General features: G+C 68.9%; 107 protein-coding genes and 1 tRNA gene (2 of these 108 cut by a window edge). 40 read left to right on the top strand and 68 right to left on the bottom strand.

The window, feature by feature from the left end; all coding sequences use genetic code 11:
* The 3 genes in view from ACFZDJ_RS17220 to ACFZDJ_RS17210 are tightly spaced (at most 34 nt apart) and all read right to left on the bottom strand, a layout consistent with a single transcriptional unit that may run on beyond the window.
* Window positions 1–860, bottom strand: the 5' portion of a protein-coding gene (locus ACFZDJ_RS17220) for an alcohol dehydrogenase catalytic domain-containing protein (RefSeq protein ID WP_391059810.1). Its footprint begins 181 nt before the window's first position; 860 of the gene's 1,041 nt are visible here — the first part of the coding sequence; it begins with the start codon at window positions 858–860; its stop codon lies off the left edge, out of view.
* 34 nt (window positions 861–894) lie between these two features.
* Entirely contained in the window at window positions 895–1,686 is a 792-nt protein-coding gene (locus tag ACFZDJ_RS17215; protein ID WP_391059850.1) for an SDR family oxidoreductase, read from the bottom strand.
* An 8-nt stretch (window positions 1,687–1,694) separates the two neighbouring features.
* On the bottom strand, window positions 1,695–2,462 hold the full coding sequence (locus ACFZDJ_RS17210) for a TetR family transcriptional regulator (RefSeq protein WP_391059808.1): 768 nt from the start codon (window positions 2,460–2,462) through the stop codon (window positions 1,695–1,697).
* 201 nt (window positions 2,463–2,663) lie between these two features.
* Here ACFZDJ_RS17210 and ACFZDJ_RS17205 point away from each other — a divergent pair, with 201 nt between their 5' ends.
* The 4 genes from ACFZDJ_RS17205 (at window position 2,664) to ACFZDJ_RS17190 (ending at window position 6,593) form a co-directional block, all read left to right on the top strand.
* A complete protein-coding gene (locus ACFZDJ_RS17205; RefSeq protein WP_390931962.1) occupies window positions 2,664–4,034 on the top strand; it encodes an extracellular solute-binding protein in 1,371 nt (456 codons plus the stop codon).
* Window positions 4,031–4,894 carry a sugar ABC transporter permease gene (locus ACFZDJ_RS17200; RefSeq protein WP_360269764.1) on the top strand — a complete coding sequence of 288 codons (864 nt, stop codon included), beginning with the start codon at window positions 4,031–4,033 and terminating at the stop codon, window positions 4,892–4,894. Before ACFZDJ_RS17205 ends, ACFZDJ_RS17200 begins: the two co-directional genes overlap by 4 nt.
* A gap of 1 nt (window position 4,895) precedes the next feature.
* Entirely contained in the window at window positions 4,896–5,741 is an 846-nt protein-coding gene (locus ACFZDJ_RS17195; protein WP_391059806.1) for an ABC transporter permease subunit, read from the top strand.
* 222 nt (window positions 5,742–5,963) lie between these two features.
* Window positions 5,964–6,593: an XRE family transcriptional regulator gene (locus tag ACFZDJ_RS17190; RefSeq protein ID WP_390932536.1), complete on the top strand. Its 630-nt coding sequence runs from the start codon at window positions 5,964–5,966 to the stop codon at window positions 6,591–6,593.
* Between the two features lie 71 nt (window positions 6,594–6,664).
* Here ACFZDJ_RS17190 and ACFZDJ_RS17185 read toward each other — a convergent pair whose 3' ends face one another.
* On the bottom strand, window positions 6,665–7,690 hold the full coding sequence (locus ACFZDJ_RS17185; protein ID WP_384917079.1) for an ATP-dependent 6-phosphofructokinase: 1,026 nt from the start codon (window positions 7,688–7,690) through the stop codon (window positions 6,665–6,667).
* A gap of 218 nt (window positions 7,691–7,908) precedes the next feature.
* On the opposite strand from ACFZDJ_RS17185, the gene pta reads away from it, so the two are divergent.
* The 3 genes from pta (at window position 7,909) to pyk (ending at window position 12,795) form a co-directional block, all read left to right on the top strand.
* Window positions 7,909–9,987, top strand: a complete 2,079-nt coding sequence (gene pta / locus ACFZDJ_RS17180; RefSeq protein WP_391059804.1) for a phosphate acetyltransferase — start codon at window positions 7,909–7,911, stop codon at window positions 9,985–9,987.
* Between the two features lie 35 nt (window positions 9,988–10,022).
* Entirely contained in the window at window positions 10,023–11,240 is a 1,218-nt protein-coding gene (locus tag ACFZDJ_RS17175) for an acetate/propionate family kinase (RefSeq protein ID WP_391059848.1), read from the top strand.
* Between the two features lie 121 nt (window positions 11,241–11,361).
* The gene (gene pyk, locus ACFZDJ_RS17170; protein ID WP_390931968.1) at window positions 11,362–12,795 is read left to right on the top strand and encodes a pyruvate kinase; all 1,434 of its coding nucleotides are present in this window, start codon (window positions 11,362–11,364) and stop codon (window positions 12,793–12,795) included.
* A gap of 210 nt (window positions 12,796–13,005) precedes the next feature.
* Here pyk and ACFZDJ_RS17165 read toward each other — a convergent pair whose 3' ends face one another.
* The 4 genes from ACFZDJ_RS17165 to ACFZDJ_RS17150 all read right to left on the bottom strand — a co-directional run bounded on the left by ACFZDJ_RS17165 (window position 13,006) and on the right by ACFZDJ_RS17150 (window position 17,328).
* Window positions 13,006–14,325, bottom strand: coding sequence for a hypothetical protein (locus ACFZDJ_RS17165; RefSeq protein WP_391059802.1), 1,320 nt, complete (start codon window positions 14,323–14,325; stop codon window positions 13,006–13,008).
* Window positions 14,315–14,938 carry a DUF6114 domain-containing protein gene (locus ACFZDJ_RS17160; protein ID WP_389603048.1) on the bottom strand — a complete coding sequence of 208 codons (624 nt, stop codon included), beginning with the start codon at window positions 14,936–14,938 and terminating at the stop codon, window positions 14,315–14,317. The genes ACFZDJ_RS17165 and ACFZDJ_RS17160 overlap by 11 nt, the downstream gene beginning before the upstream one ends.
* Before the next feature lie 120 nt (window positions 14,939–15,058).
* Window positions 15,059–15,691, bottom strand: a complete 633-nt coding sequence (locus tag ACFZDJ_RS17155; RefSeq protein ID WP_067369161.1) for a DUF6230 family protein — start codon at window positions 15,689–15,691, stop codon at window positions 15,059–15,061.
* Between the two features lie 659 nt (window positions 15,692–16,350).
* Window positions 16,351–17,328: a tetratricopeptide repeat protein gene (locus tag ACFZDJ_RS17150; RefSeq protein ID WP_390931972.1), complete on the bottom strand. Its 978-nt coding sequence runs from the start codon at window positions 17,326–17,328 to the stop codon at window positions 16,351–16,353.
* A gap of 278 nt (window positions 17,329–17,606) precedes the next feature.
* On the opposite strand from ACFZDJ_RS17150, the gene ACFZDJ_RS17145 reads away from it, so the two are divergent.
* A complete protein-coding gene (locus ACFZDJ_RS17145; RefSeq protein ID WP_390931973.1) occupies window positions 17,607–18,233 on the top strand; it encodes a TetR/AcrR family transcriptional regulator C-terminal ligand-binding domain-containing protein in 627 nt (208 codons plus the stop codon).
* Window positions 18,234–18,356: 123 nt separating this feature from the next.
* Here ACFZDJ_RS17145 and ACFZDJ_RS17140 read toward each other — a convergent pair whose 3' ends face one another.
* The 4 genes from ACFZDJ_RS17140 to ACFZDJ_RS17125 form a co-directional block, all read right to left on the bottom strand.
* Window positions 18,357–20,057 (bottom strand): methylmalonyl-CoA mutase, encoded by a 1,701-nt coding sequence (locus ACFZDJ_RS17140; RefSeq protein WP_384917061.1) that lies wholly within the window; start codon window positions 20,055–20,057, stop codon window positions 18,357–18,359.
* 74 nt (window positions 20,058–20,131) lie between these two features.
* A complete protein-coding gene (locus tag ACFZDJ_RS17135; RefSeq protein WP_099920619.1) occupies window positions 20,132–20,470 on the bottom strand; it encodes a DUF3817 domain-containing protein in 339 nt (112 codons plus the stop codon).
* A gap of 87 nt (window positions 20,471–20,557) precedes the next feature.
* On the bottom strand, window positions 20,558–21,067 hold the full coding sequence (locus ACFZDJ_RS17130) for a MarR family winged helix-turn-helix transcriptional regulator (RefSeq protein WP_054233186.1): 510 nt from the start codon (window positions 21,065–21,067) through the stop codon (window positions 20,558–20,560).
* Between the two features lie 11 nt (window positions 21,068–21,078).
* Window positions 21,079–22,416: an MFS transporter gene (locus ACFZDJ_RS17125; protein WP_391059846.1), complete on the bottom strand. Its 1,338-nt coding sequence runs from the start codon at window positions 22,414–22,416 to the stop codon at window positions 21,079–21,081.
* A 130-nt stretch (window positions 22,417–22,546) separates the two neighbouring features.
* On the opposite strand from ACFZDJ_RS17125, the gene ACFZDJ_RS17120 reads away from it, so the two are divergent.
* Complete coding sequence (locus tag ACFZDJ_RS17120; RefSeq protein WP_391059800.1) at window positions 22,547–23,533, top strand: DUF5937 family protein; 987 nt, start codon at window positions 22,547–22,549, stop codon at window positions 23,531–23,533.
* A gap of 71 nt (window positions 23,534–23,604) precedes the next feature.
* On the opposite strand, the gene ACFZDJ_RS17115 is transcribed toward ACFZDJ_RS17120, so the two are convergent.
* From ACFZDJ_RS17115 to ACFZDJ_RS17095, 5 genes are all read right to left on the bottom strand, one after another.
* Window positions 23,605–24,240: a TetR/AcrR family transcriptional regulator gene (locus ACFZDJ_RS17115; protein ID WP_384917054.1), complete on the bottom strand. Its 636-nt coding sequence runs from the start codon at window positions 24,238–24,240 to the stop codon at window positions 23,605–23,607.
* Window positions 24,237–24,893: a DUF4166 domain-containing protein gene (locus tag ACFZDJ_RS17110; protein ID WP_095857771.1), complete on the bottom strand. Its 657-nt coding sequence runs from the start codon at window positions 24,891–24,893 to the stop codon at window positions 24,237–24,239. Before ACFZDJ_RS17110 ends, ACFZDJ_RS17115 begins: the two co-directional genes overlap by 4 nt.
* A gap of 23 nt (window positions 24,894–24,916) precedes the next feature.
* The gene (locus ACFZDJ_RS17105; RefSeq protein ID WP_168511278.1) at window positions 24,917–25,666 is read right to left on the bottom strand and encodes a hypothetical protein; all 750 of its coding nucleotides are present in this window, start codon (window positions 25,664–25,666) and stop codon (window positions 24,917–24,919) included.
* Between the two features lie 149 nt (window positions 25,667–25,815).
* Window positions 25,816–26,109 carry an MTH1187 family thiamine-binding protein gene (locus tag ACFZDJ_RS17100; protein WP_054233191.1) on the bottom strand — a complete coding sequence of 98 codons (294 nt, stop codon included), beginning with the start codon at window positions 26,107–26,109 and terminating at the stop codon, window positions 25,816–25,818.
* Window positions 26,106–26,453, bottom strand: coding sequence for a DUF3817 domain-containing protein (locus ACFZDJ_RS17095; RefSeq protein WP_391059798.1), 348 nt, complete (start codon window positions 26,451–26,453; stop codon window positions 26,106–26,108). The genes ACFZDJ_RS17100 and ACFZDJ_RS17095 overlap by 4 nt, the downstream gene beginning before the upstream one ends.
* Before the next feature lie 213 nt (window positions 26,454–26,666).
* On the opposite strand from ACFZDJ_RS17095, the gene ACFZDJ_RS17090 reads away from it, so the two are divergent.
* From ACFZDJ_RS17090 to ACFZDJ_RS17075, 4 genes are all read left to right on the top strand, one after another.
* Complete coding sequence (locus tag ACFZDJ_RS17090; RefSeq protein ID WP_099920624.1) at window positions 26,667–27,299, top strand: AIM24 family protein; 633 nt, start codon at window positions 26,667–26,669, stop codon at window positions 27,297–27,299.
* A 1-nt stretch (window position 27,300) separates the two neighbouring features.
* Window positions 27,301–27,951, top strand: coding sequence for an AIM24 family protein (locus ACFZDJ_RS17085; RefSeq protein WP_054233194.1), 651 nt, complete (start codon window positions 27,301–27,303; stop codon window positions 27,949–27,951).
* Window positions 27,948–28,757, top strand: coding sequence for an AIM24 family protein (locus ACFZDJ_RS17080; protein WP_391059796.1), 810 nt, complete (start codon window positions 27,948–27,950; stop codon window positions 28,755–28,757). Before ACFZDJ_RS17085 ends, ACFZDJ_RS17080 begins: the two co-directional genes overlap by 4 nt.
* Before the next feature lie 92 nt (window positions 28,758–28,849).
* On the top strand, window positions 28,850–29,326 hold the full coding sequence (locus ACFZDJ_RS17075) for a MarR family transcriptional regulator (RefSeq protein ID WP_390931983.1): 477 nt from the start codon (window positions 28,850–28,852) through the stop codon (window positions 29,324–29,326).
* A 35-nt stretch (window positions 29,327–29,361) separates the two neighbouring features.
* Here ACFZDJ_RS17075 and ACFZDJ_RS17070 read toward each other — a convergent pair whose 3' ends face one another.
* The 3 genes from ACFZDJ_RS17070 to ACFZDJ_RS17060 all read right to left on the bottom strand — a co-directional run bounded on the left by ACFZDJ_RS17070 (window position 29,362) and on the right by ACFZDJ_RS17060 (window position 33,226).
* On the bottom strand, window positions 29,362–30,654 hold the full coding sequence (locus ACFZDJ_RS17070) for an MFS transporter (RefSeq protein WP_390931985.1): 1,293 nt from the start codon (window positions 30,652–30,654) through the stop codon (window positions 29,362–29,364).
* 322 nt (window positions 30,655–30,976) lie between these two features.
* Window positions 30,977–31,933 (bottom strand): methylmalonyl Co-A mutase-associated GTPase MeaB, encoded by a 957-nt coding sequence (gene meaB, locus ACFZDJ_RS17065; protein ID WP_384917040.1) that lies wholly within the window; start codon window positions 31,931–31,933, stop codon window positions 30,977–30,979.
* 90 nt (window positions 31,934–32,023) lie between these two features.
* Window positions 32,024–33,226: an acetyl-CoA C-acyltransferase gene (locus ACFZDJ_RS17060; protein ID WP_390931987.1), complete on the bottom strand. Its 1,203-nt coding sequence runs from the start codon at window positions 33,224–33,226 to the stop codon at window positions 32,024–32,026.
* Window positions 33,227–33,372: 146 nt separating this feature from the next.
* Between ACFZDJ_RS17060 and mce the strand changes: the two genes are divergently transcribed.
* The 5 genes from mce to ACFZDJ_RS17035 all read left to right on the top strand — a co-directional run bounded on the left by mce (window position 33,373) and on the right by ACFZDJ_RS17035 (window position 40,990).
* On the top strand, window positions 33,373–33,813 hold the full coding sequence (gene mce / locus ACFZDJ_RS17055) for a methylmalonyl-CoA epimerase (protein WP_391059793.1): 441 nt from the start codon (window positions 33,373–33,375) through the stop codon (window positions 33,811–33,813).
* Window positions 33,814–34,078: 265 nt separating this feature from the next.
* The gene (gene scy / locus ACFZDJ_RS17050; protein ID WP_391059790.1) at window positions 34,079–37,930 is read left to right on the top strand and encodes a polarized growth protein Scy; all 3,852 of its coding nucleotides are present in this window, start codon (window positions 34,079–34,081) and stop codon (window positions 37,928–37,930) included.
* Between the two features lie 183 nt (window positions 37,931–38,113).
* Entirely contained in the window at window positions 38,114–39,049 is a 936-nt protein-coding gene (locus tag ACFZDJ_RS17045) for a cellulose-binding protein (protein ID WP_075028943.1), read from the top strand.
* A 217-nt stretch (window positions 39,050–39,266) separates the two neighbouring features.
* Window positions 39,267–40,217: an ABC transporter ATP-binding protein gene (locus tag ACFZDJ_RS17040; protein WP_384917030.1), complete on the top strand. Its 951-nt coding sequence runs from the start codon at window positions 39,267–39,269 to the stop codon at window positions 40,215–40,217.
* A 2-nt stretch (window positions 40,218–40,219) separates the two neighbouring features.
* Window positions 40,220–40,990, top strand: coding sequence for an ABC transporter permease (locus ACFZDJ_RS17035; protein ID WP_384917027.1), 771 nt, complete (start codon window positions 40,220–40,222; stop codon window positions 40,988–40,990).
* Between the two features lie 54 nt (window positions 40,991–41,044).
* Here the strand turns inward: ACFZDJ_RS17035 and ACFZDJ_RS17030 are convergent, their stop codons facing one another.
* On the bottom strand, window positions 41,045–41,914 hold the full coding sequence (locus tag ACFZDJ_RS17030) for a hypothetical protein (RefSeq protein WP_390931995.1): 870 nt from the start codon (window positions 41,912–41,914) through the stop codon (window positions 41,045–41,047).
* Window positions 41,915–42,208: 294 nt separating this feature from the next.
* On the opposite strand from ACFZDJ_RS17030, the gene ACFZDJ_RS17025 reads away from it, so the two are divergent.
* The 3 genes from ACFZDJ_RS17025 to ACFZDJ_RS17015 all read left to right on the top strand — a co-directional run bounded on the left by ACFZDJ_RS17025 (window position 42,209) and on the right by ACFZDJ_RS17015 (window position 45,425).
* Window positions 42,209–43,099: a hypothetical protein gene (locus ACFZDJ_RS17025; protein ID WP_248003129.1), complete on the top strand. Its 891-nt coding sequence runs from the start codon at window positions 42,209–42,211 to the stop codon at window positions 43,097–43,099.
* A 248-nt stretch (window positions 43,100–43,347) separates the two neighbouring features.
* On the top strand, window positions 43,348–44,583 hold the full coding sequence (locus ACFZDJ_RS17020; protein WP_391059785.1) for an ATP-binding cassette domain-containing protein: 1,236 nt from the start codon (window positions 43,348–43,350) through the stop codon (window positions 44,581–44,583).
* Window positions 44,580–45,425, top strand: coding sequence for an ABC transporter permease (locus ACFZDJ_RS17015; protein ID WP_390932001.1), 846 nt, complete (start codon window positions 44,580–44,582; stop codon window positions 45,423–45,425). Before ACFZDJ_RS17020 ends, ACFZDJ_RS17015 begins: the two co-directional genes overlap by 4 nt.
* 22 nt (window positions 45,426–45,447) lie before the next feature.
* Here ACFZDJ_RS17015 and ACFZDJ_RS17010 read toward each other — a convergent pair whose 3' ends face one another.
* On the bottom strand, window positions 45,448–45,780 hold the full coding sequence (locus tag ACFZDJ_RS17010; protein WP_099920635.1) for an ATP/GTP-binding protein: 333 nt from the start codon (window positions 45,778–45,780) through the stop codon (window positions 45,448–45,450).
* 220 nt (window positions 45,781–46,000) lie between these two features.
* Between ACFZDJ_RS17010 and ACFZDJ_RS17005 the strand changes: the two genes are divergently transcribed.
* A complete protein-coding gene (locus ACFZDJ_RS17005; RefSeq protein ID WP_391059782.1) occupies window positions 46,001–47,029 on the top strand; it encodes an LLM class flavin-dependent oxidoreductase in 1,029 nt (342 codons plus the stop codon).
* Window positions 47,030–47,285: 256 nt separating this feature from the next.
* Here ACFZDJ_RS17005 and ACFZDJ_RS17000 read toward each other — a convergent pair whose 3' ends face one another.
* Window positions 47,286–47,678, bottom strand: a complete 393-nt coding sequence (locus ACFZDJ_RS17000; RefSeq protein WP_101400700.1) for an SCO5389 family protein — start codon at window positions 47,676–47,678, stop codon at window positions 47,286–47,288.
* Between the two features lie 244 nt (window positions 47,679–47,922).
* Here ACFZDJ_RS17000 and nucS point away from each other — a divergent pair, with 244 nt between their 5' ends.
* A complete protein-coding gene (nucS, locus tag ACFZDJ_RS16995; protein ID WP_168511249.1) occupies window positions 47,923–48,594 on the top strand; it encodes an endonuclease NucS in 672 nt (223 codons plus the stop codon).
* A 96-nt stretch (window positions 48,595–48,690) separates the two neighbouring features.
* Here nucS and ACFZDJ_RS16990 read toward each other — a convergent pair whose 3' ends face one another.
* The 4 genes from ACFZDJ_RS16990 to ACFZDJ_RS16975 form a co-directional block, all read right to left on the bottom strand.
* Entirely contained in the window at window positions 48,691–51,249 is a 2,559-nt protein-coding gene (locus tag ACFZDJ_RS16990) for an ATP-binding protein (protein ID WP_391059779.1), read from the bottom strand.
* A gap of 270 nt (window positions 51,250–51,519) precedes the next feature.
* Window positions 51,520–51,843, bottom strand: a complete 324-nt coding sequence (locus tag ACFZDJ_RS16985) for an STAS domain-containing protein (protein WP_030596935.1) — start codon at window positions 51,841–51,843, stop codon at window positions 51,520–51,522.
* A gap of 208 nt (window positions 51,844–52,051) precedes the next feature.
* Entirely contained in the window at window positions 52,052–52,900 is an 849-nt protein-coding gene (locus ACFZDJ_RS16980; RefSeq protein ID WP_054233213.1) for a 3-hydroxyacyl-CoA dehydrogenase family protein, read from the bottom strand.
* A gap of 125 nt (window positions 52,901–53,025) precedes the next feature.
* Window positions 53,026–53,667 carry a TetR family transcriptional regulator gene (locus tag ACFZDJ_RS16975; protein WP_390932009.1) on the bottom strand — a complete coding sequence of 214 codons (642 nt, stop codon included), beginning with the start codon at window positions 53,665–53,667 and terminating at the stop codon, window positions 53,026–53,028.
* Between the two features lie 113 nt (window positions 53,668–53,780).
* On the opposite strand from ACFZDJ_RS16975, the gene ACFZDJ_RS16970 reads away from it, so the two are divergent.
* The 3 genes from ACFZDJ_RS16970 to ACFZDJ_RS16960 are packed head-to-tail and all read left to right on the top strand — an operon-like array spanning window position 53,781 to window position 55,921.
* Entirely contained in the window at window positions 53,781–54,563 is a 783-nt protein-coding gene (locus ACFZDJ_RS16970; RefSeq protein WP_390932010.1) for an ATP-binding cassette domain-containing protein, read from the top strand.
* Between the two features lie 22 nt (window positions 54,564–54,585).
* Window positions 54,586–55,335 (top strand): ABC transporter permease, encoded by a 750-nt coding sequence (locus ACFZDJ_RS16965; RefSeq protein WP_391059776.1) that lies wholly within the window; start codon window positions 54,586–54,588, stop codon window positions 55,333–55,335.
* A 13-nt stretch (window positions 55,336–55,348) separates the two neighbouring features.
* Complete coding sequence (locus tag ACFZDJ_RS16960) at window positions 55,349–55,921, top strand: cob(I)yrinic acid a,c-diamide adenosyltransferase (protein ID WP_384916999.1); 573 nt, start codon at window positions 55,349–55,351, stop codon at window positions 55,919–55,921.
* Here ACFZDJ_RS16960 and ACFZDJ_RS16955 read toward each other — a convergent pair.
* Window positions 55,918–56,466, bottom strand: coding sequence for a hypothetical protein (locus tag ACFZDJ_RS16955; protein ID WP_391059772.1), 549 nt, complete (start codon window positions 56,464–56,466; stop codon window positions 55,918–55,920). The genes ACFZDJ_RS16960 and ACFZDJ_RS16955 overlap by 4 nt on opposite strands.
* Window positions 56,467–56,630: 164 nt before the next feature.
* Here ACFZDJ_RS16955 and ACFZDJ_RS16950 point away from each other — a divergent pair, with 164 nt between their 5' ends.
* From ACFZDJ_RS16950 to ACFZDJ_RS16940, 3 genes are all read left to right on the top strand, one after another.
* Window positions 56,631–57,860, top strand: a complete 1,230-nt coding sequence (locus ACFZDJ_RS16950; RefSeq protein WP_391059769.1) for a histidine kinase — start codon at window positions 56,631–56,633, stop codon at window positions 57,858–57,860.
* Complete coding sequence (locus ACFZDJ_RS16945) at window positions 57,857–58,498, top strand: response regulator (RefSeq protein ID WP_384916994.1); 642 nt, start codon at window positions 57,857–57,859, stop codon at window positions 58,496–58,498. The genes ACFZDJ_RS16950 and ACFZDJ_RS16945 overlap by 4 nt, the downstream gene beginning before the upstream one ends.
* Before the next feature lie 109 nt (window positions 58,499–58,607).
* Complete coding sequence (locus ACFZDJ_RS16940; protein WP_390932017.1) at window positions 58,608–60,446, top strand: glycosyl hydrolase family 18 protein; 1,839 nt, start codon at window positions 58,608–58,610, stop codon at window positions 60,444–60,446.
* Between the two features lie 72 nt (window positions 60,447–60,518).
* Here ACFZDJ_RS16940 and ACFZDJ_RS16935 read toward each other — a convergent pair whose 3' ends face one another.
* The 26 genes from ACFZDJ_RS16935 to ACFZDJ_RS16810 form a co-directional block, all read right to left on the bottom strand.
* On the bottom strand, window positions 60,519–60,965 hold the full coding sequence (locus ACFZDJ_RS16935) for a DUF2550 domain-containing protein (protein WP_054233219.1): 447 nt from the start codon (window positions 60,963–60,965) through the stop codon (window positions 60,519–60,521).
* 129 nt (window positions 60,966–61,094) lie between these two features.
* Window positions 61,095–61,469 carry a F0F1 ATP synthase subunit epsilon gene (locus ACFZDJ_RS16930; protein WP_054233220.1) on the bottom strand — a complete coding sequence of 125 codons (375 nt, stop codon included), beginning with the start codon at window positions 61,467–61,469 and terminating at the stop codon, window positions 61,095–61,097.
* A 163-nt stretch (window positions 61,470–61,632) separates the two neighbouring features.
* Complete coding sequence (atpD, locus tag ACFZDJ_RS16925) at window positions 61,633–63,069, bottom strand: F0F1 ATP synthase subunit beta (protein ID WP_390932019.1); 1,437 nt, start codon at window positions 63,067–63,069, stop codon at window positions 61,633–61,635.
* Window positions 63,069–63,983, bottom strand: a complete 915-nt coding sequence (locus ACFZDJ_RS16920) for a F0F1 ATP synthase subunit gamma (RefSeq protein WP_168495592.1) — start codon at window positions 63,981–63,983, stop codon at window positions 63,069–63,071. The genes atpD and ACFZDJ_RS16920 overlap by 1 nt, the downstream gene beginning before the upstream one ends.
* 21 nt (window positions 63,984–64,004) lie before the next feature.
* On the bottom strand, window positions 64,005–65,594 hold the full coding sequence (gene atpA / locus ACFZDJ_RS16915) for a F0F1 ATP synthase subunit alpha (RefSeq protein ID WP_390932021.1): 1,590 nt from the start codon (window positions 65,592–65,594) through the stop codon (window positions 64,005–64,007).
* A 124-nt stretch (window positions 65,595–65,718) separates the two neighbouring features.
* Complete coding sequence (locus tag ACFZDJ_RS16910; protein WP_384916982.1) at window positions 65,719–66,543, bottom strand: F0F1 ATP synthase subunit delta; 825 nt, start codon at window positions 66,541–66,543, stop codon at window positions 65,719–65,721.
* Complete coding sequence (locus ACFZDJ_RS16905) at window positions 66,540–67,088, bottom strand: F0F1 ATP synthase subunit B (protein ID WP_168495588.1); 549 nt, start codon at window positions 67,086–67,088, stop codon at window positions 66,540–66,542. The genes ACFZDJ_RS16910 and ACFZDJ_RS16905 overlap by 4 nt, the downstream gene beginning before the upstream one ends.
* Window positions 67,089–67,127: 39 nt before the next feature.
* Entirely contained in the window at window positions 67,128–67,364 is a 237-nt protein-coding gene (locus tag ACFZDJ_RS16900) for a F0F1 ATP synthase subunit C (protein ID WP_143628119.1), read from the bottom strand.
* Window positions 67,365–67,440: 76 nt separating this feature from the next.
* Entirely contained in the window at window positions 67,441–68,211 is a 771-nt protein-coding gene (atpB, locus tag ACFZDJ_RS16895; RefSeq protein ID WP_143652209.1) for a F0F1 ATP synthase subunit A, read from the bottom strand.
* Window positions 68,212–68,484: 273 nt separating this feature from the next.
* Window positions 68,485–68,925: a hypothetical protein gene (locus ACFZDJ_RS16890; RefSeq protein ID WP_143602932.1), complete on the bottom strand. Its 441-nt coding sequence runs from the start codon at window positions 68,923–68,925 to the stop codon at window positions 68,485–68,487.
* A 284-nt stretch (window positions 68,926–69,209) separates the two neighbouring features.
* Entirely contained in the window at window positions 69,210–70,592 is a 1,383-nt protein-coding gene (locus ACFZDJ_RS16885) for an MraY family glycosyltransferase (protein WP_390932024.1), read from the bottom strand.
* Between the two features lie 126 nt (window positions 70,593–70,718).
* Window positions 70,719–71,960: a serine hydroxymethyltransferase gene (gene glyA, locus ACFZDJ_RS16880; protein ID WP_390932025.1), complete on the bottom strand. Its 1,242-nt coding sequence runs from the start codon at window positions 71,958–71,960 to the stop codon at window positions 70,719–70,721.
* 134 nt (window positions 71,961–72,094) lie between these two features.
* On the bottom strand, window positions 72,095–72,760 hold the full coding sequence (locus tag ACFZDJ_RS16875; protein ID WP_054233230.1) for a low molecular weight phosphatase family protein: 666 nt from the start codon (window positions 72,758–72,760) through the stop codon (window positions 72,095–72,097).
* Window positions 72,757–73,404 (bottom strand): L-threonylcarbamoyladenylate synthase, encoded by a 648-nt coding sequence (locus tag ACFZDJ_RS16870; RefSeq protein ID WP_054233231.1) that lies wholly within the window; start codon window positions 73,402–73,404, stop codon window positions 72,757–72,759. The genes ACFZDJ_RS16875 and ACFZDJ_RS16870 overlap by 4 nt, the downstream gene beginning before the upstream one ends.
* 53 nt (window positions 73,405–73,457) lie before the next feature.
* Window positions 73,458–74,303, bottom strand: coding sequence for a peptide chain release factor N(5)-glutamine methyltransferase (gene prmC, locus ACFZDJ_RS16865; protein WP_101400688.1), 846 nt, complete (start codon window positions 74,301–74,303; stop codon window positions 73,458–73,460).
* A gap of 122 nt (window positions 74,304–74,425) precedes the next feature.
* On the bottom strand, window positions 74,426–75,502 hold the full coding sequence (gene prfA, locus ACFZDJ_RS16860; RefSeq protein ID WP_054233261.1) for a peptide chain release factor 1: 1,077 nt from the start codon (window positions 75,500–75,502) through the stop codon (window positions 74,426–74,428).
* Between the two features lie 135 nt (window positions 75,503–75,637).
* Window positions 75,638–75,859, bottom strand: coding sequence for a 50S ribosomal protein L31 (rpmE, locus tag ACFZDJ_RS16855; protein ID WP_033323852.1), 222 nt, complete (start codon window positions 75,857–75,859; stop codon window positions 75,638–75,640).
* A gap of 191 nt (window positions 75,860–76,050) precedes the next feature.
* Window positions 76,051–77,190, bottom strand: a complete 1,140-nt coding sequence (locus tag ACFZDJ_RS16850) for an LCP family protein (protein ID WP_390932029.1) — start codon at window positions 77,188–77,190, stop codon at window positions 76,051–76,053.
* A gap of 208 nt (window positions 77,191–77,398) precedes the next feature.
* The gene (locus tag ACFZDJ_RS16845) at window positions 77,399–79,300 is read right to left on the bottom strand and encodes a trypsin-like serine protease (protein WP_391059765.1); all 1,902 of its coding nucleotides are present in this window, start codon (window positions 79,298–79,300) and stop codon (window positions 77,399–77,401) included.
* A gap of 126 nt (window positions 79,301–79,426) precedes the next feature.
* On the bottom strand, window positions 79,427–81,478 hold the full coding sequence (rho, locus tag ACFZDJ_RS16840) for a transcription termination factor Rho (RefSeq protein WP_391059763.1): 2,052 nt from the start codon (window positions 81,476–81,478) through the stop codon (window positions 79,427–79,429).
* 388 nt (window positions 81,479–81,866) lie between these two features.
* On the bottom strand, window positions 81,867–82,796 hold the full coding sequence (thrB, locus tag ACFZDJ_RS16835; protein ID WP_384916955.1) for a homoserine kinase: 930 nt from the start codon (window positions 82,794–82,796) through the stop codon (window positions 81,867–81,869).
* A gap of 492 nt (window positions 82,797–83,288) precedes the next feature.
* On the bottom strand, window positions 83,289–84,347 hold the full coding sequence (thrC, locus tag ACFZDJ_RS16830) for a threonine synthase (RefSeq protein WP_101400684.1): 1,059 nt from the start codon (window positions 84,345–84,347) through the stop codon (window positions 83,289–83,291).
* A gap of 6 nt (window positions 84,348–84,353) precedes the next feature.
* A complete protein-coding gene (locus tag ACFZDJ_RS16825) occupies window positions 84,354–85,643 on the bottom strand; it encodes a homoserine dehydrogenase (RefSeq protein WP_101403748.1) in 1,290 nt (429 codons plus the stop codon).
* Window positions 85,644–85,925: 282 nt separating this feature from the next.
* Entirely contained in the window at window positions 85,926–87,317 is a 1,392-nt protein-coding gene (lysA, locus tag ACFZDJ_RS16820) for a diaminopimelate decarboxylase (RefSeq protein WP_384916952.1), read from the bottom strand.
* 17 nt (window positions 87,318–87,334) lie between these two features.
* A complete protein-coding gene (nrtL, locus tag ACFZDJ_RS16815; protein ID WP_391059761.1) occupies window positions 87,335–88,504 on the bottom strand; it encodes an ArgS-related anticodon-binding protein NrtL in 1,170 nt (389 codons plus the stop codon).
* 395 nt (window positions 88,505–88,899) lie between these two features.
* Window positions 88,900–89,460 carry a response regulator gene (locus tag ACFZDJ_RS16810; RefSeq protein ID WP_391059758.1) on the bottom strand — a complete coding sequence of 187 codons (561 nt, stop codon included), beginning with the start codon at window positions 89,458–89,460 and terminating at the stop codon, window positions 88,900–88,902.
* Between the two features lie 158 nt (window positions 89,461–89,618).
* Between ACFZDJ_RS16810 and ACFZDJ_RS16805 the strand changes: the two genes are divergently transcribed.
* Both ACFZDJ_RS16805 and ACFZDJ_RS16800 read left to right on the top strand, forming a co-directional pair.
* Window positions 89,619–89,690: transfer RNA gene (locus ACFZDJ_RS16805), tRNA-Arg, on the top strand.
* A gap of 349 nt (window positions 89,691–90,039) precedes the next feature.
* Complete coding sequence (locus ACFZDJ_RS16800) at window positions 90,040–90,648, top strand: hypothetical protein (protein ID WP_391059755.1); 609 nt, start codon at window positions 90,040–90,042, stop codon at window positions 90,646–90,648.
* A 73-nt stretch (window positions 90,649–90,721) separates the two neighbouring features.
* Here the strand turns inward: ACFZDJ_RS16800 and ACFZDJ_RS16795 are convergent, their stop codons facing one another.
* The 13 genes from ACFZDJ_RS16795 to ACFZDJ_RS16735 all read right to left on the bottom strand — a co-directional run bounded on the left by ACFZDJ_RS16795 (window position 90,722) and on the right by ACFZDJ_RS16735 (window position 99,186).
* Window positions 90,722–92,095 carry a tyrosine-type recombinase/integrase gene (locus ACFZDJ_RS16795; RefSeq protein WP_391059752.1) on the bottom strand — a complete coding sequence of 458 codons (1,374 nt, stop codon included), beginning with the start codon at window positions 92,093–92,095 and terminating at the stop codon, window positions 90,722–90,724.
* A complete protein-coding gene (locus tag ACFZDJ_RS16790; RefSeq protein WP_391059844.1) occupies window positions 92,092–92,262 on the bottom strand; it encodes a helix-turn-helix domain-containing protein in 171 nt (56 codons plus the stop codon). Before ACFZDJ_RS16790 ends, ACFZDJ_RS16795 begins: the two co-directional genes overlap by 4 nt.
* A gap of 11 nt (window positions 92,263–92,273) precedes the next feature.
* On the bottom strand, window positions 92,274–93,665 hold the full coding sequence (gene repSA, locus ACFZDJ_RS16785; RefSeq protein WP_391059749.1) for a replication initiator protein RepSA: 1,392 nt from the start codon (window positions 93,663–93,665) through the stop codon (window positions 92,274–92,276).
* Window positions 93,662–95,215, bottom strand: coding sequence for a DNA cytosine methyltransferase (locus ACFZDJ_RS16780; protein WP_391059746.1), 1,554 nt, complete (start codon window positions 95,213–95,215; stop codon window positions 93,662–93,664). The genes repSA and ACFZDJ_RS16780 overlap by 4 nt, the downstream gene beginning before the upstream one ends.
* The gene (locus ACFZDJ_RS16775; protein ID WP_391059743.1) at window positions 95,208–95,432 is read right to left on the bottom strand and encodes a hypothetical protein; all 225 of its coding nucleotides are present in this window, start codon (window positions 95,430–95,432) and stop codon (window positions 95,208–95,210) included. The genes ACFZDJ_RS16780 and ACFZDJ_RS16775 overlap by 8 nt, the downstream gene beginning before the upstream one ends.
* A 90-nt stretch (window positions 95,433–95,522) precedes the next feature.
* A complete protein-coding gene (locus tag ACFZDJ_RS16770; RefSeq protein ID WP_391059741.1) occupies window positions 95,523–95,858 on the bottom strand; it encodes a SpdD-like protein in 336 nt (111 codons plus the stop codon).
* A gap of 24 nt (window positions 95,859–95,882) precedes the next feature.
* Window positions 95,883–96,038, bottom strand: a complete 156-nt coding sequence (locus ACFZDJ_RS16765) for a hypothetical protein (RefSeq protein WP_097224766.1) — start codon at window positions 96,036–96,038, stop codon at window positions 95,883–95,885.
* Between the two features lie 15 nt (window positions 96,039–96,053).
* On the bottom strand, window positions 96,054–96,245 hold the full coding sequence (locus tag ACFZDJ_RS16760) for a mobile element transfer protein (RefSeq protein ID WP_391059737.1): 192 nt from the start codon (window positions 96,243–96,245) through the stop codon (window positions 96,054–96,056).
* Window positions 96,246–96,265: 20 nt separating this feature from the next.
* Window positions 96,266–96,934 carry a DUF2637 domain-containing protein gene (locus ACFZDJ_RS16755; protein WP_391059735.1) on the bottom strand — a complete coding sequence of 223 codons (669 nt, stop codon included), beginning with the start codon at window positions 96,932–96,934 and terminating at the stop codon, window positions 96,266–96,268.
* A 69-nt stretch (window positions 96,935–97,003) separates the two neighbouring features.
* Window positions 97,004–97,198 carry a hypothetical protein gene (locus ACFZDJ_RS16750; RefSeq protein ID WP_391059732.1) on the bottom strand — a complete coding sequence of 65 codons (195 nt, stop codon included), beginning with the start codon at window positions 97,196–97,198 and terminating at the stop codon, window positions 97,004–97,006.
* Between the two features lie 2 nt (window positions 97,199–97,200).
* The gene (locus ACFZDJ_RS16745; protein ID WP_326842336.1) at window positions 97,201–97,407 is read right to left on the bottom strand and encodes a hypothetical protein; all 207 of its coding nucleotides are present in this window, start codon (window positions 97,405–97,407) and stop codon (window positions 97,201–97,203) included.
* Window positions 97,408–97,489: 82 nt separating this feature from the next.
* The gene (locus ACFZDJ_RS16740; protein ID WP_391059729.1) at window positions 97,490–98,827 is read right to left on the bottom strand and encodes an FtsK/SpoIIIE domain-containing protein; all 1,338 of its coding nucleotides are present in this window, start codon (window positions 98,825–98,827) and stop codon (window positions 97,490–97,492) included.
* A 2-nt stretch (window positions 98,828–98,829) separates the two neighbouring features.
* Window positions 98,830–99,186 carry a hypothetical protein gene (locus tag ACFZDJ_RS16735; protein ID WP_391059726.1) on the bottom strand — a complete coding sequence of 119 codons (357 nt, stop codon included), beginning with the start codon at window positions 99,184–99,186 and terminating at the stop codon, window positions 98,830–98,832.
* Window positions 99,187–99,347: 161 nt separating this feature from the next.
* On the opposite strand from ACFZDJ_RS16735, the gene ACFZDJ_RS16730 reads away from it, so the two are divergent.
* The 4 genes from ACFZDJ_RS16730 to ACFZDJ_RS16715 all read left to right on the top strand — a co-directional run bounded on the left by ACFZDJ_RS16730 (window position 99,348) and on the right by ACFZDJ_RS16715 (window position 102,023).
* Window positions 99,348–100,085, top strand: a complete 738-nt coding sequence (locus ACFZDJ_RS16730) for an XRE family transcriptional regulator (RefSeq protein ID WP_391059722.1) — start codon at window positions 99,348–99,350, stop codon at window positions 100,083–100,085.
* On the top strand, window positions 100,082–100,378 hold the full coding sequence (locus ACFZDJ_RS16725; protein WP_391059719.1) for a hypothetical protein: 297 nt from the start codon (window positions 100,082–100,084) through the stop codon (window positions 100,376–100,378). The genes ACFZDJ_RS16730 and ACFZDJ_RS16725 overlap by 4 nt, the downstream gene beginning before the upstream one ends.
* A gap of 130 nt (window positions 100,379–100,508) precedes the next feature.
* Entirely contained in the window at window positions 100,509–101,234 is a 726-nt protein-coding gene (locus tag ACFZDJ_RS16720; RefSeq protein WP_391059716.1) for a DUF4839 domain-containing protein, read from the top strand.
* Window positions 101,235–101,552: 318 nt separating this feature from the next.
* Window positions 101,553–102,023 (top strand): NUDIX domain-containing protein, encoded by a 471-nt coding sequence (locus tag ACFZDJ_RS16715; protein WP_391059713.1) that lies wholly within the window; start codon window positions 101,553–101,555, stop codon window positions 102,021–102,023.
* Window positions 102,024–102,047: 24 nt separating this feature from the next.
* Here the strand turns inward: ACFZDJ_RS16715 and ACFZDJ_RS16710 are convergent, their stop codons facing one another.
* Window positions 102,048–102,626, bottom strand: coding sequence for an HD domain-containing protein (locus tag ACFZDJ_RS16710; protein ID WP_391059711.1), 579 nt, complete (start codon window positions 102,624–102,626; stop codon window positions 102,048–102,050).
* Between the two features lie 1,548 nt (window positions 102,627–104,174).
* Here ACFZDJ_RS16710 and ACFZDJ_RS16705 point away from each other — a divergent pair.
* The 5 genes from ACFZDJ_RS16705 to ACFZDJ_RS16685 all read left to right on the top strand — a co-directional run.
* The gene (locus ACFZDJ_RS16705) at window positions 104,175–107,276 is read left to right on the top strand and encodes a helicase-related protein (RefSeq protein WP_391059708.1); all 3,102 of its coding nucleotides are present in this window, start codon (window positions 104,175–104,177) and stop codon (window positions 107,274–107,276) included.
* Window positions 107,273–108,973: a hypothetical protein gene (locus ACFZDJ_RS16700; protein ID WP_391059705.1), complete on the top strand. Its 1,701-nt coding sequence runs from the start codon at window positions 107,273–107,275 to the stop codon at window positions 108,971–108,973. The genes ACFZDJ_RS16705 and ACFZDJ_RS16700 overlap by 4 nt, the downstream gene beginning before the upstream one ends.
* 88 nt (window positions 108,974–109,061) lie before the next feature.
* The gene (locus ACFZDJ_RS16695; RefSeq protein ID WP_391059842.1) at window positions 109,062–109,712 is read left to right on the top strand and encodes a phospholipase D-like domain-containing protein; all 651 of its coding nucleotides are present in this window, start codon (window positions 109,062–109,064) and stop codon (window positions 109,710–109,712) included.
* Between the two features lie 352 nt (window positions 109,713–110,064).
* Window positions 110,065–111,252: a DNA (cytosine-5-)-methyltransferase gene (locus ACFZDJ_RS16690; RefSeq protein WP_391059702.1), complete on the top strand. Its 1,188-nt coding sequence runs from the start codon at window positions 110,065–110,067 to the stop codon at window positions 111,250–111,252.
* 187 nt (window positions 111,253–111,439) lie between these two features.
* On the top strand, window positions 111,440–112,179 hold the 5' portion of the coding sequence (locus tag ACFZDJ_RS16685) for a Shedu anti-phage system protein SduA domain-containing protein (protein WP_391059699.1). The gene runs 496 nt beyond the window's last position; only the first 740 of its 1,236 coding nucleotides appear in the window; its start codon is at window positions 111,440–111,442; its stop codon lies beyond the right edge, outside the window.

The raw sequence follows: 112,179 nt of genomic DNA, 5'->3' as shown, positions 1-112,179 counted from the left end.
ACCTCGAAGGGCAGCGTGCCGAAGCCGACGGGCAGGGCACCCCCGCCGATCCCGACGATGCTGATCTCGCCCTCCACCGCGGCGAGCGCCCCTGCGGTCCGCACGGTCGGCTCCGCGCCGACGAAGTCGAACACGGCCTGGGCACCGATGCCGCCGGTGAGTTCCCGTACCTTCGCCGCGGCCCCGGCGTCGGACAGGACGGCCTCGTGCGCCCCGACGCTCCGGGCGAGCGTGAGCTTGTCCTCGCTGACGTCGAGGGCGATCACCCGGGCCGCGGTCATCGCCCGCAGCAACTGGATGGCGACGTGGCCGAGTCCGCCCGTACCGATGACGACGGCGGTGGACCCGGGCAGCAGCTTGGGCAGCGCCCGCTTGATCGCGTGGTACGGGGTCAGTCCGGCGTCCGTGAGGGGCACGGCGGCGACCGGGTCGAGACCGTCGAGCGGTACGAGGTGACGGGCGTCGTCGACGATCAGGTACTCGGCCATCGCACCGGGCGCGCCGAGCCCCGGCGGGCGGATGCCGAGCTCGTCGGCGCGCAGACAGTAGTTCTCCTTGCCCTCGGCGCACTTGGCGCAGAGGCCGCAGCCCCACGGCCCGTACACGGCGACCGGATCGCCTTCCTTCAGGCCGCTCACTCCGTCGCCGAGCGCGGCGACCGTGCCCGCGCCCTCGTGCCCGAGGGTCAGCGGCAGCGCGTAGGGGAAATTCTCGGCGGGCCGGCTCATCACGGCGATGTCCGAGTGGCAGACGCCCGCCGCGGAGACCTTCAACAGGACCTGTCCGGGGCCGGGTTCGGGATCGGGGACGGTGACGACCTCGGGGGCGGCGCCGATGGTGCGGTACTGGAGTGCCTTCATTCTTCCCACTCCTTCGAAGGGGGCCGCTGGTGGCTCAGACGGCCGTGTAGGCGCCGTCGACCAGGTGGTAGCTGCCGTGGACGAAGGAGGCGCGCTCGGAGAGCAGGAAGGTGACCAGCTCGGCGACCTCCTCGGGGCGGCCGAGGCGGCCGGCCGGGTGCAGCGCGACCAGGCCGTCGTACTGGGCCTGCTCCATCTCCTTCAGCAGTGGGGTGTCGATGAAGCCGGGGCCGACCGCGTTGACGCGGATGCCCTTCGGGGCGTACTCGGCGGCGGCGGTCTTCGTCAGTCCCACCACGCCGTGCTTGGCGGCGACGTACGCGGACGAGCCTGCCGAGGCGACCGAGCCGAGGATCGAGGAGACGTTGACGATCGCGCCGCCCCTGCCCGCCGCCTCGATGGCCGGAAGCTCGTAGCGCAGGGAGTGGAAGACACCGTCGAGGTTCGTGCGCACCACGCGGTGGTAGGCGCCGATGTCGTACGCGCCGGTGGGCACGACCGGTCCGCCGACGCCCGCGTTGTTCACGGCGAGGTGCAGGCCGCCGAAGGTGTCGACGGCGAAGGCGACGGCCGCCTCGACGGACTCGGGCCGGGTGACGTCGACCGCGACGGCGGCGGCATGGATGCCCTCGGCCCGTAGTTCGGCGGCGGCCTTCTCGGCGCCCTCGGCGTTGTGGTCGGCGATGACGACGCCCGCGCCGCCGGCCCCGAGGCGGCGGGCGGTGGCGAGGCCGATGCCGGAGGCGGCGCCGGTGACGAGGGCGGCCTTGCCGGAGAACTCGGTGGAGTAGTCGGGGACGAGGGCGCTGAGGGTGGTGAGGGCCATGTCGCTGATCACTTTCCTGATTCGAGGGTGGCGCGGTGGGAGGCCGCGAGGGCGGCCTCTCCCATCAGGGCGTCGTAGGCCTGCTCCACGAGAGCGGCGAGGTCGACGGCGTCCGGGTCGTGGTGGTCGTCGGGGCGGCCGCCGGGGTGGGCGTCGGAACGGTCGCCGGGGTGCCCGTCGGGGTGGTCCGCCTGTCTGCCGCGCGCCCAGGCGCGCAGCGCGGCGGTGAGGACGCCCGCGGCGGCGTCGACGACGACGGCCGGGCGCAGATCGCGTATGTCGTCGGCGCCGAGCCGGTCGGCGATGATGCGGATCGACTCCTCCTGGGCGTCGACCCGGATGCGCTCGTACGCCGCGAACAGCGCGGGTTCGGTGTCGACAAGGGCGAGCAGCGCGCGCATGCGCGGCCGTATGTGCGAGGCCGGGTTCTCCTGGTCGGCGAGCCAGTCGGCGACGGCCCTGCGGTAGGCGAGGAGCGGGGGTTCGTCGGCGGGCCGGGCCCGCAGGAGGGCGTTGATGCGGTCCCCGTCGCCGCGGACGAAGTCGAGGGCGGCGTCCTCCTTGCCCACGAAGTGGCGGCTGAAGGTGCGGCGGGTGACGTCGGCGCGGTCGGCGACGGCCCCGACGGTGACGTCCGCGAGGCCGCGCTCCAGGATCAGGTCGAGCGCGGCGGCGGCCAGTGCGTTGCGGGTCTGCCGGGCCTTGCGCTGCCGACGGTCCTCGACTCCGTCCTGAGCCGGGACGGGGTCGGGAAAGGTGTCCTCGTTGACCTTCATGTTCCCGACCGTACCCCACAGATGTCCCAGTGGGACATGAGACCCGGTGAGACTCATGTCCCACCGGGACATCACAGGCCCATCTCGGTGAACGCCGCGAGGTCACGAGCCGCTGCAAGGTCATTGACGTGGACTAGTCCACGCTCTTACGTTCACCGGGCAGACAACTCGGCCACCAATGACGTCGGCCAGTAGGAGGTCGTGCCCGTGCGCCCCACCGCCGCCCCGCTACTCCTCGCCACTCTGCTCACCGCGACCGCGCTCAGCGCCTGCGGATCGGGCTCCGGAAGCGATCCGGACACCGTGAAGGTCTCCTTCAAGCAGTCCACGGACAACTCGATCCGCGTCATGGACACCTACTTGGGTGAGATGAAGAAGGAGTTCGAGAAGGCCAACCCCGGCAAGAAGGTCGAACTCGTCCCGATCAAGGCCCCGGACTCCGAGTACTACACCAAGCTCCAGCAGATGCTGAGATCTCCCAAGACGGCTCCGGACCTGGTCTACGAGGACACCTTCCTCATCAACTCGGACATCACGAGCGGGTACTTGAAGCCCCTCGACCCCTACCTCGACAAGTGGCCGGACTGGAACCAGTTCATCGACACGGCGAAGTCGGCCGCGAAGGCGCAGGACGGGAAGACGTACGGCGTCCCGGACGGCACGGACACCCGGGGCCTCTGGTTCGACAAGGGCATCTTCAAGAAGGCGGGCCTGCCCGCCGACTGGCAGCCGAAGACGTGGGACGAGGTGCTGGCCGCCGCACGCACCATCAAGGCGAAGGTCCCCGGCGTCACCCCGCTCAACGTCTACACGGGCAAGCCGGCGGGCGAGGCGGCCACCATGCAGGGCTTCGAGATGCTGCTGTACGGGACGGGTGACGGAACGTCGGACCCCCTGTACGACACGGCGTCGAAGAAGTGGATCGCGGGCAGCCAGGCCTTCAAGGACGCGCTCACCTTCGTGCACACGGTCTACAAGGAGAAGCTGGGCCCCGACGTCTCGGACGCCCTGGACCCGAACTTCCCCACGAGCGTCCGCGGTGAACTGATGCCCAAGGGCAAGCTCGGCATCAACCTGGACGGCAGCTGGCTCCCGCAGGACTGGCTGAAGGGCGCGGGGCACGAGTGGCCCGAGTGGTCGCAGAAACTCGGCCTCGCCTACATGCCGACGCAATCCGGCCAGGCCCCCGGCAAGGTGAGCATGTCCGGCGGCTGGACCTGGTCGATCCCCGCCAAGGCGTCCAACCCGGACCTCGCCTTCAAGTTCATCGAGACGATGCAGACCAAGGCGAACGCGCAGAAGTGGTACATCGCCAACTCCGGCATCGCGGTGCGCAAGGACGTGGCCTCCGACCCCGGATACGTGAAGGCGCAGCCCGGCATCAAGTTCTTCACGGACCTGGTCGCGAGCACGCACTACCGCCCCGCGTACCCGGCCTATCCCAAGGTCTCGACGGCCGTCCAGGAGGCCATGGAGGGCGTGACGACGGGTGACAGCTCGGTCGACAAGGCGGCGAGCGGGTACGACGAGGAGCTGAAGACGGCCACCGACAACCAGGTGATCAGGAAGTGAGGCTGCGCCGCACCCTGACCCGCGCCCTGCCCCTCACCCCCGCCGTCGCCCTCCTGCTCCTCTTCCTGGCGGGCCCGATCGCGTACTGCGCGTACATCGCCTTCACCGACCTCCAGCTCACCGGCCAGGCGCACTCGTCCTTCGTCGGCTTCGAGAACTTCCGGGCGGCGTTCAAGGACGACGCGTTCCTGAACGCGGTCTGGCTGACGCTGGTGTTCACGGTCCTGTCGTCACTGGTCGGCCAGAACACGCTGGGCCTGGCGCTGGCTTCGCTGATGCAGCGGGCGTCGAAGCCGGTGCGGACGGTCGTGGGCGGGATCGTGATCACGGCGTGGGTGCTGCCGGAGGTGGTGGCGGGGTTCCTGCTGTACGCGTTCTTCCGACGGGAGGGCACGCTGAACGCGATCCTGGACCGGCTCCACCTCCCCACCCAGAACTGGCTGTTCACGCTGCCGATCCTGGCGGTGTCGTTCGCGAACGTCTGGCGGGGGACGGCCTTCTCCATGCTGGTGTACTCGGCGGCCCTGAACGAGATACCGAAGGAGATCACCGAGGCGGCGGAGGTGGACGGGGCGGGTGGCTGGCGCCGTATGTGGCACATCACGCTGCCGATGATCCGCCGCTCGATCGGCACGAACCTGATGCTCAACACCCTTCAGACGCTGTCGGTGTTCGGGCTGATCTGGGTGATGACGAGGGGCGGCCCGGGGAACAGGAGCCAGACGCTGCCGCTCTTCATGTACGAGCAGGCCTTCCAGAAGAGCATGATCGGATACGGCACCGCGGTGGCGCTGCTCCTGCTGGTGGTCGGCTCGCTGTTCTCGCTGGTGTACATGCGGCTGCTGCGGACGGAGGTGTGACATGCCGGTCCGTACGACACTGAGGTCCCGCCGCACCGGCCGCCGGCTGGCCGCCGACGCGGGCCTGCTGGCGGTGGCCGCCGCCTTCGCCCTCCCTCTCGCCTGGGTGGTCCTGTCGGCCCTCGACCCGCACGCGGGCCTCAGGGTGAAGGTTCCGGACGGTCTCACGCTGGGCAACTTCGACGCGGTCCTGAAACCGGACATCACCTACACACCGCTGCTCAACAGTCTGATCCTGTGCGGGGGCGGGACGCTGCTCACGGTGGTGTGCGCGGCGCTGGCCGCGTATCCGCTGTCGCGGTTCCGCTCGCGCCTGAACCGCCCCTTCCTGCTGACGATCCTCTTCGCGACGTGCCTGCCGATCACGGCGATCATGGTCCCGGTGTACGCGTTGTTCGTACGGGTGAACCTCATCGACACCGTGCAGGGCACCATCTTCTTCTTCGCCGCGTCCCAACTCCCCTTCGCCATCTGGCTGATGAAGAACTTCATGGACGGCGTACCGAAGGAACTGGAGGAGGCGGCGTGGACGGACGGGGCGTCGTCGCTCCAGTCCCTGATACGGATCGTGCTGCCACTGATGGGGCCGGGGGTCGCGGTGGTGACGGTCTTCTCGTTCGTGATGATGTGGGGGAACTTCTTCGTCCCGTTCATGCTCCTGCTGACACCGGACCAGATGCCGGCGTCCGTGAGCATCAACGACTTCTTCGGAAATCGGGGGACGGTGGTCTACGGGCAGCTGGCCGCGTTCTCGGTCATCTACTCGACGCCGGTGATCCTGCTGTACGTGCTGGTGTCCAGGCGGCTGGGCGGGGGGTTCGCGTTGGGCGGCGCGGTCAAGGGGTGAGAGCCGGGCCGGTCTCGCCGGGGTGCCTGGTGGACGTGACGGGAAGGGAAGGGGCGGCGAGGGCAACACCGTATGTTCGTACGATCCGTAATTGTGGCCGAACAGACCGTAGTCACCACCGCCCCGGCCCCATACTTTGTGCGCGTGCAGCGACCGCAGGCCCATCAGCCCACCCCGCCCTTCAACGCTCCGGCCGCCCGCAGACTGCGGGCTGCCCTCGGCATGGGCCCCGAGCATGTCGCGTACGGAATGCGAGCCTCGTACGGGCTGCCGTACGTCACCCCCGACCTCGTCGCGGCCTGGGAGAGAGGGACGACCACCCCCACTGGGCCCGAACTCACCGCGCTGGCGGGCGTGCTGTGGTGCTCACCGGGTGAACTCATCGGCGCACCAAGGACGTTGCGCGAGCACCGCGTGTCACGCGGGCTGGCCCAGGAGGACATCGCCCGTACCGTCGGCCTCGAACTCCTCGCCTACCAGAGGATGGAGGAGGCCGACGAGTGGCGCGGCAACGACCGGCAGTCGGTCGCCCTCGCCGACACCCTCGAACTGTCGCTTCGGGACTTCATCACCGTCACCGGACGCGACGCCAAGCTGGCCGAGCTGCTGCGCAGCGCGGTGACGACGCGCTGGCAGGCGTACGTCCGTCCGGTCGGGAAGATGATCCCGCTGGACCGCCGCCTCCTGGAGGACGTCCTCCAGGAGATGCACACCGAGTACCAGGGGCAGATGGTCGTCACGCTCAGCTGGAGCGGCGGATCGGCCGCCGCCGACGCCGAGGACTCCGGCCGCGACTTCCTCGACCGGATCGTCGATCACTTCTGGGCGATGCTCCAAAGAAGCACGTACTGAGTCCGCTCGACCCGAGGTCGTGCGACCCGCGGTCGTGCGACCCGCGGTCGTGCGACCCGAGCCGGTACGACCTAGAACACCAACTCCGCCTCGTCCATCCGGTCCTTCGGCACCGTCTTCAGCTCCGTGACCGCCTCCGCCAGCGGCACCATCAGCACATCCGTGCCGCGCAGCGCCGTCATCCGCCCGAAGTCGCCCCGGTGCGCCGCCTCCACCGCGTGCCAGCCGAACCGCGTGGCAAGCACCCGGTCGTACGCGGTCGGGGTGCCGCCCCGCTGCACATGACCGAGGATGACCGGCTTGGCCTCCTTGCCGAGGCGCCGCTCCAGCTCGTACGCCAGCGCCGTACCGATGCCCTGGAAGCGCTCGTGGCCGAACTGGTCGATGGCGCCGTGGCCGTAGTCCATGGTGCCCTCGACGGGGTGGGCGCCCTCGGCGACGCAGATGACCGCGAACTTCTTGCCGCGGGCGAAGCGCTCCTCGACCATCGCCATCACGTCGGACGGGTCGAAGGGGCGCTCGGGCAGACAGATGCCGTGGGCGCCGGCCGCCATTCCGGACTCCAGGGCGATCCAGCCCGCGTGCCGGCCCATGACCTCGACGACCATCACGCGCTGGTGGGACTCGGCGGTGGTCTTGAGGCGGTCCATGGCCTCCGTGGCCACACCCACCGCGGTGTCGAATCCGAAGGTGCGGTCCGTCGACGAGATGTCGTTGTCGATCGTCTTGGGGACACCGACCACCGGCAGCCCCGCGTCCGACAGCATCCGGGCGGCCGTCAGCGTGCCCTCGCCGCCGATCGGGATCAGCACGTCGATGCCGAACTCGCGGGCCATGTCCTGCGCGTTCTCGCAGGCCTCGCGGAGCCGGTCGCGCTGCAGCCGCGAGGAGCCGAGAATCGTGCCGCCACGGGCGAGGATGCCGCTGACCGCGTTGAGGTCGAGGGTGCGGTAGCGGCCGTCGAGCAAGCCCGCGTAGCCGTCCTCGAAGCCGATGACCTCGTCCCCGAAATTGGTGACCGCTCGGTGCACGACCGACCGGATCACGGCGTTCAGGCCCGGGCAGTCGCCGCCTGCGGTGAGAACTCCGATACGCATCGTGCTGTGTCTCCTGCTCGCTGCTGGTACGTGTGAGCCGGTCCGATTGTTTCACGAGACGAAGGGCACCGACGATTCCCTCCTCCCCACCAGGCCGTTTGTCCTGGCGGGCGCCTTAGCTACCCTCAGAGGTATTGTCAAGAGGGTTCCGCTCACCCCAGTGGGCCATTTTTCCGAGCCCCGAAACCACCCAGCGCCGCAACGGATGGAGAGCACGCGTGACCCGCAGCGTCTACGTGACCGGGATCGACCGCGGCGACGGCCGCCAGGTCGTCGAGCTGGGGGTGATGGAGCTCCTGACTCGCCAGGTCGACCGGGTGGGCGTCTTCCGTCCGCTCGTCCACGACGGCCCGGACCGGCTCTTCGAGCTGCTGCGCGCCCGCTACCGGCTGACCCAGGACCCGGCGAGCGTGTACGGCATGGACTACCACGAGGCGTCCACGCTCCAGGCCGAGCAGGGCGCGGACGAGCTGGTCTCCACCCTCGTCGACCGGTTCCACCTCGTGGCCCGCGACTACGACGTCGTCCTCGTCCTGGGCACCGACTTCGCCGACACCCAGTTTCCGGACGAGCTGGCGCTGAACGCGCGGCTCGCCAACGAGTTCGGCGCCTCCGTGATCCCCGTGGTCGGCGGACGCGGGCAGACCGCCGAGTCCGTGCGCGCCGAGACGCGCAACGCCTACCGCGCGTACGACGGTCTGGGCTGCGACGTCCTCGCCATGGTCGTGAACCGGGTGGCCCCGGCCGACCGCGCCGAGATCAGCGAGCGGATCGACCACCGTCTGCCCGTCCCCTGTTACGTCCTGCCCGACGAGCCCGCCCTCTCCGCGCCCACCGTCGCGCAGATCACCCACGCCCTCGGCGGCAAGGTGCTCCTCGGCGACGACGCGGGCCTCGCCCGGGACGCGCTCGACTTCGTCTTCGGCGGCGCGATGCTGCCGAACTTCCTGAACGCCCTGACGCCGGGATGTCTCGTGGTCACCCCGGGCGACCGCGCCGACCTGGTGATCGGCTCGCTCGCCGCGCACAGCGCCGGCACCCCGCCCATAGCCGGCGTGCTCCTCACCCTGAACGAGCGGCCCAGCGACGAGGTCCTGACCCTCGCGGCCCGTCTCGCCCCCGGCACCCCGGTGATCTCGGTGGCCGGGAACTCCTTCCCCACCGCGGCCGAACTCTTCTCCCTGGAGGGGAAGTTGAACGCCGCCACCCCCCGCAAGGCGGAGACCGCCCTCGGCCTCTTCGAGCGATACGTCGACACCAGCGACCTCCTCAGGCGCGTCTCCGCGCCGAGCAGCGACCGCCTCACCCCGATGATGTTCGAGCACAAGCTCCTCGAACAGGCCCGTTCCGACAAGCGCCGCGTCGTGCTCCCCGAGGGCACCGAGGCCCGCGTCCTGCACGCCGCCGAGGTGCTGCTGCGCCGGGGCGTGTGCGAGCTGACGCTGCTCGGTCCCGTCGACCAGATCCGCAAGAAGGCCGCCGACCTCGGCATCGACCTGGGCGGCTGCCAGCTGATCGACCCGGTCACCTCCGAGCTGCGCGAGCGCTTCGCCGAGAAGTACGCCGTCCTGCGCGCCCACAAGGGCGTCACCGTCGAGCTGGCGTACGACGTCGTCGCCGACGTGAACTACTTCGGGACGCTGATGGTGCAGGAGGGGCTCGCCGACGGCATGGTCTCCGGCTCCGTGCACTCCACCGCCGCGACCATCCGGCCCGCCTTCGAGATCATCAAGACCAAGCCGGACACCAAGATCGTCTCGTCCGTCTTCTTCATGTGCCTCGCCGACAAGGTCCTCGTCTACGGCGACTGCGCCGTGAACCCCGACCCGAACGCCGAGCAGCTCTGCGACATCGCCATCCAGTCGGCCGCCACCGCCGAACAGTTCGGCGTCGAGCCGCGGATCGCGATGCTGTCGTACTCGACGGGTACGTCCGGGTCGGGCGCCGACGTCGACAAGGTGCGCGAGGCCACCGACCTGGTACGGCTGCGTCGCGACGACCTGAAGATCGAGGGGCCGATCCAGTACGACGCCGCGGTCGAGCCGACCGTCGCGGCCACCAAGCTGCCGGACTCCGAGGTCGCCGGGCAGGCCTCCGTGCTGATCTTCCCCGACCTCAACACCGGCAACAACACCTACAAGGCCGTACAGCGCTCGGCCGGCGCGATCGCCGTCGGCCCGGTCCTGCAGGGCCTGCGCAAGCCCGTCAACGACCTGTCCCGCGGCGCGCTGGTACAGGACATCGTCAACACGGTCGCGATCACGGCGATCCAGGCCCAGACTCCGAGCAGGGCATGACCACCACCGTCCTCCACCCAGAAGGCACCCCCGCAGTGACCGCCACCCGCGTCCTCGTCCTCAACTCCGGCTCCTCGTCGGTGAAGTACCAGCTGCTCGACATGCGCGACAGCAGTCGTCTCGCCATGGGCCTCGTCGAGCGCATCGGCGAGGGCACGTCCCGGCTGAAGCACACGGCGCTCACCACGGGCGAGACCCGCGAGACGATCGTCCCCATCGCCGACCACGCCGCCGCGCTCAAGGCCGTCGCCGAGGAGCTGGCCAAGGACGGCCTCGGCCTGGACTCCCCCGAGCTGGCCGCGATCGGCCACCGGGTGGTGCACGGCGGGAAGCAGTTCACCGCGCCCACGGTCATAGACGAGGCCGTGCTCGCCGAGATCGAGCGGCTGATCCCGGTCGCCCCGCTGCACAACCCGGCGAACCTGATCGGTATCCGTACGGCCCGGGCGCTGCGCCCCGACCTGCCCCAGGTCGCCGTCTTCGACACCGCCTTCCACACGACGATGCCGGAGTCGGCGGCGCGCTACGCGATCGACGTGAGGACCGCCGACGAGTACCGCATCCGGCGCTACGGCTTCCACGGCACCTCGCACGCGTATGTGTCCCGGGCGACGGCCGAGCTCCTGGGCAAGGCTCCCGAGGACGTGAACGTCATCGTGCTGCACCTCGGCAACGGCGCGTCCGCCTCCGCCGTACGGGGCGGCCGATGCGTGGACACCTCCATGGGGCTCACGCCGCTGGAGGGACTGGTCATGGGCACGCGGTCGGGCGACGTGGACCCCGCGGTCATCTTCCATTTGATGCGCGTTGGCGGGATGTCCACGGACGAGATCGACACTTTGCTGAACAAGAAGAGCGGCCTGATCGGTCTGTGCGGCGACAACGACATGCGGGAGATCCGTCGCCGTGTCGACGAGGGTGACGAGCAGGCGCGGCTCGCCTTCGACATCTACATCCACCGCCTGAAGAAGTACATCGGCGCCTACTACGCGGTACTGGGCCGGGTGGACGCGATCGCCTTCACCGCCGGAGTGGGCGAGAACGCCGCCCCGGTGCGCGAGGCCGCGGTGGCCGGCCTGGAGGAACTCGGCCTGGCGGTCGACGCCGACCTGAACGCGGCTCGAGGGGACGGGCCCAGACTCGTCTCCCCCGAGGGCGCACGGGTCGCGGTCGCCGTGGTGCCGACCGACGAGGAACTGGAGATCGCCACGCAGACCTACGCACTCGTGGGCGCGTCCCACGACCTCATCTGAGCGGCACCACGCCACCTCGAACGGGCGGCACCGTGCCACCTCACCTGAGCGGCAGCGCGCCCCTTTGTATCTTCCGCCAGACGGAATATTCCGTAGCGAAACAAACCGATAGGATCGCCCTATGCGCCGTTCGAAAATCGTCTGTACTCTCGGCCCCGCGGTCGACTCCCACGAGCAGCTCGTCGCGCTGATCGAGGCCGGCATGAACGTGGCCCGCTTCAACTTCAGCCACGGCACGCAGGCCGAGCACCAGAGCCGCTACGACCGGGTCCGGGCCGCCGCGGCCCAGACCGGCAAGGCCATCGGTGTCCTCGCCGACCTGCAGGGCCCGAAGATCCGTCTGGAGACCTTCGCCGAGGGACCCGTCGAGCTGGTGCGCGGTGACGAGTTCACCATCACCATCGAGGACGTGCCCGGCGACAAGCACATCTGCGGCACGACCTACAAGGGCCTGCCCGGTGACGTCTCCAAGGGCGACCCGATCCTCATCAACGACGGCAACGTCGAGCTGAAGGTCGTCGAGGTCGACGGTGCCCGGGTCAAGACGGTCGTCATCGAGGGCGGTGTGATCTCGGACCACAAGGGCATCAACCTGCCCGGCACGGCCGTGAACGTGCCGGCGCTGTCCGAGAAGGACGTCGAGGACCTGCGCTTCGCGCTGCGGATGGGCTGCGACATGGTCGCCCTGTCCTTCGTGCGTGACGCCAACGACGTGAACGACGTGCACAAGGTGATGGACGAGGAGGGCCGCCGGGTCCCCGTCATCGCCAAGGTCGAGAAGCCGCAGGCGGTCGAGAACATGGAGGCTGTCGTCGCGGCGTTCGACGCCGTCATGGTGGCCCGTGGTGACCTGGCCGTCGAGTACCCGCTCGAGAAGGTCCCGATGGTGCAGAAGCGCCTCGTGGAACTGTGCCGCCGCAACGCCAAGCCGGTGATCGTCGCGACCCAGATGATGGAGTCGATGATCACCAACTCCCGCCCGACCCGCGCCGAGGCCTCCGACGTCGCCAACGCGATCCTCGACGGCGCCGACGCGGTCATGCTCTCGGCCGAGTCGAGCGTGGGCGCGTACCCGATCGAGACGGTCAAGACGATGTCGAAGATCGTCGTGGCGGCCGAGGAAGAGCTCCTCTCCAAGGGGCTGCAGCCCCTGGTCCCCGGCAAGAAGCCGCGCACGCAGGGCGGTTCGGTCGCCCGTGCCGCCTGCGAGATCGCCGACTTCCTCGGCGGCAAGGGCCTGGTCGCCTTCACCAAGTCCGGTGACACCGCCCGCCGGCTCTCCCGCTACCGCGCGGCCCAGCCGATCCTGGCCTTCACCACCGACGAGGGCACCCGCAACCAGCTCGCGCTGAGCTGGGGCGTCGAGTCGCACGTCGTGCCGTTCGTGAAGAGCACCGACGAGATGGTCGACCTCGTCGACCACGAGCTCCAGAAGCTCAAGCGGTTCAACGACGGCGACATCGTCGTGATGACCGCCGGCTCGCCCCCCGGCGTCCCCGGCACCACCAACATGGTCCGGGTGCACCACCTGGGCGAGAGCGGCCGCACCGCCTGACCCGCGGCCCCCGTACGCCACCGAGGGCGCCTCCTGCGACAGGGGGCGCCCTCGGTGCGTGCTGATCACGGGCGGTTGCGGCAACACGTCGGCCGACTGCTGATACGCCTCCGGGCTCACAGGACTGTGGCCCGGCCCTCCGTGTGAGCGGAGGAACCGGGCCACAGTCCTGTGTGCGGCTCCCGAACGGGTCTTGGTGGTGACCGGCCGTCAGCCGGTCACGTACTGGTGCAGCCCGGGGATGGTCAGCGTGCCGCCGAACTGGCCGGCCTGTACGACCTTCACCTTGGTGAAGTAGATCAGCGGTATGTTCAGCGGCGGCGGGTTGTCCGGGCTGAACGTGATCGGGATCAGGCCGAGCAGGTTGCCGGAGATGCTTTCGGTGTACATCACCGTCTTGCCGTCACGGATGGTGGACGTCGTACCGCTGCCGGCCTGCACGTGGTACGTCTTGCCGGACTGCTTGTCGTTCACCGTCTGGTGCAGGTCGCCGATGTCCGTGCCGTCGGAGATGACGTACTTCAGGACCTTCTTGACGGTGCCGTTGGCGGTCCTCACCTTCACGATGCCCTGGTAGTCCGCGCCCTTGAGGAGCAGCGAACTGGCGTTCAGGTACCAGGGGTCGTCGGGCAGGGTCACCGGGTTGTCGACGCCGCCCTCGGCATCGGTGGCGACCGGGCAGTCCGCCGCGTTGGTGGTGGAGCTCGCGGACGGGCTGGGGGACGAGGTGGCCGCGTCGGTCGCGTCCTTGAGCGCCTTGGTGGTGTCCTCGGCCGCCTTGGTCGCCGTGTCGGTCGTGTCCTTCACGGTGTTCTTGACCGTGTCGGCGACCTTGCCGGTGGTGTCCTTGACCGTGTCGGACGTGGTCTTGTCGCCGGTGTCCTTGGTCGCGCTCGCCGAGGCGGACGCGGAGGCCGACGGCGTGGAGCTCGCAGTGGCGCTCGCCGTGGAGCCGCTGCCGCCGGTGAAGATGCCCGTGATCGCGTCGCCGATGGTGCCCAGCAGGTCGCCCCCGCTGCTCGCGGACGCCGACGGGGTCGCCGTCGCCGCGGTGCCGCCGCCACTGCTCTGCGCCGACTTGCTCGCGGACGGCGTCGGCGTGGACCCGGCCTTGTCGTCGGAACCTGAATCCGACGAAGAGGTCTTGTCCGGCGACGAGGACGCACTGGCCGAGGGGGTCGGCTCCGGCTTGTCGGTGGACGCGGAGGCGCTCGCCGAGGAAGAGGAGGACGCCGAGGCGGAGGGGGTCGGGCTGGCCGACGTGTCCTTGCCGTCCACGGCCTCGACGCACTTCTGGTACTCGTCGGCCGTCAGGCTCTTGGTGGGCGCGTGGTCGTCGGCCTGGGCGAGTGTCGGCGTGAACCCCATGCCCATGAGGACCGCGGTCGGCATCGCCGCGATGGCGACGGCCTTGCCCGCGGGCACGTGGAACCTGGTGAACAGCAGCTTCCTCGGGGCCGCGTGGCGCGGCCCGGTTCTCACCCGGGACTCGTCCACCTCGGTCCCGCGGATCACCTCGTCAGCCGGCACTGTGCCTCCCGTTCGCCCCGTGAGCGGAGCTCATTCCTGACAGGTCCCTGGGCTCGCCCGACTCGTCGGCGACCGCGGGGCCCGCGCTGTCGGCACCGTGCTGGATGCCCGTGGACTCCGGGCTCTGCGGCAGGTGCGGGGTGTTCGGGGTGGTGTCGAGGGCGTCCGGGGCGCCGCCCTCACTCTTGTGCGCCGGCGCACCCTGTTCCTCACCGGGCTCGCCAGGAACCCAGGAGACCGCCATCGCGCCGCCGGTCATGGCGAAGAGGAAGCCGATGAGGAAGCCGCCGAGGTTGGACACCGGGATGGAGACCAGCGCGAGCAGGATCGCGGCGACCCCGGCGAAGGTCCGTACGTGCTTCTGGAACCAGAGACTGATGCCCAGGACCCAGAGCAGCACGCCGATGATCAGGGAGCCGGCGCCGGCGGTGGTGGACATCGCCAGCGTCAGATGGCCGATCTGGAGGTTCGCGTACGGGAAGTAGGCGATGGGGAAGCCGCCGAGCAGGATGAACAAGCCGGCCCAGAACGGGCGATCGCCCCTCCAGGTACGGAAGTTCCGCCGGAAGACTTGGAGATAGTGCTCGCTCTGCCCGGGTGACTCGGCGCTCATGGAAACGGCTCCCTGGAACGGCTTTACTGTGTGGCGTACGCGCTTGAGTAGTTCACGTACTGCGGGAAAAGGTGGGGCGGGCGGGGCAGCTGCCGGCTCCCCCGCCCGCCCCTGGAGTGCCTAGTAGCACTCCTTGACGCCCTTGGACAGCGACATCTTCAGGCCGCTGAGCTTGAACGTACCGGCGGTGGTCGCCCACGCCGTCTGCTTCACATCGGTAAGGTCGGCCGAGTCGGCCTGCTGGGCGAATCCGTACGGGTTCGCCTGGTCACCCTTGGCAATGCCCGGACCCTTGCTGGCGTCCTTGGCCGCAACACCGATGTCGATGTTGTGGAACACCGCGTCGGCCTGCAGGTCCTCGACGTCGATGTACAGGTTCTCGGCCTGGACCGGCGTGCCACCGCCGCCCGCCTTCAGGACCAGACTGACCGATCCGAGCAGCGGGATGTTCGGGGTGACCACGGACTGGCACATGTTGGTGATCGACGCGGACTTGAACGCCGAGACCGCGACGGGGTGAGCCGTCTTCTGACCGTCGAGGGTGTACCCCGAGTCGATGGCTCCGTACTGCGAGAAGCCTTCTCCGTGGAGCGAGTCCGCCGTCACCTTGAACGACTGACCCGACACACTGAACGACGCGGCGAGAGCGCCCTGCGCGAGGGCGACACCTATCGCTGCCGTGGCGGCCACGCTGGGCACCATCACGACCGCGAACCGCTTCCATCTGGTCCCGCCACGCACCTGGGACTCCATATTTCCTCCTTCTCGGACGTACATCTCCTGGCCCTGACTGACCCATGTCGGCGGCTCAGCCGGGCAGGGATGGGAGAAGTGCTACGTCCTCGGGAAGGAGAGCGCCCGTACTCGTCGAGCGCCAACTGCGCCCGACATCACCGGCGATCACCCCCGAGCGACAACCACTGGTCGCGCCTGACACGCATCACGCACAACCTGCTGGACAGGCTCCGCCGAACGGTAGAGACCCCCCTGTCCAAGGGTCGGCGCCACTGCCGCCGCCCCTACTCGGTGGGGACCCAGAAAACCCCTTGACCCGATTGGTTGTCGGGGTAGGGGGGAATGGACCGAGCGTCGCCGATCGTGGTGCATTCTCGCCGCCCGCACAAGGGGGTTCGTTACTGGCTAGTAACGGCCGGATAACCGAACAACGACCCGGCGGTATCGGTCGACAACTCTGGGTGGCGCCAGGGGGGACACCAAAACAGTTGATCCATGGACAGAATCCGACAGATCAACGCCTCTGACTTACTCCAAGTAACAGCGGCCGCGTTTACCAAGTTTTGGTAAAGCGCGGCCACCTGCCGCTCTCTCGGCAAATCTTTCACCTGGGCATCACACGCCCCGGCGTTTAGGAACAGGTCAGCACACCGGGCGGAACCCGGTCCGGGAGTCGATCAGAACAGCGCTCTCGCCAGCGCCCGGCGCGCCGCGATCACCCGCGGATCGTCGCCACCCACGACCTCGAAGAGCTCCAACAGCCTCAGCCGTACGGCATCCCGGTCGTCGCCCGCCGTGCGCTGCACCGTGTCGATGAGCCGCCCGAACGCGTCTTCGACGTGCCCGCCCACCAGGTCGAGGTCCGCGGCCGCGATCTGCGCCGGTACGTCCTTGGGCTTCTCGGCGGCGTCCTTGCGCACCTGGAGCGGGTCGGCACCCTGCACGCGCTGCAGCAACTCGGCCTGCGCGAGGCCGAGCCTGGCCTCCGTGTTGCCCGGGTCGTCGCTCAGCACGTTCTTGTACGCCTGTACGGCACCGCCGAAGTCACCCGCGTCCAGGGCCTGTACGGCGGCCTCCAGGAGGGCGTCGTAGGGCCCTGCCGGCACCTCGTGCACCGCCGGGGCGCTGCCGGACTCGGCGTCGGGGTCGACGGTCACGCCGGTGAGGCCGAAGCGCTGCTCGGCGACCTCGACGAGCTGGTCGAGGGTCTCGCGGATCTGCGCCTCCGCGGCCGCACCCTGGAAGAGCGGCAGTGCCTGCCCCGCCACGACGGCGAACACGGCCGGGATCCCCTGGATCCCGAACTGCTGCATCAACATCTGGTTGGCGTCGACGTCGATCTTGGCAAGGACGAACCGTCCGTTGTACTCGACGGCCAGCCGTTCGAGCACCGGGCTCAGTTGCTTGCAGGGCTCGCACCACTCGGCCCAGAAGTCGATGACGACCGGGACCTCGGTGGACCGCTGAAGGACATCGCGCTCGAATCCCGCCTCGTCGACATCGATGACGAGGCCGGCGGGAGACACGGCCCCGCCTCCGCCGCCCTGCCTGGCCGCTTCGGCGCGCGCCTGCTCCGCCTTCGCCTTGGCCTCCTGGGCCGCCTTCACCGCGGCGAGGTCGACGACTCCGCTCATGGACATGTTCCGTGGCTGCATGAGTACATCCTCCCCCTTCCTCGCGCACGTGTGAAAAGCGCTGTGAAAGCCAGGCCGCTTTACGACGCGACCCGACTCGATCCGTGCTGTCGGACACCGGGTCCCCACCCGGCGTCAGTGGTTGTCACCCGTCCACGAGTCACCGTGTACGAGCTTTCGCTACGGCTCGTAGCGTAACTGTCCCGCGGCTCCCCTGTCCGCCATACCCCGGTGATCTCCCTCACGACTTCACACAACCGCCTGATTTGGCCGCCCGGGGCGGCGGATAAGGTCCTGACATGCAGAGTCGCGCCACCACCCCCCGCACGGGACGCCCGCGCAGCGCTGCCGCGGACGCCGCGATCCTGCAGGCGACGCGGGCGGCGCTGGTCGAACTGGGCTGGTCCAAACTGACGTTGGGGGACGTGGCGACGCGGGCCGGGGTCGCCAAGACGACCCTCTACCGTCGCTGGGCGGGCAAGAACGAGCTCGTGGTCGACGCGGTGGCCGTTCTCTTCGACGAACTGGAACTCCCCGACCGCGGGAGCCTCGCCGCCGACATCGAGGGCGTGGTGCTTCAGTTCGCGGCGCTCCTGAACCGTCCCGAGACCGCGACGGCCCTGATGGCGGTGGTGGCCGAGTCAACCCGTGACGAGCCGCTGCGCGAGCGCATCCGCACGTCCATCGTCGACCGCCAGAAGCGGCTCGTCGTGGAGGGGCGGGCGCGGGCCACCGCGCGCGGCGAGCTCCCTGCGGAGTCCGACCCCGAGGTCGCCGCGCGTACGGCGGACCTCATCTTCGACGTGGTCGCGGGGGCGGTGGTGCATCGCACTCTCGTCAGCGCGGAGCCGGCGGACGAGGAGTGGGTCCGCGCGTTCACCCAGATGCTCCTCCTGGGCCTGACCGGCACAACACCCACCACCTGACCCAACTCTCCTCGTCCTCAAACGAGCTGAGGCTTTCAGGGGCGCGGGGAACTGCGCGACCAGCCCCCGCGCACCCGCGGTCGAAGGAGGGCAACACGGGGGCCGGGGCGGAGCCCCAGGGGGTCAGAAGCCTGCCGGTTCCGTATACACACCCCACTCGTCCCGGAGCACGTCACAGATCTCGCCGAGCGTGGCCTCGGCCCGCACCGCATCCAGCATGGGCACGATCATGTTCGACCCGTCCCGCGCGGCGGCGAGCATCGCGTCCAGCGCGGCCCGTACGCGCGCGTCGTCGCGCCCGTCCCGCCGCACTCCCAACTCCCGTACCTGCTCCCGCTCCACTTCGTGACTGACCCGCAGGATCTCCAGATCCCCGGTCACGGACCCGTGATGGACGTTCACGCCCACCACCCGCTTGTCACCCTTCTCCAACGCCCGCTGGTACTGGAACGCCGACTCGGCGATCTCCCCGGTGAACCAGCCGTCCTCGATGCCCCGAAGGATGCCGGAGGTGATGGGACCGATCGGGTGCCGCCCGTCGGGATGCGCCCGCAGCCCCCGCTCCTTGATCTGCTCGAAGATCTTCTCCGCGTCGGCCTCGATCCGGTCGGTGAGCTGCTCGACGTACCAGGAACCGCCCAGCGGGTCGGCGACGTTGGCGACGCCGGTCTCCTCCATCAGCACCTGCTGCGTCCGCAGGGCGATCTCCGCGGCCTGCTCGGACGGCAGCGCGAGCGTCTCGTCCAGCGCGTTGGTGTGGAGGGAGTTCGTGCCGCCGAGAACCGCCGCGAGCGCCTCCACCGCCGTACGGACGACGTTGTTGTACGGCTGCTGCGCCGTCAGCGAGACACCCGCGGTCTGGGTGTGGAAGCGCAGCCACTGCGCCTTGTCCGACGTCGCCCCGTACACGTCCCGCATCCACCGCGCCCAGATCCGCCGCGCCGCCCGGAACTTGGCGATCTCCTCGAAGAAGTCGAGGTGCGCGTCGAAGAAGAAGGAGAGGCCGGGGGCGAAGACGTCCACGTCCAGGCCGCGCGAGAGCCCCAGCTCGACGTAACCGAACCCGTCCGCGAGCGTGTACGCCAGCTCCTGCGCGGCCGTGGAGCCGGCCTCCCGGATGTGGTAGCCGGAGACGGACAGCGGCTTGTAGGCGGGGATCTTCGCGGCGCAGTGCTCCATCAGGTCGCCGATGAGGCGCAGGTGCGGCTCGGGCTGGAAGAGCCACTCCTTCTGGGCGATGTACTCCTTGAAGATGTCGGTCTGGAGGGTGCCGTTCAGAACGGACGGGTCGATGCCCTGCCGTTCCGCCGCGACCAGGTACATGCAGAAGACGGGTACGGCCGGTCCGCTGATCGTCATCGATGTCGTGACGTCACCCAGCGGGATGTCCTTGAACAGGACCTCCATGTCGGCCGCCGAGTCGATCGCGACTCCACAGTGTCCGACCTCGCCGAGGGAGCGCGGATCGTCGGAGTCGCGCCCCATGAGCGTCGGCATGTCGAAGGCGACCGACAGTCCACCGCCGCCCGCGGCGAGGATCATCTTGTAGCGCTCGTTCGTCTGCTCCGCGTTCCCGAACCCGGCGAACTGGCGGATCGTCCACGTACGCCCTCGGTAGCCGGTCGGGTACAGGCCGCGGGTGAAGGGGTACTCGCCGGGCCAGCCGATCCGCTCGAAGCCGTCGTACCTGTCCCCCGGCCGTGGCCCGTACACCGGCTCCACCGGGTCCCCGGAGAGCGTGGTGAAGTCGGCCTCACGCTTGCGCGAGGTGTCGTACCGGGCCTGCCAGCGGCGGCGGCCCTCTTCGATGGCGTCAGCGTCCATGCTTCGAATTTACTAGGACGTCCTAGTAAATGTCGATGGGGAACCGCCACGGACCACTCCCGTGGCGGTAAGGGTTACGCCTTGGCGACCACGGGAGAGTCCTCCGCGATCTTCGACTCCAGCTCCTGGGTGATCTTCCGCTCCACGAAGAACGCGGCCGTCGGAATGGTGCCCGCGAGCAGCACCCACAGCTGCTTGCCGACCGGCCACTTCGCCTTGGAGCCCAGGTCGAAGGCGAAGACCAGGTAGACGACGTAGAGCCAGCCGTGCGCGATGGCGACGACGCGGGTGAAGTCCACGGCACCGTTCATGTCGAGCACGTACTTGGCGATCACACCGAGGGTCAGCAGGACCAGCAGCACACCGGTGACGTAGGCCATCACGCGGTAGCGGGTCAGCACGCTCTTCTTCATGGGGATGAGCGTAACGACCCCTTTTGCGCGATCTACGAGCACCCCCGCCCCGGCGCGTCTCCGCCCCTGTGCTCCTGCGTCCCTCGTCTATTCCTCGTCGAAGTCGCTCGCGGCGATGCGCAGGGGCCGCAGCATCGCGAAGATCTCCGCGCACTCCTCGGAGTCGTAGGCCCCGAGCCCGAAGTCCATCGCCATCAGGTCGCGGGTCGCCGCGTCGCAGACCTCACGGCCCTTCTCGGTGATGGAGGCGAGCGTGCCGCGCCCGTCGTTGGGGTTGGGCCGCTTGTCGACGAGCCCGGACCTCACCAGCCGGTCCACGGTGTTCGTGACGGAGGTCGGGTGCACCATGAGGCGCTCGCCGATCTTGGACATCGGGAGCTCGCCGGCCTTGGAGAAGGTGAGCAGGACCAGTGCCTCGTAGCGCGCGAAGGTGAGTCCGTACGGCTTGACGACCGCGTCGACCTCGGCGAGCAGGATCTGGTGCGCGCGCATGATCGAGGTGATCGCGGCCATGGACGGCACGGATCCCCAGCGCTGCTTCCAGAGTTCGTCGGCGCGGGCGATGGGATCGAAGGCAAGACTGAGCGGCTTCGGCACGGCATAAGACCTTACCCGCCGGTCATATGCTGGTCAGCCCCGTCTCGCCTTTCGGTCCCGGACCCCTCTACGGCGGGGGTCGCGGCCCCTTCCGTACGCCGCGCCTCCACCGCCAGCAGTACGCAGCACAGGGTGCCGAGCACCCCCGCGCCCGCGACCGTCGCCCGCACCCCGGCGAACTCCGCCGCCACCCCCGACAGCGCCATCCCCACTCCCTGGACGGTCATCAGCCCGGCGGTGTTCAGGGTCATCGCCCGCCCTCGCAGCTCCTCGGGCACGGCCCGCACGAACCACTGGTCCAGGCCGAGCGAGTACGCGGATCCGGCGCCCGCGAGCAGCAGCAGGACCAGCGACCAGCCGAGGTCCGGCCGCAGGACGTAGCCGACGTACGGCAGCAGGGTGACGCAGACGAGCGGGAGGGCGAGCCGGGTGCGGGTCACGGGCCGCAGCCTCGAACCCGCGTACAGCTCCCCCGCGATCGTGCCGACCGGCAGGGCGCACATCAGCAGGCCGAGCCCGGCCGATCCTGCGCCGAGCCCGTCGGCGTAGGGCGCGGCCAGCGCCTCCGGCGCGACGGCGAACATCGGCGGCACCCAGAACAGCAGGAGCAGGGCCCGTACGCGCCGGTCGGCGAGGATCCGGCGGGTTCCGCGCAGCGAGTCCCGCACCAGCGCGCCACCGACGCCACCGTCACGGGCCCGCGCGGGCCGTCGCCGGGTGCCGAAGCGCAGCAGCGCGGCGGAGGTCAGAAAGGTGCACACCGTGATGAGCAGCGCGCCGCGCGGTGACACGACGGTGAGCAGCACGCCGCCGAGCCCGAACCCGGCGAGCAGCGCGCCCTGCGAGACGATCCGCAGCAGGGAGCGGCCCAGTACGAACAGGTCGCCGTCGCCGAGGACGTCGGTCAGCGTCGCCGTCCGCGCCCCCTGGAAGAGCGGTGAGACGACGGCGAGCGCACAGCGCATGGCCAGCAGTACGGCGATGGGCGCGCCCGGCACCACCATGACGGCCACGCAGCCCGCGCACACCAGGTCGCACACCACGAGGACCCGGCGGGCCGGGAAGCGGTCCGCGGCGCCGGCGAGGAGGGTGCCGCCGACGAGGTACGGGAGGAAGCCGAGCGCGAACGTCAGGGCGCTCATCAGGGGCGAGCCCGTCAGGTCGTAGACCAGGACGGACAGGGCGAGCTCGCTGACCACCAGCCCGAGCAGCGAGAACGCGTGGGCGGCGAAGACGGCGCGGAACTCCCGTACGGCGAAGACTCGGCCGTAGCCCGTGGCCTCGGGCGCGTTCGGTGGGGTGGTCGGTGGGGCGTTGGGCGGCTCGGGCAGCGTCGTCGCGCCCTTCATCTCGGCTTCCGGCATGGGCAACAGCGTGCTCACCCGTCGGGCCGGGCCGTAGAGTTTCGGCTCCAGCCGAATCTTCAGGTCAGATCTTCGTGCCGAATCCTCAGGCCGAATCCTCAGGGGGTGCCGTTCCTTGCCTTCTCTTCTGCACTTCGGGGAGGACGACCTCCTCAACTGCCGATTCGCGGTGTCGCCCCTGTGGGAGACGCAGGAGGCGGTCCGCACGCTCAACCGTCCCGCGCGGCACGGCTACCACGCGCACTGGCTGCGCCGTATCCGCGCGGCCGCCGCCGGTCTCGACCTCGCACCGCTGTGGCTGCTGATGCCGCAGCGGGGCTACTGCCCCGACTGGCTCTGCCCGCCCCCGATCGGTCCGGCGGCCACCTTCGAGGAGGAGATCGCCGCGGTCCGCGCGGCCGACCCCGAGGCGGCCCGCGAGGAGGCCGCGAGGTCGCTCGCCGACACTCCGGGCGCCCTCGAATCGTCCCGAGGCCGGGCGCTGTTGAAGGACCCGGCGCGCATGGTCCAGGAGTTGGCCGACCTGATGGAGACGGCCTGGCACGCGCTCGTCGAGCCGGACTGGCCGCGGCTGCGCGCCCTGTTGGAGGCGGACATCGCCTTCCACTCGCGGCGGCTCGCGGAGGTCGGTCTGGGCGGGCTGCTGCCGGAGATAGACCGTCGGTTCGGCTGGCGCTCCCACACGCTGACCATCGAGTGGAAGGGCCGGCACGAGCGGGACCTCGCGGGCCAGGGCCTGATTCTGGTGCCCAGCGTCTTCATCTGGCCGGAGGTGGTCAGTTCCTTCGATCCCCCCTGGCAGCCCACGCTCGCCTACCCCGCCCGCGGCATCGGCGGCCTGTGGGCCGAACCGACGGACCACACTCCCGACACCCTGGTGCGACTCCTCGGACGGGGCAGGGCCACCGTCCTCACGGCCCTGGACGAACCCACCACCACAACAGCCCTCGCCCACCGCCTCCGCCTCGCCCCGTCGTCCGTCTCCGCCCATCTCACGGTCCTGCGTGCCGGAGGCCTCCTCACCTCACGCCGCTACGGCCACCAGGTCCTGTACGAGCGCACCCCCCTGGGGACGGCACTCACATCGGCTCCGGAGCGATAGCCCTCCGACACCCGAGGCGAAGCCGTTCGGACCGGCGGGGCGCCAGGAGGCGGGGCTGAAGAAGGCGTTGGTCAGTTGTGCGGGGCGTGGCGGCGCAGGTGATGGCGGATGGCTCGTTGGGCGACCGGGCCGAGGGTGTCGAGGGCGGTGACCAGGGCGGCCAGTTGTTCCAGGGCGTCGAGGGCGGCCCGGGAACCCTCGGGGTCGACCCCCTCGTACAGCTCGATGCCGACGAAGGACGCGGCGACGGCACGCGCCAGCCCGGCGGGATCGGCGAACTCGCCGAGCGGGGTCGGCGCGAGGACCCGGACCAGGACCCGCTCGATCTCGGTGATCCACAGGTCCAGCCCCGCCGAGGTCGCGGGCGCCAGACGCGCGTCCGTCTGCGCCCCGGCGAGGAGCTGCCCCAGGACGGCGACATGCCCCTCGGCCCGCTCCACCTCGTGCATCTCCCGCCCGAACGCGAGGAGTTCGGTCAGCGACCCGACCTCGGCGAGCCGTTCCCGGTAGTTCGCGACCCGCTGCTCCGCCCCGTACCGGACCGCGGCCGACAGCAACTCGTCCACAGATCCGAAGTGGTAGAAGACGAGGGCCTGGTTGACCCCGGCGGTCGCCGCGATCGTACGGGCCGAGGTCTTCGCGATCCCCTGCTCGGTGAGCGTCCGCAGGGCGCCCTCCAGCAGTTTCGCCCGGGTCGCCTCGCTCACGCGCGCGCCTCCTCGCGGACGGGCCGCAGCCCGGGCCGGACCCCGCGGGTACGGACGTCGGTGTACGTCGCCCGGAAGCTGCCCTCGTAGCCGAAGAGCGGGCCGAAGTGGCGGTTCACGACCCGGACCTGGATATGGAAGCGGCCCGTGGAGTCGTCGAAGGACTCGCGTACCTCGGCGTCGGCGCCGATGAGTTCGGGGACGCGGACGTCCACCGGGCCCTCCCGGAAGCGGTGTTCGCCGGAGCGGATCAGCAGGGAACCGTCGGGCTCGGCGCGCAGGTGCAGGTCGCTGGCGAGGTGCTGATGCGTGCCGAGGTAGTCCAGGACGCGGTCGCCCTTGGGGCTCAGCACCATCTGGGCGTCGAAGCGGCGGGAGCGGCCGGGCAGGTCGAAGGTGCGCACGAAGCTCACCGTCTCACGGCCGAAGGTGTCGGCGTAGGGCACATTCTCGATCATGAAGGGGACGTTCCGGCCCGCACGCGGGACGAGGATGTTGCGGGTGCCGCCCAGGGCGAGGAACGGCTTCACGAAGCCCCTCCCGTGCCAGACGCGGTCCATGACGCCGTGGCCGGTGCACGCCTCGCCGCCGGCCAGGCCCACGGAGAAGCGCCGCCGCAGCTCGGGGTGGAGGCGGTCGAAGTCGGCGCCCATCGCGGTGCGGAAGATGGAGGGTGTCACCGCTGCTCCAGGGTGGCGAGGACGCGCGGGGCACGGGCCTGCGCGATCGGGGTGCGCTGGCAGCGGCGGGCGGCCGGGGTACCGGACAGCGGAGGCGCGAAGAGGGCCAGGAGGGCGGCGACGACGGCCAGTACGGGGGTCGAGTAGAGGGCGAGCGGCGCCAGCGGGCCCGCCGCGTCCACGAGCGCGCCGTACACCGTGCCCGAGCAGGCGGCCAGCAGGACGAAGCCGCGCACGGCGCACTCGGCGAGCCAGTGGCGCAGCGCCCGCTCCGGGGTGATGCCCCGCTCCAGCCAGATCCGCAGCCGGTCGAAGGACCAGGCCGTGGCCCAGCCGATGAGGGGGCGGAAGAGGAGCCGGTCGGCCACCGCCCCGAAGCGGCCCCAGCGCGGGCGGTAGTCGTACCCGGTGAGGAAGCGGACGCCGTCGGCGTCGGGGACGTAGCGCCAGTAGCCGCTGCCCTCGGCGAGGAGGGAGAGCGGGTGCGGGGAGGCGAAGCGCAGGGCGGAGGTGCGGGTGCCGTCGGGGCGCTCCTTCTCCCCGGCGGAGACGCCGGTTCCGGCGACGGTCAGGAAAGGCAGCACCCGGGTGGCGTACCGGAAGCGCTGCGGCTCGCCCTCGATACGCGGAAGGTAGTCGATGGAGGTGAACCTCAGGTCCCAGCGCTGGTGCTGCGCGGGGTCCTGCGTCCGTGCCCACAGGTCGTCGAGATCGCCTCGTACATGTGTCTCTACGTAGAGCCCCATTTACCGAACCCCCAGATCAGTGACCACTTTTGAGCAATCGCTCAATCAACCGCGCCTGAGATTACCGGGGTTTGAGCGATCGCTCAAACGGTCGGGCGCGAGAAACCCCGGCCCACAGGACCGGGGTTTGGGGTCTTCTCGCCGAAGGCCTACGCGGACAGGTGCCGCTCCACGGTCTCCACCTTGGAGGTCAGACCGTCCGTCACACCGGGGCGGATGTCCGCCTTCAGGACGACGGAGACGCGCGGCGCCCGTGCCTCGACGGCGGCGACGGCGCGCTTGACCACGTCCATCACCTCGTCCCACTCCCCCTCGACGGAGGTGAACATGGCATCGGTGCGGTTCGGCAGCCCCGATTCACGCACGACCCGGACGGCGTCGGCGACGTACTCCCCCACGTCCTCGCCGACACCCAGGGGCGTCACGGAGAAGGCGACGATCATGAGGACTTCACGACTCCCTCGCGGCGGGCGCGGGAGGCGATGACCGCGTCCTCGCTCTCGCGCCGGAGCTTGCGCTCGGCGAAGAAACCGCCGGTGGGCAGCACGGAGAGGACGAAGTAGAAGGCCGCCGTCTTCTTGCTCCACTTGGTGCGGCTCCAGGCGTCCGCCCAGAAGATCACGTACAGGATGAAGAGGATCCCGTGGATGGAACCCATGACGGGCACCCCGTTGAAGTCCGTGGTCCGCTTCAGCACCGAGCACAGGAGCAGCAGCAGGAAGGAGACGGCCTCGGGGGCCGAGACCAGGCGGAGGCGGCGGAGGGCGGTGGCGGTCTTTATGTCCACGGGTCACCTTCGGTGGGAGATTCGCTTTCGGCGGGGAGCCGCTTTGTGAACGCAAGCACAAGCGTCCCCATTGTGGCATCCGAGCCGGGACATCCCCGCCCCGGGGTGCGGGGCGGGGATGTCCGCTTGGCCCCTAAGGGTCCGCTCAGGGGTGAGATCCACCCGTGGGCCCTGTCCGCGTTCCCACCCTGCCGCTACCTTCACCACGTGGCGATGTTCCGACTTCAAGGCAGCAAGGTGCTGGCCGTCGACATGACCGGGGACGCCGTGAAGGCGAAGAACGGCTCGATGGTCGCGTACGACGGTCAGATGGCGTTCAAGAAGCTGAGCGGCGGTGGGGAGGGGATCCGCGGGATGGTGACCCGGCGCATCACCGGTGAGCAGATGACGGTGATGGAGGTGAAAGGGCAAGGGACCTGCTGGTTCGCGGACCGGGCCAGCGAGATCAACCTGGTGAACCTCCAGGGGGACAAGCTGTACGTCGAGTCCAGCAACCTGCTCGCGACCGACGCGGGCCTGCGGACGGGCACGTCCTTCACCGGCCTCAGAGGCGCCTCCCAGGGCAACGGGCTGTTCACGACCACCGTCGAGGGCCACGGCCAGGCGGCGATCACGTCCGACGGCCCGGCGGTGGTGCTGCGTGTCAGCTCCCAGTACCCGCTGACGGTCGACCCGGGGGCGTACATCGCGCACCAGGGCAATGTCCGGCAGTCCTTCCAGGCCGGCGTGACATTCCGCACGTTCATGGGCGAGGGCGGCGGCGAGGCCTTCCAGATCCGTTTCGAGGGCGACGGACTGGTCTACGTACAGCCCAGTGAGCGCAACACGATCGCGGGGGACCTGTGACATGCCGTTCCGCGAAGTGAACTCCAAGATGATCGAGGCGACGGTCCTGCCCGGCCAGCGCCTGTTCAGTCAGCGCGGCGCGATGCTCGCCTACAAGGGCGAGGTCTCCTTCACGCCCAACGTCCAGGGCGGCCAGGGCGGGATCATGTCGATGATCGGTCGCCGGGTCGCCAATGAGGCCACCCCGTTGATGACCGTCGAGGGCAGCGGCACGGTCTTCTTCGGGCACGGCGGCCATCACATCCAGGTGATCAACCTCTCGGGCGACACGCTGTACGTCGAGGCGGACCGGCTGCTGGCCTTCGACGGCACCCTCCAGCAGGGCACGATGTTCCTCGGCTCGCAGGGCGGGGTCATGGGCATGGTCCGCGGCCAGGTGACAGGCCAGGGGCTCTTCACGACCACTCTCAAGGGGCACGGCGCGGTGGCCGTGATGGCCCACGGGGGTGTGATCGAGGTCCCCATCTCCCCCCAGCGCCCCATCCATGTCGACCCCCAGGCGTACGTGGCGCACCACGGTGACGTACGCAACAAGCTGTCCACGGCGCTCGGCTGGCGCGACATGGTGGGCCGCGGCTCGGGCGAGGCGTTCCAGCTGGAGCTGAGCGGCAGTGGTGCGGTGTACGTCCAGGCCTCGGAGGAGAAGCTGTGAGCGCGTACGGGACTCCGGGCGGCCCGGTGATCTACGACCCGATGACCCTGCCGGTCGACGACAACGTCAACAAGTACACCTTCTGCGTGGAGCTCAAGGGGAGCCAGTGGTTCCTGCAGAAGGGCAAGATGATCGCCTACTACGGGTCGATGGATTTCAACGGCATCGGGCACGGCCGACTGGACCGTCTCGTGCGCGCATCTTTCCATTCGCCTCTGCACGCAAGCGACTGGGTGGTGGCGGAGGGCTCGGGCAAGATGCTCCTCGCCGACCGGGCCTTCGACGTGAATTCGTATGACTTGGACGAAGGCAACCTGACCATTCGCTCTGGCAACCTGCTCGCTTTTCAGCCAAGTCTCGCGCTCAAGCAATCGATCGTGCCGGGCTTTTTGACGCTGATCGGAACCGGCAAGTTCGTAGCGGCCTCTAACGGTCCGGTGGTGTTCATGGAGCCTCCCATCCGGGTGGATCCGCAAGCGCTTGTCGGCTGGGCCGACTGCCCGTCCCCGTGCCATCACTATGACCACGGGTACATGACAGGCCTCATGGGCGGTCTACGTGCACTGACAGGCCTCGGCGGGGCCTCTGGAGAGGAGCACCAGTTCGAGTTCGTAGGGGCCGGCACGGTCCTGCTGCAGTCCACGGAGGTCCTCATGGCCGAGCAGGCCACGGGGGCCGTTCCGCATGAGCCGGGCGTACCCGGCGGCGGCGGGGTACCAGGTCACCAGGGACAGCACGGTCAGCAAGCCGGCACACCGCGTCTTCCCGGACAGCTCGGAGACCTCCAGCGTCGCTTCGGTCTGTGAGCGGTAGTCTGCGGAGTGTGACGTCGAACGCGTGCGCGTAGTCACACCACCCTCACTAGTTCGCCTTTCAACATTTTAGGTAGACTTGATTCATGGAGACCGAGACGGCCACGCGCTGGCTGACCGATGCGGAGCAGTGCGCCTGGCGCATCCACCTGGAGGTCAACAGGCTGTTGACGTACCAGCTCGAAAGGGATCTGCAGCCGTTCGGGCTGACGATGAACGACTACGAGATCCTGGTGAACCTCTCCGAGTCGGAGGGGTTCCGGCTGCGGATGAGCGATCTCGCGGCCGCCACCCTCCAGTCCAAGAGCCGGCTCTCGCACCAGATCACCCGCATGGAGAACGCGGACCTGGTCCGGCGCGAGAACTGCGAGTCCGACCGCCGGGGACTGTTCGCCGTCCTCACCGAGCACGGCATGGAGACGATGAAGAAGGTCGCCCCGCACCACGTGGCGTCCGTGCGCAGGCACTTCATGGACCTGCTGTCCCCGGAGGCCCTGGAGGAGCTGCACAAGTCGCTGCGGCCGATCGCGGAGCATTTGCGGGGGCAGCGGGGCAAGCCGTAACGCTCCGCTGAGTGCGCGAGAGGCGGCGGGCCGTCCTACCCGTGATGGCTGCCGCTCTGCGTGTGCGGGCCGCTGTGCGGCTGCGGGCCGTCCGCGGCTGGTCGCGCAGTTCCCCGCGCCCCTCTGGGGCGCGGACCCGCCTGGCGCACGGAGAGGAGTCCCGCCGCCACCCCCACCGTCCCCGACAGGGCGAAGCAGAGGCCCAGGGGCAGGTGGCCCACCAGGAGGCCCGCTCCCGCGGTGCCGCCCGCGCTTCCGGCGTTCACTGCGGTGTTGACCCAGGCTCCGGCCTGGGTACGGCGGCCCGGCGGGGCCGCCTCGTCGGCGATCAGGTACGACGTCGTGAGGGCCGGGGCGACGAAGAAACCGGCGCAGGCCACGGCGACGGTCAGGGTGCCGAGGCCTGGAGCGAGGCCCGCGGCCGCCAGGGCGAGGCCCAGGCCGCCCGCCAGCAGCGGCAGCCGCACCCGTGCGGGCGTACGCCAGTCGACGGCGCCGTTCAGGATGCCGCCCAGGGCACTGCCCAGCGACAGTGCGGCAAGCACCCAGGCCACCACGTCGTTCCCGTGATGGTGCCGTGTGGCGTAGGCCATCACCAGCAGGTCGACGGCTCCCACGGACAGGCCGACGCCCGCCGCGACGACGACGGGCTGCAGGAGCGCGCGCCCGTCACGGAAACGGTGCCGTGAGCGTGCGACGGGCTTCGTGACCGCCGGACGTACGCCCGCCACGGCCGGCGACAGGACGAAGGCGAGGGTTCCCGTCCACACCAGCAGGGCGCAGAGCGCGAGCGCGGCGGCCGGGAGTGCGAACTGGACGACCGCGCCCACCAGCAGCGGGCCCGAGACGAAGAGGATCTCCTCGGCGATGCCGTCCAGGCTGTATGCCCGCTGCAGGACCCGTTTGTCCTCGATGACCTCGCCCCACAGGGCGCGCACCGTGGGGCCGAGGGGCGGCGTGCAGGCGCCCGCGGTGACGGCGAGGGCGCCGAGGGCGGGTGCGGGTGTTCCGGGCCGCCAGGCCGCTGTCGCGAGGGCCGCGAGCAGGGCGGCGTAGAGCGAGGCCATCGGGATGAGGGCGCGGCGGGGGCCGTGGCGGTCGATCAGGGCCGCCCTCGCGGGCGACAGGAGCACGCTCGTCGCGCCGAACAGCGCCATGACCGTGCCGGCGGCGGCGTACGAGCCGGTGGCCTCGGTCACGCTGAGCATCATGGCCAGCGAGACCATGCCGTACGAGAGTCTGCCGATGAGGGCGGCGGTGAAGGTGTGGCGGGTGTGGGGGACACGGAAGAACGCGGCGTACGAGGGCCGCGGCGCGGGCGCAGACATGTCGGGGTTCCTCGACCGGGAGGCGGAAAGGGGTCGCCTGAGTGCCGCGACGACCCACCCACCGGTGTCCGTCGCGGGCCTGGGCGGGCCCTATGCCAAGAGGAGGAACATGCGCCGTAACGTAACAGCAGGCGCCGAAAGTCGACAGTACGCGTTCCCTCGTCCTCAAACGCCGGACGGGCTGAGGCTCTTAGGGGCGCGGGGAACTGCGCGACCAGCCCCCACCGACCCGCAGGCAAAGAACCCACCCGGGGGTCTGGGGGCGGAGCCACCAGGGACGGGATGGGACGGGTAGGGGCGGCGGGGGCGAGGAACCCCCGGCTCAGGCCTCTGTCAGGCCCTCCACCAACGAGTCCGCCGCCCGGTAGGGATCCAGCTCCCCCGCCACGATCCGCTCCGCGAGCGCGCTCAGGCGGCGGTCACCATGAAGGTCACCGATACGTTGACGCAGCGCCGTGACCGCGATCGTCTCGACCTCCTGGGACGCCCGGGAGAGGCGGCGCTCGGCGAGGACACCGTGCTCCTCCATCCAGGCGTGGTGCTTCTCCAGGGCCTCAACGACCTCGTCGATGCCCTCGCCCCGCGCCGCGACCGTCTTGACGATCGGCGGCCGCCAGTCCCCGGCAGCTCGGGACTCGCCGAGCGCGAGCATGTGGTTCAGCTCGCGCGCGGTCGCGTCGGCTCCGTCCCGGTCGGCCTTGTTCACCACGTACACGTCGCCGATCTCCAGGATTCCGGCCTTCGCCGCCTGGATGCCGTCGCCCATGCCGGGGGCGAGCAGGACCACCGAGGTGTCCGCCTGGGAGGCGATCTCCACCTCCGACTGGCCCACGCCGACCGTCTCCACCAGGATCACGTCACAGCCCGCCGCGTCGAGGACGCGGATGGCCTGGGGGGCCGCCCAGGCCAGACCGCCCAGATGGCCTCGCGTGGCCATCGAGCGGATGTAGACGCCGGGGTCGGAGGCGTGCTCGGACATACGGACACGGTCGCCGAGCAGGGCGCCTCCGGAGAACGGCGAGGACGGGTCGACGGCCAGGACACCGACCCGCTTGCCCTGCCGCCGGTACGCCGTCACCAGCGCCGAGGTCGAGGTCGACTTGCCCACGCCCGGAGAGCCGGTGAGCCCGACGACGTACGCGTTGCCGGTCAGCGGGGCCAGCGCCGCCATGACCTCGCGCAACTGCGGGGACGCCCCCTCCACCAGGGAGATCAGCCGGGCCACGGCCCGCGGCCTGCCTTCCCTGGCCTGGGCCACCAGCGAGGAGACGTCCTGCATCACAGCTCCGTTCAGATCCGTTCAGATTCGTACGCACCGAGGTCGTTCAGAGTCGTACGCACCAGGGTCGTACGGAAAGAGACAACGGCTTCAGGACTTGGGTACCCGCACGATCAGCGCGTCACCCTGCCCACCGCCACCGCACAGCGCCGCCGCGCCGACCCCGCCGCCGCGCCGCTTGAGCTCCAGGGCCAGGTGCAGCACGAGGCGGGCGCCGGACATCCCGATCGGGTGACCGAGGGCGATGGCACCGCCGTTGACGTTCACCTTTTCCGTGGATACGCCGAGGTCCTTCATTGACTGCACGGCGACCGCGGCGAACGCCTCGTTGATCTCGATCAGGTCGAGGTCGGAGACATCGAGGCCCTCCTTCTTCAGGGCGTGCAGGATCGCGTTCGAGGGCTGGGACTGGAGGGAGTTGTCCGGACCGGCCACGTTCCCGTGCGCACCGATCTCGGCGATCCACTGGAGGCCGAGCTCCTGCGCCTTGGTCTTGCTCATCACGACCACGGCCGCGGCGCCGTCGGAGATCTGCGAGGAGGTGCCCGCCGTGATCGTGCCGTCCCGAGTGAAAGCGGGGCGCAGCTTGGCCAGCGACTCCACCGTGGTCTCGGCGCGGATGCCCTCGTCCTTGCTGAAGACGACGGCCTCGCCCTTGCGCTGCGGAATCTCCACGGGCGTGATCTCCGCCTCGAAGATGCCGTTCTTCTGGGCAGCGGCCGCACGCTGGTGCGAGAGGGCCGCGATCTCGTCCTGCTCCGGGCGGGCGATGCCCAGGCGTGTGTTGTGCTTCTCCGTCGACTCACCCATGGCGATGTTCTCGAAGGCGTCGGTGAGACCGTCGTACGCCATCGCGTCGAGCATCTCGATCGCGCCGTACTTGAAGCCCTCGCGGGACTTGGGGAGCAGGTGGGGCGCGTTCGTCATGGACTCCTGGCCGCCCGCGACCACGATGTCGAATTCACCCGCGCGGATCAGCTGGTCCGCGAGCGCGATGGCGTCGAGACCCGACAGACACACCTTGTTGATCGTGAGCGCCGGGACGCTCATCGGGATGCCCGCCTTGACCGCGGCCTGGCGTGCCGGGATCTGCCCGGCCCCGGCCTGCAGCACCTGACCCATGATCACGTACTGCACCTGGTCGCCGCCGATCCCCGCACGGTCGAGGGCGGCCTTGATCGCGAAGCCTCCGAGGTCGGCCCCGGAGAAGGACTTCAGCGAGCCCAGCAACCGTCCCATGGGCGTACGAGCGCCCGCGACGATCACCGAGGTACTGCTGTTCGTTCCAGACATGAGGTGCGATCCCCTTACCGGCTGCACAGCCGAGGAGTGAACGAGGGTTTACTTGAATGTACTGAGCGGTAGGCCACCCGTCATCCGGCAGTCAGTGTGATCGCGCGCACGTTGCGTAACCGCCGTATGAGCGCTGCACTGACTCCATGCTGACGCGAATCGACCACATCGGTATCGCCTGCTTCGATCTCGACGCGACTGTCGAGTTCTACCGGGCGACGTACGGCTTCGAGGTCTTCCACTCCGAGATCAACGAGGAGCAGGGCGTACGCGAGGCCATGCTCAAGATCAATGAGACGTCCGACGGCGGCGCCTCCTACCTGCAGCTCCTGGAGCCGACCCGCGAGGACTCGGCCGTCGGGAAGTGGCTGGCGAAGAACGGCGAAGGTGTCCATCACATCGCGTTCGGTACGGCGGACGTCGACGCCGATGCCGCCGATATCCGGGACAAAGGCGTACGCGTCCTCTACGACGAGCCCCGACGCGGCTCCATGGGGTCACGAATCACGTTCCTTCACCCAAAGGATTGCCATGGTGTCCTGACAGAACTGGTCACTTCGGCGGCTCTTGAGTCACCTGAGCACTGACCTCCGTATATCTGGGCCGGTAGGGTTGGGGGCGGCCGCTGCCATTTCGGGGCGGCCCAGGGCCTGTCCGGCGACGGGCCCTGAGGTCATGCCGTCCTGAGGACGGCGTGGTCATGGGCCGGGGTCCAGGTTTCGGGGGACGAGCGTCGGGGCGACAGCCCGTGCTCCGCTGTTGATCTGACACCATTCCCCGGGGGCCCCGTTCGGCGGATGGACGGGGTTCGTTTGGAGAGACTTGCGACCAGGGGACGGATGGGACCGCGCAGTGCGGGGCTACGAACGCCAGGAGCGAGAGCCGGCGGCTGACGTCGACCACCTCTCTCGGTTCGAGGCCGAGATGGAACGGCTGAAGACCGAGCGGGAGAAGGCCGTCCAGCACGCCGAGGACCTCGGCTATCAGGTCGAGGTGCTGCGCGCCAAGCTGCACGAGGCGCGCCGCAGTCTGGCGACCCGGCCTGCCTACGAGAGCGGTGGCGACCTCGGCTATCAGGCCGAGCAATTGCTCCGTAATGCCCAGATCCAGGCCGATCAGCTGCGCGCCGACGCCGAGCGCGAGATGAGCCAGGCCCGGGCGCAGACGCAGCGCATCCTCCAGGAGCACGCCGAGCAGGCCGCCCGGCTGCAGGCCGAGCTGCACCAGGAGGCGGTCGCGCGCCGCCAGCAGCTCGATCAGGAGCTGGCCGAGCGCCGTCAGACCGTCGAGTCGCACGTCAACGAGAACGTGGCATGGGCCGAGCAGCTGCGGGCCCGCAGCGAGCAGCAGGCCCGCCGGCTCCTGGAGGAGTCGCGCACGGAGGCGGACCAGGCGCTGAGCACCGCCCGCGCGGAGGCCGAGCGGATCGCCGCCGAGGCCCGCCAGCGGCTGACGAACGACGCCGAGTCGGCCCGTGCGGAGGCCGAGGCGCTGCTGCGCCGGGCCCGCACGGACGCCGAGCGGCTGCTGAACGCCGCGTCGACGCAGGCCCAGGAGGCCACCGACCACGCCGAGCAGCTGCGCAGCTCCACGGCGAACGAGTCGGACAGCGCCCGCCGCCAGGCCACCGAGCTGAGCCGGGCCGCCGAGCAGCGCATGATGGAGGCCGAGTCGGCGCTGCGCGAGGCGCGGACCGAGGCGGACAAGGTCGTCACCGAGGCGAAGGAGGCCGCGGCCAAGGCCCTGGCGAGCGCCGAGTCGGCGAACGAGCAGCGCACGCGGACGGCGAAGGAACAGGTCGCCCGGCTGGTCAGCGAGGCCACCAAGGAGGCCGAGACCACCAAGTCCGACGCCGAGCAGGCCGTCGCGGACGCCAAGACCAAGGCCGAGAAGATCGTCGCGGAGGCCGAGGAGACCGCGCGCAGCCTCACGGCCGAGGAGACCGCCTCCCAGCTCTCCAAGGCGGCCCGTACCGCCGAGGACGTCCTGAACAAGGCGTCCGAGGACGCCAAGGCGACCAGGAAGGCGGCGGCCGAGGAGGCCGAGCGGATCCGCACCGAGGCGGAGTCCGAGGCGGACCGGCTGCGTGCCGAGGCGCACGACATCGCCGAGCAGCTCAAGGGCACGGCGAAGGACGACACCAAGGAGTACCGCGCCAAGACGGTCGAACTGCAGGAGGAGGCGCGCCGGCTGCGCGGCGAGGCCGAGCAGCTGCGCTCCGACGCCAATGCCGAGGGCGAGCGGATCCGCTCCGAGGCCCGGCGCGAGGCCGTCCAGCAGATCGAGGAGGCGGCCAAGACCGCCGAAGAGCTGCTCGCGAAGGCCAAGGCGGACGCGGACGAGCTGCGGAACACGGCCACCAGCGACAGCGAGCGGGTGCGCACCGAGGCCATCGAGCGCGCCACGACGCTGCGCCGCCAGGCCGAGGAGACCCTGGAGCGCACGCGCAAGGAGGCCGAGCACAACCGCGAGGAGGCCGTCGAGCTCTCCGACACGATCAAGGCGGAGGCCGAGCGCGCCGCCGAGGCGCTGCGCGAGGAGACCGAGCGCGCCATAGCGGCCCGCCGGACGGAGGCCGCCGAGGAGCTGGCCCGGCTGCACACCGAGGCCGAGCAGCGGCTCGCCTCGGCCGAACAGGCGCTGAGCGACGCGCGGGCGGACGCCGAGCGCATCCGCCGCGAGGCCGCCGAGGAGAGCGACCGGCTGCGTTCGGAGGCCGCCGAGCGGCTCCGTACGCTCCAGGCGCAGGCCGAGGCGGAGGCCGAGCGGCTGCGCAACGAGGCCGCCGCGGACGCCGCCGCGTCGCGCGCCGAGGGCGAGAACATCGCCGTACGACTGCGTTCGGAGGCCGCGGCGGAGGCCGAGCGGCTGAAGTCGGAGGCCCAGGACAGCGCCGACCGGGTACGGACGGAGGCCCAGGCCGCGGCCGAGCGGCTGGCCACCGAGGGCGCGGAGACGCTGGCCGCCGCCCAGGAGGAGGCCGCCCGGCGCCGCCGCGAGGCCGAGGAGCTCCTCGGTTCCGCGCGCCAGGAGGCCGACCAGGAGCGCGAGCGGGCCCGCGAGCAGAGCGAGGAGCTCCTCGCCTCCGCGCGCAACCGTGTCGACGAGGCCCAGGCCGAGGCCGTACGGCTGGTCGAGGAGGCCGACCGGCGCGCGACCGAGATGGTCTCCAGCGCCGAACAGACCGCTCAGCAGGTACGCGACGCCGTGGCGGGGCTGCACGAGCAGACCCAGGAGGAGATCACCGGTCTGCGCAGCGCCGCCGAGCACGCGGCGGACCGGACCAGGACCGAGGCGCAGGAGGAGGCGGACCGGGTCCGCGCCGACGCGTACGCGGAGCGGGAGCGGGCCTCCGAGGACGCGAGCCGCATCCGGCGCGAGGCGGCCGAGGAGACGGACGCCGCCAAGTCGCTCGCGGAACGCACGGTTTCGGAGGCGATCGCCGAGTCCGAGCGGCTGCGTTCGGAAGCCGCCGAGCACGCCCAGCGGGTGCGCACCGAGGCCTCCGACACCATCGCGAACGCCGAGCAGGACGCTTCGCGCAGCCGTGCCGAGGCCCGGGAGGACGCGAACCGGATCCGTTCGGACGCGGCGACGCAGGTCGACACGCTCATCAACGAGGCGCGCTCCGAGGCGGAGCGGCTGACGAACGAGACGAACGCCGAGGCCGAGCGCGTACGCGCGGAGTCCGTGGCCAAGGCCGAGCGGCTGGTATCGGACGCGACCGGGGACGCGGAGCGGTTGCGTGCCGAGGCCGCCGAGACGGTCGGTTCCGCGCAGCAGCACGCCGAGCGGATCCGCAGCGAGTCCGAGCGGGTCAAGGCCGAGGCGGAAGCGGAGGCCGAGCGGCTCACGTCCGGTGCCCGCGAGGAGGCCGACCGGACGCTGGACGCGGCACGCCGGGAGGCCAACAAGCGGCGCTCCGAGGCGGCCGAGCAGGTCGACACCCTCATCTCGGAGACGGCGTCCGAGGCGGACAAGCTGCTTGCCGAGGCGCAGCAGAGCGCGCAGAAGACCACGGCGGACGCCGAGTCGCAGGCCGACACGATGGTGGGCGCGGCACGCAACGAGGCCGAGCGGCTGGTCTCCGAGGCGACCGTCGAGGGCAACACCCTGGTGGAGCGGTCCCGTGCGGACGCGGACGAGCTGCTGATCGGCGCACGCCGGGACGCGACCGCCATAAGGGAGCGGGCGGAGGAGCTGCGCGACCGCATCACCACCGAGATCGAGGAGCTGCACGAGCGGGCCAGGCGCGAGTCGGCCGAGGCGATGAAGACGGCCGGCGAGCGCTGCGACACGCTGGTGCGGGCCGCTGAGGGCCAGCTCGCCGAGGCCGAGGCGAAGGCGAAGGACCTGATCTCGGAGGCCAACTCCGAGGCGAGCAAGGTCCGTATCGCCGCGGTCAAGAAGGCCGAGGGGCTCCTCAAGGAGGCCGAGCAGAAGAAGAGCTCGCTCATCGCGGAGGCGACGGAGATCAAGGCCGAGGCCATCCGCGAGGCGCGGGCCGCGGTCGAGGAGGGCAAGCGCGAGCTGGAGGTGCTGATCCGCCGGCGCGAGGACATCAACGCCGAGATCTCCCGTGTCCAGGACGTTCTGGAGGCGTTGGAGTCCTTTGAGGCCCCGTCCGCAGGCAAGGACGGTGGGGTCAAAGCGGGCGCTGCCGTCGGCGCAACTCGTTCGAGTGGCAAGTCGTCAGAGGGCTAGCCAGAACCACCCATTCCGTGCTTTGTACGGACCTTTGCCACAGGTTCTGGCAAGCCCTCTGACAGTTAGCCACCCAAAAGGAGTCTCATTCTCCAGATCAAACACGTATCCGCTCGATGACACACCGCTTTGGCCCCTAGGATTCCCCCTATCACCTCACCGGTCTCATTCGACAGGAACCCCATGAGCGACACTTCCCCCTACGGCTTCGAGCTTGTGCGGCGTGGGTACGACCGCGCTCAGGTGGACGAACGCATTTCGAAGCTCGTCTCCGACCGTGACAGCGCTCTGGCCCGTATCACTGCTCTCGAAAAGCGCATCGAGGAGCTCCACCTCGAGACGCAGAACGCCCAGGCCCAGGTCAGCGACGCGGAGCCGTCGTACGCGGGTCTCGGCGCGCGCGTCGAGAAGATCCTCCGCCTCGCCGAGGAGGAGGCGAAGGATCTGCGCGAGGAGGCCCGTCGCGCGTCCGAGCAGCACCGTGAGCTCGCCGAGTCGGCCGCCCAGCAGGTCCGCAACGACGCAGAATCGTTCGCTGCAGACCGCAAGTCCAAGGCGGAGGACGAGGGCGTCCGGATCGTCGAGAAGGCCAAGAGCGACGCTTCCCAGCTGCGCCAGGAGGCGCAGAAGGACGCGCAGTCCAAGCGCGAGGAGGCGGACGCCCTCTTCGAGGAGACGCGTGCCAAGGCCGCACAGGCCGCCGCCGACTTCGAGACGAACCTCGCCAAGCGCCGCGAGCAGTCCGAGCGTGACCTGGCGTCGCGTCAGGCCAAGGCCGAGAAGCGCCTCGCGGAGATCGAGCACCGCGCGGAGCAGCTCCGCCTGGAGGCCGAGAAGCTGCGCACGGACGCCGAGCGCCGCGCCCGCCAGACGGTGGAGACGGCTCAGCGCCAGGCCGAGGACATCGTGGCCGACGCGAACGCCAAGGCCGACCGCATCCGCTCGGAATCCGAGCGCGAGCTGGCGGCGCTGACGAACCGTCGCGACTCGATCAACGCTCAGCTCACGAACGTCCGCGAGATGCTCGCGACGCTCACGGGCGCCGCGGTGGCCGCCGCGAGCACGCCGGCCGAGGACGAGCCGATCTCCCGCGGGGTTCCGGCCCAGCAGTCCCGGTAGGTTCGGGCGGTTTCCGGCAGCACTCCGGCCCGCGCTCTCTTCTCGGGAGCGCGGGCCGTTGGCGTGCCCTGTGAGGGGCGCGGGGCGGTGACATTCCGCGGCTCCGCCGCGTGGGCGCGACAAGCCACGACGGCGCGGCGGTCGGGGACGGTGAACACCCGGCGAACACACCGCCGCCCAAGTGGCACGGCCCCGAACCGCGTCCTACCGTGTCCGCATGATCGAGCTAGAGGGGCTGACCAAGCGGTACGGCGAGAAGGTGGCGGTCAACCATCTGACCTTCACCGTCAGACCCGGCATCGTCACGGGGTTCCTCGGTCCGAACGGCGCGGGCAAGTCCACGACGATGCGGATGATGCTCGGCCTCGACCGCCCCACCGCGGGCGACGTACGCATCGACGGGCAGCACTACGACCACCTCAAGGACCCGCTGAAGTACATCGGCGCCCTGTTGGACGCCAAGGCCATGCACGGCGGCCGCAGCGCCTTCAACCACCTCCTCTGTCTCGCCCAGAGCAACGGCATCCCCAAGGCGCGGGTGGACGAGGTCCTGGACACCGTGGGCCTCACCTCGGTGGCCCGGAAGAAGGCCAAGGGCTTCTCGCTCGGCATGGGACAGCGGCTCGGTATCGCGGGCGCACTGCTCGGCGACCCGCGGATCCTGATGTTCGACGAGCCGGTCAACGGCCTCGACCCCGAGGGCATCCACTGGATCCGCAACCTGATGAAGTCGCTGGCCGGCCAGGGCCGTACGGTCTTCGTGTCGAGTCACCTCATGAGCGAGATGGCGCTGACCGCGGAGCACCTCGTCGTCATCGGCCAGGGCCGCCTCCTCGCGGACACCTCCATGGCCGACTTCATCGCGCAGAACTCGCGGTCGTACGTCCGTATCCGCTCCCCCCAGCGCGAGCGGCTGCTCGACGTCCTGCACGGGGCGGGGATCACGGTCGTCGAGAGCGGCAGCGGGGCGATGGAGGTGGACGGCGCGAAGTCGGAGCAGATCGGTGAGCTGGCCGCGCAGCACCAGATCGTGCTGCACGAGCTGAGCCCCCAGCAGGCCTCCCTGGAGGAGGCGTTCATGCAGCTGACCGCGGAGTCGGTGGAGTACCACGCGCACACCGACGCCCCGCCCCAGCAGTGGGGCGGCGGCTGGAACAAGGAGACCTGAGCATGGCGGCGACCCAGGTCCTCAAGTCCGAGTGGACCAAGATCCGGTCCGTCGCGTCCACCGTCTGGACGCTCAGTCTCGCCGCGGTGGTCACGATCGTGCTGGGCATCCTGATCTCGCTGCTGTCGAAGAACGAGTTCGACAGGATGGGCGAGAAGGACCGGCTCTCCTTCGACCCGACGTTCATCAGCTTCGCGGGGATGACCCTCGGTCAGCTCGCGATGATCGTGTTCGGGGTGCTCGTGGTCGGCAACGAGTACAGCACCGGCATGATCCGCACCTCGCTGGCCGCGGTCCCGCAGCGCGGCACGTTCCTGTTCGGCAAGATCGCGGTGGCGACGGGGCTCGCCCTCGTCGTCGGCATGATCACCAGCTTCGTCGCCTTCTTCCTCGGACAGGCGGCGCTCGGCACGCACAGCGCGTCGATCAGCGACTCCGGGGTGCTGCGCGCGGTGATCGGCGGCGGCCTCTACATGACACTGATCGCGGTCTTCTCGATGGGTGTCGCGACGATGCTGCGCAGCCCGATGCTCTCGCTCGGCATCCTCATGCCGTTCTTCTTCCTGATCTCCAACATCCTCGGCGCGGTGTCCGCGACCAAGAAGCTCGGCCGCTATCTGCCCGACCAGGCCGGCAGCAAGATCATGCGGGTGGTGACCCCGATCGGCGACGACACCCCGTACGGCCCCTGGGGCGGCCTCGCGATCATGGTGCTGTGGGTGGTCGCGGCGCTCCTCGGGGGCTATGTGCTGCTGAAGAGGCGGGACGCCTAGACATTCAGGGTCTGGAGTCCTCTGGATACTCAGGGCCTGGAGTCCTCTGGACGCTCAGGGCCCGGGGTCCTCGCCGTTCGGGTGGGGTTCCAGGGCGTCGAAGTCCGTCCAGCCCTCCCAGCGCCACACGTCCTTGTCCAGGTCCGGCTGGAGCGGCACGAAGCGGCCCAGTTCGAAGTCGCCCGCCTCCAGGTCGAACCAGCGCTCGTCGGCGACCTCGGTGCCCAGGCCCACGGTCCGTGCCGTCAGCCTGACGAGGAGCTTGACGCCGTACGAGCCGGACAGCTCCTTGCCCTGGATGCGCCGGAAGGGCAGTTCGGTCACCGGTGCCTCGACCGGTATCCACACGGTGAACGGCGCCCCGCGCTCGACCGCGAGCCAGTAGCGCTCGTCGGCCGGTTCGCCCTGCGCGTCCAGGACCTTCAGCCACTGCTTGTAGATGACCAGGCTGCCGTCGTGCGGCGAGCGCTCCAGGTAGCGCAGATGCGCACGGGCACGCAGATCCACGACCGACAGGTTGTCGAAGCGGTTGTAGAAGCGGACGGCGATGATCGCGTCCTCGCTGCCGGCGTGGCGCCGCGAGTAGCCGGGGAAGTCCGCGGTCCAGGCGTGCGAGATGCTGGCCCGCTGCCGCCAGACGAACGGCCGCAGCGCGAACATCTTGATCAGGACGATGCCCAGCAGCACCGCGGGCACCAGGGAGCCGGTGACGGAGGCGACCGTGGCGAGCAACTGGTGCGCGGTGCTGTCCGGTTCGGGGTTGAGGTTGTCCGTACCGACGCTCGCCCGCAGTACCGCGAGGCTGAGGTCGAAGAGCCGCTCCCCGTTCGAGAACCGCTGCGCCATCGACCGCGGCGAATGCTCGGTGAGCGTCCACGCGGCCGCGATGACGACGGACAGCGCGGCCAGCGCGCCCAGTGTCATCAAGAGCAGGGCGTGGACGGTGCGTCCGGCGATCCACCAGCGAACGGACGTACGGAAGCGCGGATGTGACCGACCCCGCCTCGAGTACCCCACCCGGCCCCACCCGCGTCTCATCAACCTCAACTCACGTCCCCCGTAACCCACTTCGCCCCCACTCGTACAATGGGACGGCATGATTCCCGGTGTCCGTTCCGGCCAACCCCGCCCAAACGGGGAAACCAGGCCCCGCCCCGGGTACACCTCGCGTGGAAGGCTGTTGCCCGTATCGCGCGACCACCCCCGAAGGGCGTCACCGTGACGACGAAGGACCGAAGCCTGCAGGCGCTGGGCCTGGACGACGTGCCCGCGAAGCAGCCGCTCACCTATCCCGGCCGTCCCACCACCGAGCCCTCACTGCTCACCGGCGGCGAACTGCTCCAGCTCGACGTACGGCCGCTGCGGCTGGGCGAGTGGTACGTGGAGGAGCGCCAGGAGCAGCAGCGGCTCGACGAGGCGCTCGCCGACCTCGGCCAGGTCGGCACCGGGCACCGCCACCCGGTGATCGCCGTCGGCTCCAACGCCTCCCCCGGCCAGGTCGCCCACAAGCTGACCCGGCTCGGCATCCCGGCGACGGTGCCGATGGTGCCGGTGCGGGTGCACGGCATCGGGGTGGGCTGCTCGGGGCACATCAGTCCGGCGGGGTACGTGGCGGGGACGCCGTACGTCGACCCGCGCGCCGAGACCACGCTCGTCGTCACCTGGCTGGACTCGACGCAGTTGAAGGCGGTCGACGACACCGAGTTCCCTGACTACCGGCGGGCGATACTCCCGGGCGACGCGTTCGCGATGACGATGCCCTCCGGGGAGCGGCTCGGCGGCGCGTACATCTACTTCAGCGCGCACGGGGTGCTCGCCGATCCGGCCACGGGACAGCCGCGTCCGGGCGGCGGCGACCAGGCGGAGCTGCTCGCGGCGCTGCTGGCCGGGTCCGCCCGGCTGCGCGAACTGCTCGGTCCCGACCCGGCCACCTGGGTGCGGCGTGCGGGAGCCGACCGCGCGCTGCGCGAGCGGGGCACGCTGGTCTTCGGTGAGGAGGGCTGGGTACTGCCGCAGACGGACTTCCTGCCGTACGTCGACGACGCGTCCGAGCTGCGGCTGTACGACGATCTGCCGCCGCTGGACGACTCGCTTCCCCGTCGGGCGTGAGGCGTGCTCCGTATCGGCTGCGGTATCGGGTGCGGAGGTTCCGTTTCCAGCCTGACCAGGCAGGACGGGTACCTGACAAAGACGGGGGTGCAGGTAAGGCTCCAGGTAAGACCTTTACCCCAACCGTCCCCCGCGTGACCTGCACATTTTTACTTTCTCTTGAGTGGAACCGTCAGCGCCCCGATATCCTCCTAACCCTTACGGGGGCGTGCGCCCCGACGTCCTGAACCTTTCGATGGGTGCGGAGCATGATCGAGGCAGTCGGCCTGACGAAGCGCTACGGCGCCAAGACGGCCGTGTACAACCTTTCCTTCCAGGTGCGGCCGGGTGCCGTCACCGGCTTCCTCGGGCCCAACGGCTCGGGCAAGTCGACGACGATGCGGATGATCCTCGGCCTCGACAACCCCACCTCGGGGCAGGTCACCATCGGCGGCTTCCCCTACCGCAAGCTGCCCAACGCGCCCCGCCAGGTCGGCGCGCTCCTCGACGCCAAGGCCGTACACGGCGGCCGGCACGCCCGCAACCACCTGCTCTGCCTCGCCCAGCTGTCGGGCATCCCGGCCCGCCGGGTCGACGAGGTGCTCGGCGTGGTCGGGCTGCAGGACGTGGCCAAGAAGCGCTCCAAGGGCTTCTCGCTCGGCATGGGACAGCGGCTCGGCATCGCCGCCGCGCTCCTCGGCGACCCTCAGGTGCTGCTCTTCGACGAGCCGGTCAACGGCCTCGACCCCGAGGGCATCCTCTGGGTCCGCAACCTGATGAAGGCGCTCGCGGCGGAGGGCCGCACGGTCTTCGTCTCCTCGCACCTGATGAGCGAGATGGCGCTGACCGCCGACCACCTGATCGTGATCGGCCGCGGTCAGCTGCTCGCCGACCAGAACATCAAGGACTTCATCTCGCACAACTCGGCCGACTTCGCCCGGGTCCGCACCCCGGAGACCGAGCCGCAGCAGCGCGAGAAGCTGACCGCCGCGCTCACCGAGGCGGGCGGCCAGGTGCTGCCCGAGCAGGACGGCGCGCTGCGCGTGATGGGCCTGCCGCTGCCCCGCATCAGCGACCTCGCGCACTCCGCCGACGTACGTCTGTGGGAGCTGTCTCCGCATCAGGCCTCGCTGGAGGAGGCGTACATGCGGATGACGCAGGGTGCCGTCGACTACCGCTCGACCATCGACCAGAAGGCCGGGCTCCAGCAGGAGCTGCCGCCGGGTGCCATGCCGCCGCCGCAGCTGCCGGTAGCGGGCCAGGGCCAGCCGGGCTGGTACGCGCCGCCGCCGCCCCAGCAGGGCGGGCAGCCGTTCGCGATGCCGCAGGGCGCCCCGCAGGCGGGCCCCTACGGCGCTCCGGGCACCCCGGGTGCACCGGGTGCCGCGGACGTCAACCCGTACGCCCAGCCCGCTCCCCAGGCCCCGGCGCAGCCGCCCGCCGCGCCCCCGGCGCCCGCCGCGCCCACCGCCCCCGACCTGACCAAGCCCGAGGACGCCCGATGAGCACGCCCCCGCCCCCGATGCCGCAGCAGGCCGCCGCTGCCCCCACCTGGCAGGCGGCGCCCGGCACTTCGTACAGCTCGCCGATCCCGGTCACCCCCACCCACCTCGGCCACGCGCTCACCTCCGAGTGGACGAAGATCAAGTCGGTGCGCTCCACGCTGTGGACGCTCGGCATCTTCCTGCTCCTGGTGGTCGGCATCGGCTTCCTGGTCGCCGCGCAGACCCAGGACTCCGACTTCGGCGACGTGCCGTACACGATCCCGGCCTTCTTCGGGCTGATCCTGGGCCAGATCTGCCTGATCACGCTGGGCGTCCTGGTCGTCTCCTCCGAGTACGGCACGGGCATGATCCGCACGACCTTCACGGCCTCGCCGCAGCGCCACCGGGTGCTCACCGCCAAGCTGATCATCTTCTTCGCGGTGGCATTCACCGTCTCGGTGTTCTCCATCGGCCTGGTCGGCCTCATGACCTCGGCCATGCACAACGGTTCCTCGCACGTCTCGTGGGGCGGCACGGTCATCAAGGGCGCGCTGTACGTCTCGCTGCTGGGCGTCCTGTCGCTCGCGGTGGGCTCGATGCTGCGGCACTCGGCAGGCGCGATCACCACGATGCTCGGCCTCGTGCTGGTGCCCGCGATCCTGCCCGCGTTCCTGATGATGTCGCAGAGCATGCGCACGATCGGCGAGAAGATGCAGGAGTACGCCGCTCCCAACGCCCTCGCCAGGGTCTTCGCACTGGACAACGGGAACGGAAGCGGCGGCGCGCAGCTCGGCCTGCTCGCCGGGGTGACGGCGGCGGCGATCGCCGCCGCGTTCGTGCTGCTGGAGCGCCGGGACGTGTGAGGCCGCTGCGACCTGAAGTCTCCTAGAACCTGGGCGCGTTACGGGACCGCTGCACCCTTGAGGTGCGGCGGTCCTTCGCGTTCCAGCAGGCCTTGTGCCAGTGGCGGCGCTCGTCGACGCCCGAGTGCTCCGGCCAGGCCACCACGTGCGGGACGCCGGAGGGGATCATCTGGTCGCAGCCCGGGCAGCGGTAGGTCTTGCCCTCGGCGCTGGCGCCCGCCACATGACGCACGCTCCACTCCTCGCCCTGCCAGCTCTCCGTGGACTGCCAGCCGCCGTACCGCCCGGAGCGGTCGTCCTCCGCGCTCCGGTCGGAGGGGTCAAAACCCTTGGGACGGTTGCGACGCGGGGACACAGGACACCTCACGGAGCTATACAGGGAGCAGGGTCTTCTCCAGCCTACGCGGAGCGGACAGGGGTAGCAGTACCCCACCAACCCCCTCAGACCGCCCTCCCGTCGGCCCATTCTGCAGACAATCCGCAAATCTCTCCGACAGGCCGTGTCCTCGGCACGTGTCGGACGGTTATGCCGGTGGGGGAGCTCCGCGTCGGAGCCGAGGAAGCAGGAAAGCACCATGCACGTTGGAAGTTTTGTACTGGCGGCCCAGTTCCCTGGCCAGGGCCAGGGAGAGGCCCTGCACCGCGCGGTGCGCACGGCCGAGGTCGCCGAAGAAGCCGGACTCGACGCGGTATGGCTGGCCGAGCACCACTTCGTGCCGTACGGGACGTGCCCGTCGGCGGTCACCCTGGCCGCCCTGCTGCTGGGCCGCACCAGCCGCATCCGCGTCGGTACGGCGGTCAGCGTACTGCCCACCGTCCACCCCGTCGCCCTCGGCGAGCAGGCCGCGCTGCTGCACGTGACATCCGGCGGCCGTTTCACGCTGGGCGTGGGGCGCGGCGGGCCCTGGGTGGACCTGGAGGTCTTCGGCGCGGGCCTGGAGGCGTACGAGAAGGGGTTCCCGGAATCACTCGATCTGCTGGTGCGCTGGCTGCGCGAGCCGTCCGTGGAAGGGCGGGGTGAGCGGTTCAGGTTCCGCGAAGTGCCCGTCGTGCCCCGGCCGTCGGAGGCGCTGAGCGGCTCCCCCGGCCCCGAGGTCGTCGTCGCCTGCACCTCGCCGGCGAGCGTGCGGCTCGCCGCCGAGCGGGGGCTGCCGATGCTCCTCGGTATGCATGTCGGTGACGAAGAGAAGGCCGAAATGGTGTCCCTGTGGCGGCAGTTGGCGCGTGTGGCGGGCCGTGCGACGGACGAGATCCTCGGCGCGGCCCATGTGTCGGCCGGCGTCTGCCAGATCGCGGACCGTCGCACCGACGCCGTCGAGACTCTCCTCAAGGCGATGCCGGGCTGGCTGAGGCAGGGACTGGACGCGCATGTGACGGTCGACGGCCGCGCCCGCGCGATGCGGGACCCGCTGGCGTACACGGAACTCCTGTGCGGGCTGCACCCGGTGGGCACGCCGCGCCTGTGCGCCGACCGTCTCGCGGCCACCTCGGAGCGCACCGGAATCTCCCGGTTCGCCCTCCTCGTCGAGGGCTCCGGCGACCTGGCGGCGACAGAGGAGAACATCCAACGGCTCGGCACCGAGGTACTCCCCCACCTCGGCTGAGTCAGGTCACCGCGGACGGCGTGGGCCCGGGAGAGGGTGCGGGCGCCCTGGGCCCACCAAGGGTCTCCAGGGCCCCACGACCGGCTTGTCCCGCCCCGCGGCCCGGACAACTCGGTCTCCCTGACCCGACGCACACACCCACCCACCCACGGTCCACGTCCCGCCGTCGGCCCGGAGACCCGGGGGAGCCTGCCGCCCCGTACAGATGCACCTCCCGCGTACGGAGCGGCAAGCAATGCGGCATCAAGGCGTCACGTCAGCAGTCTCGGAATTCCGGCGACTGATTCAGCAGCTGACTGCGCACCGAGGTGAAGCGTGCCAGCGTGTCGTCCACTGAGGCGTCCAGTGGGAACACCGCCACCCGATGGCAGTTCTGGAAGGCCAGCCGCACACCGAAGTGCCGCTGCAGCGCGCCGCGTATCGCGTCACTCGCGAGCGCACGCAGCAGCTGGCCACGCGCCTGCTCGTCCGGCGGAGGCGTCTGGTTGTCGGCGAAGTTGCCGCCGTCCACCTTCAGCTGAGCCACCAGGGAGCTGATCATCTCCCATGCGTAGGGCAGGGAGGTCCGGACGCAGTCGACGAATTCTGCTTCGTCGACCTCGCCTCGCTCGGCCTTCTCGAGTAGGGCCGGTGAGACGTCGAGCGACATGGGTTCTCCTCTCGCACCCCCAGACCTCGGGGGTTGCCGGACAGGTCAGGGACATTCGCGATGTCGAACACTCTGAGTACATGCATCGCGACCTCCCGTTTATACGGTAAGCAACGTACGGTGACGGCACCAGGAGAATGCGCACATAGTGAACTCCCAGTAGGCCCACAATCAGCCAAGCCCGAACAGGCGTCTTCCAGGGCGAATCGCGTGGACCTCTGCCCGTCGAGTAGCGTTGCGGACCATGCGTCTCGTCATTGCCCGCTGCTCCGTTGACTACGCGGGCCGGCTCACCGCCCATCTCCCGTCGGCCCCCCGCCTCATCCTGGTGAAGGCGGACGGCAGCGTCTCGATCCACGCTGACGACCGGGCCTACAAGCCCCTCAACTGGATGTCGCCGCCCTGCACCCTGAAGGAGGGTTCCGGCGACGAGGAGGGCGTCTGGACCGTCATCAACAAGGCGGGCGAGAAGCTCATCATCACGATGGAGGAAGTCCTCCACGACTCCTCGCACGAACTCGGCGTGGACCCCGGCCTGATCAAGGACGGCGTGGAAGCGCACCTCCAGGAGCTCCTCGCCGACCGCATCGAAACGCTCGGCGAGGGCTACACGCTCATCCGCCGCGAGTACATGACGGCCATCGGCCCCGTCGACATCCTGTGCCGCGACGGCGAGGGCCGGACCGTCGCCATCGAGATCAAGCGCCGCGGCGAGATCGACGGCGTCGAGCAGCTCACCCGCTACCTGGAACTGCTCAACCGCGACCCGCACCTCGCGCCGGTCCGGGGCGTCTTCGCCGCCCAGGAGATCAAGCCGCAGGCCCGCGTCCTCGCCACGGACCGCGGCATCGGCTGCACGGTCCTGGACTACGACGCGCTGCGGGGCATCGAGGACGACAAACTGCGGTTGTTCTGATTCGAACGACTTTGACTCAATCGGCCATGTAGTTCACCGGGCAGAAGTGAGGGCCGGGTCCGATGTCGGACCCGGCCCTCACTTGTGTCGTGGTGCTCAGATCACCGCGCCGTTCGGCGACCCGGCGGCGCTGCTGCTCGCGGGCACGCTCGCCGCGCTGCTCTGCGGAGCGCCGGCGCTGGTGCTCGCGGGGACGCTGGAGGCGGGGCCGCTGGCGGTGTTCGAGGTGGACGGCGCCGTCGTCGTCGGGGTAGTGGCGGTCGGGGAGGACGACGTCGACGGCGGATCCGTCGGGCTCACCGACGTCGAAGGGCTCGTCGACGGCTTCGGCGAGGTCGACGGCGGCTTGGACGTCGGCGGCTTGGAAGTCGACTTGGACGGCGACGTCGACGTACCCCCGCCCCCCTTCGTCCCACTCGGGCTGTCCGAAGGCTGCCGGCTCGTGCTCGTCGGCGGCGTCGGGTCGTCCGAGGTCCCGTACGTGCCGTCGGGGCCCGGATCCGTCGGCGTGGACACCACGCCCGCGTCGCTGCCGCCCCCGCCCTTCTTCGCCTTGTCGGCGCCGAGGCTGTCGTCCTGGCCGCCCTGGCTGGCCGAGGGGTTGACGCCGACCTTCTCGGACGGGTTGTCGGTGTTGTTGTTCGAGGTCGCGCCGAGGGTCACCACGGTGCCGAGCACCGCGACGAGCAGCGCACCCGCGCCCGCGGCCACCAGGTTGCGCCGGGTGCCGGTGACCAGGCGGGTGCCCATGCCCACGCGCTTCGACGCCGGGCCGGGTTCGGCCCGGTAGGTGACCAGCGTCGAGGGCTCCCCGGCCGGAGAGGACAGCACGAACGCGGCCGGTACGCCGCCGGGCGGCGATGCCGACTCCTCGTGCCGCGCGTCGGGCACCTCCTCGCCCGCCGCCGTGCGCCCACCGGGCAGTACGGCCCCGGAACGGTCGGCGACCAGCGCGAGGGCCCTGCGGCCCGCGACGGTGCCACGCTTGTCGGCGAGGGCGCCGCGCAGCCCGATGGAGGACTCCAGCTCGGCACGGGCGCGGTCCAGCTGACCGCCGCAGAGCGCGAGGATGCCCAACTCGTGGTGGAAGTAGGCCTGTTCGCCGACCTCGCCGGCGAGCCGGGAGGCCTCCGCACCGGAGCGCAGCGCGCGCTCCCAGGCGTTCCAGTTCAGTCCTGCGGCGAAGGCGGGCGCGGCCGTGCGGGCCAGCTGCACGGCGACGCTCTCGTCCTGCTCGTCGGCCGGGGGCGTGGTGAGCGGGACCAGGACGGTGAGGGCGGCGAGCACGGCGTCGGCCTCGGCGCAGACCCGTTCCGGGGTGACCGAGGGGTGTCCGGCCCACCAGGTGTAGTGCTGGGCCGCGGTGCGGGCCTGCTCCTCCAGCACGTCGGCGTATCCGGCGGCCTCCAGCTGGGCCTGCACACCGGCGGCGAGCCGGTAGCGGGAGCCGACCGGGGAGACCAGCGCGCAGCCCGCCAGTTCGGCGAGCGCGGCGTCGGCGTGGGTGTCGTCCACGAGGGCGGGCAGATGCGTCTGGTGCGGCACCTCACCGCCGAGCGCGATGGCGAAGCGCAGGGTGGCACGGGCCGACCCGCTCAGGCGGGAGGCGAGCAGCGCGGCGGGCGCGGCCCCCTCGGCGAGCGAGGGCAGCGGTACGTCGTGATCGTCGGCGGCCTCGAAGGGCGCGTCGGCCGGCAGGTCGACCGGGGCGTCCTGGAAGACGCCGAAGTCGTCGAAGGCGTCCTCCTTGGCCTGCAACTGGTCGCGCTGTCGCAGCAGGGCGCCGGCCTGCATGAAGCGCAGCGGCAGGCCCTCGGACTCGAACCAGAGGTCGCCCGCCCAGTTCGCCTCCTCCTCGGTCAGCACGCGTCCGACGGTCCGCTCCAGGAGCTCGAGGCCGCCGCTGCGGTCGAGTCCGCCGAGGAAGACCTCTTCGAGGAGGGAGTCGGTGGAGGGCGCGGGCACGTCGGGGGTCGCGGCGATGGCGAAGGCGCACTCGGGGGTGGCGTCGAGGAGTTCGTCGAGCGCGGTGCCGCCGATCTCCACGTCGTCGAGGACGACGACCGCGCCGATCCCGTGGACGAGTTCGAGCAGTTCGTCCCGTTCGGGGCGGTACAGGGCAGCGTTGTAGACGGCGGCGAACAGGTCGTACAGCAGGTCGGTCGCCGTGCGCCGGTATCCGGAGAGGCGGACGACGCCGTCGGGGGCGAGGTCCGCGCAGTCGTCGGCGACGGCGTCGAGCAGGCTGGTGCGGCCGGAGCCGGAGGGGCCGGTGAGGCGTACGGAACGCCCGCGCGCCAGCAGGCGGACGAGCCGCTCGCGCTCTTCCTGGCGCTCCAGGAGCGGCAGTCGGGGCTGGGCGGGGCCCGGCGGTACGGGCGGCAGGGCGGCGCGGGCCAGATCGGCACGCTCGGCGGCACTGAACTTCGTGGGCCGCTGCGGTCGCTCTCCCGGCGGGCAGGCCTCTATCTCGCTGCCGTCGACGGGGTTGACCGTGAGCAGGAAGTCGCCCGAGACGAGTTGGACGGTACGGGCGAGTGCGGGTGTGTGCTGACCCAGGTCGGCGGTGAGCGCATCACGCGGCGGGCGCGAGCGAGGCGCCTGGCCGTCGTCGTCATGGCCGTATTCTTCGGGTCCCCGGTTGTTCGGGTCCATGTTCCAAGCCCCCCAAAAGCGTCGTGTGCGGATCTTGTCGCCGGGAGTCCGGTGACAAGGACCCAGGCCCCTCCCGGCCTTGCTGCACACCGCGCTGTCGCTTCTGGTCCGGTGCCCGCTCGTAGGGTTTCGGGTGGCGGGCAGCCGAACCCTAAACCTTCGCACAGTATCTCCGACAGGCCGGGGTACCGCGCCGTCCGAGACGTCACAGTCTCGTGAGGATTGTGCGCGAGGTGCGTTTCGTACGCCGCTCAGGAGGCGTACGCCGGATCACACCCGGGGCAGCGACTCGACTCCGATGCCGCCCTCGATCGCGAGGATCCGGTGCAGCCGGGTGGCCACCAGCAGGCGCTGCATCTGTGGTGGTACGCGGCGCAGCACGAGCCGCCGACCGCACCGCCCGGCCCTTCGGTGGGCCCCCATGATGACACCGAGGCCGGTGGCGTCCCAGGAGTCCAGCTCGGACAGGTCCAGCACCAGGTCGCCGACTCCGTCGTCGACGGCCGAGTGCAGGACCGTACGGGCGTCCGCCGCGCTGCGTACGTCGAGGCGGCCCCCGACGACCAGCTCGGCGTGGTCGCCCCTGATGTACATATGCGCTCCCCGAGAGTGCGTCTCGTACTCTGCGTCGGTCTCTCTGCGTCAGTGTCGGTCCGCAGTTTTGCGTGTGCACCGTCTGACTGGCTTGAGGCCGCAGAGGTTGCCGTCTGTAAGCGAACCGATACCGAATTCACCTCATGGGGTGACACCCCAGAGGCACGTGCGGTTTCCGTGACGGGTGATGCTGGATGACTCGCTTGATTCAGTGCTTGTAGAAGCCCTGCCCGCTCTTGCGCCCGATGTCACCGGCGTCAACCATCCGGCGCATCAGCTCCGGCGGGGCGAACTTCTCGTCCTGCGTCTCGGTGTAGATGTTGCCGGTGGCGTGCAGGAGGATGTCGACGCCCGTGAGGTCGGCCGTGGCGAGCGGGCCCATGGCGTGACCGAAGCCCAGTTTGCAGGCGAGGTCGATGTCCTCGGCGGTGGCCACGCCGGACTCGTACAGCTTGGTGGCCTCGACGACGAGCGCCGAGATGAGACGGGTCGTCACGAAGCCGGCCACGTCACGGTTGACGACGATGCAGGTCTTGCCGACGGACTCGGCGAACTCCCGCGCGGTGGCGAGGGTTTCGTCGCTCGTCTTGTAGCCGCGCACCAGTTCGCACAGCTGCATCATCGGTACGGGTGAGAAGAAGTGGACGCCGACGACCCGCTCCGGCCGCTCGGTGGCCGCGGCGATCTTCGTGATCGGGATGGCGGAGGTGTTCGAGGCGAGCACGGTGTCGTCCCGCACGATCTTGTCGAGCGCGCGGAAGATGTCGTGCTTGACCTCGAGCTTCTCGAAGACGGCCTCGACGACGATGTCCGCGTCCGCGGCGGCGTCGAGATCGGTGGTCGCGGTGATCCGGCCGAGCGCGGCATCGGCGTCGTGCGCCTCCAGCCTGCCCTTGCTCACGAACTTGTCGTACGAGGCCTTGATGCCGTCGATGCCGCGCGTGAGCGCCTCGTCGGTGACATCGCGCAGAACGACGTCCCAGCCCGCCTGCGCGGACACCTGGGCGATACCGGACCCCATGAGCCCGGCTCCGATGACGGCGAGCTTCCCTGCCACTGTGCGACTCCCCTGACGCGGTGTTTATGTCTGCCTCTCGGGCGGACACTAGCGCTCGTGAGGGCCTGTGTGACCGGTAAGTAATGCGCGTCACGTCTCATCTGACGGACATCACACCGGATGGCTCACCCCGCGTCGCGGACCGCGTAGTTGAGCACCTTCTCGCTCAACAGCTCCTCCATGTCATCGAGGAGAAGAAGTACCTCACGTGATACTTCGTCCGGATTGCGGCCGGCCATCATCTCCCGGCCGATGACGGCCATGACCGTCTGGTGGACCCAGTTGATCTGTCCTGCGATCAGACCGGGCAGCGGGTCGTCGGCGGACGCGGCGGTCTCCTCGCGCAGCGCCTCCTCCAGGTTGTCGAGCACCTCCTGACCGATCGCCCACAGCCGTGAACGGAGGGCGGGAGCCGCGTGGATGACCTGCATGAAGCGGGCGTATCCGTCCATCAGGCCGACCCGCGGCGAGACCGCCGCGACCTCGTCACGCAGTTCGCGCAGCACGGCGACGGCGGCCGACTCCCCCTTCTCCCGGCCGCGCACCCAGCGGGCGAGCCGGTCGACGACACCCTGGGAGCGGTCGAGGAAGAGGTCCTCCTTGGTCGGGAAGTAGTTGTAGACGGTGTTGACGGAGACGTCCGCGGCGTCCGCGACCTCCGCGACCGTCACCGCGTCGAAGCCGCGCTCCAAGAACAGACCGGTGGCGACATCCGAGATGTACTGCCGGGTCTGCCGCTTCTTCCGCTCCCTGAGCCCTTCAGCCATGTCCGCATCGTAGCTTCGCTGGAGCCGATGAAACCTTGGGCGCATAGAAATATTGGTGACAGAGAAATCTTGGTGTCATTGCAAACTTTCAGGGACTCTGTTTCTCTGGGGGCATGGCAATCATCAGTACGGCCGGTCTGGCGCGTACCTTCCGGACGAAACGCGGCCTCGTGGAGGCCGTCCGCTCCATCGACCTCGCCGTGCGGCCCGGCGAGATCCTCGGCTTCCTCGGCCCGAACGGCGCGGGCAAGACGACCACGCTGCGCATGCTCACCACCCTGCTGAAGCCCACCGGCGGCGCGGCCACCGTCGCGGGCTGCGATCTGGCCACCGACCCCGCCGGGGTGCGCCGCGCCAGCGGCTATGTGGCGCAGTCGGGAGGCGTCGACCCGCACGTGACCGTGCGGGAGGAACTGGTCACCCAGGGGAGGCTGTACCGCCTGCCGAGGGCTCAGGCACAGGAACGGGCCGAGGAGTTGGCGCACGACCTGGACCTGACCGGACTGCTCGACCGCAGGACGGCCGCGCTCTCCGGCGGGCAGCGCCGCCGCCTGGACATCTCGATGGCGCTCACGCACCGCCCGCGGGTGCTGTTCCTGGACGAGCCGACGACCGGCCTGGATCCGGCCAGCCGCGCGGACCTGTGGGACCTGGTCCGCCGGCTGCGCGACGAGCACGGCACCACGGTCTTCCTGACCACGCACTACCTCGACGAGGCGGACGCCCTCTCCGACCGGCTCGTGATCGTCGACCGGGGAGTGGTCGTGGCCGACGGCACACCGAGCGCGCTGAAGCTGACGCACGGCGGTGCGCCCGACGCGTCGCTCCAGGACACGTTCCTCGCGATCACCGGGCGCGGCCCGGCACCCACCGACTCCGACCCCGTGGCCGTATAGGACGTAGAGGACCCAGGAACCGATGCTTCTCCACGACACCGCGCTGATCTTCGGGCGCTACGCCCGCCAGACCCTCCGCTCCCGCTTCGCAATGCTCTTCGGCGTCCTGATGCCGCTGCTGTACCTGCTCTTCTTCGGCCCGCTCCTGACCGGCCTGCCGCTCGGCTCGCGGGGCGACTCCTGGCAGGTCCTGGTCCCCGGACTGCTGCTTCAACTCGGGCTGTTCGGAGCCGCGTTCGCCGGTTTCACGATCATCATCGAGAAGAGCCAGGGAATCGTGGAACGGATGCGGGTCACCCCCGTGAGCCGGCTCGCGCTGCTGCTCGGCAGGGTCCTGCGCGACGCCGCCGTCTTCGTCTTCCAGGCGGTGCTGCTGGTCCTGGCGGCACTGGCGATGGGGCTGCGCGCGCCACTCGCCGGCATCCTGATCGGCTTCGCGTTCGTCGCCCTGCTCACCCTCTCCCTCGCCTCCCTCTCCTACGCCCTGGCCATGAACGTCCGCACCCCGCAGGAGTTCGGCCCCGCCATCAACGCCATGACGATGCCGGCCATGCTGCTGTCCGGCCTGATGCTCCCGATGACACTGGCTCCCGGCTGGCTGGACGTGCTCTCGCACTTCATGCCGTTCCGCTATCTGGTGGACGCGGTGCGGGACGCGTACGTGGGCTCGTACGCCACGGCCCACATGCTGTACGGCGTCCTGGTCGCCCTCGGCCTCGTGGCGCTCTCCGTGACGGTGGGCACACGTGTCTTCCGGAAGGCCGGAGCATAACTACGCTGGCCTCATGGTCAATCTGACGCGCATCTACACCAGGACCGGCGACCAGGGCACCACCGCTCTCGGGGACATGAGCCGGGTCGCCAAGACCGATCCCCGGATCTCGGCCTACGCGGACGCCAACGAGGCGAACGCGGTGATCGGGACGGCGATCGCGCTGGGCGGTCTCGACGAGGAGATCGTCGCGGTCCTCACCCGGGTCCAGAACGACCTCTTCGACGTCGGCGCGGACCTGTCGACCCCGGTGGTCGAGGACCCGAAGTTCCCGCCCCTGCGCGTCGAGCAGTTCTACATCGACAAGCTGGAGGCGGACTGCGACCGCTTCAACGACGAGCTGGAGAAGCTGCGCTCCTTCATCCTGCCCGGCGGCACGGCGGGCGCGGCCCTCCTCCACCAGGCCTGCACGGTCGTACGACGGGCCGAGCGCTCGACATGGGCGGCCCTGGAGGTGCACGCGGAGGTGATGAACCCGCTCACCGCGACCTACCTCAACCGCCTCTCCGACCTGCTGTTCATCCTGGCCCGCACCGCCAACAAGGAGACCGGGGACGTGCTGTGGGTGCCGGGGGGCGAGCGCTAGGTTCTGTCGTGGGTGACCGGGGCCCGTTCGGGCCAGAGCAGATACGTCAGGGCGATCAGGCCGTGGAGCCCCACCGCCCGTAGCGCCACCCACTGGAAGGCGCGCAGCGACGAGGTGTCGCCGGCGCCGACGAACCAGATCGCGCCCTGGAGGAGGGCGCACGCGACGGTCGCCGCGAGGAGGGTGCGGAGCCAGAGGCGGCCCTCGTGGGCGGCCCGGCGCAGGCCGAAGCGCGGGGGCTTCGGCGGGGGCGGGCCACCGGCCAGGCGGTGCGCGGCGTGGCCGTCCAGCCGGCGGATGGTGTAGTGGCCGTAGGCGACGGTGAAGCCGAGGTAGAGCGCGGCCAGGCCGTGTTCCCAGCTCGGCTCGGCGCCGTTCCTGAGGTCGATCGCCGTCGCCACGAAGAGCACCACCTCCAGCAGGGGTTCACACAGCAGCAGGACCACGCTCGTGCGGCGCAGCCTCAGCAGATAGCGGACGGCGAGGCCGGCGGCCAGCAGCACCCAGAAGCCGGCCTCGCACGCGACGATCAACCCGACGATCACGGTTCGCTCCTCTCGGTCACCCCTCCAGGCTCGCGTCCGGGGCGGCGCGGATCGTCGTCGGCGGTGACGAAGTCCCGGTACATCGAAAGATGCAGTTCCGGACCCTTCCTGGGCATCAGGCGACGGCCCGGTGCACCGTGTTGGATGAGGTCATGGACGCAGTCATGGCCAGGCGACCGCCCCGCCCCCACCGCGACGACGTGGGCATCGCGGTCGGTGGACTGCTCGGCGGGCTCTTCCTGTGGAGCGTCGGTCTCTACAGCCGTACGCCGGACGATCCGGTCTCCCGTGTGGACCAGGGCTGGGCCGTCCTGGTGCCGCTGGCCGTGATGGCCTGCTGCGAGCTGCTGCGCCGGACACGGCCGCGCACCGCCCTGCTCGTCGGCACCCTCGCGCTCGTCGCCGACCTGCTGACCCGCGGCAGCCTGGTCACGGTCGTGATGTTCACGGACCTGGTCTACGCGGCCGTCCTGTACGGCTCCCCCGGCGCGGCCCGCCGTATCCCCTGGATCACCGGGCTGGTCACGGTGATCGCGACCGTGTGGCCGGTCGCGGCCTGGCACAGGCCGGAGGGGCTGCTGATCGGCGCGTACACCGGCCTGGTGACCTTCACTCCCGCCGCCACCGGCTGGATCGTCCGCAACCACCGCGACACCGCCGTCGCCGAACGGCTGCGCGCCGAACAGACGGCCCTGCTCGCCGAGATGGACCGCGCCCAGGCCGTCACCGCCGAACGGGCCCGGATGGCACGGGAGTTGCACGACATGGTGGCCAACCATCTCTCCGCGATCGCGATCCACTCCACGGCCGCGCTCTCCCTCGACGACCCGAAGACGTCCAAGGACGCGCTCACCGTCATCCGTGAGAACAGCGTCGAGGGGCTCGCCGAGATGCGCCGGCTGATCGGGATCCTGCGCGACGGCAGCGGCGACCGCGAACCGGCCGCGGCCCCCACCCTCGACGGTCTCGGCGCCCTGGTGGCCGGCGCCCGCGCCAACGGGCTCGACGTCACGCTCACCACCGAGCACGGCACGGTGCCCGCCCCGGTCGAACTCGCCGCGTACCGCATTGTCCAGGAATCGCTGACCAACGCCCTCAAGCACGCGCCCGAGGGCCGCGTCACGGTGACCCTCGCCCAGCGGGACGGCTCGCTCGCCATCGCGGTGACCAGTGCCTACGGCGGTCCGAGCGGCCCCCGCGCCCCCGGTTCCGGCACCGGTCTCGTGGGTATGCGGGAGCGGGCCGACCTGCTCGGCGGCAGCTTCGAGGCGGGGCCCGAGCCCTCCCCCGACAGCGGGAACGGCAAGAACAGCAGGGACGGCGGGGACGGCAGGGACGGCAAGATCTGGGCCGTACGTGCCACCCTGCCCCTCGTCCAAGGAGAAACCGAATGATCCGCGTGCTCGTCGCCGAGGACCAGTCCGCCGTACGGGCCGGGCTCGTCCTCATCCTGCGCAGCGCGCCCGACATCGAGGTGGTCGGCGAGGCCGCGGACGGCGAGCAGGCGGTCGCGCTCGCCCGCGAGCTCCGCCCGGACCTCGTTCTGATGGATGTGCAGATGCCCCGGCTCGACGGGGTGTCCGCCACCCGTCAGGTCGTCGCCGAGCACCTCGCCGACGTGCTCGTGCTCACCACCTTCGACCTCGACGAGTACGTCTTCGGGGCGCTGCGCGCGGGCGCCTCGGGGTTTCTGCTGAAGAACACGGAGGCGAGGGATCTGCTGGTGGCGGTGCGGACGGTGGCGAGCGGCGAGGGGCTGATCGCCCCGGCCGTGACGCGTCGGCTGATCGCCGAGTTCGCCGCGAAGCCGGTACGGGAGCCGAGCGCCGACCCGGCCGTGCTCGACGCGCTGACGCGCCGGGAGCGGGAGGTGCTGTCCTGCCTGGGTGAGGGGCTCTCCAACGCGGAGATCGCGGGACGGCTGGACATGGCGGAGGCGACGGTGAAGACCCACGTCAGCCGTCTGCTGGGGAAGCTGGAGCTGCGTAGTCGGGTCCAAGCGGCCGTGCTGGCGCAGGAGTTGGGGGTCTGACTCACGGCGCGGGCGCACTGGTCCAGACCTATTGACCTATGGTCCAGACCTTTCTATTCTCGCCGCACTGCGCTTAGCCATGCCCACGACACTCCCGAGGAGAGGCATCATGCGCTTCAGAACCAGATTCCGACAGCGAACCGTGGCAGGACTCACCACTCTGCTGCTTCCGCTCGCCGCCCTCGTCGGGCTCGCGAGCCCCGCCTCGGCAGCCACCTCCGCCACCGCCACGTACACCAAGACCCAGGACTGGGGTACGGGCTTCGAAGGCAAGTGGACGGTCACCAACACCGGTACCACCAGCATCAGTTCCTGGACGATCGACTGGGACTTCCCTTCCGGTACGTCCGTCACCTCGGCCTGGGACGCGGACGTCACCTCCTCCGGCACCCACTGGACCGCGAAGAACAAGTCGTACAACGGCACCCTCGCCGCGGGCGCCTCCGTCTCCTTCGGCTTCAACGGCGCCGGCACGGGATCTCCGACCAACTGCACGCTCAACGGCGGCAGTTGTGACGGCGGCACCACCGTCCCCGGTGACAACCCACCGAGCGCGCCCGGCACCCCCACCGCCTCCGCGATCACCGACACCTCGGTGAAGCTCTCCTGGAGCGCGGCCACCGACGACAAGGGCGTCAAGAACTACGACGTCCTGCGCGGCGGCACCAAGGTCGCCACCGTGACCACGACCTCGTACACGGACACCGGTCTGACCGCCGGCACCGACTACTCGTACACCGTCCAGGCCCGTGACACCGCCGACCAGACCGGTCCGGTCAGCGGCGCGGTCGCCGTGCACACCACGGGCGGCGGTACGACCCCGCCCCCGACCGGCAACGCCGTCAAGCTCGGCTACTTCACCGAGTGGGGCATCTACGGCCGCAACTACAACGTCAAGAACCTGGTGACCTCGGGCTCGGCGGCGAAGATCACGCACATCAACTACGCCTTCGGCAACGTCACCAACGGTCAGTGCGCGATCGGCGACTCCTACGCCGACTACGACAAGGCCTTCACCGCCGACCAGTCGGTCAGCGGCGTCGCCGACACCTGGGACCAGCCGCTGCGCGGCAACTTCAACCAGCTGCGCGAGCTGAAGGCCAAGTACCCGAACATCAAGATCCTCTGGTCCTTCGGCGGCTGGACCTGGTCCGGCGGCTTCGCCCAGGCCGCGGCCAACCCGACCGCCTTCGCCCAGTCCTGCTACAACCTGGTCGAGGACCCGCGCTGGGCCGACGTCTTCGACGGCATCGACATCGACTGGGAGTACCCGAACGCCTGCGGTCTGTCCTGCGACACCAGCGGGGCCGCGGCCTACAAGAACCTGATGCAGGCCCTGCGCGCCAAATTCGGCACGGGCAACCTGGTCACCGCGGCCACCACGGCCGACGGCACCTCCGGCGGCAAGATCGACGCCGCCGACTACGCGGGCGCCTCGCAGTACGTCGACTGGTACAACGTGATGACGTACGACTTCTTCGGAGCGTTCAACGCACAGGGCCCGACCGCCCCGCACTCCCCGCTCACCTCGTACAGCGGCATCCCGACGCCGGGCTTCACCACCGCCGACGCGATCGCCAAGTTCAAGGCGAAGGGCGTGCCCGCGAGCAAGCTGCTGATCGGCATCGGCTTCTACGGCCGCGGCTGGACGGGCGTCACCCAGGACGCACCGGGCGGCACGGCCACGGGTCCGGCGGCGGGAACGTACGAGCAGGGCATCGAGGACTACAAGGTGCTGAAGACGTCCTGCCCCGCCACCGGCACGATCGCGGGGACGGCGTACGCGCACTGCGGCAGCAACTGGTGGTCCTACGACACCCCGGCAACCATCGGCACGAAGATGACCTGGGCCAAGAACCAGGGCCTGGGCGGCGCGTTCTTCTGGGAGTTCAGCGGAGACACCAGCAACGGCGAACTGGTGAGCGCGATCAACAGCGGACTGGGATAGCCGCTGGGCCACATTGACGCTCCCCAGACTTCGTCCGGGGGGACCCCCCACCCAGCGAGTGAATGTGGCCTTTCAGGCCACATTCACTCGCTGTCCGGGCGGGGCTGCCTCCAGCCACGCGAGGAAACCGGTCAGCGCGTCCTCGCTCATCGCCAGTTCCAGGCGGGTGCCCCGGTGCACGCAGGCCAGGATGATCGCGTCGGAGAGCAGGGCGAGTTCCTCCTCCCCGTCCGGAGTGCGGCGGCCGGCCACCTCGATCGCCGAGCGTTCCAGGACGCGGCGCGGGCGCGGGGAGTACGAGAAGACGCGATACCACTCGATGCGGTCGCCGTTGTAGCGGGCGACGCCGTAGCCCCAGCCTTTTCCGTTCGGGTCGCTCTTCTCCGGGACGTCCCAGCGCAGGCTGCAGTCGAACGTGCCTCCGGAACGCTGGATCAGCCGGCGGCGGAGGCCGAAGACGAACAGCCCCACCACCACGAGCGCCACTACCAATCCGCACACAGTCAGAGCGAGGACCATCGACACCGACCTCCTCGTCTCCTAGGTAACGGAAAAGAAAAAACCTCCGCATTTGCCTCAGCCGCGGCGGGGGCCGGAGTGATCCGGTCCCCGCCGCGGCTGAGGCAAAGCATCACACAGCGCGGCGACTCAGCGCGCCGACACCGCCCGCAGACGGACGTCCGCGCGGCGCTCGGCGGAGGCATCGCCCTCCGCCTTCGCGCGCTCGAGCTCCCGCTCCACACGCTGGACGTCGATCTCGTCCGACAGCTCGGCGATCTCGGCCAGCAGTGACAGCTTGTTGTCGGCGAACGAGATGAAACCGCCGTGCACCGCGGCGACGACCGTTCCACCATCACTCGTACGGATGGTCACCGGGCCCGACTCCAGCACACCGAGCAGCGGCTGGTGACCGGGCATGACGCCGATGTCGCCGGACGCGGTACGCGCGACGACCAGGGTGGCCTCGCCGGACCAGACACTGCGGTCCGCGGCGACGAGCTCGACGTGCAGCTCAGCAGCCAAGGTGGGCTCCTCGGGTCACCACCCGGCATGGCCGCCGGGTGTTGGGTCAAAGTCTAATGGGCGTACGGAGGGGGACGGGACGCGCCCCGCGAGGTGCGGTCCCGTCCCCCTCCCTTACGAACACGAGTTCCTCAGGGACCGGAGTCCCTCAGTTACGCGAGGTTCAGGAGACGCCGAGCTCCTTGGCGTTGGCCTTGAGGTCCTCAATGCCACCGCACAGGAAGAACGCCTGCTCCGGGAAGTGGTCGTACTCACCGTCGATGATCGCGTTGAAGGCCGCGATCGACTCCTCCAGCGGGACGTCCGACCCGTCGACGCCGGTGAACTGCTTGGCGACGTGGGTGTTCTGGGACAGGAAGCGCTCCACGCGACGGGCGCGGTGGACAGTGAGCTTGTCCTCCTCGCCGAGCTCGTCGATACCGAGGATCGCGATGATGTCCTGGAGGTCCTTGTACTTCTGCAGGACCGACTTGACCCGCATCGCGGCGGCGTAGTGATCCGCCGCGATGTAGCGCGGGTCCAGGATGCGGGACGTGGAGTCCAGCGGGTCCACGGCCGGGTAGATGCCCTTCTCGGAGATCGGACGGGACAGAACCGTCGTCGCGTCGAGGTGGGCGAACGTGGTGGCCGGGGCCGGGTCGGTCAGGTCGTCCGCGGGGACGTAGATCGCCTGCATCGAGGTGATCGAGTGACCACGGGTCGAGGTGATGCGCTCCTGGAGGAGACCCATCTCGTCGGCCAGGTTCGGCTGGTAGCCCACCGCGGAGGGCATACGGCCGAGCAGGGTCGAGACCTCGGAACCGGCCTGCGTGAAGCGGAAGATGTTGTCGATGAAGAACAGCACGTCCTGGTTCTGGACGTCACGGAAGTACTCCGCCATCGTCAGACCCGCCAGAGCCACGCGCAGACGGGTACCCGGGGGCTCGTCCATCTGACCGAAGACAAGCGCGGTCTTGTCGATGACGCCCGAGTCCGACATCTCCTCGATGAGGTCGTTGCCCTCACGGGTGCGCTCACCGACACCGGCGAACACGGAGACACCGTCGTGGTTGTTGGCGACGCGGTAGATCATCTCCTGGATGAGCACCGTCTTGCCGACACCGGCACCACCGAACAGACCGATCTTTCCACCCTTGACGTACGGGGTGAGAAGGTCGATGACCTTGACGCCGGTCTCGAACATCTCGGTCTTCGACTCGAGCTCGTCGAAGCGCGGGGCCTTGCGGTGGATGGACCAGCGCTCGCCCTCGTACTTCTCCTCGGAGTTCAGCACCTCACCGAGAGTGTTGAACACCTTGCCCTTGGTGAAGTCACCGACGGGGACGGTGATGCCCGTGCCCGTGTCGGTGACCGCGGCCTGGCGGACCAGACCGTCGGTGGGCTGCATGGAGATCGTGCGGACCAGGCCGTCACCCAGGTGCTGGGCGACCTCCAGGGTCAGCGTCTTCTTCTCGCCGGCGTTGGCCGGGTCGGCCACCTCGACGTGAAGGGCGTTGTAGATGTCCGGCATCGCGTCGACGGGGAACTCCACGTCGACGACCGGGCCGATGACCCGGGCGACGCGGCCCGTGGCAACGGCCGTCTCAGAAGTCGTCGTCATTACTTGTCACTCCCCGCGGTCGCGTCGGCAAGGGCTGCGGAGCCACCGACGATCTCGCTGATTTCCTGGGTGATTTCGGCCTGGCGGGCCGCATTGGCAAGACGGGAGAGCGTGGTGATCAGGTCTCCCGCGTTGTCGGTCGCCGACTTCATCGCGCGGCGGGTGGCGGCGTGCTTGGAGGCAGCCGACTGGAGCAGCGCGTTGTAGATACGGCTCTCGACGTACCGAGGCAGCAGGGCGTCGAGGACGTCCTCCGCCGACGGCTCGAACTCGTACAGCGGAAGAATCTCGCCCTTGGGCGCCTCTTCCGCGACCTCTTCGAGGCGCAGCGGCAGCAGGCGGCCGTCGACCGCCGTCTGCGTCATCATCGAGACGAACTCGGTGTAGACGATGTGGAGTTCATCCACGCCGCCGTCCGCCGTCGCCGTCTCGATGGCCTCGATCAGCGGCGCCGCGACCTTCTTGGCGTCCGCGTAGGTGGGCTCGTCGGTGAAGCCCGACCACGACTGCACGACCGTGCGCTCACGGAAGTTGTAGTGGGCCAGACCGCGGCGGCCGACGATGTACGTGTCGACCTCCTTGCCCTCCGCCTCAAGACGGGCGGTCAACAGCTCCGCCGCCTTGATGGCGTTGGAGTTGAAGGCGCCGGCCAGTCCGCGGTCGCTCGTGAGGAGCAGCACCGCGGAACGGGTCGCCGTCTCCGCCTCCGTGGTCAGCGGGTGCTTGGTGTTCGAGCCGGTGCCGACCGCCGTGACCGCGCGGGTGAGCTCGGTCGCGTACGGCGCGGAGGCCGCCACCTTGCGCTGCGCCTTGACGACACGCGAGGCGGCGATCATCTCCATCGCCTTGGTGATCTTCTTGGTCGCGGTGACGGATCGGATGCGACGCTTGTAGACCCGGAGCTGGGCTCCCATGAGTCAGGTCCCTTCCTTACGTCACTTGGCCGCGGCCGGAACGTCTTCGCCGAGAAGCTTGCCGTCCGAGGTCTCGAACTGCTTCTTGAAGTCCGCGATGGCGTCCGCGATGGCGGTGAGGGTGTCGTCCGACATCTTCGCGCCCTCCTTGATGGAGGTCATGAGGCCCTGCTCCTTGCGGTGCAGGTACTCCAGGAGCTCCGTCTCGAAGCGGCGGATGTCGGTGACCGGTACGTCGTCCATCTTGCCGGTGGTACCGGCCCACACGGAGACGACCTGGTCCTCGGTGGCCATCGGCTGGTACTGAGGCTGCTTGAGCAGCTCGACCAGTCGCTGACCGCGCTCCAGCTGGGACTTCGACGCGGCGTCCAGGTCGGAACCGAAGGCGGCGAACGCCTCCAGCTCGCGGTACTGGGCGAGGTCCAGACGCAGTCGGCCGGACACCTGGCGCATCGCCTTGTGCTGGGCGGAGCCACCGACGCGGGAGACCGAGATACCGACGTTCAGGGCCGGACGCTGGCCGGCGTTGAACAGGTCGGACTCCAGGAAGCACTGGCCGTCGGTGATGGAGATGACGTTGGTCGGGATGAACGCCGACACGTCGTTCGCCTTGGTCTCGACGATCGGCAGACCCGTCATCGAACCGGCGCCCATCTCGTCGGAGAGCTTCGCGCAGCGCTCCAGCAGACGGGAGTGCAGGTAGAAGACGTCACCGGGGTAGGCCTCGCGCCCCGGCGGACGGCGCAGCAGCAGGGACACGGCGCGGTAGGCGTCGGCCTGCTTCGAGAGGTCGTCGAAGATGATGAGGACGTGCTTGCCCTCGTACATCCAGTGCTGGCCGATGGCCGAACCGGTGTACGGCGCAAGGTACTTGAAGCCGGCCGGGTCGGACGCCGGGGCGGCGACGATGGTCGTGTACTCCAGCGCGCCGGCCTCTTCGAGGGCGCCACGCACGGAGGCGATGGTCGAACCCTTCTGACCGATGGCGACGTAGATGCAGCGGACCTGCTTCTTGGTGTCGCCCGAGCGCCAGTTGTCGCGCTGGTTGATGATCGTGTCGACGGCCAGCGCGGTCTTGCCGGTCTGACGGTCGCCGATGACCAGCTGACGCTGGCCACGGCCGATCGGGGTCATCGCGTCGACGGCCTTGTAGCCGGTCTCCATCGGCTCGTGCACCGACTTGCGGACCATGACGCCCGGGGCCTGCAGCTCGAGGGCGCGGCGGCCGGTGGTCTCGATCTCGCCGAGGCCGTCGATCGGGTTGCCGAGCGGGTCGACGACGCGGCCGAGGTAGCCCTCGCCCACGGCGACGGACAGCACCTCACCGGTGCGCTGCACCGGCTGGCCCTCCTCGATACCACTGAACTCGCCGAGGACGACCGCACCGATCTCGCGCTCTTCCAGGTTCAGCGCGAGGCCGAGGGTTCCGTCCTCGAACTTCAGCAGCTCGTTCGCCATCGCCGAGGGAAGGCCCTCGATCTTGGCGATACCGTCGCCGGCGACGGTGACCGTACCGACCTCCTCGCGCGAGGCCGCGTCCGGCTTGTACGACTGGACAAAGTTCTCCAGCGCGTCCCGGATCTCCTCCGGCCGGATCGTGAGCTCCGCCATCTGGGTTCCCTGCTCTCCTTGTTGGGCCCGAAGTTTTCTTGGGGGGTCTGGGGTCAGCCCCCAGGAATCCTCTGCACGGCCCAACCAGGGCCGTAAGTACTACGTGGTTACGCGTATTGAGTTGCTACTGGCCGACGATGCGTCGGCGCGCGTCCTCGAGTCGGTCCGCGACGGCACCGTCGATGACCTCGTCGCCGACCTGCACCCGGATCCCGCCGATGACCTCGGGGTCCACGTCGAGGTTGAGGTGCATCGGGCGGCCGTAGAGCTTCGCCAGAGCGGCGCCGAGGCGCTGCTTCTGTCCGTCGCTCAGCGGGACCGCCGAGGTGACGACGGCGACCATGCGGTTGCGGCGCTCGGCGGCGAGCTTGGACAGGGACTCGAGTCCCGCCTCCAGGCTACGTCCCCGGGGCGCGGCCACAAGGCGCGTCACCAGGCGTTCGGTGGTCGGGTTGGCCCGGCCGCCGAGCAGGCTGTGCAGCAGCTCGCTCTTGGCCGCCTTCGAGGCGGTGCGGTCGGTCAGCGCGGCGCGCAGCTCGGTGTTCGAGGAGACGATCCGGCCGAAGCGGAACAGCTCGTCCTCGACGTCGTCGAGCGCGTTCGCCCGCTGGGCGGCCGTGAGGTCGGCGATGCTCGCCAGCTCCTCCAGCGCGTCCACCAGGTCACGCGACTGCGACCAGCGCGAGCGCACCAGGCCGGCCACCAGGTCCGCGGTCGGCCCGCCGACCTGGCCGCCGAACAGGCGCTGGGCCAGCTCGGCCTTGGCCTCGCCGGGCTGCGCCGGGTCGGTCAGGACCCGACGCAGCGACACCTCGCGGTTGAGCAGCGCGGTGACGGCGGCCAGCTCGTCGCCGAGCTGGACCGCGTCCACGGACGTCGAGTCCGTCAGCGCGTCGAGACGCTCACGAGCTGCAGCGAGGGCCTCGCGGCTTGCTCCGTGTGCGGTCATCGAGTCGCCTCGGCCTTCTCCTCGAGCTCGTCGAGGAAGCGGTCGATGACGCGGCTCTGCCGGGCGTGGTCCTCGAGGGACTCACCGACGAGCTTGCCGGCCAGGTCGGTGGCGAGCTTGCCCACGTCCTGTCGCAGCGCCTGCGAGGCGGCCTTGCGGTCGGCCTCGAGCTGCGAGTGACCGGCGGCGATGATCTCCTCGCGCTGCCGCTGGCCTTCCGCACGCATGTCGGCGATGAGCGTGGCGCCCTGCTCCTGCGCCTCCTGGCGCAGCCGCGCGGCCTCGTGCCGTGCCTCGGCGAGCTGGGCCTTGTACTGCTCCAGCACGCTCTGGGCTTCGACCTTCATGGCGTCGGCCTCTTCGATACCGCCTTCGATCGCCGCGCGGCGCTCTTCCAGAACCTTGTTGATGTTCGGGAGGAGCTTCTTCCAGAAGAAGAAGAACACGATGGCGAAGGCGATGGCGCCGACGAGCAGCTCGGGGCCGGCCGGGATGAGCGGGTTCTGCTTCTCCTCGGCCGCCAGCTGTACCAGGTTGGCGATCACATCAGTGCCTTTCGTCGATTCGTGTCAGTAAGGGGTGAATTACTGACCGAAAACGAACGGCATGACGATGCCGATGAGGGCGAGCGCCTCACAGAAGGCGAAGCCGAGGATCTGGTTGGCGCGGATCAGGCCAGCAGCTTCGGGCTGACGGGCCAGGGCCTGGGTGCCGTTACCGAAGATGATGCCGACGCCGACGCCGGGGCCGATGGCGGCGAGGCCGTAGCCGACGGAACCGATCGAACCGGAGAGAGCGGCGAGGGTCTCAGTGGCAGCCATGCTGATTCTTCCTTCTCTTTCTTGGACCGGCGGGGGTTGGCCACCGGACGTTCTGGGGCTTTCGGGGGGCGGTGACTCAGTGGTGCTCGGCGAGCGCGCCCTGGAGGTACGAGCAGGCCAGCAGCACGAAGACGTACGCCTGGACGGCCTGCACGAAAAGCTCGAAGAGGATCATGATGACGGTCATCACGAACGAGACACCGGCCGCGGGGATCATGTAGCTGTTCAGCAGGTACCAGGAGGCGACCGTGAACATGACCAGCATCAGGTGGCCGGCGAACATGTTGGCGAAGAGTCGGACCGCGTGCGTGAAGGGCCGGACGATCAGGTTCGAGAAGAACTCGATGACCATGACGAGGGGCAGCACGCCGCCGAGCGACTTGTCGTAGCCGGTGATGTTCTTGAAGAAGCCGACGAAGCCGTGGCGCTTGAACGTGACCGAGACCCACATGATCCAGACGATCGCGGCGAGCACCACCGGGAAGGCGAAGACCGACGAGACCGGGAACTGCGCCAGCGGGATCACGGACCAGATGTTCATGATCCAGATGAAGAAGAACAGCGAGACCATGATCGGGACGTACTTCTCGCCCTCGCGCTTGCCGAGCGTCTCGTAGACGATGCCGCGGCGCACGAAGTCGTAACCGGCCTCACCGACCATCTGCAGCTTGCCCGGGATCACCTTGGCCTTGCCGAAGGCCGCCCAGAAGAAGGCGACGACGACGATCGAGGTGAGCAGGGCGAGCAACATCACCTTGTTGAACTCGAACCCTCCCACCGTGGCGATCGGCTTGAAGAGGAACGAGTGCAGGCCCGGAGCCGGAAAGCCACACCCGTTGTCGGACATGATCCGACAGCTCCAGTCAAAGGCGAGCTGGGTCTGGTCAGCACTCACCACGGGCTCCTTCGGCGTGACGCATAGGTACGGCAACCTCGTTGTGTCGGCGCGGCGCGCAGCCGCGGTTCGGCACTGGACTGGTGTAACGAATGTGGGGGCGGCTGTGGGGCATCAAGCCTCGCGATTGAGCAGGCGTCAGCTCAGATGCCCGCGCCCGCGATGCCGCAGTTGGCACCGGACGATAGCAGGATCTCCCACATGGCTTTATCCCACCCCTACCCCTCACGACGAGGACCCTGATTTCTCGGGCTTCTCGCTCTTCTTCTCGGGTTCGGGGTCGACATAGAAGATCTTGGCCTTCATGTGCGCCCGCGCCTGCGCCGCCATCCACACGACGGTCGCGAGGACGAGACCGACCGCGAACGCCTTGGGGTTGAACAGAGACGTGTTCTTGAAGAGTGCCACGAAGATCAGGAGCAGCAGGAGCTGGGCGACATAGAGCATCAGACCCATGGCCTGGAACAACTGCGGGAGCGTTTTTGCCGTCCACTGCAGGACGTAGAGGCCGATCCCCATGAAGAGGATGGCCAGCAGTGTGCCGATGCCCGCGCCGAGCGCGCCTTTGCCACCCGCGACCACGCCACTGACGGCGACGGCGATCACGCCGACAGCCGCTGTGGGGACAGCGGTGTGCAGTAGGTTCCGGGCGTCATTGGACGGCATGGCGGCAACTCCGCTTGCTTCGGGGGCAGGGTGTCGTCATGGACGAGCGTAGTCCCGGGCTGAGAGAGAACCTCACGCCAAGGGGCCGTCTCACTACGGTCCTTCGGCTCTATCCCGGGTTCTCGTGAACCGTATCACAAACTATTTGATGCGGTCTTTACCTAGAAGGTGTGCTCGCTGTCACACATGAGAGTGAACCTGCGCGTTTGTGCAATATCGAGGGCGACTTGTCTGGTATTGACGCGGTTTGCCGGTGATCCCTCTTGCGGAATTCTTACTTTGCGTCAGCGTGAAGATTCGGCTTTGCGCGCTTCAAGGAAGCGCGCACGGGCACCAATTGCCGTTGCTCCGTTGGCTCCTGAGACACCCGTGGTGACCGGGGAACGGTGTTCGCGCACGCCCTCTTCCCGCTCCTGGGCCGCCTTCTCGTGGGACGCCGGCTCCTCGTACGCGACGGAGGCCACGGCCGCCTCCGCCTCGGCCGCCAGGGCGACCCTGCGACGGCGGCGGTAGCGCGGCGGCACCAGGTGCTCGGCCCAGCGCGGGGCACGCGGCGTGAAGCGCGGCAGCAGGAGCAGTACGAGACCCACCGCGCTGAGCGCCGCGATGCCGAGCACGATCCACATGGACGCCGAGTTCACCGAGAAGGCGAGCGCTCCGAAGGCGATCAGCGCCGACCAGAAGTACATGATCAGGACGGCCCTGCTGTGCGAGTGGCCGACCTCCAGGAGGCGGTGGTGCAGGTGGCCGCGGTCGGCGGCGAAGGGCGACTGACCGCGCCAGGTGCGCCGCACGATGGCGAGCACCAGGTCGGCGGCCGGGACCGCGATGATCGTCAGCGGCAGCAGCAGCGGGATGTAGACCGGCACCGTCTGGTGCACGGTGTTGCGCTCCGAACCGGAGAACAGGTTCATCGCGTCCGGGTCGATCTGCCCGGTGATGGAGATCGCACCGGCGGCCAGCACCAGGCCGATCAGCATCGAGCCGGAGTCGCCCATGAAGATCCGGGCGGGGTGCATGTTGTGCGGCAGGAAGCCCAGACACATGCCCATGAGGATCGACGCGAAGAGGGTCGCCGGGGCGGCGGCCTCGATGCCGTAGCTGTACCAGATGCGGTACGCGTACAGGAAGAACGCGGCGGAGGCGATGCACACCATGCCGGCGGCGAGACCGTCGAGGCCGTCGACGAAGTTCACGGCGTTGATCGTGATGACGACCAGCGCCACGGTGAGCAGGGTGCCCTGCCACTGGGTCAGCGCGACCAGGCCGACGCCCGGGATGGGCAGCCACAGGATCGTCAGACCCTGCATCACCATCACACCCGCGGCGATCATCTGGCCGCCCAGCTTGATCAGGGCGTCGATCTCGAACTTGTCGTCCAGGACACCGATCAGCCAGATCAGCGCGGCGCCGGAGAGCAGCGCGCGGGGCTCGTTGGAGTCGGAGAAGACGGCGTTGAGGTTCCGCAGATGGTCGGCGACCAGCAGACCGGCGCACAGACCGAAGAACATCGCGATGCCGCCGAGCCGCGGCGTGGGTTCCCGGTGCACGTCGCGTGCCCGGATCTGCGGCATGGCTCCGGCCACGATCGCGAACTTCCGTACCGGCCCTGTCAGCAGATACGTCACCGCGGCCGTGATACAGAGCGTCAGCAGATATTCACGCACGGGCTTCCCCACAGGTCTCGCTGGCCATCTCAGCCCCACACCCTAGCGATGCGCGCATATGGTTGGGGACTTCCGGGTAGCGACGATGGTTGCACGAGTGGCTGTGCACACGTGTGCGTGTACCCCTCACTCGTCCGGATAGGGCGGAAATCTCCCGGCCAGATCCCGTACTTCTTCACGCACCCGCTTGCTGTCGGTCTCGTCCCGCAGCACCGCCGCGAACATCTTCGCGACCTGCGCCATCTCCGCCTCGCCCATCCCCTGCGTGGTCAGCGCGGCCGTGCCCAGGCGCAGGCCGCGTGCGTCGCCGTGGGGCAGCGCGCAGGTGTCGAGGACCATTCCGGCGGCGGCGAGACGGCCTCGTGCGCCGCGTCCGTCGAGACCGAGCGGAGCGGTGTCCGCGGTGAGCATGTGGGTGTCGGTCCCCCCGGTGGTGAGGACGAGCCCCTCCGCGGCCAGCCCCTCGGCCAGCACCTTCGCGTTGGCGACCACCTGATGTGCGTACGCCGTGAAGGCGGGCGTCGCGGCCTCGCCGAACGCGACGGCCTTGGCGGCGATGGTGTGCATCTGGGCGCCGCCCTGGGTGAACGGGAAGACGGCCCGGTCGACCCGCTCGGCCAGCTCGCCGCCACAGAGGATCATGCCGCCGCGGGGGCCGCGCAGGACCTTGTGGGTGGTGGCGCAGACGACATCGGCGTACGGCACCGGACTGGGCGCCGCTCCCCCGGCGACCAGGCCGATGGGGTGGGCGGCGTCTGCGATGAGATAGGCGCCGACCTCGTCGGCGATCGCCCGGAAGAGCGCGTAGTCGATGTGCCGGGGGTAGGAGATCGACCCGCAGACGATGGCCTTCGGCCGGTGCGTACGGGCCAGTGAGCGCACCTGCTCGTAGTCGATGAGCCCGCTCTCCGCGTCCACCCTGTACCCGACGAAGTCGAACCAGCGGCCGGAGAAGTTCGCGGGCGACCCGTGCGTGAGGTGGCCGCCGAACGGCAGCCCCATGGCCAGGACGGTGTCCCCCGGCCGCAGCAGGGCGGCGTACGCGGCGAGGACGGCCGAAGATCCGGAGTGGGACTGGACGTTGGCGTGCTCGGCGCCGAAGAGGGCCTTGGCGCGCTCCACGGCGAGGCGCTCGGCGACGTCGACGATCTCGCAGCCGCCGTGGTGGCGGGCGCCGGGATACCCCTCGGCGTACTTGTTCGCCAGCGGCGACCCGAGGGCGGTCAGCACCGCCTTCGAGGTGAAGTTCTCGGCCGCGATCAGCTGGAGCGTCGTCGACTGCCGCGCCAGCTCCCCCATCAGGATCTCGGCGAGCTCCGGGTCCTGCAGACGCAGAACATCCGCTTCCAGCGTTTGTGTGACCGGCATGGTGGACTCCGGGCCTCGGCGGGGTGCGCTACGTCCAATGTAGAACCGGGACCGGTGGGACGCCCGGTATTACGGCCTATCGGGCGTCCCAAGAGAAAACGCCCACAGCGGCCTATGCGCGCGCCCGCGCCGGCCTACGCGCGCGCCCGCACCCCGGTAAGCGCCGTCACCACCGGATCCAGCGCCTCGTTGATCTCGTCGCCGATCGAACGGAAGAACGGCAGGGGCGCGCCGTACGGGTCGAAGACCTCGTCCGCCTCCGCCGTGGGAGCCAGGAGCCACCCGCGTAGAGCGGCGGCCGCCCGGACCAGGGCGCGGGCGCGTTCGACCACTCCGTCCTCCAGGGGCGGCAGCGTGGCCGGGTCTATGGCGCGGACCAGCCTGGTGAACTCCTTCAGGGTGAAGGTGCGCAGACCCGCGGAGTGGCCCATGGAGATGACCTGGGCGCGGTGGTCGCGGGTGGCGGTGAGGACCAGGTCGGCCCTGATGACGTGGTCGTCGAGGAGCTCGCGGCCGACGAAGCCGGAGGGGTCCGCGCCGAAGTCCGCGAGGACCGTCTCGGCGTTGGCCTCCATGGGGGCGCCCTCGTGCCCCCAGGTGCCGGCGCTCTCGACGATGAGGCCGCCCCACAGGGGGTCGCCCAGCCGGTCCGCGAGGGCATGGCGGGTCAGCCGCTCGGTGATCGGCGAGCGGCACACGTTGCCGGTGCTGACGTGGAGGATGCGGAAGGACCCCCTGGGGGACCCATTGGTCCCCGTGATCCCCGTGCCTATGCCACGCCCCGCGTCAGGGGCTGTCAATTCGCCACCTCGAGGTCGGGTACGACCTTCCGGAGCTCCTCAGCCGACAGGGCACCCGCGCGCAGCAGGACCGGCACCTTGCCGGTGACGTCGACGATCGAGGAGGGAACGTTGCCGGGAGTCGGACCGCCGTCCAGGTACACGGAGACGGAGTCGCCGAGCATCTCCTGCGCGGCGTCACAGTCCTCCGGCGCCGGGTGGCCGGTGAGGTTCGCGGAGGAGACGGCCATCGGGCCGACCTCCGTCAGCAGTTCGATGGCGACCGGGTGCAGTGGCATACGGATGGCCACCGTGCCCCGGGTGTCGCCCAGGTCCCACTGCAGGGACGGCTGGTGCTTGGCGACGAGGGTGAGCGCACCCGGCCAGAACGCGTCGACGAGCTCCCAGGCCATCTCGGAGAAGTCCGTGACGAGGCCGTGCAGGGTGTTCGGGGAGCCGATGAGGACAGGGGTGGGCATGTTGCGGCCCCGGCCCTTGGCCTCAAGGAGGTCGGCGACGGCTTCCGAGGTGAACGCGTCGGCGCCGATGCCGTACACCGTGTCCGTCGGGAGGACCACCAGCTCGCCACGGCGGACGGCGGACGCGGCCTCACGCAGACCGGTGATGCGGTCGGTCGCGTCGTTGGTGTCGTATCGCCGTGCCATTTAGCGGGCCTCCTCGTACACGTACTGCTGGCTGGGGATCACGATGCGCGCGCTCACGGCATCGCCTTGCGGGCGGTCGCGAACCGCGGCCGGTTGTTGAGGTCCGGGTGGTCGGCCGCGTCGGCCCAGCCCCGCTCCTCGGTGAAGATCCACGGCACCTGGCCGCCCTGGGTGTCGGCATGCTCGATGACGACGAGACCGCCCGGGCGCAGCAGCCGGTGCGCGGTGCGCTCGATGCCACGGATGAGGTCGAGTCCGTCCTCGCCGGAGAACAGGGCGAGTTCGGGATCGTAGTCCCGGGCCTCCGGCGCCACGTACTCCCATTCCGTGAGCGGGATGTACGGCGGGTTGGAGATCACCAGGTCCACCTGGCCGTCGAGGTCCCTGAAGGCCTCCAGGGCGTCTCCCTGACGCAGGTCGACCCTGGACCCCTCGACGTTCTTGCGCGTCCACTGGAGGGCGTCCTCGGACAGCTCCACGGCGTGTACGCGCGAGCGCGGGACCTCCTGCGCGAGCGCGAGCGCGATGGCGCCCGAGCCGGTGCACAGGTCGACGATCATCGGCTCGACGACATCCATCGCGCGGACGGCGTCTATGGCCCAGCCGACGACGGACTCCGTCTCCGGACGCGGGACGAACACCCCGGGGCCCACCTGGAGTTCCAGATAGCGGAAGTAGGCGTGTCCGGTGATGTGCTGGAGCGGCTCGCGGGCCTCGCGGCGCGCGGTCACCTCCCAGTAGCGGGCGTCGAAGTCCACGTCCTTGACGGTGTGCAGCTCGCCCCGCTTCACGCCGTGCACGAAGGCGGCGAGCTCCTCCGCGTCGTTGCGCGGCGAGGGCACGCCGGCGTCGGCCAGCCGCTGGGTGGCCTGGGCCACTTCCGCGAGCAGCAGGTTCACGCTGGTCCTCCGGGGCTGAGCTGTTGTCGTACGGCTTGACGAGCAGGGCTTACAAGTACGGCCTCACAAAGCTGCGTTCGGCCGTTCGGCCGTTCCGCCGTTCGGCCGTCCGCCGTTCCGCCTTACGCGGCCGCGAGCTTCGCGGCCGAGTCGGCGTCGACGCACGCCTGGATCATCGCGTCGAGGTCCCCGTCGAGCACCTGGTCCAAGTTGTACGCCTTGAATCCGACGCGGTGGTCCGAGATGCGGTTCTCCGGGAAGTTGTACGTGCGGATCTTCTCGGAGCGGTCGACGGTGCGGACCTGGCTGCGGCGGGCGTCCGCGGCCTCACGCTCCGCTTCCTCCTGCGCCGCGGCGAGGAGCCTGGAGCGCAGGATACGCATCGCCTGCTCCTTGTTCTGCAGCTGGCTCTTCTCGTTCTGGCAGGAGGCGACGACTCCGGTCGGAATGTGCGTGATGCGCACCGCGGAGTCGGTCGTGTTGACGGACTGACCGCCGGGGCCCGACGAACGGTAGACGTCGATCCGCAGGTCGTTCGCGTGGATCTCGACGTCGACCTCCTCGGCCTCGGGCGTGACCAGCACACCGGCCGCGGAGGTGTGGATACGGCCCTGCGACTCGGTCGAGGGCACCCGCTGCACGCGGTGCACCCCGCCCTCGTACTTCAGACGCGCCCAGACACCCTGACCGGGCTCGGTGGCGCCCTGGCCGCCCTTGGTCTTCACGGCGACCTGGACGTCCTTGTAGCCGCCGAGCTCGGACTCGGTGGAGTCGATGATCTCGGTCTTCCAGCCGACGCGCTCGGCGTAGCGCAGGTACATGCGCAGCAGGTCGCCGGCGAACAGGGCCGACTCGTCGCCGCCCGCGCCCGCCTTGATCTCGAGGATGACGTCCTTGTCGTCGCTGGGGTCGCGCGGGACCAGCAGCAGGCGGAGCTTCTCGGTGAGCTCCTCGCGCTGCTTCTCCAGCTCCTTGACCTCGGCCGCGAAGTCGGGGTCGTCGGCGGCGAACTCCTTCGCCGTGCCGATGTCGTCCCCGGTCTGCTTCCAGGAGCGGTACGTCGCGACGATCGGGGTCAGCTCGGCGTAGCGCTTGTTCAGCTTGCGCGCGTTGGCCTGGTCGGCGTGCACCGACGGGTCAGCGAGCTTCTTCTCCAGATCGGCGTGCTCACCGATGAGTTCCTCGACCGCCTCGAACATCTCCGGCTCCAATGGACTGTCCCCAGCTCCATGATGGGCTCTGGGACGTAGGTAAGACGAATAGGGGCTGCACCGCAAAGCGCCGGTCCCGGCGCCCCCGTGCCGGGGACGCCGAAGACCGGCGCTGTGGGCTCGCTACTTCTTGGCAGCGGCAGCCTTGCCGAAGCGGGCCTCGAAGCGGGCCACGCGGCCACCGGTGTCGAGGATCTTCTGCTTGCCCGTGTAGAACGGGTGGCACTCGGAGCAGACCTCGGCGCGGATGGAACCGCTGGAGATCGTGCTACGGGTGGTGAACGACGCGCCACAGGTGCAGCTGACCTGCGTCTCGACGTACTCGGGGTGGATGTCGCGCTTCAAGGTGTCTCCTAGTTTCGGGAGGGCGCCGGGTCGCCGCCGCGGGATGCGGGTGCGTGAACCGGAGCCGACGTACCAGTCTGCCAGGACTGGCGCTATCCCCCAAAACCGGGGGCATGGATGATCTATTCCCGAGCCTGCGTACGGGGCCCGTCCGGACCTCGTACGGGCCTCGGCGCGGCCTCCGTACCGGCTCAGCCCGAGCTGACGACGCCCTTCGCGGTGCCCGTGGCCGTGCCCTTCGTGGCCGCCTTCGGGATCGTCCGGTCGTTCTTCAGGGCGGTCCACACCAGCTGCGCCTTGGCCTTGTCGACGAGGACGCGGTTGGCGTCGGCGCTGTCGTACTGGACCGGCATCGTCACCATGTTCATGTTCGACGAGCTGATGCCCTTGAGGCCGTTGGCGAAGGACGCGAGGTTCTTGACCGTGCCGAGGTCGGAGTCGGTGGTGACGGTCTTGGTCGCGGTGTCGGCGAGGTCGTACAGCTTCGTGGGGCTGGACAGCACGCCGATGTGCTTGACCTGGTTGACCAGGGCCTTGATGAACGCCTGCTGGAGCTGGATGCGGCCGAGGTCGGAGCCGTCGCCGACGCCGTGCCGCGTGCGGACGAGGCCGAGCGCCTGCTGCCCGTCGAGCGTGTGCGTGCCGGCGGTCAGGTTCAGATGGCTGTCGGGGTCCTTGATGTTCTTGGTGGTGGTCACCCGAACACCGTCGAGGTCGTCGATGAGCTTCTGGAAGCCGCTGAAGTCGACCTCGATGTAGTGGTCCATGCGGATACCGCTCATGGACTCGACGGTCTTCACCGCGCAGGCGGCCCCGCCGGTGGAGTACGCGGAGTTGAACATCACGCTGGACGCGGCGGCGTGGGTGACGCCCTTGGCGTCGGTGCAGGAGGGGCGCGGGACCAGGGTGTCGCGGGGTATGGAGACCACGCTGGCCTTCTTGTGGCCCTCGTATATGTGCACGATCATCGCCGTGTCCGAGCGGGCGCTGCCGTCGTCGGTGCCGCCGCCGAGGGCCTTGTTGCTGCCGGAACGGGTGTCGGAGCCCAGGACCAGGATGTTCTCGGAGCCGTTGTCGACCTTCAGCGGCCGGTCGGTGCCGAGGGCCTGGTTGATGTCGACGGTCTTGATGTTGCCGTTGAGCTTGACATACAGGTACCCGGCGCCGGCGCCCCCCAGCACCACGACGCCCGCCGCGGTCCAGGCCGTGATGAGCAGGGCCTTGCTTCGCGTGCTGCGCGACTTGCGGCGGCTGCCCTTCGCGCGGCGATGCGGGACGCTCGTGCCGGGCTCACCCGGTGTACCGGGTTCCGGCATGCTCTCGGCAGGCATGTGCTCCTCTTGTCCTCGTTGCGGTCGGTTACCCCCTGCTTTCAGGGCCAAGCACGGTCCGGTGCGCCATGTAGTGCCTCATGGTCACTCCGTACGGTCAGACGGGGAAACTCGGGCAAGGGTTGCACAACGCACTGCGCCCACCGCGTGGCGCGATGGGCACAGTGCGTGACGGGCGAGCTCGGGGAAACCTCGCTCACCTGCGATTTCAGCCGAAGATGTCGTATTGCTTGAAATCAGTGCCGATCTTGATGGCTGTGGCGAAGATCTCGCTGGTCGCCTTGCCGGTACCGGGGTACAGGTAGAGCGTGCCGGCGGGCGTACGGGCCAGGAAGTCGGCCTTGCCGTCACCGGTCACGTCGCCCACCGCGTCGAAGGCGTCGTAGCCGGCCCAGGTGCGCACCTTGATCCGGCTGGAGAACGCGCCGGAGCCCGCCTTGCCGGTGCCCTTGAACAGGTAGACGTACGAGCCGGTCTTGCTGCGCGCGATCAGGTCGGCCTTGCCGTCGCCGGTGAAGTCGCCGTGGGCACGCAGGGAGTTGTACTGGTTCCAGCCGGAGCTCACCTTGACGCGGGCCGAGAAGGTGCCGTTGCCCTTGCCCGGGTAGATCCACAGGACGCCGCCGGAGTCGACCGAGAGCAGGTCGGGCAGCGCGTCACCGGTGACATCGCCCGGAGCGAGGATGCGGGTGCGGGTCCTCCAGTCGCTGAAGAGCTTGGTGTCGGCCCACTTGCCCGTGGACGGCAGGTAGTGCCACCAGTGGATGTCGCCGTTGGAGGTGCGGCGCTCGACGACGTCCTGGTAGCCGTCCCGGTCGAGGTCGGCCTGAAGGACGACGTTCGACGTGCTCCAGCCGCCCCACGACTGCCGGGCGCCGAACGAGGTGCCCTTGGAGTCCTTCTCGTACAGCGTCTTGGTGGAGGAGTTGCGGACGAACAGGTCGGCCTTGTCGTCGCCGCTCAGGTTAGTGTCGTCGACGCGCGGGTAGGCGGCACCGACGTACGAGCTGACCTTGGTGAAGACGCTGTACGCGCCCTTCTCGACGCAGTCCACCACGCCCCAGGAGACGACGCCCACGATGCGGCCGCCCACGATCAGCGGGCCGCCGGAGTCGCCGTTGCAGGCGGAGGTGGTGCCGGTGTCGCTGCCGGTCGCGGGGTTGCCCGCGCAGACCATGTGGCCCTTGATGAACTCGCCGCCGTAGTAGCCGCCGCACGTGGCGTCGGACTTGATGGGCAGCGTGGCCGTCCTCAGGGTCTCGGAGATGTCCTGGGTGGCGGAGGAGGTGCGGCCCCAGCCGTAGAGCGTCGCCTTGGTACCGGAGGCGTACGAGGCGGTGTCGCCCGACGTCGTCATCCGGATCGGCTTGGCCTTGACGGGACCGTCCAGCGTGAGGACCGCGATGTCGTTGTCGATGGTCGACGCTTTGTACGAGGGGTGGTTCCACTGCCGCAGGACGGCGGTGGCGGTGCCGCCGTGCAGATCGGTTCCGCCGCCCGAGGGAAGCTGCGAGGTGCCGGTCACGACGGCGCCGTGGGCCTTCCAGTCGTAGCTCTTGCCCTGCTCGTCCTTGACGCAGTGCGCGGCGGTGAGGATCTTCGTCGGCGAGACGACGGAGCCGCCGCAGAAGAAGCCGAAGTCGTCGCTGGTGTCGCTGGTGCCCTTGTCGTCGAGGTACCAGAGCTGGGCCATCCACGGGGCGGTGGTGATGGTGGTCGTGGTGCCGCCGATGATCTTCGGGTCGACGGAGGCGCCGCTCGTGTTCGCGCTCGCGCCCGTGCTCGTACCGGTGGTCGCGGTCTTGCCCGCGCCTGTACCCGTACCCGTGCTCGTGCTCGTACCCGCGCTCGTACCCGCGCTCGTGCTCGGCGAGGCCTTCGTCGTCGGCTGTCCGGCCCTGCCGTCACTCGCGACGGCCCCGGCGATCCGCTTCTGCAGCGTGGCCAGGCTCGGCGAGGTGCCGGTCGTCCTGGCGAGCGGCGCCGGCTGCGTGGTGGCGGCGTTCGCCGACGACATCAGGAGCGCGCCCCCGACGGCCGCCGCCAGGGCCGCCGCCGCGACGGGCACCGCGATGCGTATCCGGCGTCTGTGACGACCGCGCCCGGACATGGACGTATCCACTCAAGTCCCCCCTGAGACTCATACGTTGAAAGAGAGCGCGATCGTACATGTGTCCCAGGCAGCACAAAGGGCCGCCCCCGTCACGGGGAGCGGCCCTCAGCTGTGCGGATGTCGTCAGTCGTTGCCCGGCATCGGCGTCGTCTTCTGGATCTGCAGCAGGAACTCGGCGTTCGACTTCGTCTGCTTCATCTTGTCGAGCAGCAGCTCGATCGCCTGCTGCTGGTCGAGCGCGTGCAGCACGCGACGCAGCTTCCAGGTGATGGCGAGCTCGTCGCTGCCGAGCAGGAGCTCTTCCTTACGGGTACCGGACGCGTCGACGTCCACCGCCGGGAAGACGCGCTTGTCGGCGAGCTTCCGGTCGAGCTTGAGCTCGGCGTTGCCGGTGCCCTTGAACTCCTCGAAGATCACCTCGTCCATGCGGGACCCGGTGTCGACGAGCGCGGTCGCGAGGATGGTCAGCGAGCCGCCGTCCTCGATGTTGCGCGCGGCACCGAAGAAGCGCTTCGGCGGGTAGAGGGCCGTCGAGTCGACACCACCGGACAGGATGCGGCCGGAGGCCGGGGCGGCGAGGTTGTACGCACGGCCCAGACGCGTGATCGAGTCGAGCAGGACGACGACATCGTGACCCAGCTCCACGAGACGCTTGGCACGCTCGATGGCGAGCTCGGCGACCGTGGTGTGGTCCTCGGCCGGGCGGTCGAAGGTCGAGGAGATGACCTCGCCCTTGACCGACCGCTGCATGTCGGTGACCTCTTCCGGACGCTCGTCGACCAGGACGACCATCAGGTGGCACTCGGGGTTGTTGTGCGTGATCGCGTTGGCGATCGCCTGCATGATCATGGTCTTGCCGGTCTTCGGCGGGGCCACGATCAGACCACGCTGGCCCTTGCCGATGGGCGCGACGAGGTCGATGATGCGGGTCGTCAGCACGCCCGGGTCCGTCTCCAGACGGAGGCGGTCCTGCGGGTAAAGGGGCGTCAGCTTGTTGAACTCCGGCCGCCCGCGCCCGGAGTCGGGGGCCATGCCGTTGGTCGAGTCCAGGCGCACGAGCGCGTTGAACTTCTCGCGGCGCTCGCCGTCCTTGGGCTGACGGACCGCGCCGGTGACGTGGTCACCCTTGCGCAGACCGTTCTTGCGGACCTGGGCGAGGGACACGTACACGTCGTTCGGGCCCGGCAGGTAGCCGGACGTACGGATGAACGCGTAGTTGTCGAGGATGTCCAGGATGCCCGCGACGGGGATCAGGACGTCGTCGTCGGCGAGCTGCGGCTCGCTGGTGGCGAACTCGTCGCGGCCACGACGGCCCCGACGGTCGCGGTAGCGCCCGCGACGGCCGCGGCGGCCGCCCTCGAAGTCGTCGTCGTCCTGCGGGCCGTTGTCACGCTGCTGGCGGTCCTGACGGTCCTGACGGCCGCCGCCCTGCTGCTGACGGTCCTGGCGCTCCTGGCGCTCCTGGCGCTGCTGGCCGGCGCCGCCCTGGCCCTGGCCCTGCTGCTGCTCGTCGCCCTTGCCACCGCGGCGGTCGCGGTCACGGCCACCACGCTCGCGGTCGCCACGCTCGCCGCGGTCACGGCGGTCCCGGCGGCCCTGCCGACCGTCGACACCGTCACCGGCGTCGGTCCTGGTCTCGGCGGCGGCCTCGACGGCGGCGGCCTTCGGCTCGCTCTTCGCCTCGGCGGTGACCGTCTCGGGGCTGCCGGCCTCGGCCACGGCACGGCGACGGCGGCGCTCACCCGCGGGGGCGTCGTCACTGGCCGGCTGACCGGGGATCTCGATCTGCTGCTGGGCCACGGCCTTCTCGGCCACGGGCTTCTCGGCGGCCTTCTTCTCGGCGGCCGGAGCGGCGTCGTCGCCGGTACGGGCCTTGGAGGTGGCCCGGCGCTTCGGCTTGGTCTCGGTGGCGGCCTCGGCCTTGGCCGGGGCACCCCCGCCCGCCTGCGCCTCCTTGATGACCTCGATCAGCTGGCTCTTGCGCATCCGCGCGGTGCCCCTGATACCGAGGCCGGACGCGACCTGCTGCAGCTCGGCCAGCACCATGCCCTCGAGGCCGGTACCGCGGCGCCGCCGGGAGCCGGCACCGGAGGCAGGCGCGGCAGAGGCGTCCGTGGCGGGCGCGGCAGCGGTCTCCTCGACACGTGCGCCCATCAGATCGGTGGTGTCGCTCACGAAGGGTCCTTCCCTGGAGCGGACGTCGGCCTGTCTGGCTCGGCGACCGGTTGTGCTGTCCGGCATTGGTCCTTGCTGTGTGGACCGTGCCGGGGCGGTGGTCCGCCAAAGAGGCGGAAGACATATCTGGTGATGACGATTCCGGAGCCGTGGCACTGAATTGCGGTGTCATCGGCACGGTCACGCCGGTTCCGGAGCGTGCTCAGCACTGCTCAGCGCATAGCACCCAATGCATGGCACAAAGCAGTTTGGGAGGCTCCCGGAAGAATGGTTGTCCCGGACGGGGACACGAAGCACCTCGCCATGGTGGGGTCGGGTGCAGACTTGAGGTTAACACTACCGGATCCAACAAACATTCCCCCTCTCCAAATCCGGCAACCGCGCGCTTTTAATGAACGCCCGCCGGAGCGAGCGGAAGGACGCACGCTCCCGCTGCGTCGAGGTCCAGCCGATTGGCGGCCCAGCCCTGACCTGCGAGATGAGCGACCTTGTCGGCGGATTCCTCGTCGGCCAGCGCGAGGACGGTGGGGCCCGCGCCGGAGATCACCGCGGGGATGCCGTCGGCCCGCAGCCGCTCCACCAGCGCCGCGCTCTCCGGCATGGCCGGGGCGCGGTACTCCTGGTGCAGCCGGTCCTCGGTGGCGGGCAGCAGCAGCTCGGGGCGCCGGCTGAGGGCCTCGACGAGCAGTGCGGCCCGGCCCGCGTTGGCGGCGGCATCGACGTGCGGAACGGTGCGCGGCAGCAGACCACGCGCGGTCTCGGTGAGAACCGGCTTTCCGGGAACGAAAACCACCGGAACGACGGAATCGGCAGGGTCCATCCTGATCGCCCGCGCGGCTCCGGCCTCCATCCAGGAGAGCGTGAAACCGCCGAGCAGACAGGCCGCGACATTGTCGGGATGACCCTCGATCTCGGTGGCGAGCTCAAGAAGCGCGGAGTCGTCGAGTTTGCTGTCGCCGCCTATGGTCACGGCGCGCGCGGCGACGATTCCGGCGCAGATGGCGGCCGAGGAAGAGCCGAGGCCCCGCCCGTGCGGAATGCGATTGGCGCAGACGATCTCGAGGCCGCGCGGTTGTCCGCCCAGCAGATCGAAGGCGGTGCGCAGGGAGCGTACGAGGAGGTGATTCTCGTCGCGGGGCAGCGTCTCGCTGCCCTCACCTGCGATGTCGATGTGCAGCCCGGAGTCGGCCACCCGGACGACCACGTCGTCGTACAGCCCCAGTGACAGACCGAAGGCGTCGAAGCCCGGCCCGAGGTTGGCGCTGGTGGCGGGGACGCGCACCCGGACGGCGGCGGCGCGGAACGCTGGACCGGCCATCGCTCGATGACTCTCCTTGAGCTGCGTGATGTACGAGATTTTCGATGTGCTGCGAGAGGAACTACGTGCTTCGGATGAACTCGGATGAACTGCGAGAGGGACTGCGATACGTACGGAAGACCCGGAGACCGCAGTGGCTGCCCTGACTGCACTGACCGCACTGACGGCGCGGCACCGCGGCATATGCGGCGGGCGGGTTCGGTACAGCCTATCGAAGGAAGGTTCTGTGGCGACATAGGGCGCACAGGAGGCGCACGATGCGTGTCGTAAGCCCCCCGTGCACCCCCTGTCGGGTTGCGCTAGGGGTGGCCCTGGCGGCGGCCGGATTTCGCCAACTTCTGGCGAAATCCGCCTGCCGCTGATGGCCCCTGACAGGCCCCGACGGCTTCTGGCGGATGTGCGCCAGGCGGCTTTACGCCACTCCGTCCACCCCGCCGTCCGCCGGCCCGAGCCCTTTGCCTTACGGCCTTTTTGCCATACGGCCTTTTTGCCTTACGCCAGTCCGAGCCGCTCCGCCGCCGTGGCCGCGTCCACAGGAACGGTAACCGGCTGCGGGGCGCCCGCAACGGCCCAGTCCGGATCCTTGAGCCCGTTTCCAGTGACCGTGCAGACGATCCGCTGACCGGGGTCGACCTTGCCCTGCTCGGCGGCCTTCAGCAGACCGGCGACCGACGCGGCGGACGCGGGCTCGACGAAGACACCCTCCTGCGCGGCCAACAGCCGGTAGGCGCGCAGAATCTCACGGTCCGTCACCTCGTCGATGAGGCCCTCCGACTCGTCCCGCGCGGCCAGCGCGAACTTCCACGAGGCCGGGTTGCCGATGCGGATCGCGGTGGCGATCGTCGACGGGTCCTTGACGACCTCGCCGCGCACGATGGGCGCGGAACCGGAGGCCTGGAATCCCCACATGCGCGGGGTGCGCCCGGCGATGCCGTCGGCGGCGTACTCCGTGTAGCCCTTCCAGTACGCGGTGATGTTGCCCGCGTTGCCCACCGGCAGGACGTGGATGTCGGGCGCGTCGCCGAGCATGTCCACGATCTCGAAGGCAGCGGTCTTCTGGCCCTCGATGCGCACCGGGTTGACCGAATTGACCAGCGCCACCGGGTAGTTGTCGGAGAGCGAGCGCGCGAGCGTCAGGCAGTCGTCGAAGTTGCCGTCGACCTGGAGGATCTTCGCGCCGTGCACGAGGGCCTGGCCCATCTTGCCGATGGCGATCTTGCCCTGCGGGACGAGCACGGCACACACCATGCCCGCACGCACGGCGTACGCGGCAGCGGAGGCGGACGTATTGCCGGTGGAGGCGCAGATGACAGCCTTCGCGCCCTCCTCCTTGGCCCGGGTGATGGCCATGGTCATACCGCGGTCCTTGAAGGACCCGGTCGGGTTGGCGCCCTCCACCTTCAGGTGGACCTCGCAGCCCGTGCGCTCGGAGAGCACCTGCGCGGGCACGAGCGGCGTACCGCCCTCACGGAGCGTCACGACCGGCGTGCTGTCGGACACCGGAAGCCGGTCCCGGTACTCCTCGATGATTCCGCGCCACTGGTGGGTCATTGCTGGTTACTCTCCTTCAACCCGCATGATGCTGGCGACACCCCGCACGGTGTCGAGGCTGCGCAGCGCCTCCACGGTCCCGTTCAGGGACGCGTCGGACGCTCGGTGGGTGACGACGACGAGAGAGGCCTCGCCGTCCTTACCCTGCTGGCGCACCGTATCGATCGATACGCCGTGCTCGGCGAAAACGGTGGCCACTTGGGCGAGAACACCCGGTTTGTCCGCCACGTCGAGGCTGATGTGGTACCGCGTCACGACCTCGCCCATGGGCGAGACGGGCAGCTGGGTGTACGCGGAGTCGCCGGGCCCGGTCGCCCCGCTGAGCTTGTTGCGGCAGACGGCGACGAGGTCGCCGAGCACGGCGGACGCGGTCGGGGCGCCGCCGGCGCCCGGCCCGTAGAACATGAGCTGCCCGGCGGCATCCGACTCGACGAACACCGCGTTGTACGCGCCGCGGACGGAGGCGAGGGGGTGGCTCAGCGGAATCATCGCCGGATGCACGCGCGCCGTCACCGATCCGCCGTCCGCCGCCCGCTCACAGATGGCGAGCAGCTTGATGGTGCAGCCCATCTCCTTCGCCGAGGCGAAGTCGGCGGCGGTGACCTCGGTCATGCCCTCGCGGTAGACGTCGTCGAGGCGTACACGCGTGTGGAAGGCGATTCCGGCGAGGATGGCGGCCTTGGCGGCCGCGTCGAACGCCTCGACGTCGGCGGTCGGGTCGGCTTCGGCGTACCCGAGCGCGGTGGCCTCGTCGAGGGCTTCCTGATAGCCGGCCCCGGTGGAGTCCATCTTGTCGAGGATGAAGTTCGTCGTCCCGTTGACGATCCCCATCACGCGGTTGATCTTGTCACCGGCGAGGGACTCGCGCAGCGGCCGGATCAGCGGGATGGCGCCGGCGACGGCGGCCTCGTAGTAGAGGTCCCGGTTGTGCGCCTCCGCCGCCGCGTGCAGGGCTGCCCCGTCCTGGGCGAGGAGCGCCTTGTTGGCGGAGACCACGGAGGCGCCGTGCTCGAAGGCGGTGGTGATGAGGGAGCGGGCGGGCTCGATACCGCCGATGACCTCGACGACGACGTCGATGTCCCCGCGTTTGACGAGGGCGGTGGCGTCGGTGGTGACGAGCTCGGGGTCGATGCCCTCGCGCACCTTGGAGGGCCGGCGGACGGCCACGCCCGCCAGCTCGACGGGGGCCCCGATCCTGGCCGCGAGGTCGTCGGCGTGCGTCGTCATGATGCGCGCCACCTCTGAGCCGACAACCCCACAGCCCAGCAGCGCCACCTTCAGCGGACGCGTACGCATCATCCGACCTCGTTTCCTCATACCGTCTACGGTTGGACCAGTCTCACTCACCGGACGGGAGTTTCTATCCCTGGTCCGGATCGTGAGACATCTATTTCATTTTTCCGACAGCCGGCAGCAGGAGATCTTCCACCTGGGCCGACCGTCCATTCCGACCTGGATCAGCCGGTCATTCCGACCTGAATCAGCCGGTCACTCCCACCTCGATCGGCCGGTCATTGCGGGGGTGACCAGCCGGTCATTCCGACCCGATCGGCCGGTCGTTCCGACCCGATCGGCCGGTCACCCGACGTCGAGACGCAGCAGGTCCTCCTCCGTCTCCCGGCGGACGATCACCCGGGCCTCGCCGTCGCGCACGGCGACGACCGGCGGGCGCAGGGCATGGTTGTAGTTGCTGGCCATGGACCGGCAGTAGGCACCCGTGGCGGGTACGGCGATGAGGTCGCCGGGGGCCAGGTCGGAGGGCAGGAAGCCGTCCTTGACCACGATGTCGCCACTCTCACAGTGCTTGCCGACGACACGGACGAGCATGGGCTCGGCGTCGGAGGTGCGCGAGACGAGGGCGACGCTGTACTCGGCGTCGTACAGCGCGGTCCTGATGTTGTCGGACATGCCCCCGTCGACGGAGACGTACGTCCGCAGCCCATCGAGCGGCTTGATGGTGCCGACCTCGTAGAGCGTGAAGGCGGTGGGCCCGACGATGGCCCGCCCCGGCTCGACCGAGATCCGGGGCGTCCGCAGCTTGGCGGCCTCGCACTCCCGCGTGACGATCTCGCCCAGCGCCTTCGCGATCTCGTGCGGCTCGCGGGGATCGTCGTCACTCGTGTACGCGATGCCGAGACCTCCACCGAGGTCGATCTCGGGCAGCTCGACGCCGTGCTCGTCACGAACGGCGGCCAGCAACGACACCACGCGCCGGGCGGCGACCTCGAACCCGGCCATGTCGAAGATCTGCGAACCGATGTGCGAGTGAATCCCCACGAGCTCGAGCCCGTCGAGCGCGAGCGCCCGCCGCACCGCCTCCGCGGCCTGCCCGTCGGCCAGCGCGATCCCGAACTTCTGGTCCTCGTGTGCGGTGGCGATGAACTCGTGGGTGTGCGCCTCGACCCCCACGGTCACGCGGATCTGCACCCGCTGCCGCTTGCCGAGGGACTGCGCGATGTGGGCGACGCGGACGATCTCCTGGAAGGAGTCGAGAACGATCCGCCCGACCCCGACCTCGACGGCGGTGGTGATCTCTTCCTCGGACTTGTTGTTGCCGTGGAAGGCGATGCGGTCGGCGGGCATCCCGGCGGAGAGGGCGGTGGCGAGCTCACCGCCGGAGCACACGTCGAGGTTGAGCCCCTCCTCGTGCAGCCACCGCACGACAGCGCGCGAGAGGAAGGCCTTGCCGGCATAGAAGACGTCGGCGTCGTGCCCGAAGGCGGTCCGCCAGGCGCGGGCGCGCTCGCGGAAGTCGGCCTCGTCCATGAAGTAGGCGGGGGTGCCGAACTCCTCGGCGAGCCGGGTGACTTCCATCCCACCGACGCTGACGACGCCGTCGTCCGTACGGCTGACGGTGTGCGCCCAGACCTTGGGGTCGAGGGCGTTGAGGTCGGCGGGCGGGGCGCTGTAGTGGCCCTCGGGGAGGACATCGGCGTGACGGGGCCCGGCGGGGTGTGCGGAACGGCTCATTTTTCTCTCACAGACGGTCACAGATAGTCAGGGGCGCTGATGCCGAGCAGGGACAGGCCGCCGGCCAGCACCGTCCCGGCGGCTTCGGCGAGCGCGAGCCGGGCACGGTGGGCGGCCGAGGGTTTCTCGTCGCCGAGCGGCAGCACGGTGTGCTGGAAGGCGAGGAGGGCGTCGGCGGTGGTGACGAGGTGCCGGGCGAGCCGGTCGGGCGCGCGGTGCAGGGCCGCCTGCGTCAGCACGGCCGGATACCCGGCGAGGGCCCCGACAAGCGCGTCGGTGCCCTCGCCGGGTACGTCACCGGGGTCGCCGGTGCAGCCGAGCGCGGCGGCGTTACGGGTGAGGGCCCGGGTGCGGGCGTGGGCGTACCGGACCCGGAAGAGCGGGTTGCTCTCCCGCTGAAGCAGGTGATCGGCACTGACCCGCGGCCGGTCGTGGGACGCGGGGTGCAACAGGGCCCAGCGAGCGGCGTCGGGACCGAGGGGGGTGGGGTCTTCGGGGGCGGGGGTGGGGCGGAGGGTTGCGGGCTGGGGGCGCGAGGGGCGGGTGTGCGGCGCCTTGGTGCGTGAGGGGGCGGCGGGCGAGGGCTCGACGCCTGCGGGGTTGGCGGGGTCGGCGGGCTCGGCGGGGTCGGCGGGGTCGGCGGGCGAGAGCTCGGTGCCCGCGGGGTCGGCGGGCGAGAGTCCGGTGCCCGCAGGGTTGGCGGGCTCGGCGGGCGAGGGATGGATGTGGTGCACCTCTGCACGGCCGCCCTGGGTGGCCACGATCCGTACGAGCGCGTCGGCGACGACTTCGGCCCGGATGTCGTACGGGATCCGGAGCGGGACGATCTGCCCGGCGAGGACGTCGCCGCACCCATACGCGTCACGCTGGAGCCGGATTTCCCGTACGAGAGAGGCGCCCGCGCCACCCCCCAGGCGAATGTTGAGGAACCCCGGTCCGGTGATCGCGACGTCGGCGACACCGTCGCTGCGGGTGAGGTGGGGCCGCAGGATCTCGGCGACCTGCCGTGCCGGCCGCCCGGCAGGCCGCGCCAACTGCAACGCGATGTTCGTGGCGTAGTCCCCACACCCACCCGGCCCCGGCGGCGTCACCACCGCCCGTACCGGCACGACCACACTCAGCTCGCCCTCGTCCACGGCACGGCGCACCGCGCGCAGCACGGTGCGGGAGAGCTCGACGGGGGTCACGGGACAAGCGTAGGGGAGGAGGGGGGTGGGTAGGCGAGTCGGTTTGGCGAGGGTCCGGGATGTGGACGGGGCTCGGAGGGCGAGGGTGTTCTCACTGACGGCCGATGAGTGACCACCGCCACGGCCGACGCTCAACGACGTGGACGGAGCAGGGGTGGCGACGTGGACGGAGTACGGAGTAAGGCAACTCGAACGGAGTGCGGGAACGTCGGCGAACGAGGGACCGGAACCTCAAGACGACCGCATCCTTGGCGACAGAAAACCCACACCCTCACGCAGCACTGATCACCAATCACGGATCACGGATCACGGATCACCGACACGGATGGGCAGGTGCCGGCAGGGCCGACCACCCCCGACTCCTCATCACCACCACTCAGCGGCGCGGCACCCGCTCAATGACCGGCGCGCTGGGCCTCCTCGGCCCCGATCTCCTCGGCGCCGAGCTCATCCGGACCGAACGCTTCTCCGCCAAAGGCACCCCCACCACCGGCCCCACTCCCGCCCCCGCCCCCGCCCCCACTCCCCCGCCGCTCCATCAACTCCCGTACGAGCCGCACGAGTTCGGCAGGTTCGAAGGGCTTGGCAAGAAAGGCGTCAACGCCGACGTCGAGCCCACTGTCGACCTCGTACTGCGTACAGGCACTGACGATGGCGAGGGGAAGATTCCGGGTCCGGGGGTCGGCACGCAGCCGGGCGGCGGTACGCAAACCGTCGAGCCGAGGCATGACCACATCCAGGGTCACCACATCGGGCCGCACGTGATGCACGACGTCCAGGCATTCGGCACCATCGGCCGCGGTCACGACCTCGATGCCCTCCAGCTCGAGGTTGACCCTGATCAGCTGCCGGATGACCTTGTTGTCGTCCACAACAAGCACCCGGCCGGACGCGCCTGGCACAACTCGAGAGTAGGTCCGCGCCCACCGCGCCGTCCGGGTTTTCCCCACTTCCACCCCCGTGCGGGGGTGGCAACCACCCCAAGGAGGCCCCCCGCGGACGCCTCCGCTCCCCCTCCCCGGAACACCGCCCCGCCCCCACATAAACCCATGCCAGTCCCCCACGAAAGAGCTGGTAGGGTTCTACCCGTCGCCGCGAACACCGCGCCCGACACGCCCCCGTAGCTCAGGGGATAGAGCAACGGCCTCCGGAGCCGTGTGCGCAGGTTCGAATCCTGCCGGGGGCACCCCTTATGAGGTGCCCAAAGACCCCGTCATCAGCGGAAACGCTGAGGCCGGGGTCTTCGCGTATCTACAGCCCTGTGCAGCCGAATGCCGCCCTGAGCGGCCCTATGTCGGCGTCTGTGGACTATTCGTGGACAGGATCTTGGAGTGTTTTCCCTGGTCAGTCCCGACGAGCGGCAAAGCCCGCAGCCAAGTCGGGAGGCTGGGTGGCGGCCACCCGGTAGTACGACCGCGGACGACGCAGCGCCAGCGGAGGCTCCTCCGGACCATCAGCGTTTGGGCCAGAGAGTACGGGCTCGTTAGCTACCGTCTCCACGTCATGAGAACTCAGGTGAGTGCCAAGGGGTGGGGATGTCCGGCGCAACCGTCTCTCTAATCGTTGCAATCGTTGGCGTGGGCGGCACTCTGGCCTCCGCGGTGATCACCCAAGTCCTCGCTCAGCGGGCAGAGTCACGGAGACTGGATCGAGAACAACAAATCCGCGCCGCTGAACAACGGGCTTCTGAAGATCAACGCAAGATCGATCAGCTGCGAAGCTGCTACGCCCAACTGAACGCCCACGATCGCCAGTACAGGGACGCAATGCTCGCGTACGCATACGAACTCAAATCAGGATCCACCGACGCGGATGCAACAGAAGTGAGTAGCGCGCGACGCGCTCAGCGAGACACCCGCGCTGAAGCCCAGCTGCTGGCAAGCGACGCAGTACTCGCGGCCGAGAGCCCCGTGAATGAACGACTCACGACCGCATACCGACACCTGATGAACGTCGCAGGCGAGTCAGACCCATCCACACGTCGGGCAAAGATCACTAGGATCATCGGCCTCTTGGACTCGATCATCCCGCTGCAGGGCCATGTGCGGGATCTCATGCGCCTTGAGGTACGCACCACTGAAGAGCTCCCGGACGCGCACCACTCCGAGAGCGGGCTAGCAACGCTCCATCAGACCGACTCGTGACGTTCCACGACTGCCGTTGCTGGAGGCTCGACTACGGAGACTTCCAGGGGGGCTCCACCTGGCAGAGCCGTGATCACTCGTACTCGCGCAACAGCTCCTCGATCTTCCGGTTGGCGATCTCCTGCCGCCCGTCGATGCACTTGGCGTAGCGGCCCAACAGGACCTCAACGCTGTTGCCCGCCCGCTCGGCGACCTCGGTCGGGTCGACCCCGGCGTTGAGCCACGTCGACAGAGCGGAGTGGCGAAGGTCGTACGGTCGACGGCCCAGCGGCGAAGCCACCGCGGCTGGCGAAAGGGCAAGCGTGCGGGCTTCCTGCCAGGCCCTCCAGTACGTCGACGAGGCGACCACTCCCCCGCCCTCGCTGTAGAACAGGCGTCCGTCAGCGGCGGTCCCGAAGGTGTCGAGGTGTTCTCTGAGTATCGCTACGAGTTGGGGCGGGATCGGGACACGACGGACGTCCTCTGCCGGTCGATTCTTCAGCCCGCGGTCGTCGTGGCTCTCCCCCGAATCCGTCCACTGCTTGCCTACGCTCGGGCGCGTGCGATGCAGGAGCACGGTTCCCCAACCCTGCTCTGGCAGCGTCAGGTCAGCTTCGGCGAGGCCGATCGCCTCGGCAGGCCGCAGGCCGGCGAAATACATGCAGGCAAAGAGCCCGACGAGTCGACGGCCGCGGGCCCTGCGGTAGCCACCCACGTAGGACACGGCGTGGAGCAGAGCGAGCGCCTGTTGCGGATTCACCACAACGCGCGGGTCCACCTCGCTGGACACCTTGGGCTTCTGCCAGCGCACGGCGGTCAGCGGATTCTCCCTGAATTCACCGAGGTCAACGGCGTAGTGCAAGGCGTTGACGAAGGTGCGGCGCTTGCGGCGTACGGTCTCGGCCGCAGCGGACTTGCCATCAAGACGGATCTTGAACGAGTCGAGCACCTCACGCGCCGTCACAGGATCGGCCAGGTCATTCAACGGGCGCGACGCCTTGGCGATCCAATGCAGGGTGTTCGCGATCTCGGTAGGTGCCTCCCGTTCAGCCGGCCCGGGGAGGACGAACGCGCAGTTTCGCAGGGCCTGCCTGATCAGGAGGGTACTTGGCCGTCCCGGGCGGTCGTCGAGCAGCGCGATCGTCACCGAAGTCAGTGATTCGTTGATCCCGTCGCGGGTGTTGGGCGCGGCATGCGGCCATTTCATCGCCAGGTACTTCAAGGCGAAGTCGTACCAGGTGAGCTTGGCCTTCGTTTCTGCCATCGAGTCCGGAAGGCCTGTGCCGCAGTCGAATTCCTCACCATCCCGCGCGGAGCGCATGAGCTTGGTGCGGTAGTGATCCGCGAGCGCCTTGGTCCGGAACGTCTCGGAGAAGACCTTGGCAGCAACCGACCAGCGCACGTCGTAAGAGGGCCGCTTCGAAGCGCGCTTGCGAACCCCCCAGATCTTCACGTCCAGGGACTTCACGCGGTTTCCTCCCGCTCACGCAGCCAAGCGGTGAAGTCGCTTCGCCACACCCTCAACTCACCGTTGGGGAGCTTCAGGGCCTTCGGTGCCTGGCCCAGCTCCCGCCAGCGGTAGAAGGTGCGCCGGGAGACCTTCCCCAACTCGTCGAGGATCTCCGAAACGGTCATCAGTTCATCCCTCACAGGTGCGCTCCTTCCAGGGCTAGTTGGTCGGGCAAGGCTTCGCGTGCGGTTTCGCGGTTGATCTGGAGATCCCGGGCGATGCCGGCGGCAAGGACGGATTCCCCGGGCGTGTGGCCGTGGCCGGCGTACTGCCAGCTCGCCAGCACGATGACGGTGTCCGGCTCTGTGTCGTCGAAGCCGCGGTCTTGCCGCTCTTGGGCGGCGCGGTAGTCGGCGCGGATCTGGCGCAGGGTGCCGAGGGTGGTCGAGTAGCGGCGGGACTTGGTGGAGAAGTGACCGCGGAAGCCGAGCATGTGCGCCCAGGCCCGCAGGCGCCGGTCCGGGTAGAGGGAGTCAAGGTCGAAGCAGGCTTCGATGAGGCGCCGGGCGTGATCAGGGACGCCGAGAACGACCGGGGCTTCGCGGTTGCCGATCGGCCGGTCCAGGGTGCCCGTGTTCTCAGCTGCCTTGGTGGCGTACTTGGCGACGTAGGAGGCAACCGCTTGCTCGGTGATGTCGGAGCCGTCACCGAAAGCCTTGACGGGGCGAATGTCGAGCTGAGTGCCCCACTGGAAGGAGCGGGCCGGCTGCTGCCCCGCGGCGGGCGTGCTGACGGTCGAGTAGCGGTGAAAAGCAGCGGCCCTGATGGACTCCGTGAGCAGCGCGGTCGTGGCCCAGGACGGTGGCGGATCGTCCGGCCCATCGGGTCCGTCGAGGCGGATCACGGCGTGGAAGTGGACGGCGCCGCGCTTCTGGAACTCGGCGACCTTGCCGTAGGAGAGGCGGCAGGTGTCGGCCAGTTCGCGTTGGGTCAGGCCCGCGCGGGCGGCGATCTCACGGCGCAGCCGCTTGACGAAGCGGTGCCACAGGTCGCCGGCGTGGTTGTTGAAGAGCACGGCGCCCGAGTAGTCGTACGTTGCCGGGTCCAGCGCCGTACCGAGCGCGGGATCGTCCTCGGCATGCCGACTACCGCAGCGGCAGGACCCGCGGGCGGGCCGGTTGTGGACAGGACCAAAGGACGGTGCGGTGAAGGTGGCGAAGACGCGGGGGCGTTCGCGGACGGCGTCGGGGATACCGTGGCGGTCGTCTCCGGCGAGGCCTGCGCGGATCAGGTGGTACGTGTCGCCCGCGTAGGTCCAGGCGCAGGCCGGGCAGCGGGAGGCACGGCGGTTTCCGCAGGCGATCCGTAACCGTGCGCCCGGCTCGTGCTCGGTGCTGTAGTGGTGCAGCGTCTCCCCGGTCGTCCTGTCCTTGGTAAGGGTCCAGCCCGTGAGGTGAATTGGGTTGGCGCAGCCGCCGGTGCGGCGGATCTGGTCCTGCCAGCGGTCGAAGCCTGGGGAGCCGGCCACCCGGAGTGTGTCGGCGAGGGTGGCCGGGTCCAAGCCCGCAAGGGTCGCGGTGTCGGTCATGCGGCGGTCACCGCCGTCTCTCGGTCGAGCGGAGTGCCGGTGATGGTCTCGATGAGAGCGGAGACAAGGACTTCCGCGACGGGTGGGGTGACGGCGTTGCCGTACTGGCGTACGCGCTCTCGCTTGGTGCCGAGCACGGTGTAGGCGTCGGTGAAGGCCATACCGCGGCCGATCTCGTACGGCTCCAGCATCCGGAACTGCACGTCGTCCAGGTCGACATGGCTGCCCGTGGTCAGGCCGTAGCGGTCGTGTGTGGTCAGGGTGCCGACGGGTTCGGCCACCGGGCGCGCGGTGCCGGTGCCGTAGTACGGGATGAGGAGGCTGTTCCACTGGACCTGTTCGAGCCTGGACGGGGTGACGAGGCCGTGGTGGTTGCCGGAGGCTGTGACGGTGGCGAGAGCGTCCAGGACGGGGCGGGCGTCGGAGTTGCCGCCGCGCAGTTCGGCGATGAAGGGCAGCCAGGCCAGGCCGGTTTCGTTGCGGGCGGTCTGGGTGCGCAGCGGTTCGCCAGCCGGAACCGCGTGCTTACCGTCGCGGCCTTCCACCGGGACGAGCAGCGGCGGCACGGCCAGGGCGTCGTTCTCGCGGGTGGTGCGGGTGGGCAGCGGCACCGTGACGGGGCTCGCCTCGGTGCGCCAGGTGCCGCCTGCCGGGACGGTGACGGGCAGCGCGTAACGGTCGAGTCCGGCGCGGATCCGGGCGAGGGTCTTGGGTGACAAGCCGCCGGGGCGGGCGCCGATCGGAGTGCCAGGGCGCGACCAGTCGACGGCGACGGCGGCCGGGAGGACGGAGGGTTCCACGAGGGCGTTGCGGCAGGTGACGTGCGGGCAGCGGTAGACGTACTGCTGGCGGTATCGGCCCATGTCGCGACGGAGGTTCTTGAACACCTGCACCGCGTGCACCCCGGTCTCGCAGACGGGGCACCAGGCAGACGGCCGCAGCCACTTGTCCCAGTCGGGTGCGCGGCCGAGCGAGCGGCGCCAGTAGGCGAGGTAGAGCCGGTCTCGGGACTGGGGCGCGTACGGCGTGCGAACCGGGCGGGCGTGCATCGAGTTCAGGGCGATCAGCCGAGTGTCGTAGCCGAGTTCGCGGATGGTGGCCCGCCAGGTGTGCCACAGGTCCCAGGCCCGGACGTCGATGACGTTCTCGACGATCCCGGCGAGCACCGGCCGGCCCTTGGCCAGGCAGGCTTCGAGGTAGCGGGGCACGTCCCACATCAGGGCGCGTGAGCGGTCGGCGGCCGGGTCGGGCAGGGTCTCGCCGAACAGGTCGGGCTGTTTGTCGAAGTCCCGGCGGCGCCCACGCGCGTTGGACCACTGGGGGCATTCCGGGGAGGCCCAGAACACGTCGGCGGCCGGGAAGCGGGCGACATCAGCGTCGTGCAGGTCGCCGCGGAAGTGGTCGGTGTCGGGAAAGTTCGCGCTGTGCGACTCGATCGCACGGTCCCAGTGGTTGGCAGCCAGGACGGGGCGGATGCCGGGCACGGAGGCGGCGCCGTAGGACGAGCCACCGACCCCGGCGAAGAAGTCGATGTAGGTGAGGTCAGACACGGTCCACCGCCCGGCGCGCGATCGCCGCGTCGTACACGTCGGCGATGAGCTGGAGCGGCAGCCAGCCGAGGCCGTTGCAGCCGATGCAGTTGGCGAAGACGATCTTGTGGGAGCCGTCGTCGTGTCGGGTGCCGACGGTGACGGCCGCACGGCCGAAGCCCCAGCAGTTGGGGCACATGCGGCCATCGTCGGGGAAGAGCTCGGTGTAGTGCGCCATGATGGGCGTTCCTTCCGGTTGAGAGATCGGACGGGGGCACGGCGCCCGGAGCGGACGAGACTTGGCGGTTGAGGCCGCTCCGGGGGCTGGTCAGCGTCGGGTGTGGCTGGCGAGGATCGAGCGGACGACGAGCGCGCACACGGCCAAGGAAGCGGCGGTGATCGCGACCGCGAGCAGCATGGAGACCAAGACCGCGCCCACGACGAGGACCACGGCAACGCCCACGCCGACGACGGCCACGACGGCACCCGGGGTGAGCTGGACGGGAGGCCTGGACGGTGCGGAAGCCATGGCGGCCGGCACGTAGTGTTGGCAGCCGCAGGCGGCGGCCGTGGCGTGGTGAGACTGGTCGACGGCAGTCGGCGTGACCACGGGGACGATCTGTTGGCCAGGGGTCGGGTTGACCGGAATACGGGGCTGGAACACGGTGGAACTCCCTTCTAGGTCAGCTCATTTGGTGGTCGCGTCGATGGCGGGGGCGAGGAAGCTGCCGGCGAGGAGATAGCCGCCGATCAGCAGGACGATCACGAGCCAGAGCGGTGGACGGACGAGCTTGATGCCGACCAGGCCGACGCAGGCGATGAAGAACCACAGCGGTACGGACATGGCGCCGGTCCCCTCTCAGCGGACGGGGCAGCAATGACCCTGGGCGGCGATCATGGCGGGGCTGATGTCGTCGTATTCGACGGCCCAGCCGCAGTCGTCGGCGGCGCAGGCGGCGACGTATTTGATCTGGCCGCGTCGTCCGTGGGCGGTGCCGACAGTGACCTTTCCGACGCGGTGCAGTTCGCGCCAGATCTGGTAGATGCCCATGGGTGATGCTCCTTTCGGGGTCAGGTGAGGTGGGCTGAGATCGCGTCGGCGAGGTGGGGCGGGACGCCGAGGCGGATACGCAGGGTGTCGCTGTCGATCGGGGTGCCGGTGCGGGCGCGGTGGTCTTCGGCGACCTTGCGGGCGTGGTCGACCAGTGCGGCCGGGACTGGCGGAAGAGGATCAGCGGCGGGGAGGGCGGGCGGGTCCTCGGCAGCGGGCAGCGAGGCGGGCTCTGCCTCACTGGCGGGCCCCCGCTCGATGTCCAGGTCCATGTCCGGTGTGGTTTGCGGGACTTCGGTTGCCGGGCCTGCGGGCTCCCGGTCAGGGGGCACGTAGGAGTGGGCAAGGAGCGTCCCGCCGAGGAAGGCGAGCGCGGGCCATCCGGCGATGCCGAATCGCAGCCAGGCCGGCGGGTGCGCAAGGTCGAGGAATCCGGCCGTGGCCACGTTGGCGCCGAGCGAGGCGACCAGAGCGATCAGAAACCAGGACCAGGCCAGCCGGGACGGTCCGTCGGAGCGGAGGCGTCGCCAGGCAGCGACCAGGAGCAGGTCGACCGAGACCGGATAGGCCCAGGCTTTCCAGCCGTCCTGACCAGCAGCGTCGGCCAGGTCGTGCAGGTGGGCGAAGGACAGCGCACCAGCGATCACGGCTTGAACGAGGACGGCGTCCGGGCGGATCGAGCGGGACATGTCTTCACCTCCTTTTGTGGTGCCGGGACCGGGCGGGGATCGTGACCGGCCGCCCGAGCCCGGCGCGGTTCAGTCGGTGCGGGCTTCGCCGCTGCCCCAGCAGGTGAGGCAGAGTCCGGCCTGCTGATCGGCGGTGGCGCGGCCTTTGCGGGAGCCGACCCGGACGGCTTCGGTGCTCTCGCCTGTGCCGTCGCAGTCCGGGCACTTCGCGGGCTTGGGTACGGCGGTCCTGCGGCGGCCGGCGGGCTTCTTGGCGGTGGCCATGGTCACCGGCCCTGGCCGGGGTACTCGGGGCCCTCGTTCGGGTCGTAGCCGGGCGGGAACATCCCCGGCGGCGGCTCCGGCAGGGACGCGGCCAGGCACGGGCCGACGGTGTCGATGAACGTCTGGTCGGCGTCGTGGAGTTCGGCGTAGACGGCCAGGGAGCCGAGCATCAGCACCGTGCGGTGGAAGTCCTCGCAGTGCTCACACATCGAGTGGTCCTCCTGTTTCAGGCATGGCTCGGGTAGGGACGTGGCGCGAGGCGGTCGCGCCGGCCGGTGGAACCGGGAAGGATCAGGCGGCTTGAGCTACCGCCGGAGCCTCAGCGGGCGCGAGATCAAGCCCGGGCCGGAAGCGGGCCAGCTCCGGGAGATCCGGCACCAGGTGGGCGTGCCGGTTGCAGGCGGCGACGGCCTGCCGCATCGAGGTGTGCGGCGTGCGGATACGGGTCCAGTCGCCGGTGGAGTAGCCGACCACGGCCATCCCGCGGCGGGCGTTGGGAATCTGGGTCGCGGCGAACACCGCGTGCGGGGAGACGTCGCCGAAGGCCATCTTGGCCGTCGATTCGTCGTTGACGCGGTGCACGGTCCGGCCGGTCAACTGGGCGCGGAGCATGGTAATCCCGTCACCGAGTTCGGACCCGAAGCGCTGCCCGTAGATGTCTAGGAACATGCCCGCCGCACGGCCGAGCTGGGCGAGGCGGATAAGGGCTGTGACGATCCGGTCCCGTCGCGGATCGTTCCGCTTGGCGCTGAGAGCGAGTTCGGCGATCTCGTCGATGGTGACCACCACCGGGACCGGGCGTAGGGCTTCGGGCAGGTCCCAGATGTTCGCGGCGATCTCGGCATCCGGGGTGTCGGCGCTGATCCGCTGTTCGCGGCGGACCACGTCGTAGATGGACTCCATCCGGGCCACGAGGGCTTCGAGCAGGTCGGCAGCGTCATCGGGATTGTCAGCCAGCGCGGAGAAGCGGCGTGCGAACGGTCCGAGTTCGATCTTCTTGCAGTCGATGCCGACCAGCGCGACCGGCTGTGCGGCGAGCTCCTTGATCACGGTGCGCTGAAGGACGGACTTACCGGACTGCGTCGCACCGACCGTCACCGAATGCGGCACCTCCCGGTAGTCCCGGTAGTGGATCGAGCCGTCCTCCACGAGAGCGACGGGGATCTTCAACAGGCCGCGGTCGGTCTTGGCGGGCATCTGTACGTGCTTGAGCACGTCGTAGCCGGTCAGCGTGATCTCAACGACGCCCGGCTTCATCTCGCGAGAGGTGACCTGATAGACGCCGAAGGAGTGGCGCAGCCGGTCAGCGGCGGCGGAGAACTCGAAGGCGTCCTGACCGGGACGCATCTTGATCCGCAGCCGGATGCCGGTCCGTGTCGGCCGCAGCCACAGCAGTCGGGGCACCCGCTGCTGCGGAACGGGCTTGTTGAACCACCGGGCGAGCGCCAGCCGAAGACGCGAGGCCGGCACGGTCAGGTGGCAGGCGTCCATGACGGCCGCGTAGCGGAAGCGGATCCGGAGCGCAGCCAGAGCGACGCCGAAGGTCAGCCAGTACCAGGCCGGACGACGCCACCTCAGCAGCAGCGCCACCCCGACCACGATCGCAAGCGCGATCACTAACCGGCCCATGATCAGGCCGCCTTGGACTTGGCTGCCTCGGTCACCAGCGAGGTGACGGCGACCGCACGGAAGCTGATCCCGTGCCGCTTCTGACCGTTGAACTCGTTCTCCCACGGCCGGGCCACCAGACCGGTCAGGGCGACCGGCGTACCCATGACCAGCTCGCCGGAGATGTCGGGCTCTGCCACCGTCACCGTGATGACCTCCGCGTTTCCGTTCATCACGAACAGCACGTCCACGGTCATCAGCGTGAGACCGGATTCCTGGTCGGTGGCGATCTCGCCAGTGCGGCGGTCCTTGACCTTGGGCTGCGGGGGCTGCGCCACCATCGCGGTGGCGGACGAGGTGTCGACAGGAATCTGACGCATCGTCTCTTCTCCTGATCTCAAGGGGAGTTGAACCAAACTTTTGTCGGTGAGATCAGGGAACTGCGAATCGTGCGGACGTAGCACCGACCCTATGGACCTTTGGGGACGTTCTCGCTACCGTCGAAAACGTCCCTGCGTCCTAGAGTTCCTGGGAGCGAGTCATGGCGAACGAGCGCTTACGCGCGGCGATCTCCGCAAAGGGCGAGACCATCCAGACGCTTGCAGATCACGTCGGCATAGACCCGAAGAGCGTCGAACGATGGATTTCGAAGGACCGCACTCCGCATCGCAACCACCGGTGGAAAGCAGCAAACTTCCTCGGCTCAGACGAGGTCTACCTCTGGCCCACCGTCGAGAAGCAGGTCGAGACGGCGAGCGCGTCCGAGCTGATCACGTACTACCCGCACAGGGGCGCCGTGCCCGCGTCGCTCTGGTCGCACTTGATCGAGCAGGCGACCAGTCAGATCGAGATCCTCGTGTACGCAGGCCTGTTCCTCTTCGATGGACACCCTGACCTTCCGAATCAATTGGCTGAGAAGGCTCAGCGTGGAGCGCACCTACGCATCCTGCTTGGCGACCCGGACTCGGAGATGGTTCATCAACGAGGTGAGGAAGAAGGCATCGGGGACGACTTGGCCGCACGCGCCAGGATCACGCGCCGCTACCTCCAGCCGGCCGCCACAACACCCGGTGTGGAGATCCGACTGCACGACACGATCCTCTACAACTCGATCTATCGATTCGACGACGACATCCTGGTGAACCCTCACGTTCTCGGCGCTCCGGCAGGGCAAAATCCCGTCCTGCACTTCCGCTACCTCCCCGGCGCCCGCACATTCCGGCACTACATGCGGAGTTTCGACTACGCGTGGGAGCGTGGGACTCCCGTGGCGCCATGACTCCTGAAGAGTTACCGCTGCTCACGGACGTGTTCCCGGTACTTACGGCGAACATCCTGCGCCTGCTCGATCCAGACGACACGGTTCTGATTGATCAGGTCCCAGCCCTGCGGTACCACGGCGTCTGCACCTGCACGCCCACATGCCACAACCTTCTGACCGGGCCACAGGGCTCACCCACCCCCTACCTATGCGAGCTGGAGGAGAACGACGAAGCCGTGATCTGGCTCAGCCTCGACCCGACCGCGACGGTCATCGTGGACATCGAGGTCTTGGACGGCAGAGTTCTCTAGCTAGTCCTACTTGGTCCGGATCGCGAGCTCGGGGTCGAGGGAAGCGTCAGTGAGGCCGAGTGCCTCGCAGAGTCCCTTATGCTCGCGGGGCAGTTGGTATGAACAGTCCATTTAGGGGGCGCGGAGCCGCATGGCCGACGAGATCAAGTACGAGTACAAGACCGTGCGGGCAGTGCGCGGCACCAACGGCTTGATGATCTCGAAGATGCAAAAGGATGGCTGGGAGCTCGTGGAGCAGACCCAGGGCACACTTCGCTCCACCCTCAGCTTCCGTCGGCCGAAGAAACCGCTGCCGTGGCCCCTGATCGGCGCGTTGGCCGCCGCCCTAGGGATCCTGGCCATCATCATCGGCGTTGCCTCCGCACTCAGCGGCGAAGGAGAGAAGCAGAACAAGCCAGACAAGCCGGTAGCCGCTGCGAGCGAGAAGCCTTCCGCTACGCCGACTCCCACCGCGGCCGAGTCGACTGCCACTGAGGTGATCACGCCTCAGAACAACCCTGAGTTCGCGGCGCTGCTGAAGGCGGACTCGTGCGACGACGCGAACCTGGACTTCGCGACCAGGCACGCGGGCCAGACTGTCGCGTTCAACGGCTCGATCGTGAGCATGGCGCCCCACGGTGACTACGACACCCGCTACGACTTCCTCCTGGGCCCAGGCGACAAGGGTCCGAACACGACGGTGGGCCCGGCCTTCAAGTACGAGGACGTCAACATCCTTGGATTGAAACTGACCGGCAAGAAGATCCCCGCCACCGTCAGCGCAGGCGACAAGTTCCGCTTCGTCGCCGAGGTGGGCGAGTTCAAAGCGGACCAGTGCCTCTTTTTCCTCGACCCGGTCTCGACGGAAGTTCGGTAGTCCAGACGGGCAGCCGTGTCATCACGGACCAGCATGCCCGACCAATCAGGCCGTCGTCAGGAGGGCTCAGTGGCCCGACATGCGATGAGCAGTTCGTGGCCCCGGCTCACCGGTTGATTGTCGTGCGGTGATCGTTCCACCAGCCGCCACGATGCCCTGGCGAAGACAGATGGGGCTCCAGCGGCACTGGTCAGCTCATCCCGCCCTGCGCCAACACAACGAGCCCTCGACCGACATCCACATGACCCACAGGACAGGATCTAGGTGGCAGCACATTTGATCCTGCCCACGGCGGAGGACACGTGCGAGGCTGGATGCATGGCCCGCATCGACTACTTCAATGATCCCAACGCCCCGAAGGCGAACAGCATCGTCCCGTCGGTGACCGCTGTAGCGCTCAACGATGCCGGTGAAGTCCTACTCATCCACAAGACAGACAACAACCTGTGGGCGCTTCCCGGCGGCGGAGTCGACGTTGGGGAGTCAGCCCCCGATGCCGCGGTGCGGGAAACCAAAGAGGAGACCGGCTTCGACGTCGAGGTAACCGGGTTGATCGGCCTCTACACGAACCCGGCACACGTCATGGCGTACGACGACGGCGAGGTCCGGCAGCAGTTCTCGATCTGTTTCGCGGCCCGCATCGTTGGCGGAGAGCTTCGAACGAGCAGCGAGAGCAAGGAGGTTGCCTTCGTCCGCCCCGGAAGGCTGGATGATCTGAACATCCATCCGTCCATGCGCATGCGGATCGACCACGGCTTGGCCAGCCAGCCCAAGCCCTATGTCGGGTAGAAGGTTCCCGGCAATGCCAGTGACCTACGAGCCGTTCACGCCTTGATCTGATCTGTTCGCCAGACGTGCCCGCGTCCGCGCGACAGCGGCTCCGAGGTAAGGCTTCGCCTTACTGATCGCGGTGTGCACTTCGCTGCCCGGCTCATACCGGACCAAGATCTCGTCGATCCGCCGGTTGAAGTCGAAGGACTGGCCGGCGGGGCCGGTCGTCATGTCGGCGTAGATCAGCGCGTCGAGCAGCGGTGAATCCTCTCGCTGATACTCAGCCAACTCACCTGACAGCCCCCGCTGTTCGGCCTCGTACACCGCACCAGAATGGTGAGCGACCAGCCTCACGACTCGAGCAGGAGCGCCCAACGATTCCAAGTAGCGAGCGCCGTCGAGAGGGTGAAACCCCGTCTCGCGCAGCTCTGGGGCATAGCCGATGTCATGCAACCAGGCAGCTGCCACGAGGAGATCCCGCTCCCCCTCCGGCACAGCCAGCGCGGCCTGTCGGGCTCGTTCCGCCACGGCCTGAGTGTGCAGCCAGCGGTTCCCGAGCGGCGGCAACAACGACTCGGCCAGCTCAGCCGCTCCCTCAGGCGTGTCCAATGCTGATGACATGAATCGCACGGTAGCTGATCGAGCGCACTCACAGACAGCCTCACGCCAGCATCTCCGATCATGGCGCGGCCAAACTTTCCCTACCTCATCAAGGCTCGCTGCGCTCGCTCGGACGGCGGTCAACGGCGCTCAGCGATCACCGCCAACCCGACCGCCGCAGACTCCGCCCAAGCGCATCAGCGGCCGCATACGGCCCGCATGCCACCGCCACCACGATCCGGCCTCAGGAGGGGAAAGACGCAACTCCGGCCAGACCTCAACGCCCCACTTCCGGGGCCACGCCGCGCCCCTTCCACCCGGTTGCCTACACAAGTAGGTCGGATCAACCGAGGGCCGCACCAAGCGCGGCGGCGCCGGCCGGTCGCCGCCGCGCCGCCTCAATGTCTCCGCCACCGGCCGCACGTCGCCGCCCGCCCGTCGCCGCACACAGCGGCCACATTCCAACACGGGCACGGGGACGAGCTGTGATCCCCAACGGTGCAGGTCAAAGACGCTTTGTGTCACCGAAAGAGGCCGGATCGTGATGGCGGTGGCATGCGGGCCGGCGCTGCCAGATGCGCGGCGTACATGCGGCCCGCTGATCCCGCACCAGGCCACCGGCTGAACTAGAATCAAGCATGCGGCTGCGCGCCGCTTCGCCGGGCGGGTTTCCCGGCCCTGCTGCCGTCGTCGGCCCGCTCCGCCCCAACTGCGCCGACGCCCGCGCACACATGGATAGGCCCAGAACCATGTGGCGAGCACCCGCCCATCGCGGCCACGGTCAAGACGATGCCTCCGGCGGGGGATCGGCCGGCACCGGGATGGAGGGGGCGCCGTTCCTGGCTGCGGGTCCGTAGTGGCGTGTGCGGGGTGCTGCCATCCCGTCTGCCGTCGACCCAGGCAGAGCCGAGCAGACGCGGCCCATGGCGTCCAGGTCGTTCGTACAGTGGCGCGCTCCACCTGGACGCCATGAACCACGCCCGCTCCACGGTGTGTGGGTCGACGGCAGACGGGATGGCAGCCGGGGCAAGTGGTGGATGCAGGAGCAGGCTGCCACAGAAGCTGATCTCAGGATTTTGCACTTGCGAGGAAGGTACGGCGCCGCAGCACCGTCCAGCCGCCTCACGCTCCCCTCAATTTCTACCCCACCACAGGCAGGCCACCTCCAACTCTCGATTTGCACGGGACAATTCAGCGGATCTAGCTCATGCCTTGATCGCTGCAGCGATACGCTTCAGTTCGACGCTACGTCGAGGGGCAGAGGGCAAATCGCAGATCGACAAGGGTTTCTGCATCGCGGGTCAGTCCAACTGCGCGGGCAGATCAGGAATGAGGCCGTCCTGATGATGTGTGATGTTTGGTTGCAACGACGACAGCTCCCTGGTATGTGAGGCCGGTCCGCGAGTGATTGACAACATGCCGTGGCTCCCTCCACCCGCGCCTAACTCTATGAGTAACAAGGACGGCGGCTCATGATCACCGACCTGCAGGAAGCAAAGCCGCGGTCCTTGAGGTAACGCCGGCTGCGCGGCCCGCCCCCGTCACACTGCTCGGAACCTTGGAGGACCAATGCCTCACTTCGCCGATGCCGACGCAACCCGCTTCATCGCATGGATGCTTGATGGAGTCGTTGCCGAAGCTCGTGGCGACAACATGACGGTCCTGCCTGTGGCACCCAATGGTCGGCTCTGGCTCGGGAGACTCGCACCCGAGGTCGTCGTGCAAAATAGTCGGCTCGGTGAGCGGAGCGAGCGACTTGAGCCCTGCGAAGTCGGCATGCGGCTTCGTCCCGAAGTGCTCGACGGACGACCGGTAAGCTGTCACGCCCGACTCGTCGTCTGGAATGAATTCGCCGGGGGTAACGCCCCCGACGCACCATGCTGGCGCAAGAGCGCCCCCATCGAGGTCACAGCCGACCTCCGAACGCCCACAGCCATCGGCGATGCCGCCACGAGCGCCGGTAGGGCCGACTTCGAGGCTGCCTTTCACGCCATTGGCGCTGACGGCATGGCATGCGAGTTCCACGCAGAGCTGGAAGCCGGCAAGGACGGCCCTGAGCTCGTGGTTACTCTCGTGAACGTTTCACTCCAGGAAGTATCGCACTGGGACACCAACGTCTACGAAGCGCGCCTCAAAGTCCGTGCCGGTCAAACTCGGCCCTTCACACTCGACAATCTTCCTGACTCGTTCCGCTACAGCAGGGAGGTTCCCGCCTATGGGGTCAACGGTGGGGTAGTTCAGGTCGCCTCGGATACGTTCTGCACTGAGGACGCTGCAACCCACGATCAATCAAGGCCATCCTACTGGGACCCGGATGCCGGGCCGGTACCGGACTTGAGTTTCGCAACACTCGCCACCGATCCGCTTCCGTCTCTGCGTGACCTGGTCACGGCATGCGAAAGATGGGGTGCCACACACTGGGCCGAGCACGTGCTCGACAGTCGCGCCGCCGACGAGGAATGGGACGCCGGGATGCGGCAGAGTGCCGCCAGCGAGGCGGACTTATTCGAAGAGGAACTGCAGCGTCTGCGCGCCGGGTTAACACTGCTCGAAGCCAACGCCGACCTGCGGCGCAGTTTCATGCTCGCAAACCGCTCGTTCTCCGATTCTCCGCTGATCACTCACAGCGATTGGCGCGCCTTCCAGCTTGGCTTCGTGCTCGCGAACGCCACCTCCATCGTCGATGAATCTGCCGACGGTGATCGCTCGATCGTTGACACCCTCTGGTTCGCAACTGGTGGCGGCAAGACCGAGACTTACCTGCTTTACGTCGTGACCACGGCCTTCTACGACCGCCTTCGCGGCAAGGTCGAAGGCATCACTTCGTGGGGCCGGTTCCCCCTGCGAATGCTTTCCCTGCAGCAGACCCAGCGATTTGCCGACGTTATGGCCGCCGCCGAACTGGTCCGACACGACGAGGGAATTACTGGTCGGGAATTCTCACTTGGCTTCTTGGTCGGTTCCGGCGGTACCCCGAACCGAATTCCGCACGGCAATAACGCCCGCTCCGGAGATCCTGATCCGAATGACCCTGCCATGCCGGAGCGCTACCAGATTCTGTTGCACTGCCCGTTCTGCGGATCAGAACACCTGCGCATGGGTTTCGATCAAAAATATTGGACACTCAATCACGTATGCATGGCTCCCGAATGTCAGTGGGGTGGAAGACCGCTGCCGTTCCGCATCGTCGATGACGAGATCTTCCGCTCGCTCCCGACCGTAGTGTTGGGCACCCTCGACAAAGCCGCGAGTATCGCGATGCAGGCAGCGATGCGGGGCTTCTACGGCCCCCCGTCTGGCCGCTGCCCGGAGATAGGGCACGGCTTCACCTATGCGCCGCGAAGCAGTTTACCCGGCCCCGGCGGCTGCCTTTTTCCGGGCTGCCGATCCGCGACCGGGCCTCTCGCCCAACGTGAGGCGCTCTATGCCCCGACCGTACGCATGCAGGATGAACTTCACCTGCTTCGAGACAGTCTCGGCGCTGTCGACTCGCACTACGAGGCTGTTCTCGACGCACTGCAGCAGCACTACGGATCGACTCCGAAGGTCATCGCCTCGTCGGCAACCCTCGCCGGCCACGACGACCAAGTACTCGCGCTGTACCGGCGTAGCGGTCGCACCTTCCCCCGCCCCGGGCCCCGGGCGGGCTGGTCGATCTGGTCACGTACGACCGATGACCTCGCTCGCCGCTTCGCTGGTCTCGCCCCGCGCGGCGTCACACTTGAGTACGCGACAGACCAGCTGACCGAGTCACTGCAGCGCGTGACCCGGAGCGCGCATGAAGACCCCGAAGCCATTGCCAAGGCTACGGGCATCGACGTCTCGGCAATCCCACACCTGATCGATGCTTATGGCGTCGACGTCGTCTATGGCTCCAATCTCAAGGACGTCGAAGCCGTCGCCAGGTCCTTCGACACACAACTCCAGCTTGACCGTACGGTCAATTCGGCGACCCTCACCGGGCGCACACCGCTAGACGAAGTCCGCACCAATCTGGAACGGCTCGTCACCCCCGAAACCGACTTCTATGATCGTCTCCACCTCGTGGCAGCTTCGTCGATGCTCTCTCACGGAGTCGATGTGAACCGCCTCAACGTCATGGTCATGCTCGGGCTGCCGTTGGCGACTGCGGAGTTCATCCAGACAACGTCGCGTGTCGGCCGCACGCATCCCGGGCTCGTGATCGTTCTTCATAAGATTGGGCGGGAACGGGACGCCGCTGTGTACCGAACCTTTCCATCCTTCGTGGCACATGCTGGCCGACTGATCGACCCCGTTCCGATCACAGCGAAGAGTCGCCGGGTCCTGGAACTTACCTTCGCTGGCCTCATCCAGGCGCGGGTCTACGGCATCCACGAACCCGCCGCGATCGCGGCGAACTTGCGCCAGCTAACCAAACCGATGACGGTGCGGCGAGCCTTCAACCAACTGCCGGTGCTTGAACAGGACGAATTGCAGGCGCTCATCGAGATGCTCGGCATCGAAGGGCCTCTCGACGAGAATCTCCGTTGCGACCTTGAACGCTACCTGCGCGAGTTTTACCGCGCACTCAATGACCCGGCGAGCAATGCCGAGTGGGTCAGTGATCTCTTCCCCACTGGGGGACCCATGCGGTCTCTTCGGGACGTCGAGGAACAAGCACCTGTGTTCTCGCGAGGAGGCCGGTCGTGAAGGTCGAGCGCGGTGCGTCGCAGATCCTGTTCGGCCTTCTCCCCGGGCAGACCGCCGACCTGGAGGGTCGCATCTGGAAGGTCGCGCAATGGCTCGATCCAATGCCGATGGCTCTCGACCAAGACGCAGTACGGAGAGCGCTACTTGGCGCCATTACACCGTGGTCGGCAACCAAGAATGACGACGGGCTGGAACGCGACCTTCGCTCTCGCATCAGTGTCGAGGTGGTTGAGCTAAATAAGCACCGTGGCGTCCTCGTCGAGCCGTTCCCGAACCAGTGGCGCTGCAAGACCTGCGGCAGTATTGCCAGATCCCGTGACGAGCGATGCCGTTGCGGCGGCACGACTCGGGCGCAGATGCAGTTCGTCACTTACCACACGTGTGGCGCATCGGGCGAGCCGTACCTACCTCGATGTAAAGCCCACAAAGCCGTTGCTGTTCGCCTTCCTGGCACTGCGACGGCACGCGAGCTCCGAATCTTCTGTCCCCAGTGCCAGCGGCCGTTGACGCCGGGCGGCTTCCCCTTCCAGCCCTGTAACTGCGGGGAGGGTGGCATGTCGCTCACCGTCCATCGAGCGGCCGTTGTCTTCTCGCCGCACTTCGCCGTACTCGTGAACCCGCCGGATCCCACCGAGGCGGCACGCCTACGTGCCGGCGGCGGAGGGGCTCGTGCACTTGAGTGGGTACTCGACGGGATGACATCGAACGACCCGACAGCAGGAAGGCAGACGGTCGCTGGGCTCGTCGAGACCCTTCGCCTCGCGAACCTGTCTGAGGAGACCGCGCAACGTATGGCTCAGGAAGCCGTTACGCGTGGCGAGATCGACGGACATGGTGGGGCCGAGATTGTTTTGCCGGACACCACACGTGACAAGGTGCATGAGGAAGCCTTGAGCCTCGCTTCCGCTGTCAATGGCGGCCGGACCCGGGTCAACGACATGGTCGCGGGTACAACCCCACCGTTGCGGACGCTGTACGAGGGCGCGTACGGGAACTCGATGCGCCAGGCGCAACTTGAGGGGGTTGAGCTGCTCGCAAACTTCCCCGTGGCAACACTGGCGTTCGGGTACACCCGAGGGGATCTCTCGCCCGGAGCCGCTCGTCTGGTTCCGTTCCGTGAACGCGGACGCATCCGCGCCTATGGGTCGCTGTCCCGCACCGAAGCCCTGCTCTTCCGACTAGACCCTCTCCACGTGTATCGGCACCTCACGAGTCGGGGGCACGCACTACCTGATGTGAAGGACGCCCGAGCGGCGCGTACCGCTTTGCTGCAAGCGATGGAGCTCCCATACCCGACGCAGGAACGGGTCCAACCGCTCGGCGGTGACCTGCTTCGACTAGTGCACTCATACGCCCACCGGGCGATCCGTCGACTCGCTTCCTTCGCTGGCATCGAGCGCGACGGCCTTGCCGAGTACCTTGTCCCGCATCACCTCAGCTTCGTCGTCTACGCGGCATCTCGAGGTGATTTCGTACTCGGTGGACTCCAATCCGTCTTCGAGTCCTCTCTGCACCGCTTCCTCGCTGACCTAGTCGAGGGCGAGTCGCGCTGCGCATTGGACCCTGGCTGTCGGAGCGGCGGTGGCGCCTGCATGGGCTGTCTCCACCTTGGTGAGCCGTCCTGCCGCTGGTTCAACCGGTTCCTCGATCGCTCGGAACTCTTCGGCGCTCACGGCTTCCTCAACCCTGGGACGTGACGCGGTGGACCACGCCGAACTAGTGGGTGGAGTGCTCGTCGATTGCGCTGACCCCAGGGCGTCTGCCAGCGACCTCACTCGGATCCTGATGGCGCCACGGCTGGACCGCGCCGCGGCCCTTCGAGCCGGGCTGGAACCGGAACTCGTCGCGGTACTGCGCAGTCGGTTTGCCCATGAACACGAGCGCATCCCCGCGCTGTGCCAGGAAGCTGCGGCTTGGGTGCTAGGACGGAGGTCGATAGCCCGCGTCGAACCATGGGACCTCGTAGCATCCCTGCCAAGGACGGACGTACCAGAGGGCCTGCGCCGAACAACGGGGGAAACTCTCATCCAACTCGTCGTCCAGGCGACACGAACCCTCCGCCTCGCAGCCCCCTTCATCGACCAGTCCGGTCTTTCGTTCATGGCCGAGGCGCTCGCAGCTGCCACGGCACGAGGCGTGCGACTTGAGATCCTTCTCCCGACCCGTTCGACCCGTGCAGATGACGCCCTCGACGACCTGACTGCGACCATCGCAGCCGAGGGACGCTCAGCGAACTTCGCAGTGTCGAGACTTCGAGAGGATGCGCCCTGGGCACACCTCAAGGTGCTCACCTCCGACTCCAAAGCGGCCTATATCGGCAGCGCCAACGTCACAGGTGCCGGCATTGGTGGTCGCAATCTTGAGCTCGGCGTTCTCGTTCGAGGCGAGCCCGTCATTGTGGTTGAGCGCGTCCTCGACATCTATCGCGGTTCCTGACTGAGCGGCGAGACCCCTTTCGGCTCGGACAAGGGGTCTAGGACAGCCACCAGCAGATCGCCATAGGCCGTGACCTGGTTAGGCGCCGAACCGTCTCGATCGGGAGGGCCCCTTTGGGCTCTCCCGATTCTGCGTAGATGTTCGTCCTCTCCGGTTGGGGTGGCAGCTGAGCAAGATGCACCGTCGGAGCAAGGAGGCGACCGAACCGTCGAGCGTGGCAGTACACATCGGCTCATTTGCGAGCGATGCCGCGCACACGTAGACATGGATCAGCTACCTCAAGCAACCACGCCTTGCAGCGAAGGGGCAGATGCGTCAGAGCATCCAGAAGAGACGTGGGATCATCGTGACCATGCCGAACCTCGACGACGCCACCCGACCGCTGACCGTTGCTGGGCTTTTCGCCGGCATTGGTGGTGTCGAATTGGGTCTTCAGGCGGCAGGCATGCGGACCGAACTGCTCTGCGAGTGGTGGGAACCCGCACAAGCCGTCCTCAAACACCGTTTTCCGGATGTGCCCCTTCACGACGACATCCAGACTCTGCAGGCCTTGCCTGACGTCGACGTAGTGACTGCGGGCTTCCCATGCACCGATCTGTCGCAAGCAGGCCGCACCGCGGGTATCCACGGAAAGGCTTCCGGGATGGTCAAGCATCTACTTGAGCTCCTGGAAGATGCATCGCCCCGGTGGGTAGTCATCGAGAACGTGCGCAACATGTTGGCCCTGGATCGAGGCACGGCCATGGAGTACCTGGTCAGTGAGTTTGAGCGACTTGGCTACACCTGGGCTTACCGCCTGGTCGATTCCCGATTCACTGGCGTTCCTCAGCGTCGGCATAGAGTGATCTTCGTCGCATCGCGTACCGGGGATCCCTGCTCGGTTCTGTTCGCTGACGAGGCCAAAGAGCTACCTGAAAAAGACTACAGGGAAGATGCGTTCGGCTTCTATTGGACGGAAGGCAACACCGGGTTGGGATGGGCAAAGGATGCACTGCCCACGCTTAAGGGTGGCTCAGGCCTTGGCATTCCCTCGTCACCTGCCATATGGGTGCGCGGCGCGAGGCCCGGACGCGCCATTGTGACCCCTCGCATTGAGGATGCCGAAGAACTGCAAGGCTTCCCCCGTGGCTGGACAAGGGCAGCACTAGAGGTTACACGCCCCGGAGTTCGATGGAAGCTGGTCGGCAACGCTGTCACGGTGGGCGTTTCAGAATGGGTAGGGCGGCGCCTTCGAAATCCTGGAAAGTTCGACGAGACCGGGAATCTAATTCTCCCCAAGGGAATGAAGTGGCCAACGGCAGCTTGGGGTAATTCAGACGAGCGATGGTCAGTTCCGGCCAGCCTCTGGCCGGAGAGTCATGACTACCGACACTTGCTCGATGTCGTGGATTCCGATGAGGCTGCACCATTGAGCTTGCGAGCCACGACTGGATTTCATACCCGACTCCTTAAGAGCCGCCTTCGCTATTCGGAGGAATTCTCGCAGGCCCTAAAGGAGCATTCCGAATACATGACACATCCAGTTGCCGTTACACATTGAGATAAAACTCGCGGAATCAACTCAGCCAGTACCAGATCTGCTGCAGCGCTAAAAGATCATGCTGAGTCGACGTGCAGCCTGCACGCCAGCACATGCTTCATCCAGCTCGGACTCGCCTCACCAGGAGGTTTGCGGAGATCTGCGTGATCGCCAGTCGGATCCCGATCACGAGGAGTAGCCTGCGCGCATGACTCCCGAAGAGAAGATCGAGCAGCTCTCCGCCACGCTGAGAGGCGTGAATCATCCCGCGCCTGTGATTAGCCATGTCAAATATAGGAAGACCGTCGAGCTACTCGCTTCGGCCATCGGCCAACCTCCAAACGCGTTCTATCCGAGTCGAGTTAGCGCACCAAGCAACGTTTCGGTTCGACTGGCTCAATCAAAAACTGCACTGGGCAACGCTTTTCTGATCGCCGTAATTTTGGACGGCGAGCTATCCCCCCAACTTTCTAGCGCCGCCAAAAGGTTCTTTCTGTCTGACGGGCGCCCTTTAATTCTGCTTCAACAGAAGATCAGCAACGGCGTGGAGCGCTGGAGCATTGGTGCAGCTTTTGTAGCCAAGGGCGACCGGAAGTCGATCGACTCGCTGAAGCTTCTAGCAGATTTTTTCACCACCTTCCACTTGACAGAATTGGAAGTTTCCGAGTCGTTGACGCTGCCATCGTCTGCACTCCCAGCTAAAGTCGTGTCTATGCTCTCCGCGATGGACGAAGCAGGAATTAGTCCAACCGAGTTTGCCCAAGCGGTCATTGAGCGTGGTGAAGTCGATGATCTCATGGCGGCACTCACTGGTACTCGGGTAGGGCTTTCTGCTGCAGAAATTGCAGTTCTCTCCAAACGCCGGGAGGAGGTTGCGGAACTAAAGCGTCTAGCGCTCACTCCCAGAACCACCGAAACCACTCTCCAAGCAGCGATCAGCAACAAATA

It is taken from the genome of Streptomyces sp. NPDC007896 (genome assembly GCF_042959425.1).
Classification (GTDB): domain Bacteria; phylum Actinomycetota; class Actinomycetes; order Streptomycetales; family Streptomycetaceae; genus Streptomyces.
This window is presented reverse-complemented; position numbering and strand designations above follow the sequence as displayed.

Coding starts and splice junctions, on each gene's coding strand:
- ACFZDJ_RS17215 (WP_391059850.1), bottom strand. CDS start 1,686: ATGGCCCTCACCACCCTCAGCGCCCTCGTCCCCGACTACTCCACCGAG.
- ACFZDJ_RS17210 (WP_391059808.1), bottom strand. CDS start 2,462: ATGAAGGTCAACGAGGACACCTTTCCCGACCCCGTCCCGGCTCAGGAC.
- ACFZDJ_RS17195 (WP_391059806.1), top strand. CDS start 4,896: ATGCCGGTCCGTACGACACTGAGGTCCCGCCGCACCGGCCGCCGGCTG.
- ACFZDJ_RS17190 (WP_390932536.1), top strand. CDS start 5,964: ATGGGCCCCGAGCATGTCGCGTACGGAATGCGAGCCTCGTACGGGCTG.
- ACFZDJ_RS17185 (WP_384917079.1), bottom strand. CDS start 7,690: ATGCGTATCGGAGTTCTCACCGCAGGCGGCGACTGCCCGGGCCTGAAC.
- pyk (WP_390931968.1), top strand. CDS start 11,362: ATGCGCCGTTCGAAAATCGTCTGTACTCTCGGCCCCGCGGTCGACTCC.
- ACFZDJ_RS17160 (WP_389603048.1), bottom strand. CDS start 14,938: ATGAGCGCCGAGTCACCCGGGCAGAGCGAGCACTATCTCCAAGTCTTC.
- ACFZDJ_RS17155 (WP_067369161.1), bottom strand. CDS start 15,691: ATGGAGTCCCAGGTGCGTGGCGGGACCAGATGGAAGCGGTTCGCGGTC.
- ACFZDJ_RS17150 (WP_390931972.1), bottom strand. CDS start 17,328: ATGCAGCCACGGAACATGTCCATGAGCGGAGTCGTCGACCTCGCCGCG.
- ACFZDJ_RS17145 (WP_390931973.1), top strand. CDS start 17,607: ATGCAGAGTCGCGCCACCACCCCCCGCACGGGACGCCCGCGCAGCGCT.
- ACFZDJ_RS17140 (WP_384917061.1), bottom strand. CDS start 20,057: ATGGACGCTGACGCCATCGAAGAGGGCCGCCGCCGCTGGCAGGCCCGG.
- ACFZDJ_RS17135 (WP_099920619.1), bottom strand. CDS start 20,470: ATGAAGAAGAGCGTGCTGACCCGCTACCGCGTGATGGCCTACGTCACC.
- ACFZDJ_RS17125 (WP_391059846.1), bottom strand. CDS start 22,416: ATGAAGGGCGCGACGACGCTGCCCGAGCCGCCCAACGCCCCACCGACC.
- ACFZDJ_RS17110 (WP_095857771.1), bottom strand. CDS start 24,893: ATGGGCGCCGACTTCGACCGCCTCCACCCCGAGCTGCGGCGGCGCTTC.
- ACFZDJ_RS17105 (WP_168511278.1), bottom strand. CDS start 25,666: ATGGGGCTCTACGTAGAGACACATGTACGAGGCGATCTCGACGACCTG.
- ACFZDJ_RS17100 (WP_054233191.1), bottom strand. CDS start 26,109: ATGATCGTCGCCTTCTCCGTGACGCCCCTGGGTGTCGGCGAGGACGTG.
- ACFZDJ_RS17090 (WP_099920624.1), top strand. CDS start 26,667: ATGTTCCGACTTCAAGGCAGCAAGGTGCTGGCCGTCGACATGACCGGG.
- ACFZDJ_RS17085 (WP_054233194.1), top strand. CDS start 27,301: ATGCCGTTCCGCGAAGTGAACTCCAAGATGATCGAGGCGACGGTCCTG.
- ACFZDJ_RS17075 (WP_390931983.1), top strand. CDS start 28,850: ATGGAGACCGAGACGGCCACGCGCTGGCTGACCGATGCGGAGCAGTGC.
- ACFZDJ_RS17070 (WP_390931985.1), bottom strand. CDS start 30,654: ATGTCTGCGCCCGCGCCGCGGCCCTCGTACGCCGCGTTCTTCCGTGTC.
- meaB (WP_384917040.1), bottom strand. CDS start 31,933: ATGCAGGACGTCTCCTCGCTGGTGGCCCAGGCCAGGGAAGGCAGGCCG.
- ACFZDJ_RS17060 (WP_390931987.1), bottom strand. CDS start 33,226: ATGTCTGGAACGAACAGCAGTACCTCGGTGATCGTCGCGGGCGCTCGT.
- mce (WP_391059793.1), top strand. CDS start 33,373: ATGCTGACGCGAATCGACCACATCGGTATCGCCTGCTTCGATCTCGAC.
- ACFZDJ_RS17045 (WP_075028943.1), top strand. CDS start 38,114: ATGAGCGACACTTCCCCCTACGGCTTCGAGCTTGTGCGGCGTGGGTAC.
- ACFZDJ_RS17040 (WP_384917030.1), top strand. CDS start 39,267: ATGATCGAGCTAGAGGGGCTGACCAAGCGGTACGGCGAGAAGGTGGCG.
- ACFZDJ_RS17035 (WP_384917027.1), top strand. CDS start 40,220: ATGGCGGCGACCCAGGTCCTCAAGTCCGAGTGGACCAAGATCCGGTCC.
- ACFZDJ_RS17030 (WP_390931995.1), bottom strand. CDS start 41,914: ATGACACTGGGCGCGCTGGCCGCGCTGTCCGTCGTCATCGCGGCCGCG.
- ACFZDJ_RS17020 (WP_391059785.1), top strand. CDS start 43,348: ATGATCGAGGCAGTCGGCCTGACGAAGCGCTACGGCGCCAAGACGGCC.
- ACFZDJ_RS17015 (WP_390932001.1), top strand. CDS start 44,580: ATGAGCACGCCCCCGCCCCCGATGCCGCAGCAGGCCGCCGCTGCCCCC.
- ACFZDJ_RS17005 (WP_391059782.1), top strand. CDS start 46,001: ATGCACGTTGGAAGTTTTGTACTGGCGGCCCAGTTCCCTGGCCAGGGC.
- ACFZDJ_RS17000 (WP_101400700.1), bottom strand. CDS start 47,678: ATGTCGCTCGACGTCTCACCGGCCCTACTCGAGAAGGCCGAGCGAGGC.
- nucS (WP_168511249.1), top strand. CDS start 47,923: ATGCGTCTCGTCATTGCCCGCTGCTCCGTTGACTACGCGGGCCGGCTC.
- ACFZDJ_RS16990 (WP_391059779.1), bottom strand. CDS start 51,249: ATGGACCCGAACAACCGGGGACCCGAAGAATACGGCCATGACGACGAC.
- ACFZDJ_RS16985 (WP_030596935.1), bottom strand. CDS start 51,843: ATGTACATCAGGGGCGACCACGCCGAGCTGGTCGTCGGGGGCCGCCTC.
- ACFZDJ_RS16975 (WP_390932009.1), bottom strand. CDS start 53,667: ATGGCTGAAGGGCTCAGGGAGCGGAAGAAGCGGCAGACCCGGCAGTAC.
- ACFZDJ_RS16970 (WP_390932010.1), top strand. CDS start 53,781: ATGGCAATCATCAGTACGGCCGGTCTGGCGCGTACCTTCCGGACGAAA.
- ACFZDJ_RS16965 (WP_391059776.1), top strand. CDS start 54,586: ATGCTTCTCCACGACACCGCGCTGATCTTCGGGCGCTACGCCCGCCAG.
- ACFZDJ_RS16960 (WP_384916999.1), top strand. CDS start 55,349: ATGGTCAATCTGACGCGCATCTACACCAGGACCGGCGACCAGGGCACC.
- ACFZDJ_RS16950 (WP_391059769.1), top strand. CDS start 56,631: ATGGCCAGGCGACCGCCCCGCCCCCACCGCGACGACGTGGGCATCGCG.
- ACFZDJ_RS16945 (WP_384916994.1), top strand. CDS start 57,857: ATGATCCGCGTGCTCGTCGCCGAGGACCAGTCCGCCGTACGGGCCGGG.
- ACFZDJ_RS16940 (WP_390932017.1), top strand. CDS start 58,608: ATGCGCTTCAGAACCAGATTCCGACAGCGAACCGTGGCAGGACTCACC.
- ACFZDJ_RS16935 (WP_054233219.1), bottom strand. CDS start 60,965: ATGGTCCTCGCTCTGACTGTGTGCGGATTGGTAGTGGCGCTCGTGGTG.
- atpD (WP_390932019.1), bottom strand. CDS start 63,069: ATGACGACGACTTCTGAGACGGCCGTTGCCACGGGCCGCGTCGCCCGG.
- ACFZDJ_RS16920 (WP_168495592.1), bottom strand. CDS start 63,983: ATGGGAGCCCAGCTCCGGGTCTACAAGCGTCGCATCCGATCCGTCACC.
- atpA (WP_390932021.1), bottom strand. CDS start 65,594: ATGGCGGAGCTCACGATCCGGCCGGAGGAGATCCGGGACGCGCTGGAG.
- ACFZDJ_RS16910 (WP_384916982.1), bottom strand. CDS start 66,543: ATGACCGCACACGGAGCAAGCCGCGAGGCCCTCGCTGCAGCTCGTGAG.
- ACFZDJ_RS16900 (WP_143628119.1), bottom strand. CDS start 67,364: ATGGCTGCCACTGAGACCCTCGCCGCTCTCTCCGGTTCGATCGGTTCC.
- atpB (WP_143652209.1), bottom strand. CDS start 68,211: ATGTCCGACAACGGGTGTGGCTTTCCGGCTCCGGGCCTGCACTCGTTC.
- ACFZDJ_RS16890 (WP_143602932.1), bottom strand. CDS start 68,925: ATGCCGTCCAATGACGCCCGGAACCTACTGCACACCGCTGTCCCCACA.
- glyA (WP_390932025.1), bottom strand. CDS start 71,960: ATGCCGGTCACACAAACGCTGGAAGCGGATGTTCTGCGTCTGCAGGAC.
- ACFZDJ_RS16870 (WP_054233231.1), bottom strand. CDS start 73,404: ATGGCACGGCGATACGACACCAACGACGCGACCGACCGCATCACCGGT.
- prfA (WP_054233261.1), bottom strand. CDS start 75,502: ATGTTCGAGGCGGTCGAGGAACTCATCGGTGAGCACGCCGATCTGGAG.
- ACFZDJ_RS16850 (WP_390932029.1), bottom strand. CDS start 77,190: ATGCCTGCCGAGAGCATGCCGGAACCCGGTACACCGGGTGAGCCCGGC.
- ACFZDJ_RS16845 (WP_391059765.1), bottom strand. CDS start 79,300: ATGTCCGGGCGCGGTCGTCACAGACGCCGGATACGCATCGCGGTGCCC.
- thrB (WP_384916955.1), bottom strand. CDS start 82,796: ATGGCCGGTCCAGCGTTCCGCGCCGCCGCCGTCCGGGTGCGCGTCCCC.
- thrC (WP_101400684.1), bottom strand. CDS start 84,347: ATGACCCACCAGTGGCGCGGAATCATCGAGGAGTACCGGGACCGGCTT.
- ACFZDJ_RS16825 (WP_101403748.1), bottom strand. CDS start 85,643: ATGCGTACGCGTCCGCTGAAGGTGGCGCTGCTGGGCTGTGGGGTTGTC.
- lysA (WP_384916952.1), bottom strand. CDS start 87,317: ATGAGCCGTTCCGCACACCCCGCCGGGCCCCGTCACGCCGATGTCCTC.
- ACFZDJ_RS16800 (WP_391059755.1), top strand. CDS start 90,040: ATGTCCGGCGCAACCGTCTCTCTAATCGTTGCAATCGTTGGCGTGGGC.
- ACFZDJ_RS16790 (WP_391059844.1), bottom strand. CDS start 92,262: ATGACCGTTTCGGAGATCCTCGACGAGTTGGGGAAGGTCTCCCGGCGC.
- repSA (WP_391059749.1), bottom strand. CDS start 93,665: ATGACCGACACCGCGACCCTTGCGGGCTTGGACCCGGCCACCCTCGCC.
- ACFZDJ_RS16775 (WP_391059743.1), bottom strand. CDS start 95,432: ATGGCGCACTACACCGAGCTCTTCCCCGACGATGGCCGCATGTGCCCC.
- ACFZDJ_RS16765 (WP_097224766.1), bottom strand. CDS start 96,038: ATGTCCGTACCGCTGTGGTTCTTCATCGCCTGCGTCGGCCTGGTCGGC.
- ACFZDJ_RS16760 (WP_391059737.1), bottom strand. CDS start 96,245: ATGGGCATCTACCAGATCTGGCGCGAACTGCACCGCGTCGGAAAGGTC.
- ACFZDJ_RS16755 (WP_391059735.1), bottom strand. CDS start 96,934: ATGTCCCGCTCGATCCGCCCGGACGCCGTCCTCGTTCAAGCCGTGATC.
- ACFZDJ_RS16750 (WP_391059732.1), bottom strand. CDS start 97,198: ATGGCCACCGCCAAGAAGCCCGCCGGCCGCCGCAGGACCGCCGTACCC.
- ACFZDJ_RS16745 (WP_326842336.1), bottom strand. CDS start 97,407: ATGTGTGAGCACTGCGAGGACTTCCACCGCACGGTGCTGATGCTCGGC.
- ACFZDJ_RS16740 (WP_391059729.1), bottom strand. CDS start 98,827: ATGGGCCGGTTAGTGATCGCGCTTGCGATCGTGGTCGGGGTGGCGCTG.
- ACFZDJ_RS16735 (WP_391059726.1), bottom strand. CDS start 99,186: ATGCGTCAGATTCCTGTCGACACCTCGTCCGCCACCGCGATGGTGGCG.
- ACFZDJ_RS16730 (WP_391059722.1), top strand. CDS start 99,348: ATGGCGAACGAGCGCTTACGCGCGGCGATCTCCGCAAAGGGCGAGACC.
- ACFZDJ_RS16725 (WP_391059719.1), top strand. CDS start 100,082: ATGACTCCTGAAGAGTTACCGCTGCTCACGGACGTGTTCCCGGTACTT.
- ACFZDJ_RS16720 (WP_391059716.1), top strand. CDS start 100,509: ATGGCCGACGAGATCAAGTACGAGTACAAGACCGTGCGGGCAGTGCGC.
- ACFZDJ_RS16715 (WP_391059713.1), top strand. CDS start 101,553: ATGGCCCGCATCGACTACTTCAATGATCCCAACGCCCCGAAGGCGAAC.
- ACFZDJ_RS16710 (WP_391059711.1), bottom strand. CDS start 102,626: ATGTCATCAGCATTGGACACGCCTGAGGGAGCGGCTGAGCTGGCCGAG.
- ACFZDJ_RS16705 (WP_391059708.1), top strand. CDS start 104,175: ATGCCTCACTTCGCCGATGCCGACGCAACCCGCTTCATCGCATGGATG.
- ACFZDJ_RS16695 (WP_391059842.1), top strand. CDS start 109,062: ATGGCGCCACGGCTGGACCGCGCCGCGGCCCTTCGAGCCGGGCTGGAA.
- ACFZDJ_RS16690 (WP_391059702.1), top strand. CDS start 110,065: ATGCCGAACCTCGACGACGCCACCCGACCGCTGACCGTTGCTGGGCTT.